Source organism: Halomonas halocynthiae DSM 14573 (assembly GCF_000425725.1).
In the GTDB taxonomy this organism is placed as follows: Bacteria; Pseudomonadota; Gammaproteobacteria; order Pseudomonadales; family Halomonadaceae; genus Halomonas; species Halomonas halocynthiae.
This window is the reverse complement of sequence record NZ_AUDZ01000014.1, coordinates 57,672-173,014: the sequence shown is the minus strand read 5'-3', so window position 1 is coordinate 173,014 and position 115,343 is coordinate 57,672. Positions and strand designations below refer to the sequence as shown.

Annotated in this window: 100 protein-coding genes and 3 tRNA genes (2 of these 103 cut by a window edge); 70 read left to right on the top strand and 33 right to left on the bottom strand. The window is 54.6% G+C overall.

From position 1 onward, the window contains the following. The 5 genes in view from slmA to coaBC are tightly spaced (at most 52 nt apart) and all read right to left on the bottom strand, a layout consistent with a single transcriptional unit that may run on beyond the window. Positions 1-537 carry the 5' portion of a nucleoid occlusion factor SlmA gene (gene slmA, locus H616_RS0102720; protein WP_027965982.1) on the bottom strand. The gene continues 60 nt to the left of window position 1, outside the view, so 537 of the gene's 597 nt are visible here — the first part of the coding sequence; its start codon is at positions 535-537; its stop codon lies beyond the left edge, outside the window. 7 nt (positions 538-544) lie between these two features. Beyond that, the gene (gene argB, locus H616_RS0102715) at positions 545-1,459 is read right to left on the bottom strand and encodes an acetylglutamate kinase (protein ID WP_027965981.1); all 915 of its coding nucleotides are present in this window, start codon (positions 1,457-1,459) and stop codon (positions 545-547) included. Positions 1,460-1,497: 38 nt separating this feature from the next. After that, a complete protein-coding gene (locus H616_RS0102710) occupies positions 1,498-2,895 on the bottom strand; it encodes a phosphomannomutase/phosphoglucomutase (protein ID WP_027965980.1) in 1,398 nt (465 codons plus the stop codon). Positions 2,896-2,947: 52 nt separating this feature from the next. Continuing rightward, positions 2,948-3,409 carry a dUTP diphosphatase gene (gene dut / locus H616_RS0102705; protein ID WP_027965979.1) on the bottom strand — a complete coding sequence of 154 codons (462 nt, stop codon included), beginning with the start codon at positions 3,407-3,409 and terminating at the stop codon, positions 2,948-2,950. 30 nt (positions 3,410-3,439) lie between these two features. After that, positions 3,440-4,681, bottom strand: a complete 1,242-nt coding sequence (coaBC, locus tag H616_RS0102700) for a bifunctional phosphopantothenoylcysteine decarboxylase/phosphopantothenate--cysteine ligase CoaBC (protein ID WP_027965978.1) — start codon at positions 4,679-4,681, stop codon at positions 3,440-3,442. 228 nt (positions 4,682-4,909) lie between these two features. Here coaBC and radC point away from each other — a divergent pair, with 228 nt between their 5' ends. From radC to H616_RS0102660, 8 genes are all read left to right on the top strand, one after another. Then, positions 4,910-5,584 carry a RadC family protein gene (radC, locus tag H616_RS0102695; protein ID WP_027965977.1) on the top strand — a complete coding sequence of 225 codons (675 nt, stop codon included), beginning with the start codon at positions 4,910-4,912 and terminating at the stop codon, positions 5,582-5,584. A gap of 154 nt (positions 5,585-5,738) precedes the next feature. Continuing rightward, complete coding sequence (gene rpmB / locus H616_RS0102690) at positions 5,739-5,975, top strand: 50S ribosomal protein L28 (protein ID WP_027965976.1); 237 nt, start codon at positions 5,739-5,741, stop codon at positions 5,973-5,975. A gap of 23 nt (positions 5,976-5,998) precedes the next feature. Further along, the gene (rpmG, locus tag H616_RS0102685; RefSeq protein WP_027965975.1) at positions 5,999-6,154 is read left to right on the top strand and encodes a 50S ribosomal protein L33; all 156 of its coding nucleotides are present in this window, start codon (positions 5,999-6,001) and stop codon (positions 6,152-6,154) included. 116 nt (positions 6,155-6,270) lie between these two features. After that, positions 6,271-7,089, top strand: coding sequence for a bifunctional DNA-formamidopyrimidine glycosylase/DNA-(apurinic or apyrimidinic site) lyase (gene mutM / locus H616_RS0102680; RefSeq protein WP_027965974.1), 819 nt, complete (start codon positions 6,271-6,273; stop codon positions 7,087-7,089). A 78-nt stretch (positions 7,090-7,167) separates the two neighbouring features. Continuing rightward, positions 7,168-8,361 (top strand): class I SAM-dependent rRNA methyltransferase, encoded by a 1,194-nt coding sequence (locus H616_RS0102675; RefSeq protein WP_027965973.1) that lies wholly within the window; start codon positions 7,168-7,170, stop codon positions 8,359-8,361. Positions 8,362-8,428: 67 nt separating this feature from the next. After that, entirely contained in the window at positions 8,429-8,863 is a 435-nt protein-coding gene (locus H616_RS0102670) for an acyl-CoA thioesterase (protein ID WP_027965972.1), read from the top strand. An 84-nt stretch (positions 8,864-8,947) separates the two neighbouring features. After that, on the top strand, positions 8,948-9,979 hold the full coding sequence (locus H616_RS0102665) for a tryptophan--tRNA ligase (protein WP_027965971.1): 1,032 nt from the start codon (positions 8,948-8,950) through the stop codon (positions 9,977-9,979). A gap of 118 nt (positions 9,980-10,097) precedes the next feature. Further along, positions 10,098-11,783, top strand: a complete 1,686-nt coding sequence (locus H616_RS0102660) for an NAD-dependent malic enzyme (RefSeq protein WP_027965970.1) — start codon at positions 10,098-10,100, stop codon at positions 11,781-11,783. An 84-nt stretch (positions 11,784-11,867) separates the two neighbouring features. On the opposite strand, the gene acnA is transcribed toward H616_RS0102660, so the two are convergent. Next, entirely contained in the window at positions 11,868-14,651 is a 2,784-nt protein-coding gene (acnA, locus tag H616_RS0102655) for an aconitate hydratase AcnA (RefSeq protein ID WP_027965969.1), read from the bottom strand. A 418-nt stretch (positions 14,652-15,069) separates the two neighbouring features. Between acnA and H616_RS0102650 the strand changes: the two genes are divergently transcribed. Continuing rightward, positions 15,070-15,672, top strand: coding sequence for a peroxiredoxin (locus H616_RS0102650; protein WP_027965968.1), 603 nt, complete (start codon positions 15,070-15,072; stop codon positions 15,670-15,672). A 171-nt stretch (positions 15,673-15,843) separates the two neighbouring features. Next, positions 15,844-16,794, top strand: a complete 951-nt coding sequence (gene trxB, locus H616_RS0102645) for a thioredoxin-disulfide reductase (protein ID WP_027965967.1) — start codon at positions 15,844-15,846, stop codon at positions 16,792-16,794. Positions 16,795-16,902: 108 nt separating this feature from the next. On the opposite strand, the gene H616_RS0102640 is transcribed toward trxB, so the two are convergent. Next, positions 16,903-19,431: a penicillin-binding protein 1A gene (locus H616_RS0102640; protein ID WP_027965966.1), complete on the bottom strand. Its 2,529-nt coding sequence runs from the start codon at positions 19,429-19,431 to the stop codon at positions 16,903-16,905. A gap of 265 nt (positions 19,432-19,696) precedes the next feature. Here H616_RS0102640 and pilM point away from each other — a divergent pair, with 265 nt between their 5' ends. The 12 genes from pilM (at position 19,697) to eno (ending at position 35,882) form a co-directional block, all read left to right on the top strand. Then, on the top strand, positions 19,697-20,800 hold the full coding sequence (gene pilM / locus H616_RS0102635; protein ID WP_027965965.1) for a type IV pilus biogenesis protein PilM: 1,104 nt from the start codon (positions 19,697-19,699) through the stop codon (positions 20,798-20,800). After that, positions 20,797-21,348 (top strand): PilN domain-containing protein, encoded by a 552-nt coding sequence (locus H616_RS0102630; protein WP_027965964.1) that lies wholly within the window; start codon positions 20,797-20,799, stop codon positions 21,346-21,348. Before pilM ends, H616_RS0102630 begins: the two co-directional genes overlap by 4 nt. Then, on the top strand, positions 21,345-21,998 hold the full coding sequence (locus H616_RS0102625; RefSeq protein ID WP_027965963.1) for a type IV pilus inner membrane component PilO: 654 nt from the start codon (positions 21,345-21,347) through the stop codon (positions 21,996-21,998). The genes H616_RS0102630 and H616_RS0102625 overlap by 4 nt, the downstream gene beginning before the upstream one ends. Continuing rightward, on the top strand, positions 21,982-22,551 hold the full coding sequence (locus H616_RS15185) for a pilus assembly protein PilP (protein ID WP_051233916.1): 570 nt from the start codon (positions 21,982-21,984) through the stop codon (positions 22,549-22,551). Before H616_RS0102625 ends, H616_RS15185 begins: the two co-directional genes overlap by 17 nt. Positions 22,552-22,628: 77 nt before the next feature. Then, a complete protein-coding gene (locus H616_RS14060) occupies positions 22,629-23,990 on the top strand; it encodes a type IV pilus secretin PilQ (RefSeq protein WP_084155670.1) in 1,362 nt (453 codons plus the stop codon). Then, on the top strand, positions 23,987-24,529 hold the full coding sequence (gene aroK / locus H616_RS0102610) for a shikimate kinase AroK (RefSeq protein WP_027965962.1): 543 nt from the start codon (positions 23,987-23,989) through the stop codon (positions 24,527-24,529). The genes H616_RS14060 and aroK overlap by 4 nt, the downstream gene beginning before the upstream one ends. Before the next feature lie 4 nt (positions 24,530-24,533). Next, on the top strand, positions 24,534-25,643 hold the full coding sequence (gene aroB, locus H616_RS0102605; protein ID WP_027965961.1) for a 3-dehydroquinate synthase: 1,110 nt from the start codon (positions 24,534-24,536) through the stop codon (positions 25,641-25,643). Between the two features lie 242 nt (positions 25,644-25,885). Further along, positions 25,886-30,331 carry a glutamate synthase large subunit gene (gltB, locus tag H616_RS0102600; protein ID WP_027965960.1) on the top strand — a complete coding sequence of 1,482 codons (4,446 nt, stop codon included), beginning with the start codon at positions 25,886-25,888 and terminating at the stop codon, positions 30,329-30,331. An 82-nt stretch (positions 30,332-30,413) separates the two neighbouring features. Then, positions 30,414-31,832, top strand: a complete 1,419-nt coding sequence (locus tag H616_RS0102595; protein WP_027965959.1) for an FAD-dependent oxidoreductase — start codon at positions 30,414-30,416, stop codon at positions 31,830-31,832. 203 nt (positions 31,833-32,035) lie between these two features. Then, a complete protein-coding gene (locus H616_RS0102590; protein ID WP_027965958.1) occupies positions 32,036-33,691 on the top strand; it encodes a CTP synthase in 1,656 nt (551 codons plus the stop codon). Positions 33,692-33,696: 5 nt separating this feature from the next. Continuing rightward, a complete protein-coding gene (gene kdsA, locus H616_RS0102585; RefSeq protein WP_027965957.1) occupies positions 33,697-34,545 on the top strand; it encodes a 3-deoxy-8-phosphooctulonate synthase in 849 nt (282 codons plus the stop codon). Between the two features lie 44 nt (positions 34,546-34,589). After that, the gene (eno, locus tag H616_RS0102580; protein ID WP_027965956.1) at positions 34,590-35,882 is read left to right on the top strand and encodes a phosphopyruvate hydratase; all 1,293 of its coding nucleotides are present in this window, start codon (positions 34,590-34,592) and stop codon (positions 35,880-35,882) included. Between the two features lie 333 nt (positions 35,883-36,215). Here eno and fdxA read toward each other — a convergent pair whose 3' ends face one another. Together fdxA and mutS are read right to left on the bottom strand one after the other, a co-directional pair. Beyond that, a complete protein-coding gene (gene fdxA / locus H616_RS0102575) occupies positions 36,216-36,539 on the bottom strand; it encodes a ferredoxin FdxA (RefSeq protein ID WP_027965955.1) in 324 nt (107 codons plus the stop codon). 201 nt (positions 36,540-36,740) lie between these two features. Next, on the bottom strand, positions 36,741-39,347 hold the full coding sequence (gene mutS / locus H616_RS0102570; RefSeq protein ID WP_027965954.1) for a DNA mismatch repair protein MutS: 2,607 nt from the start codon (positions 39,345-39,347) through the stop codon (positions 36,741-36,743). Between the two features lie 403 nt (positions 39,348-39,750). Here mutS and H616_RS0102565 point away from each other — a divergent pair, with 403 nt between their 5' ends. From H616_RS0102565 to H616_RS0102525, 9 genes are all read left to right on the top strand, one after another. Beyond that, a complete protein-coding gene (locus H616_RS0102565) occupies positions 39,751-40,275 on the top strand; it encodes a CinA family protein (protein ID WP_156906407.1) in 525 nt (174 codons plus the stop codon). A gap of 178 nt (positions 40,276-40,453) precedes the next feature. Next, positions 40,454-41,524: a recombinase RecA gene (gene recA, locus H616_RS0102560; protein ID WP_027965952.1), complete on the top strand. Its 1,071-nt coding sequence runs from the start codon at positions 40,454-40,456 to the stop codon at positions 41,522-41,524. A gap of 63 nt (positions 41,525-41,587) precedes the next feature. Continuing rightward, positions 41,588-42,076: a regulatory protein RecX gene (locus tag H616_RS14055; protein ID WP_035572423.1), complete on the top strand. Its 489-nt coding sequence runs from the start codon at positions 41,588-41,590 to the stop codon at positions 42,074-42,076. A gap of 274 nt (positions 42,077-42,350) precedes the next feature. After that, positions 42,351-44,957 carry an alanine--tRNA ligase gene (gene alaS, locus H616_RS0102550; protein ID WP_027965951.1) on the top strand — a complete coding sequence of 869 codons (2,607 nt, stop codon included), beginning with the start codon at positions 42,351-42,353 and terminating at the stop codon, positions 44,955-44,957. Positions 44,958-45,086: 129 nt separating this feature from the next. Further along, a complete protein-coding gene (locus tag H616_RS0102545; protein ID WP_027965950.1) occupies positions 45,087-46,343 on the top strand; it encodes an aspartate kinase in 1,257 nt (418 codons plus the stop codon). Positions 46,344-46,548: 205 nt separating this feature from the next. Further along, positions 46,549-46,737: a carbon storage regulator CsrA gene (gene csrA / locus H616_RS0102540; protein WP_027965949.1), complete on the top strand. Its 189-nt coding sequence runs from the start codon at positions 46,549-46,551 to the stop codon at positions 46,735-46,737. A 107-nt stretch (positions 46,738-46,844) separates the two neighbouring features. Next, positions 46,845-46,937, top strand: a tRNA-Ser gene (locus tag H616_RS0102535). A gap of 15 nt (positions 46,938-46,952) precedes the next feature. Continuing rightward, a tRNA-Arg gene (locus H616_RS0102530) sits at positions 46,953-47,029 on the top strand. Positions 47,030-47,158: 129 nt separating this feature from the next. Then, positions 47,159-47,235 (top strand) — tRNA-Arg (locus H616_RS0102525). Between the two features lie 76 nt (positions 47,236-47,311). Here the strand turns inward: H616_RS0102525 and H616_RS0102520 are convergent. Next, positions 47,312-48,244, bottom strand: a complete 933-nt coding sequence (locus H616_RS0102520; protein WP_035572418.1) for a tRNA dihydrouridine synthase — start codon at positions 48,242-48,244, stop codon at positions 47,312-47,314. A 177-nt stretch (positions 48,245-48,421) separates the two neighbouring features. Between H616_RS0102520 and H616_RS0102515 the strand changes: the two genes are divergently transcribed. The 3 genes from H616_RS0102515 to H616_RS0102505 are packed head-to-tail and all read left to right on the top strand — an operon-like array spanning position 48,422 to position 51,879. Beyond that, positions 48,422-48,670: an OadG family protein gene (locus H616_RS0102515; RefSeq protein WP_027965947.1), complete on the top strand. Its 249-nt coding sequence runs from the start codon at positions 48,422-48,424 to the stop codon at positions 48,668-48,670. Positions 48,671-48,714: 44 nt separating this feature from the next. Beyond that, positions 48,715-50,541 (top strand): sodium-extruding oxaloacetate decarboxylase subunit alpha, encoded by a 1,827-nt coding sequence (oadA, locus tag H616_RS0102510; RefSeq protein WP_027965946.1) that lies wholly within the window; start codon positions 48,715-48,717, stop codon positions 50,539-50,541. A 12-nt stretch (positions 50,542-50,553) separates the two neighbouring features. Continuing rightward, entirely contained in the window at positions 50,554-51,879 is a 1,326-nt protein-coding gene (locus tag H616_RS0102505; protein ID WP_027965945.1) for a sodium ion-translocating decarboxylase subunit beta, read from the top strand. A 42-nt stretch (positions 51,880-51,921) separates the two neighbouring features. Here the strand turns inward: H616_RS0102505 and H616_RS0102500 are convergent, their stop codons facing one another. After that, entirely contained in the window at positions 51,922-52,545 is a 624-nt protein-coding gene (locus tag H616_RS0102500; RefSeq protein ID WP_027965944.1) for an IMPACT family protein, read from the bottom strand. After that, on the bottom strand, positions 52,545-53,024 hold the full coding sequence (locus H616_RS0102495) for a LexA family protein (RefSeq protein ID WP_027965943.1): 480 nt from the start codon (positions 53,022-53,024) through the stop codon (positions 52,545-52,547). Before H616_RS0102495 ends, H616_RS0102500 begins: the two co-directional genes overlap by 1 nt. A gap of 219 nt (positions 53,025-53,243) precedes the next feature. Between H616_RS0102495 and ccmA the strand changes: the two genes are divergently transcribed. From ccmA to H616_RS0102425, 13 genes are all read left to right on the top strand, one after another. Further along, positions 53,244-53,882: a cytochrome c biogenesis heme-transporting ATPase CcmA gene (gene ccmA, locus H616_RS0102485; RefSeq protein WP_027965942.1), complete on the top strand. Its 639-nt coding sequence runs from the start codon at positions 53,244-53,246 to the stop codon at positions 53,880-53,882. A gap of 1 nt (position 53,883) precedes the next feature. After that, positions 53,884-54,621 (top strand): heme exporter protein CcmB, encoded by a 738-nt coding sequence (gene ccmB / locus H616_RS0102480; protein ID WP_027965941.1) that lies wholly within the window; start codon positions 53,884-53,886, stop codon positions 54,619-54,621. 14 nt (positions 54,622-54,635) lie between these two features. Continuing rightward, positions 54,636-55,376 carry a heme ABC transporter permease gene (locus tag H616_RS0102475; RefSeq protein WP_027965940.1) on the top strand — a complete coding sequence of 247 codons (741 nt, stop codon included), beginning with the start codon at positions 54,636-54,638 and terminating at the stop codon, positions 55,374-55,376. Beyond that, positions 55,376-55,618 carry a heme exporter protein CcmD gene (ccmD, locus tag H616_RS0102470; protein ID WP_027965939.1) on the top strand — a complete coding sequence of 81 codons (243 nt, stop codon included), beginning with the start codon at positions 55,376-55,378 and terminating at the stop codon, positions 55,616-55,618. The genes H616_RS0102475 and ccmD overlap by 1 nt, the downstream gene beginning before the upstream one ends. After that, positions 55,602-56,105, top strand: coding sequence for a cytochrome c maturation protein CcmE (gene ccmE, locus H616_RS0102465; RefSeq protein ID WP_027965938.1), 504 nt, complete (start codon positions 55,602-55,604; stop codon positions 56,103-56,105). The genes ccmD and ccmE overlap by 17 nt, the downstream gene beginning before the upstream one ends. 12 nt (positions 56,106-56,117) lie before the next feature. Further along, a complete protein-coding gene (locus H616_RS0102460) occupies positions 56,118-58,145 on the top strand; it encodes a heme lyase CcmF/NrfE family subunit (protein WP_027965937.1) in 2,028 nt (675 codons plus the stop codon). Continuing rightward, the gene (locus H616_RS0102455; protein ID WP_027965936.1) at positions 58,142-58,672 is read left to right on the top strand and encodes a DsbE family thiol:disulfide interchange protein; all 531 of its coding nucleotides are present in this window, start codon (positions 58,142-58,144) and stop codon (positions 58,670-58,672) included. The genes H616_RS0102460 and H616_RS0102455 overlap by 4 nt, the downstream gene beginning before the upstream one ends. Beyond that, the gene (locus tag H616_RS0102450) at positions 58,660-59,145 is read left to right on the top strand and encodes a cytochrome c-type biogenesis protein (RefSeq protein ID WP_027965935.1); all 486 of its coding nucleotides are present in this window, start codon (positions 58,660-58,662) and stop codon (positions 59,143-59,145) included. The genes H616_RS0102455 and H616_RS0102450 overlap by 13 nt, the downstream gene beginning before the upstream one ends. Beyond that, positions 59,142-60,380 (top strand): c-type cytochrome biogenesis protein CcmI, encoded by a 1,239-nt coding sequence (ccmI, locus tag H616_RS0102445; RefSeq protein WP_027965934.1) that lies wholly within the window; start codon positions 59,142-59,144, stop codon positions 60,378-60,380. Before H616_RS0102450 ends, ccmI begins: the two co-directional genes overlap by 4 nt. 17 nt (positions 60,381-60,397) lie before the next feature. Further along, positions 60,398-63,907, top strand: coding sequence for a chromosome segregation protein SMC (smc, locus tag H616_RS0102440; protein ID WP_027965933.1), 3,510 nt, complete (start codon positions 60,398-60,400; stop codon positions 63,905-63,907). A gap of 242 nt (positions 63,908-64,149) precedes the next feature. Next, positions 64,150-65,856: a cell division protein ZipA gene (gene zipA, locus H616_RS0102435; RefSeq protein ID WP_027965932.1), complete on the top strand. Its 1,707-nt coding sequence runs from the start codon at positions 64,150-64,152 to the stop codon at positions 65,854-65,856. Between the two features lie 142 nt (positions 65,857-65,998). Then, positions 65,999-68,095 (top strand): NAD-dependent DNA ligase LigA, encoded by a 2,097-nt coding sequence (ligA, locus tag H616_RS0102430; protein ID WP_027965931.1) that lies wholly within the window; start codon positions 65,999-66,001, stop codon positions 68,093-68,095. Further along, a complete protein-coding gene (locus tag H616_RS0102425; protein ID WP_027965930.1) occupies positions 68,088-68,360 on the top strand; it encodes a YheU family protein in 273 nt (90 codons plus the stop codon). Before ligA ends, H616_RS0102425 begins: the two co-directional genes overlap by 8 nt. A 20-nt stretch (positions 68,361-68,380) precedes the next feature. On the opposite strand, the gene mnmC is transcribed toward H616_RS0102425, so the two are convergent. After that, the gene (mnmC, locus tag H616_RS0102420) at positions 68,381-70,426 is read right to left on the bottom strand and encodes a bifunctional tRNA (5-methylaminomethyl-2-thiouridine)(34)-methyltransferase MnmC2/FAD-dependent 5-carboxymethylaminomethyl-2-thiouridine(34) oxidoreductase MnmC1 (protein ID WP_027965929.1); all 2,046 of its coding nucleotides are present in this window, start codon (positions 70,424-70,426) and stop codon (positions 68,381-68,383) included. 132 nt (positions 70,427-70,558) lie between these two features. After that, the gene (locus H616_RS0102415; protein WP_027965928.1) at positions 70,559-70,858 is read right to left on the bottom strand and encodes a YciI family protein; all 300 of its coding nucleotides are present in this window, start codon (positions 70,856-70,858) and stop codon (positions 70,559-70,561) included. 68 nt (positions 70,859-70,926) lie between these two features. Here H616_RS0102415 and H616_RS0102410 point away from each other — a divergent pair, with 68 nt between their 5' ends. Continuing rightward, on the top strand, positions 70,927-71,826 hold the full coding sequence (locus H616_RS0102410; RefSeq protein WP_035572417.1) for a PHP domain-containing protein: 900 nt from the start codon (positions 70,927-70,929) through the stop codon (positions 71,824-71,826). A gap of 106 nt (positions 71,827-71,932) precedes the next feature. After that, positions 71,933-72,607, top strand: coding sequence for an isoprenoid biosynthesis glyoxalase ElbB (elbB, locus tag H616_RS0102405; RefSeq protein ID WP_027965926.1), 675 nt, complete (start codon positions 71,933-71,935; stop codon positions 72,605-72,607). Between the two features lie 122 nt (positions 72,608-72,729). Here the strand turns inward: elbB and tatC are convergent, their stop codons facing one another. From tatC to H616_RS0102340, 13 genes are all read right to left on the bottom strand, one after another. Beyond that, complete coding sequence (gene tatC, locus H616_RS0102400; RefSeq protein ID WP_027965925.1) at positions 72,730-73,503, bottom strand: twin-arginine translocase subunit TatC; 774 nt, start codon at positions 73,501-73,503, stop codon at positions 72,730-72,732. Next, positions 73,500-73,964: a Sec-independent protein translocase protein TatB gene (gene tatB / locus H616_RS0102395; protein ID WP_027965924.1), complete on the bottom strand. Its 465-nt coding sequence runs from the start codon at positions 73,962-73,964 to the stop codon at positions 73,500-73,502. The genes tatC and tatB overlap by 4 nt, the downstream gene beginning before the upstream one ends. 6 nt (positions 73,965-73,970) lie before the next feature. Continuing rightward, positions 73,971-74,228 (bottom strand): Sec-independent protein translocase subunit TatA, encoded by a 258-nt coding sequence (gene tatA / locus H616_RS0102390; RefSeq protein ID WP_027965923.1) that lies wholly within the window; start codon positions 74,226-74,228, stop codon positions 73,971-73,973. Between the two features lie 41 nt (positions 74,229-74,269). After that, positions 74,270-74,602: a phosphoribosyl-ATP diphosphatase gene (locus tag H616_RS0102385; RefSeq protein WP_027965922.1), complete on the bottom strand. Its 333-nt coding sequence runs from the start codon at positions 74,600-74,602 to the stop codon at positions 74,270-74,272. A gap of 61 nt (positions 74,603-74,663) precedes the next feature. Continuing rightward, positions 74,664-76,289, bottom strand: a complete 1,626-nt coding sequence (ubiB, locus tag H616_RS0102380) for a ubiquinone biosynthesis regulatory protein kinase UbiB (RefSeq protein WP_027965921.1) — start codon at positions 76,287-76,289, stop codon at positions 74,664-74,666. Then, entirely contained in the window at positions 76,286-76,969 is a 684-nt protein-coding gene (locus H616_RS0102375) for a ubiquinone biosynthesis accessory factor UbiJ (RefSeq protein ID WP_027965920.1), read from the bottom strand. Before H616_RS0102375 ends, ubiB begins: the two co-directional genes overlap by 4 nt. 7 nt (positions 76,970-76,976) lie before the next feature. Beyond that, positions 76,977-77,732 carry a bifunctional demethylmenaquinone methyltransferase/2-methoxy-6-polyprenyl-1,4-benzoquinol methylase UbiE gene (gene ubiE, locus H616_RS0102370; protein ID WP_027965919.1) on the bottom strand — a complete coding sequence of 252 codons (756 nt, stop codon included), beginning with the start codon at positions 77,730-77,732 and terminating at the stop codon, positions 76,977-76,979. A gap of 139 nt (positions 77,733-77,871) precedes the next feature. After that, positions 77,872-78,255 carry a gamma-butyrobetaine hydroxylase family protein gene (locus H616_RS0102365; protein WP_027965918.1) on the bottom strand — a complete coding sequence of 128 codons (384 nt, stop codon included), beginning with the start codon at positions 78,253-78,255 and terminating at the stop codon, positions 77,872-77,874. A gap of 24 nt (positions 78,256-78,279) precedes the next feature. Next, positions 78,280-79,599: an ATP-dependent protease ATPase subunit HslU gene (gene hslU, locus H616_RS0102360; RefSeq protein ID WP_027965917.1), complete on the bottom strand. Its 1,320-nt coding sequence runs from the start codon at positions 79,597-79,599 to the stop codon at positions 78,280-78,282. Positions 79,600-79,601: 2 nt separating this feature from the next. Continuing rightward, positions 79,602-80,120 (bottom strand): ATP-dependent protease subunit HslV, encoded by a 519-nt coding sequence (gene hslV / locus H616_RS0102355; protein WP_027965916.1) that lies wholly within the window; start codon positions 80,118-80,120, stop codon positions 79,602-79,604. 206 nt (positions 80,121-80,326) lie between these two features. Further along, positions 80,327-81,175, bottom strand: coding sequence for an SPOR domain-containing protein (locus tag H616_RS0102350; RefSeq protein ID WP_027965915.1), 849 nt, complete (start codon positions 81,173-81,175; stop codon positions 80,327-80,329). 3 nt (positions 81,176-81,178) lie between these two features. Next, positions 81,179-82,864, bottom strand: a complete 1,686-nt coding sequence (gene argS, locus H616_RS0102345; RefSeq protein ID WP_027965914.1) for an arginine--tRNA ligase — start codon at positions 82,862-82,864, stop codon at positions 81,179-81,181. 145 nt (positions 82,865-83,009) lie between these two features. Beyond that, on the bottom strand, positions 83,010-85,253 hold the full coding sequence (locus H616_RS0102340; RefSeq protein ID WP_027965913.1) for a primosomal protein N': 2,244 nt from the start codon (positions 85,251-85,253) through the stop codon (positions 83,010-83,012). Between the two features lie 159 nt (positions 85,254-85,412). Between H616_RS0102340 and rpmE the strand changes: the two genes are divergently transcribed. The 3 genes from rpmE to H616_RS15745 all read left to right on the top strand — a co-directional run bounded on the left by rpmE (position 85,413) and on the right by H616_RS15745 (position 87,824). Further along, positions 85,413-85,625, top strand: a complete 213-nt coding sequence (gene rpmE / locus H616_RS0102335) for a 50S ribosomal protein L31 (RefSeq protein ID WP_027965912.1) — start codon at positions 85,413-85,415, stop codon at positions 85,623-85,625. Positions 85,626-85,854: 229 nt separating this feature from the next. Beyond that, positions 85,855-87,126, top strand: a complete 1,272-nt coding sequence (locus tag H616_RS0102325) for a malic enzyme-like NAD(P)-binding protein (RefSeq protein WP_027965911.1) — start codon at positions 85,855-85,857, stop codon at positions 87,124-87,126. A gap of 251 nt (positions 87,127-87,377) precedes the next feature. Then, on the top strand, positions 87,378-87,824 hold the full coding sequence (locus tag H616_RS15745) for a cold-shock protein (protein WP_027965910.1): 447 nt from the start codon (positions 87,378-87,380) through the stop codon (positions 87,822-87,824). A gap of 108 nt (positions 87,825-87,932) precedes the next feature. Here the strand turns inward: H616_RS15745 and H616_RS0102315 are convergent, their stop codons facing one another. Genes H616_RS0102315 through map form a run of 6 tightly spaced genes read right to left on the bottom strand, consistent with a single transcriptional unit; the run spans position 87,933 to position 94,453 of the window. Next, positions 87,933-88,322 carry a hypothetical protein gene (locus H616_RS0102315; RefSeq protein ID WP_027965909.1) on the bottom strand — a complete coding sequence of 130 codons (390 nt, stop codon included), beginning with the start codon at positions 88,320-88,322 and terminating at the stop codon, positions 87,933-87,935. Between the two features lie 7 nt (positions 88,323-88,329). Further along, complete coding sequence (dapE, locus tag H616_RS0102310) at positions 88,330-89,502, bottom strand: succinyl-diaminopimelate desuccinylase (protein WP_027965908.1); 1,173 nt, start codon at positions 89,500-89,502, stop codon at positions 88,330-88,332. A 31-nt stretch (positions 89,503-89,533) separates the two neighbouring features. Beyond that, the gene (gene dapD / locus H616_RS0102305; RefSeq protein WP_027965907.1) at positions 89,534-90,559 is read right to left on the bottom strand and encodes a 2,3,4,5-tetrahydropyridine-2,6-dicarboxylate N-succinyltransferase; all 1,026 of its coding nucleotides are present in this window, start codon (positions 90,557-90,559) and stop codon (positions 89,534-89,536) included. A 44-nt stretch (positions 90,560-90,603) separates the two neighbouring features. Beyond that, a complete protein-coding gene (locus H616_RS0102300) occupies positions 90,604-90,942 on the bottom strand; it encodes a Spx/MgsR family RNA polymerase-binding regulatory protein (protein WP_027965906.1) in 339 nt (112 codons plus the stop codon). A gap of 27 nt (positions 90,943-90,969) precedes the next feature. Continuing rightward, on the bottom strand, positions 90,970-93,651 hold the full coding sequence (locus H616_RS0102295; protein ID WP_027965905.1) for a [protein-PII] uridylyltransferase: 2,682 nt from the start codon (positions 93,649-93,651) through the stop codon (positions 90,970-90,972). Positions 93,652-93,661: 10 nt separating this feature from the next. Next, entirely contained in the window at positions 93,662-94,453 is a 792-nt protein-coding gene (gene map / locus H616_RS0102290) for a type I methionyl aminopeptidase (RefSeq protein WP_027965904.1), read from the bottom strand. A 311-nt stretch (positions 94,454-94,764) separates the two neighbouring features. Between map and rpsB the strand changes: the two genes are divergently transcribed. The 18 genes from rpsB to tilS all read left to right on the top strand — a co-directional run. Then, positions 94,765-95,529, top strand: coding sequence for a 30S ribosomal protein S2 (rpsB, locus tag H616_RS0102285; RefSeq protein WP_027965903.1), 765 nt, complete (start codon positions 94,765-94,767; stop codon positions 95,527-95,529). Between the two features lie 171 nt (positions 95,530-95,700). Continuing rightward, positions 95,701-96,573, top strand: coding sequence for a translation elongation factor Ts (tsf, locus tag H616_RS0102280; RefSeq protein ID WP_027965902.1), 873 nt, complete (start codon positions 95,701-95,703; stop codon positions 96,571-96,573). Between the two features lie 121 nt (positions 96,574-96,694). Continuing rightward, positions 96,695-97,459, top strand: coding sequence for a UMP kinase (pyrH, locus tag H616_RS0102275; protein WP_027965901.1), 765 nt, complete (start codon positions 96,695-96,697; stop codon positions 97,457-97,459). Positions 97,460-97,463: 4 nt separating this feature from the next. After that, on the top strand, positions 97,464-98,021 hold the full coding sequence (gene frr, locus H616_RS0102270) for a ribosome recycling factor (RefSeq protein ID WP_027965900.1): 558 nt from the start codon (positions 97,464-97,466) through the stop codon (positions 98,019-98,021). 74 nt (positions 98,022-98,095) lie between these two features. After that, on the top strand, positions 98,096-98,854 hold the full coding sequence (gene uppS, locus H616_RS0102265) for a polyprenyl diphosphate synthase (protein ID WP_027965899.1): 759 nt from the start codon (positions 98,096-98,098) through the stop codon (positions 98,852-98,854). Beyond that, on the top strand, positions 98,847-99,647 hold the full coding sequence (locus H616_RS0102260; protein WP_027965898.1) for a phosphatidate cytidylyltransferase: 801 nt from the start codon (positions 98,847-98,849) through the stop codon (positions 99,645-99,647). The genes uppS and H616_RS0102260 overlap by 8 nt, the downstream gene beginning before the upstream one ends. Next, on the top strand, positions 99,644-100,882 hold the full coding sequence (ispC, locus tag H616_RS0102255; protein WP_027965897.1) for a 1-deoxy-D-xylulose-5-phosphate reductoisomerase: 1,239 nt from the start codon (positions 99,644-99,646) through the stop codon (positions 100,880-100,882). The genes H616_RS0102260 and ispC overlap by 4 nt, the downstream gene beginning before the upstream one ends. Positions 100,883-100,921: 39 nt before the next feature. Further along, positions 100,922-102,277, top strand: a complete 1,356-nt coding sequence (rseP, locus tag H616_RS0102250) for an RIP metalloprotease RseP (protein ID WP_027965896.1) — start codon at positions 100,922-100,924, stop codon at positions 102,275-102,277. A 92-nt stretch (positions 102,278-102,369) separates the two neighbouring features. Then, positions 102,370-104,715 (top strand): outer membrane protein assembly factor BamA, encoded by a 2,346-nt coding sequence (gene bamA, locus H616_RS0102245; RefSeq protein ID WP_240470517.1) that lies wholly within the window; start codon positions 102,370-102,372, stop codon positions 104,713-104,715. A gap of 22 nt (positions 104,716-104,737) precedes the next feature. Continuing rightward, the gene (locus H616_RS0102240) at positions 104,738-105,226 is read left to right on the top strand and encodes an OmpH/Skp family outer membrane protein (protein WP_027965894.1); all 489 of its coding nucleotides are present in this window, start codon (positions 104,738-104,740) and stop codon (positions 105,224-105,226) included. A gap of 30 nt (positions 105,227-105,256) precedes the next feature. After that, positions 105,257-106,294: a UDP-3-O-(3-hydroxymyristoyl)glucosamine N-acyltransferase gene (gene lpxD, locus H616_RS0102235; protein WP_027965893.1), complete on the top strand. Its 1,038-nt coding sequence runs from the start codon at positions 105,257-105,259 to the stop codon at positions 106,292-106,294. A 168-nt stretch (positions 106,295-106,462) separates the two neighbouring features. Further along, on the top strand, positions 106,463-106,906 hold the full coding sequence (fabZ, locus tag H616_RS0102230; RefSeq protein ID WP_027965892.1) for a 3-hydroxyacyl-ACP dehydratase FabZ: 444 nt from the start codon (positions 106,463-106,465) through the stop codon (positions 106,904-106,906). Further along, complete coding sequence (gene lpxA, locus H616_RS0102225) at positions 106,903-107,670, top strand: acyl-ACP--UDP-N-acetylglucosamine O-acyltransferase (RefSeq protein ID WP_027965891.1); 768 nt, start codon at positions 106,903-106,905, stop codon at positions 107,668-107,670. Before fabZ ends, lpxA begins: the two co-directional genes overlap by 4 nt. An 8-nt stretch (positions 107,671-107,678) precedes the next feature. Next, positions 107,679-108,887 (top strand): lipid-A-disaccharide synthase, encoded by a 1,209-nt coding sequence (gene lpxB, locus H616_RS0102220; RefSeq protein WP_027965890.1) that lies wholly within the window; start codon positions 107,679-107,681, stop codon positions 108,885-108,887. Further along, positions 108,884-109,495, top strand: coding sequence for a ribonuclease HII (gene rnhB, locus H616_RS0102215; protein WP_027965889.1), 612 nt, complete (start codon positions 108,884-108,886; stop codon positions 109,493-109,495). Before lpxB ends, rnhB begins: the two co-directional genes overlap by 4 nt. 58 nt (positions 109,496-109,553) lie before the next feature. After that, positions 109,554-113,054 carry a DNA polymerase III subunit alpha gene (gene dnaE / locus H616_RS0102210; RefSeq protein ID WP_027965888.1) on the top strand — a complete coding sequence of 1,167 codons (3,501 nt, stop codon included), beginning with the start codon at positions 109,554-109,556 and terminating at the stop codon, positions 113,052-113,054. Between the two features lie 109 nt (positions 113,055-113,163). After that, positions 113,164-114,117, top strand: coding sequence for an acetyl-CoA carboxylase carboxyl transferase subunit alpha (gene accA, locus H616_RS0102205; protein ID WP_027965887.1), 954 nt, complete (start codon positions 113,164-113,166; stop codon positions 114,115-114,117). Further along, positions 114,101-115,343, top strand: partial view of a tRNA lysidine(34) synthetase TilS gene (gene tilS, locus H616_RS0102200; protein ID WP_027965886.1) — the 5' portion only. It continues 68 nt past the right edge of the window; only the first 1,243 of its 1,311 coding nucleotides appear in the window; the start codon lies at positions 114,101-114,103; its stop codon lies beyond the right edge, outside the window. The genes accA and tilS overlap by 17 nt, the downstream gene beginning before the upstream one ends.

Below are 115,343 nucleotides of genomic sequence, written 5' to 3'. Positions count from 1 at the left end.
CGGGCGGCGGCGAAAGTCGCTACGCACATACTGTGAGATGCGTCCTTCCAGTACGGCTACCATTAAGTTGGCCGTGGCCGACACCGTTGCTTGGGTGCGTTGCCCCTGGTGCAACTCTGCTTCGCGAAGTACCTGCTTGAGCTGGGTTTCTAGTCGCTCAAATAGCTGGTTAATTCGCTGTCTGAGGCGTTCGGTTTCACCGGTAAGCACATCGCCGCCGAGTAAGCGCGATAGGCCAGGGTTCTTCTCGGTAAAGCCTAATACCAGCATCATGATGTGTTGACAGCGATCTAGCGCGTCGTGGTGCTCATCAAGAATGCGAGTAATACGTTCAAATAGCGCGTGTTCGATGAACTCAATTAACCCTTCGAACATCCGTGCTTTACTAGGAAAGTGGCGGTAAAGCGCTGCCTCAGAAACACCGACTTGGCGTGCTAGTGCGGCAGTGGTGATGCGTTTGCCGCTGTCTTCTTCCAGCATTTGCGCCAACCCTTGTAGGATCAGCTGTTGGCGATTGGTCGGTGTTGGCTGGGTCATGGTGTGCTCAAGCGTTGGTTGTTGGGCTGGCGTTGGTAATTAGCGTGCCGACCCCAGCATTCGTGAAGATTTCCAGCAGGGTAGAATGGGGCACTCTGCCGTCAATAATGTGGGCGCTGGCTACGCCACCTTTTACCGCATCCAGTGCGCAGCTGATCTTGGGCAACATGCCGCCGTAAATGGTGCCGTCAGCAATCAGGCTATCCACCTGGCTGGTGGATAGCCCTGTCAGTACTTCGCCGCTGGCATCCATCAGGCCGGCAACGTTAGTCAGCAGCATTAGCTTTTCAGCATTCAGTGCTTCGGCAAGCTTGCCGGCGACCAAGTCGGCATTGATGTTATAGCTGTTGCCAGCGCCATCGACGCCAATTGGTGCTATGACCGGAATGAAGTGCTGGGCAGCAAGCATTTCTATTAGGTCGGTCGAAATACTTTCGACGTCACCGACATGGCCTATATCGATAATTTCAGGCGCCGTCATTTCGGGGCTCTGGTGTTTGACCTGTAGCTTGCGGGCGCGAATCTGGGCGCCATCTTTACCTGTCAGGCCAATGGCTTTACCACCGCACTGGTTGATCAAGTTGACGATGCCTTTGTTGACCAGGCCGCCAAGCACCATTTCTACCACGTCCATGGTGCGCGAGTCGGTAACACGCATGCCGTCAACAAAGCGCGACTCGATATTGAGCTTTTCCAGTAAGCTGCCAATCTGTGGCCCACCGCCATGCACTACTACCGGGTTGATACCAACCTCTTTCATTAGCACGATGTCACGGGCAAAGGAGTCGATCAGGGTATCTTCGGTCATGGCGTTGCCACCATACTTGACCACCACAGTTTTTCCTGAGAAGCGCTGAATGTAGGGTAGTGCCTCGGAAAGCACTTCCACTACCAGGCGGGGATCACGGGTTGAATCGGTCATCTTGGGTTCCTGTTGTGCGAACAATGCGGCAAAAGCGCTTAGTGTGGCAGCTCAAGCTCGGGAGCGATTTTTCCTAAAGCATCGGCAAAGCGCTGGCGAATGCGTTCTAGCGCAGCCTGATTGCGACCTTCGAAACGCAAGACAAGTACCGGTGTAGTGTTTGATGCCCGGCATAGACCCCAGCCGTCAGGGTAGTCTACTCGGATGCCATCGAGGGTCGTTTTGACGCCATCGTCGCCGAAGTCGCCTTCTTGGGCTAGCTTGGTGACGAGGTCAAACTTATTGTCGTCAGTGACCTCGATGTTGATTTCCGGTGTGCCGATATCCTGGGGGTAGTTGGCGAAAAATGCATCAGCATCAAGGGGTTGGTGTGAAAGAATCTCTAGCAAGCGGGCCGCTGCATAGAGGCCGTCATCAAAGCCCAGCCAGCGTTCTTTGAAGAAAATATGCCCACTCATTTCGCCAGCCAGTAGGGCGCCGGTTTCTTTCATGCGCGCTTTGATCAATGAGTGGCCGGTGCGCCACATTTCTGGCGTGCCACCGGCTTTAGCGATCACTTTGGCTAAGTTGCCGGTGCATTTCACATCAAAAATAACCTGAGCACCTGGGTTGCGCTTTAGCATGTCTTCGGCGAAGGCCATTATCAGGTGATCAGGGTAAATCATCTTGCCTTGTGGCGTAATGACGCCAAGGCGGTCACCATCGCCGTCGAAGGCTAAGCCGATGTCGGCGCCGTTGCGTTTCACTTCGCGGATCAGGTCTTGTAGGTTTTCGGGTTTGCCTGGGTCTGGGTGATGATTAGGAAAGGTGCCATCAATATCGGCGAACAGGGGGATGGTATCTGTCCCTAAGCGGCTGACCAATGCGGGGCCTAGCTCGCCAGCAACACCGTTGCCGCAGTCCACGACTGCCTTGAGTGGGCGGGCTAGGCTGACATCGCTGAGAATGCGTTCGAGGTAGGCTTCGCGTACGTCAGTATGGCTGACGTTGCCCGTGCCTTTGCTCAGGTCGTGCTGCTCTAGGCGGCGATATAAGTTGGTGATGGCTTCGCCCGATAGCGTCTCACCGGCTAATACAATCTTGAAGCCGTTGTAGTTCGGCGGGTTGTGGCTGCCGGTGACCATGACCCCAGAGCTGGTGCCTTCAAGAATATGCGTGGCAAAGTACAGCACAGGGGTAGGGACCATACCAATGTCCACTACGTCGCAGCCGGCGGCATTGAGCCCACGTGTCAGGGCTTCCAGCATGCGTGGGCCAGACAAGCGGCCATCGCGCGCAACAACAATGCGTGTTTCACCCCGTGCGAGGGTTTCGCTGCCGATGGCGCGACCGATGCCTTCAACACCGGCATCGGTGAGGGTGTCATCAACGATGCCGCGAATGTCATAAGCGCGGAAGATCGAGGCAGGAGCGGGGCTTGCTGAAACGGCTGTCATGGTGTTGTCCTGAGGTTGTGCGGGTGCCATCGGGTTGAGAGGGTGAGGCGGGTTAATGGCGGCCAGAGCTGCCAAATCCACCATTGCCGCGCTCGCTGGATTCAAACTCATCAACGACCTCAAGAGTGGCCTGAACCACAGGCACTAGCACGTATTGGGCCAAGCGCTCGAATGGTTCTAGCGTGAACGTGGTAATGCCACGGTTCCATACTGAGATCATAAGCTCGCCTTGGTAGTCAGAGTCGATCAGGCCAACTAAGTTGCCTAGGACGATACCGTGCTTGTGGCCCAGGCCGGAGCGAGGCAGAACCAGCCCTGCCAGCCCTGGGTCAGCGATGTGGATCGCAAGGCCGGTGCGCACCAGCTGGCAGTCGCCAGGCTCTAGTGTTAGAGGGGCGTCTAACAGGGCGTGAAGGTCCATGCCTGCTGAGCCGTCGGTCGCATAGCGTGGCAGAAACTCACGGGCGCGATCATCGAGCAGTTTGACGGCGAGGCGGGGGCGTTCAGTAGGCATTGACATGACAATTTTTCCTGAAATTCGAGACTAGTTTTTGCTGATTGTTTGCTGAATGAGGGCTTGATGAAGAATCGTTCTGGCCAGCTCGATCTTAGGTTGTGGTGGAAGCTCTTGGCGACTCTCTTTGCCTGTGCTGTCACGCCAGAGCAGTAGGGCGGCATTGTTATCGACGCCAAAGCCCAGCCCTGTCAACGACACATCATTAGCCACCACCATATCGAGATTTTTTCGCGTCAGTTTATCTCTAGCATAGTCTTCAAGGTCGCGTGTTTCAGCGGCAAAGCCAACCATGTAAGGGCGGTTTTGGCCGCGAGGGCGCTGTGCAATAGCCGCGATGATGTCAGGGTTTTTAATCAGGCGTAGCGTGAGGCCGTCTTCGCCAGCACGCTTTTTGAGCTTATGCTCAGCAGGTGCTTCGGCGCGATAGTCGGCTACTGCGGCGCAGCCAATAAACACATCGGCCTCACTGGCAAACTGTTCGGCGGCGTTGGCCATTTCAACAGCCGTTTCTACCTCTACGCGGTGCGCGCCGGTTGGCGTGGGGAGGCTGACCGGGCCGCTAATCAGGGTTACCTTGGCACCTAGCTCGAGAGCTGCGGTCGCCAAGGCGTAGCCCATTTTTCCTGAGCTATGATTGGAAAGGTAGCGCACAGGGTCTAGGGGTTCACGCGTTGGCCCAGCAGTAATCACGATGTGCTGTTTGTGGGCGGAGGTTTCGGCTAGTACGACGCGTTGGTGTAATACCGAAAAGATCGCCTCTGGTTCCAGCATACGCCCTGGGCCAATGTCGCCGCAGGCTTGTTCGCCGCTATCTGGTCCGAGCAGTTGCCAGCCATCTTGGCGCAGCTGTTGGGCATTGCGGGCAGTGGCTGGTTGTGCCCACATAGCTTGATTCATCGCGGGCGCCATGATTTTTTGCGCTGGACTAGCCAAACACAGGGTGGTGAGCAGGTCATCGGCGTGACCGTGAGCCAGGCGCGCCATTAGATCAGCCGTGGCTGGCGCAATGAGGATGGTGTCGGCCCAGCGTGCCAGCTCGATATGCCCCATGCCAGCCTCTGCCTCAGGGTCCAGCAGAGAGGTGCGTACAGCCTCGCCTGTCAGCGCCTGCAGCGTTAAGGGCGTAATGAACGCCTGAGCCCCTTGGGTCATCACCACGCGCACCTGATGGCCGTTTTGCTTGAGCAGGCGAGCCAATTGAGCGGATTTGTAGGCGGCAATGCCGCCGCTAATGCCGAGCAGGATGCGACGGCTAGAGGCTGATGACATGGCAATATCCGGAAGCAATTCAAAGCGCCTACCTTACCATTTGGTGTGGGTCTTGCGTAGCGGCTCCCGTTGGAAGCGGGGCACGATGCCCAATCTTGCTGGTACCTTGTTGTTTAGCCATTGCCACGCGTTGTTACGAGAGCTGTCTACACTGTAGGTGGGATATGGTGTTGCGCTATTGCTGGGACGGCAAAGCGGCAAAGCGGCAAGGAGGCAAGGAGGCTGAGAATGTCGATACGAGACTGGCCGGAGGGCGAGCGCCCACGGGAGAAGCTGTTGTCGTTAGGGGCTGAGGCGTTATCAGATGCTGAGTTGCTGGCGATCTTTCTGCGTGTGGGGGTGAAAGGGCGTTCAGCCGTGGATCTGGCTCGGGATTTATTGCTTGATTTTGAGAGTCTCAGAGGGTTGCTGGAGGCCAGTCGTAAGCGCTTTTGTGCGGCTCATGGAATTGGAGAGGCGACCTATGTGCAGCTGCAGGCCGTGTTAGAGATGTCGCGCCGTCATCTGGCCTGTCAGCTGGCGCGGGGTGACGCGCTAACGTCGCCAGCGTTGGTGCGTGCTTATTTGGCATCTCGGCTTCGGCATTTGGGGCATGAGGAATTTGCGGCCCTGTTTCTGGATACTCAGCATCATGTGTTGCGTTTTGAGTCGCTGTTTCGCGGTACGCTAGATAGCGCATCGGTATATCCCCGTGAGGTGGTGCGTCGGGCGCTGGACCTTGGAGCGGGTGCGATAATTTTTGCACACAATCACCCTTCTGGTGTGGCTGAACCAAGTGATGCGGATCGACGAATTACCGACCGATTGAAAGACGCGTTGGGGCTATTTGATATCCGAGTGTTGGATCACTTTGTCATTGGTGATGGTGAAGTGGTGTCTTTTGCAGAGCGAGGCCTGCTATAATACCGCACGATTGCTTGTCAGGCCCGGCCGTCTCTGGTATAAAGTGCAGCCTTTGAATTCCCTTGGGTCAAATTACGCGGGATTGCCCCGGTTTGCCCGACAGGTTTTGAACACTAGCAGGTAGCGATACCTGGCCAAGCGGTTGGAGGCTCTCATGTCCAAAGTATGTCAGGTTACCGGCAAGCGCCCGGTAACTGGTAATAACGTTTCACACTCCCAGCGCAAGACGCGTCGTCGTTTCTTGCCGAACCTTCACCAGCATCGTTTCTGGGTGGAGTCAGAGAATCGCTTCGTCAAGCTGCGCGTTTCTTCTAAGGGAATGCGGGTCATTGATAAGAAGGGCATTGATGCAGTGCTCAGCGACCTTCGCAAGCGTGGCGAAAAAGTCTAAGCATTCGTTCAGGGAGAAGACTCATGCGTGACAAGATTAAGTTGGTGTCTAGTGCCGGTACAGGCCACTTTTATACCACCGACAAGAACAAGCAAAACACTCCGGATAAGTTGGAATTTAAGAAGTATGATCCGGTAGTGCGTAAGCATGTGATGTACAAGGAAGCCAAAATCAAGTAAACCGCTCTTTGCGGTAGCTTGGATCGCTTCTGCCGCAGGTTCTGCCTGCTCAAGAACCCGGCCATTGGTCGGGTTCTTGCGTCTGGAGCCGTACCTCCTTTGTTTGGCGTGCCTCAATGCCTGAATTACCTGAAGTCGAAACCACCCGCCGTGGTATCGCGCCCTATGTAGAAGGGCGCGAAGTGCGTGAGGTGTTGGTGCGTCAGTCGCGCTTGCGCGTACCGGTGCCTGAAGATTTGAGTGACCGATTAGTTGGCGCTCGTCTGGGTGACATCACTCGGCGCGCCAAATATCTACTCATACCGGTGGCGCGCCAAGGTGCTTTATTATGGCATCTTGGTATGTCGGGCAGTTTGCGAATCGCACAACTTGGTGAGCTGCCGAAAAAACACGACCATGTCGATTTGGTGCTGGATAATGGCATGATATTGCGTTATCACGACCCGCGACGTTTTGGTTTTGTTGATTGGCTTGAGGGTGATATTAGTACGGACCGTCGGCTGGCACGTCTTGGTCCTGAACCGCTGTCTGATGTTTTCGATGGCGAGCGGCTTTATGCGCTGTCGCGAGGTCGGAAGCGAGCGGTCAAGCCGTTCGTTATGGATAATGCGGTAGTGGTCGGCGTGGGCAATATTTATGCCGCAGAAGCCTTGTTTCTGGCTGGCATTGACCCGCGTCGTGCGGCTGGGCGCGTGTCCCGAGAGCGTTATATGGCGTTGGCTGAGGCGATTCGTGATGTACTGGCTGCAGCGATTACGCAAGGTGGTACTACTCTGCGTGATTTTGTTAGCGGTACTGGCGAGCCAGGCTATTTTTCCCAGCAGCTTAATGTTTATGGTCGAGATGGCCAGCCCTGCCGGCAGTGCGGCGCCGAGCTACGACTTGTGACGCTGGGTCAGCGGGCCAGTGTTTACTGTGGCGAATGCCAGACTTGAACAGCAGCGATTGCGGTACTGACGTCAGTAATGATGAAACCCCGCGCTAACTGCTCCAATGAATTTGCGAGACCTATCATGACCCAACGCACCCTACGCTTGAAAAAAGACGCCGACCGTCGCCTGAAACACGGTCATCTGTGGCTTTATTCTAATGAAATTGATATTGCCGTGACGCCGCTCAAGAACTTTGTGCCGGGCGAGCAAGTGGTTGTGGAGGCGGCCAACGGCCGGCCCATGGGTGTTGCCTATGTTAACGGTCAATCGCTGATTTGTGCGCGTCTTGTTTCCCGTGATCCGGCCATGATGCTTGACCGCTCCTTACTGGTACACCGCTTGAAGCAAGCCTTGTCGTTGCGTCAGCGTTTTTTCGACAAGCCATTTTATCGACTGGTGAATGGCGAAGGTGATTTGCTGCCAGGTTTGATCATTGATCGTTACGATGATGTGCTGGTTTTGCAGCTAAATACTGCGGGTATGCACGCTCTGTTAGAGCCGCTGCTGGATGCGCTGGACAAAGTTGTCTCACCCAGCTGTGTAGTGCTGCGTAATGACACCGGGGGCCGCCGCCAAGAAGGTCTGGAGCTGGGTGTCGAGGTGGTGAAGGGTGAATTGCCCGAGCAGGTGTTGCTGGAAGAGAATGGTGTGCGTTTCTGTGCGCCGTTGCTGAGTGGTCAGAAGACAGGCTGGTTCTATGATCACCGTGCCAACCGAGCTTGGCTCAATGGCTTAGTGGCCGGCAAGCGCGTGTTAGACGTATTCAGCTACATTGGTGGTTGGGGTGTGCAGGCTGCTGCCAATGGTGCTCGTGAAGTTCTTTGTGTGGACTCCAGTGCCAAGGCGTTGGACCAGGTGGCTGCTAATGCCGCGCTTAACGGGGTGGAAGCACAGGTGTCGGTTAGCCAGGGGGATGCCTTCGAGGTTCTGGCTGCGCTTAAGGCAGAAGGCGAAGAGTTTGATGTGGTAGTTGTTGACCCGCCGGCCTTTATCAAGAAACGTAAAGACATCCCAGCGGGCGAGCGTGCCTATAGTAAGCTGAACCGTGAAGCGATGCGTTTGCTGGGTCGTGATGGTCTGTTATTGTCAGCGTCCTGCTCCATGCACCTGTCTCAGGAAAAGCTGGTTGATGTGGTGCGTGGTGCTGCTCGCCATCAGGATCGTCATGCTCAGCTGCTGTTTCAGGGCTACCAAGGGCCGGATCATCCGGTTCACCCAGCGATTCCAGAAACAGCTTATCTTAAAGCGTTGGGCGTGAGAGTTTTCCGCGACTGATATTCATCAGATATTAAGGCGTGAAATAGGCCAGTTCTGAGCTTGGAGAAAAAGGAGAGTTGCTTTCATGTATTGGGATCTGCCTTCTCCCTTTGTGATTGACCTAGTGGTTGAGGCGTCGGCTATTGACCACTTTGGCCATGTCAACAATGCTGAGTATCTCCGCTGGGTTGAGCAGGTGAGCTGGGAGCACTCCTCAGAACTGGGACTGAATTTGACCCACTACCGCAAGTTGGACCGTGCGATGGTGGTGCATCGCCATGAGCTGGACTATTTGGCTCCAGCCTTTGAGGGCGACCGGTTGCAGCTGGCCACTTGGATTGTCGCCTGTGATGCTCGGTTCACGTTGACTCGGCGGTTTCAGCTATTACGGCCAGCTGATGGGCGTGTTCTGCTGCGGGCACGTACCCGTTTTGCTTGCATTGCGCTTTCCAGTGGGCGGCCTCGGCGTTTGCCTGCTGAGTTTACGCAATGCTATGGATCCGCTCTGGTGAACGAATAACTTTGTCTTGAGACCGTGTTCGCCTTGGCTTGGGTGGCGGGGTACCATATTGGTTATTCTAACGTCCGTCAGGGTTTCGCTGTTATGACTGCATCATCTGTTACGTCCCGTGTGCTCACGGGTATTACGACAACTGGCACACCTCATTTGGGCAACTATGTCGGTGCGATTCGCCCTGCGATCCAGGCTAGCCAAGACCCTAGTGTGCAGTCCTATTATTTTCTTGCTGATTTTCATGCGTTGATCAAGTGCCAGGACCCTCAGCGGGTCAGAGAGTCACGTCTAGAGATTGCGGCAACTTGGTTGGCGCTGGGCCTAGATACTGACAACGCGATATTTTATCGGCAGTCAGATATCCCTGAAATTCCTGAGCTGACTTGGATGTTGTCTTGTGTTTGTGCCAAAGGGCTGATGAATCGCGCCCACGCGTACAAGGCATCGGTCGCTGAAAATGAAAGGGCCGGCAATCAGGACCCTGACAAAGGGGTCACCATGGGGTTGTTTGGCTATCCTGTACTGATGGCGGCAGATATTTTGATGTTCAACGCCAATAAAGTGCCGGTAGGGCGTGACCAGGTTCAGCACATTGAAATGGCGCGCGATATCGCTGGGCGCTTCAATCATTTATTCAAGAGCCAGTACTTCACACTTCCCGAAGCTGTAGTGGATGAGCAAACCCAAGTGCTTAGTGGCCTAGATGGGCGCAAGATGTCCAAAAGTTACGACAATACTATCCCGTTGTTTGTTAGTGAGAAAAAGCTGCTCAAGCTGGTGCGCAAGATTAAAACTAATTCGCTAGAGCCCGGCGAGCCTAAAGATGCGGATAGCTGCACGTTGTTTCAAATATACTCAGCGTTTGTTGATGCAGAGCAGCGAGCGGATATGCGCCGTGAATATGAAAACGGCATTGGCTGGGGAGCCGCTAAGGATCGTTTGTTTGAGGTGCTCAACACGCACTTGCGCGAGCCGCGCGAACGTTATAACGCGCTGATGGAAGACCCAGGCTATATCGAGCAAGTTCTTCAGTCAGGTGCGCAACGTGCTCGTGATGAAGCCGGCCCGACTATGGAGAAATTACGTCAAGCTGTGGGCCTAGGGCGTTTCAGTGATCTATGAGGCAGGTAAGCGCTAGCCTGGCTGTCACTATACGTTGTGTGCTGGCGTGTTAGAGTATGGTTTTCGTATACAATAGTTGCCTTGGTCCGCAACACTTAGACACAGGAATAAAAAAACAATGGCTATCGATCCTAAGCGTCCTCTCTACGTTCCCTATGCTGGGCCAGCACTACTTGAAATGCCGTTGCTCAATAAAGGCAGTGCTTTTACTGTTGAAGAGCGTCTAGAGTTCAATCTGGTTGGGTTGCTGCCGCAGACAGTTGAAACCATTGAAGAGCAACTGGAGCGCGTTTACCGCCAGTATCAGCAATGCCAGACGGCGCTTGACCGTCATATTTACTTGCGTGCCATTCAGGACGACAACGAGACGCTTTATTATCGGCTGGTTTCCCAGCATCTTGAAGAGATGCTGCCGGTTATCTATACACCGACGGTTGGCCAGGCCTGTGAGGAATTCTCGAATATTTACCGCAATCACCGTGGGCTGTTTATTTCCTATGCAGACCGAGAACGCATGGACGATATTCTGCACAGTGCCACCAAAGATAATGTAAAAGTGATTGTCGTAACTGATGGTGAGCGTATTTTGGGTCTAGGAGATCAGGGTATCGGGGGAATGGGAATCCCCATAGGCAAGCTGGCACTGTATACCGCCTGCGGTGGTATCAGCCCAGCGTATACATTGCCAATTACCTTGGATGTTGGAACCAATAATCAGACGCTGCTTGATGACCCGATGTATATGGGTTGGCGCCATCCGCGAGTGCCTCAGGAAGACTATGATGCGTTTGTGGATGAGTTCATTGCTGCCATTAAGCGACGCTGGCCGCGAGTACTGCTGCAGTTCGAGGACTTCGCTCAGGCCAATGCGATGCCGCTGCTTGAGCGCTACCGTGATGAGCTGTGCTGTTTTAATGATGATATTCAGGGTACTGCTGCAGTGTGTGTCGGCACATTGATGGCTGCGTGTCAGGCGCGTGGTGAAACGATGGCGAATCAGCGCGTGGTGTTTGTTGGCGCGGGTTCTGCGGGCTGTGGTATTGCTGAGCAGGTAGTGGTGGCGATGCAGGCGGAAGGCTTGACTGAGGCGCAAGCGCGAGAGCGTGTTTACATGGTCGACCGTGAAGGCCTGGTGACCAGTGAGCAGAGCTGGCTATATGATTTTCAGCGCAAGCTGGCCCATGCGCCTGAGCTGGTGAGTGACTGGGACGGCCAGACGCTTCTAGACGTTGTTAAGCAGGTCAAGCCCAGTGTCTTGCTTGGCGTATGTGGCCAGCACGGTATCTTTACTGAAGATGTCATTCGCACAATGCATGATGGCTGTGCATCCCCGCTGGTAATGCCGTTGTCTAATCCGACATCGCGTGCTGAAGCTATACCAGAGGATGTGATTCGTTGGACAGACGGTCAAGCAATGATCGCTACTGGTAGCCCCTTTGAGCCAGTGGAATATGACGGTAAATGTTACCCCATTGCTCAGTGCAATAACGCCTATATTTTCCCTGGTATTGGCCTTGGGGTGATTGCCTCCGGCGCGAGCCGAGTCACCGATGCTATGCTAATGTCGGCGTCTCGTGCATTGGCTCGAGAGGCACCGATTCTTAAGCCTGACGTGGCGGGTGGTGCACTGCTTCCACCGCTACAAGATATTCGAGCGCTGTCAGCATCGATTGCCTTTGAGGTTGCCGCTCAGGCTGAGCAGGAAGGAGTGGCACTCAAAACTAGTGGACATGAGTTGCGTGATGCTATTGAGCGCAACAGCTGGAAGCCAAGTTACCGGACTTATCGCCGCCGAGCATTCTAAGTAAGTGTTGTTGACGCGGCTGTAAAAAAACGCCCTGCCGATGGAGTCGACAGGGCGTTTTGTTGGTTAGGAGCAGGCTCAGACTCAGACAGCGCCAATCATCTTGCGCAGCACATAGTGCAGGATGCCGCCGTGACGGTAGTACTCCAGTTCGTTGGCGGTATCGATACGGCATAGCGCTTCGATACGCTGCTCTCCTTTATCACTCTTGATGAGCACTTTGACTTTGCCACCAGGCGTCAGTTTGGACAGCCCCTCGATGGAGACCTGTTCGTCGCCAGTCAGTCCTAGGCTCTTGCGGTTGTCACCATTCGTAAACTGTAGTGGCACGACACCCATGCCGATTAGGTTAGAACGGTGGATACGCTCGTAGGATTCGGCAATGATGGCACGCACGCCGAGTAATAGCGTACCTTTGGCGGCCCAGTCACGGCTTGAGCCGCTACCGTACTCCTTGCCGGCAATTACCACCAAGGGAGTATTTTCCTCTTTGTAACGCATGGCAGCGTCGTAAATCGCCATTTGTTCCCCAGAAGGGATGTGACGTGTTTCGCCACCTTCCACGTCATCAAGAATTTCATTTCTGATACGCACGTTGGCGAAAGTGCCGCGCATCATGACTTCATGGTTACCACGACGTGAACCGTAGCTATTGAAGTCAATTGGCTTGACGCCATGTTCTTGCAGGTAGCGCCCAGCGGGGCTGTCAGGTTTGATGGAGCCAGCCGGTGAGATATGGTCGGTGGTTACTGAGTCGCCCAACAGGGCAAGCACTCGAGCGTCTTTGACATCCTCTACGCTATCCGGCGTTTTCCCCATGCCAGTGAAAAATGGGGGGTGCTGGATATAGGTGGACTCGTCTGACCATTCGTAGACTTTACTATCGGGGACGTTAATGGCCTGCCAGGTCTCATCGCCGTCAAACACCTCGGCATATTCTTTGCGGAACATCTTGGTGTTGACCAGCTCGACGGCCTTAGCAACCTCAGCCTGGCTGGGCCAGATATCTTTTAGGTAAACCGGCTGGCCATCGTTGCCTATGCCAATAGGCTCATGGGTTAAATCCCGGCGCATATTGCCCGCCAACGCGTAAGCCACTACCAGCGGCGGTGACGCTAGCCAGTTCGTTTGGCTCAGTGGATGAATGCGGCCTTCGAAGTTGCGGTTGCCGGAAAGTACCGAGGCGACGGTTAAATCACCATCCACAATGGCCTTTTCGATGGGTTTAGCTAATGGGCCGGAGTTGCCGATGCAGGTGGTGCAACCATAACCCACTAGGTCAAAGCCCAGTTGGTTGAGGTCGTCTTGTAGGCCTGCGGCTGCTAGATAGTCGGTAACGACTTTGGAGCCTGGTGCCAGAGAGGTCTTGACCCATGGCTTGGTGGTTAGCCCTTTGTTGAGCGCGTTGCGTGCCAACAAGCCTGCAGCCATCATGACGCTGGGGTTGGATGTGTTGGTACATGAAGTAATCGCGGCGATCACCACGGCGCCGGGGTTTAGCTTGAATGTAGCGCCATTATCCAGGGTGACATCCTGGCTGGTAGGGCGCTCATAACTTTTCTCAACGCCGACGGCGGTTTGCCCTCCTTCAGAAAAAAGGCGACCTTTCTCTTCTGACGCCTCGTGTCTTACATCTGAGTCGGTTGTTTTGCTGTGGCTTTCGGCACCGTCGTTATTGAGAAGTTTTTCGAAGGTGGTTTGCATCTCTGACAGTGCGACACGGTCCTGGGGCCGTTTAGGGCCGGCAAGGCTGGCCTCAACATCGTTCATGTTTAAGTGCAGCACGTCGCTGAAAATTGGCTCAGCGCCGGGTTCACGCCATAGTCCTTGGGCCTTGGTATACGCCTCTACCAGTGCGACCTGCTCGTCATCTCGGCCAGTCAGTCGCAAGTAGGAAAGTGTTTCATCATCAACCGGGAAGAAACCACAGGTTGCCCCATACTCCGGCGACATGTTGGCGATGGTGGCACGGTCTGCCAATGGTAGGTCGTCGAGGCCGTCGCCATAGAACTCTACGAACTTACCTACCACGCCGTGGTTGCGCAGCATTTGAGTGACCGTCAGAACGAGGTCCGTGGCGGTAATGCCTTCGCGTAGTTTGCCCGTCAGTTTAAAACCAACCACCTCAGGAATCAGCATAGATACCGGTTGGCCGAGCATGGCGGCTTCGGCTTCAATGCCGCCCACGCCCCAGCCGAGCACGCCGAGGCCGTTGATCATGGTGGTATGGGAGTCGGTGCCAACCAGGGTGTCGGGGTAAGCGAATGTCTGGCCGTTTTCTTCCTTGGTCCATACCGTTTTTCCTAGGTATTCAAGGTTGACCTGGTGACAGATGCCCGTGCCTGGCGGTACGACACGAAAGTTGTCAAATGCCTGCTGGCCCCAGCGCAGGAACTCATAACGTTCACCATTACGCTGCATTTCAATGGCGACGTTCTCGCGAAAGGCGTTTTTACTGCCGAAGTGGTCGACCATGACGGAGTGGTCGATAACCAGGTCGACGGGTGACAGCGGATTGATGCATGAGGGGTCCTCACCGAGTGCTTCGACCGCTGCGCGCATAGAGGCTAGGTCGACGACGCCAGGTACGCCAGTGAAGTCTTGCATGAGTACTCTGGCGGGGCGATAGCCGATTTCTTGCGTGGAAGAGGCGTTTTCTTGCCAGTCGACCAGGGCCTGAAGGTCGGCGCGCTCAATGCTTTCTTCATCGATGTAGCGCAGTTGGTTTTCTAGCAGAATCTTCAGCGTCATGGGGAGCCGGTCGATATTGCCTAGCTGCTTGGCAGCCTTCGACAGGCTATGGTAGTGGTAATTTTTGCCTGATACCTCAAGTGTGTCGCGAGTATCTAGGTTGGATTCGGTGCTCATCGCCTTCCTCCTGTGCACGGGCATAACCAGCCTTTTCTAGGCTTGTATTTATTAGGTGGGTATATAAACGCTTTTTTCAAGCGGCGATTGCTGAGCGCTTCGGGTTTCTAAGAGGTTAGTAAAAACGTTTTTTCTTATTATATTGCTATGGAGCGGAGCGTTGAAATCTGTCTTGACGCGCCGTCTTGAAAAGCGAACCATCGCCCCCATCTCATACTGCAGGGCATGATATTGGTCGAGTAGCCGCGTTTACTTGCTGATGACCTTTACTATGCTGGAAAATATATCAATAGTTTTTATCTATGCATGCCATAGCTTTGAATGAGTGGTATGCAAGCGTTCACTGCTCTAGCCTAGTCAGCAGTAACGTGTTTTAGGGTTTACCCGTAGTGTCATGAATGACCACAAGGAGATTTGCATGAGCGTATTAGTTGGACGTCAAGCCCCTGACTTTGAAGCGGCTGCAGTTCTGGGCAATGGTGAAATTGTTGAGAACTACAAGCTGTCTGACAGCAACGGCAAGCCTCGTGTGCTGTTCTTCTGGCCGTTGGATTTCACCTTTGTTTGCCCGTCCGAAATTATTGCCCATGACAACCGTCTGGCGCAGTTCAAGGAGCTTGGCGTTGAGGTGATCGGCGTGTCTATCGACTCACAGTTTACTCACCATGCCTGGCGCAAAACTGCACCAGAAGATGGGGGGATCGGTGAAGTTGGCTTTGCCATGGTAGCTGACGTTAAGCATGAAATTACCCAGGCTTATGGCATCGAGCACCCAGAAGCAGGTGTTGCGCTGCGCGGTTCTTTCCTGATCGATGAGGATGGTGTTGTTCAGCATCAGGTCGTTAACAACCTGCCGCTGGGTCGTAACGTTGATGAAATGGTGCGTATGGTCAAAGCACTGCAGTTCCACCAGAAGCACGGTGAAGTGTGCCCTGCGGGTTGGGAAGAAGGTCAAGAAGGCATGAAGGATACTGCGGAAGGTGTGGCTCAGTACTTGGGTTCTCACTCCAAAGGTCTGTAAGAAAGCGCGTTAGGTAAGGTCTTAGAACGAAGCGTATGGGAAGCATTTTATTCGCCAAGCCCCCAAATGCAGTACGTTTCAAGCGAGATCACGAAGACGGCCTGTGGGCCGTCTTTTTTGTCGGTATGCTATTGGTAATATTTTCTCTATACCTAATATTGTGAGGTCATCATGAGTGATGTGCGCCACGAACGCTTGATTATTCTTGGCTCTGGGCCTGCTGGTTATAGTGCGGCAGTCTATGCGGCTCGGGCCAACCTCAAGCCATTGCTGATTACAGGCATGCAAATGGGCGGGCAGCTGACCACCACGACGGATGTGGACAACTGGCCGGGTGACGATGCCGGAGTACAAGGGCCTGAGTTGATGGAGCGCATGAAGCGGCATGCTGAGCGCTTCGATACCGAGGTGTTGTTCGACCATATCAATGAGGTTGAGCTAGGAGGCCCTCCCTTCGTCCTTAAGGGGGATAATGGCACTTATCGTTGTGATGCCCTGATTATCTCGACGGGCGCCAGTGCGCGTTACTTGGGGCTTGAGTCTGAGCAGCGCTTCATGGGGCAGGGCGTGTCGGCTTGCGCCACTTGCGATGGGTTTTTCTATCGCAATAAGGATGTGGTGGTGGTTGGTGGCGGTAATACCGCCGTGGAAGAGGCGCTTTATCTCTCGAATATCGCTTCCAAAGTCACGCTGGTGCATCGCCGCGACAGTCTGCGAGCTGAGAAAATCCTTCAGGACAAGCTGTTTGAGAAAGCTGAGAACGGTAATGTTGAACTGGTGTGGAACCACACGCTGGACGAAGTGCTGGGCGATGACAGCGGTGTAACAGGAGTACGACTTGCTTCAACCCAAGGGGAGGGGACTCGCGAGATTGTGGCACCTGGCGTATTTATCGCGATTGGGCATCACCCGAATACTGACCTCTTCGACGGTCAGCTTGAAATGACCAATGGCTATATCAAGGTCCGTTCAGGACTCGATGGAAATGCCACTGCCACCAGCGTGGCAGGCGTATTTGCTGCAGGTGATGTGATGGATCATGTTTATCGTCAGGCGGTTACGTCGGCAGGCACTGGGTGTATGGCAGCGCTTGATGCCGAACGTTACCTGGATGAATTGTAAATACTGTGACGCTACTGCCTGCTAACGCAGATGAAAAGTTAAAGCGCCCCTTGTGTTTTGGACAAGGGGCGCTTTGTGTATGACAGCAGAGAGTTTGATTGTCTCTGTTTAGAAAATTGCCTCGTAGGTGCCTGTGCCCTGAGAGCTACTTTCTTCTTCTATGGTTTTATTGACGCGGACGGGCTGCGTAGAAGGCAGAAAGTCTGCTCGGAATAGCTCTTGAATGCCCCCTCCTTGACCTTCTCGAAGCAGACGCCCAGTCGCTGCGTCAACACGGCGAGTGATGATACTGCTGGGGCGCTCTGGCATAGACTCAGGCTTACCTTCCAGTGCCTGGCCCATAAAGTCGACCCAGATGGGTAGCGCCGCTTGAGCGCCATACTCGGCAGTAGAAGAGTTGTCATCCTTACCGACCCAGACGGTAACAGCCAAGTCATTGTTGAAACCAGCAAACCAGGTGTCGCGCTGACCATTAGTCGTTCCTGTTTTGCCAACAATATCTTCGCGGTTTAACGGCAAAGCGCCGCGTGCGGTGCCACGCTCAACTACTTCACGCAACATGTCGCGTAACAGGTAGACAGCGCCTTCATCGGCAACGCGTGGTGCAATGCGATAGGATTTGCCATCAATGTCAACGGTTTCTTGGCCTTCAGGACAACTGCGGCATGCCACTTCAGGATTGGCTTCTTCCACTAAGTTGTGGTCTTCGCCCTGGGTGACGCGCTCAATAAACCAAGGTGTTACGCGGAAGCCTCCGTTGGCAAGAATTGCATAGCCTTGAGTCATTTCCAACGGTGTCAGGCTAGCACTGCCCAGTGCCAGAGATAGGCCATTTGGCAGCCGTGATTTGTCAAAACCGAAGTCGCCCAGAAAGTCGATAGTCTCGCTTAAGCCAAGGCTCTGCAGTAACCGGATAGTTACCAGGTTACGCGAACGAGCAAGCGCTACCCGCAGGCGTGTTGGTCCTAAGAAATCACGGCTGGAGTTGCTGGGCTTCCACAAATTACGGCTGCCATCGCGCAATACAATAGGCGCATCGTTGATTACGCTGGCCGGGGTCATCTCGCCACTGTTGAGGCCTGCTAAATAAATAAAGGGCTTGAAGATAGAGCCTGATTGGCGCAAGGCCTGGGTTGCTCGGTTGAATTTACTGGCGTTGAAATCAAATCCGGCTTGTAGCGCCAGAATGGCCCCTGTCTGCGGCTCGAGTACGACCAGAGAGCCTTGGGCGTCGGGTAACTGCGAAAGCCGCCAGCTTTCATCGTCGCGCTGCATGACGCGCACTAGGTCACCCGGCTTGGCAATGTCAGCTGCGTTGTTGGGTGAAGCACCGCGGCTACGAGCTGAGCGGTAGGGTCTAGCCCAGCTTAGCGCCTGCCAGTCCAGTGTTAGTAGTTGACCATCATGGATCATGACACGCATTTCACGGCCATTGTTTTCGACCACAATGGCTGGATAGAGTGGCCCAAGTTGCGGCGTGCGCTCTAAAACTTGTAGCCAATTGCTGACGTCACCGTCTACGCCGTCGATTTCAGTTTCGCTACGCTCAGCGGCACGCCGAGCCGTCTCGATAACCTCTGGAGATTCGTCGAGTTCTTCTTCAAGCCCGCGGCGCTCGGTGCGGTCCTGGGCTTCTGCTAGGCTGCGCGGAATGTCTTCTTCTTCAACGCCACGCCAGCCGTGACGGGTATCATAGGCAATCAACCCATTGGCTAGTGCGCGCTGAGCCATTGGCTGCAGGCGGCTATCTAGCGTGGTGTGAATATTGTAGCCGCCAGTGTATGCCCGCTCTTTGCCAAAACGGGTGACGGCAAACTGGCGTGCCATTTCTGCAACATAGTCGGCGTCCACTTCCAGTTGGACTTGATGGCGTTTTGCAGTGACTGGCTCCTGCACCGCTTCCTCATACTCAGCTTGGTCGATATGGCCCAGCTCTCGCATGCGAAAGAGAATCCAGTTACGGCGGATGAGTGCACGCTCAGCATTTGTCAGCGGGTTAAAGGCGGAAGGTGCCTTAGGCAGGCCGGCAATCATCGCCATTTCAGCCAAGCTGAGCTCACTTAGCTCACGGTCGTAATACACTTTGGCTGCAGCAGCAATACCATACGAACGGTGGCCCAGAAAAATCTTATTGACATAGAGTTCAAAGATTTTTTCTTTGCTCAATATCCGCTCCATCTGCAAAGACAGTAGGATTTCACGAATTTTACGCACATAAGTGCGATCCAGTGTCAGTAGATAGTTTCTGGCGACCTGCATGGTGATAGTGGAGCCACCTGACTGAATTGAGCCGGTGGCGCCAAGTTCTACGGCAGCTCTGGCTAACCCTTTGGGGTCTACGCCCTGGTGGTCAAAGTAGCTGGCATCTTCGGCAGCTAATAGCGCCTGAATCAGCTGGGGAGGTATCTCATCAAAGTCGACAGGCATGCGTCGTTCATCGCCGAACTCACCGATCAGCTTATCGTCACTGGTGTAGATGCGCAGTGGCGTCTGCAACTCATAGCTCTGCAGCTGGCGCACATCAGGCAGCCCGGGAATGAAATAGATGGCCGCCCCAGCGATTGCCAGACAGACGGCAAATAGACCAGCGAGTAGCAGCCAGAAAACAGAGCTAAATAGCGTTTTTATGAACTTCATGAATAAAGGTTACCCAGGCCGTAAGCAGAGGAGCCGATCAAACCATCATTACCGGTATCCGTGATTATAGGGAACTGTTGATACCTCGACCAGCGTCGATACTTTGCGACAGGTTAATGGTGTCAGATAGTGAGTTGTCATCTAGTCTCATATCAAGAGCTCAAAAGGATGCTGCGATGTATCGCTGTATCGTGCTGCTTGATAGTGCTGTTTGAGCCTAACGGATGTCTGGCATGCCACCAGAATTGCATAGGGACATGACGCAATGCGATTACATGGATCAGGTAATGGTTTGCTTGGGGTGGATATTACCTCATCTGCGGTTAGGTTGGTTGAGCTGAAACGCATGACCGATGGACACCAGCTCGCAAGCTGTGCTGTCTGTCCTCTGGCTGAAGGTGCTGTGGTCGAACGGCGCATCTCCCGTTCAGAAGAGGTCGCGCAGGTATTGAGCCAGGCTGTCAGGCAGGCGCAACCTGCGGCAAACCGTGTCGTTATTGCTTTGCCCTCTAGTGCCATCATTAGCAAGACAATTGAGTTGCCGCTGGCGCTTGATGATGAAGAAATAGAGGCGTTGGTTTTGCTTCAGGCTGAGCAACATTTTCCTTTTCCGCCCCATGATGTTGCCTTCGATTTTCAGCGTCTGGGAGCCGCTGCTCAGACTACGGAGCACCAAAAAGTGTTGTTGGTGGCATGTCGTCACCAAGATGTCAGTCAGTTGTCGGAGATTGTCACTCAAGCGGGGTTGGTCACAGCCGCAGTTGATGCTGAACCCTTTGTTATCGAGCGTGCGCTGGCCTTGCAATGTCAGCAATTGACGCCGACGTTGGTGACAAAAAAAGACGGCGTGGCTTTTGTCGATGTCGGCAGTCGCGGAAGTTCTTTCCATGTGTTTCATGACGGGCGAATGGCTTATAGCCGGCATATGACGCTGAGCAAGGCCGCTCCAGCCCCCCAGTTATTACAGAGCAAGATTACAGACAACGCTGTGCAAGGTAATCGTGCTTTTTATCATCATGACGCAGTGCCTTCAGGGTTAGAAGGGCATGGGAGCCATGTGCCCGCTGGCACTAGCGACAACATGGCAGAGGCAGTCTGTGACGATTTGGCAGAACAGATCGAGCGCGCGCAGCAGTTGTATTACACCACGCACAGTCAGGCAGAAATCAGCGGTATATTCCTGGCCGGTGACCCCAAGCTGTTAGCTAGGTTGGAAGTACGTCTTTCTGAGCTATGTTCTGCGAGCGTCATAATTGTTAACCCTTTTTCGGGGATGAGCATCAGTGAAAATATCGCTAAACCGTACTTACAGGCGCATTCGCCTGAGCTTCTGATTGCTTGTGGGTTAGCCGCTAAGGAGGGTGTATGACGATTGAAATCAACCTGTTACCTTGGCGTGAGAGGCACCGGCAGTATTGTAATCGACGTTTCAGGGTGGGTGTGTTGCTCGCTGTGAGCGTCGGCTTTTGTTTGGGTTTTTCCGTGTTTTTGTTTTATGGCCAAAAGCTTAGCGTTCAACAGCAGCGCCTGGACTACATTGCACAACAAGCTGCTGTGCTGGATAGAACGCTTGCCGATGTTGAGCAGTATGATGCGCATATTGCTCTTCGCCTACAGCAGTTGGCTGTGTTGCAGTCGTTAAAGCGCCAGCGTTTAGTCACGGTAGCGGTGCTAAATGCATTGGCGGCCAGCTTGCAGGACGATGTGCACTATTCTTCGTTGGAGCGCCAAGGGGAGCGGCTAACACTTTCTGCCGTTGCTCTTGGTGATAGTGGTGTATCAGGCCAGTTGCGCGCCTTAGGGGCAGAGCCGGTTTTCGCTGAACCGGAGTTCTCAGCGCTACAGGTGACTGCAGAAGGGCGGCACTTTACTTTAACGGTAGACCAGCAAATGCCTATGCCGGAGAGAGAACCATGAGCCTTTCCGGAGACGTTGGCCGTTTAAAACGAACGGCATGGCTGACGCTCGATCTTCGAGAGGCAGGTAGCTGGCCGTTACTCTTACAGGCTGCGTGTGGGTTGCTGTCAGCTTTGCTGGTATTTGTTGTTATTTATTGGAGTGTTGCTGCACCTAGAGCTGCGCGTTACGCAGAGGCTCAGCATCAGGAGCAGGTGGTATTGAATGACTACCATCGTAAGGCCGATAAGGCAGCACGGGTTGTTCGCTTACAAGCGCAAATGGGTGCACTGAAGCAGCAGCTTGATGCACTGGTAACAATGCTGCCGAGTGATGTGGATATTCCGCTATTACTTAATCGTATTAGCCAGGCTGGGCTGGCTAATCGCCTGCAGATTGACGCTGTTCGTAGGCGTCCAGATGTCGTGCATGCGTTCTACATTGAGCGGCCTTTCGATATCCAAGTGCGTGGTGACTATCATCGCATTGCTGCTTTTGTCGCCGCGCTGGCCAGTTTGCCTCAGATCGTGACACAGCATGATTTTACCCTTGAGCCACTACCTGAAAGCGGCTTGCTGAGCTTGTCTATGTCGGCGAAAACCTACAGCTATATATCTGACAATGAGAGGCTTGCATCAATCCGTGGTGACACCCGTGAAACAAGCCAATAAAGAGCGCGCTGGCCTGGTACCTGCGAGGCTTATGGCGTCGGTGAGCTTGATGTCGGTATTACTGTTTGGTGGCTGCTACGATGCTGACTTAAGCGAACTTCAGCGTAGTTTAGACGCACATGAAGTGGTTGTCGGTGACGCTGCTGTCCCCGTCGCTGCTACTGAGCCGGTGCTAGAAGCGACCGCTGTTTATCTCTTTGAGGGGGAGCGTAGCCCGTTTGAAATGCCCAGAGTCTCGTCTGGTGCTCGAAGAGCAGAGTATTCTGGGATAGCGCCCGACCATGGACGGCGTGCTGAGCCGCTGGAAGCGTTTGCTCTTACCGAGCTGATGTTGGTGGGCACGCTGATGTTTGATGGAAAATCATCAGCTTTAGTGCGAGATCCTGTTAACAGGGTGCATCGGTTATCAATTGGCTCGCATCTGGGCGCAGATTTTGGGCGTATCACAGAAATTACTCCCAGTGCCGTGCGGTTGGTTGAAACGGTTCCATCTGCTGGAGGCTGGGTTGAACGTGTTCGTATATTGACGCTGGGGGACTCAAGTAATCGATAAAGCAATAGTGTGCTGAACAGGAAGGTTCGGCGTTTACCGTCAGGATAACGCAGCATGCTGCGTGGGACAGGGAAGTCATGAAGACTAAGCGATATGTACCTTTGATCCTAGCGGCACTTCTTGTGAGTGGCGGGTTACCGGCTCAGTCAGTGCCGTTAGTGACGGCAGAGGGCGCTGACGAACCGGCTTATTCGGGAAAGCACATTTCTCTTAATTTTCAAGATATTGAAGTGCGTTCTGTGCTGGCTATTATTGCCGAGTTTACCGGATTGAATCTGGTGGCCAGCGATAGCGTGACGGGGCGTGTTACGCTGAATCTTGACGATGTTCCTTGGGATCAAGCTCTTGATTTGGTGTTGAAAAGCCATGGGCTGGCTAGCCGACAGAGAGGTAATGTGATTGTTGTGGCGCCTGCTTTGGAGCTTTCCCAGAGAGAAAGCCAGGCGTTGGTGACTCGGTCTCAGCAGCAGGCTTTAGTGCCTCTGCAAACACAGTACATTCCGATAAGGTATGCCAGAGCTGAGCAGCTAGCTAAGTTGGTACGTAGTGAGGGTGGCTTTGGTCTGCTTTCAGAGCGCGGACGTGTTGCGGTGGATGCAAGAACCAACACGCTGCTGGTTCAGGATACCTCTGAGCGTATTGGGTCGATTCTTCAGACGCTAACCCACCTTGATGTGCCGGTGCGGCAGGTGCAGATAGAAGCAAGAATTGTGATCGCTAGAGACTCGGCAGCTCGTGAGCTAGGTATTGATTGGGGCATGTCTAGTACCGGCGGCTTTGTTGATAGCGGAGACGGTCAGTACGCTAGGCGTGACCTCAACCCCAATGGTTTGAATCGCGCCATGGGAGGAATGTTTGTGGATCTTGGAGGCTCGGTAAGCCCGGGGACTGCACTGAGCTTTGGTTACTTGGCGGGGGATATCTTGCTGGATCTTGAGCTGCGTGCTCTGGAGAGTGAGGGGAAAAGTGAGACTATTTCACAGCCACGTGTGATAACGGCCAATCGGCGTAAGGCTGTTATTAAGCAGGGGACGGAAATACCGTATCAGGAATCTACGTCTAGCGGGGCAACCAGCACGGTTTTTAAAGAGGCGGTGTTATCACTGGAAGTGACGCCGCAGATTACCCCGGATGATCGCATCATTATGGACCTGGTGATTAATAACGATACCGTGGGCAAGCAAGCCTTCGATGGTACGCCAGCCATTGATACCAACCAGATCGAAACCCAAGTGCTAGTCGATAATGGTACGACCGTAGTGTTGGGGGGAATTTTGACTACCCAGCAGGTAGAGCGTTTGCTCAAAACCCCTGTGCTTGGTGATATTCCGATACTGAAGAATCTTTTTCGCTATACCGAGAACAGCAGCGATAAGGTAGAGTTGTTGGTATTCATTACGCCCAAAATACTGAATGACAATCTAACGGTTCGCAGATGACAGCAGCTTCCAACCTAATACTTGTAGGCCCCATGGGAGCCGGAAAGACAACGATCGGTCGCCTTCTGGCGGCCGAGTTGTCCTATGATTTTTTTGACACCGACCATGAAATACAAAGGCGTTGCGGGGCAGATATACCGTGGATTTTTGATGTTGAAGGCGAAGAAGGTTTTCGCCAGCGTGAGACCCAGATGATTTGTGAGCTATCAGCTCGCAGTGGTGCAGTAATTGCAACCGGTGGCGGTGCTGTGCTGCGCGAAGAAAATCGTCAATTATTGCGCGATGGCGGTATCGTTATTTATTTATGCATTACAGTTGAGCAGCAACTCAAACGTACTGCCCGAGACCGTAATCGTCCGCTGCTGCAGCGTCCTGACAAAGAGCAGGTGCTGCGGGAGATGTATCACCAGCGTGATCCGTTGTATCGGGCGACTGCCGACATTATTGTACGCAGCGAGCGTCGCGGACCGCGAAGTGTCGCCAGAAACATTGCGCGTCAGGTGAGGAATCTGACCGCCCCATTGAAGAGTAAGGCCTGAAACCATGAGCCAGTCCTCACAGATTGCTACAACCCTGCAAGTCTCACTTGAAGAGCGCAGTTATCCGATTCATATCGGTCCGGATTTGATTCGTCGTCCAGATAGTTTGGTGCCATATCTGGCGGGGCGCCAGGTGATGATTGTTAGTGATGACAATGTTGCACCGTTGTATTTGGCGTCGCTCATCTCTGCTCTGCCCGATGGGTTAGATGTGCGTGAGCTGGTTCTTCCTGCCGGTGAGCAGCATAAGACTCTGGCCTGTGTTGAGCGCATTTGGACCGCACTGCTAGAGGCGGGCTTTAATCGTCGTTGCACCTTGGTGGCGTTGGGCGGCGGCGTAGTCGGTGACATGGTGGGGTTTGCCGCAGCCTGTTACCAACGAGGAGTGGCGTTTATTCAAGTACCGACAACGCTGCTTGCCCAGGTAGACTCGTCGGTTGGCGGTAAGACGGGTGTTAATCACCCGCTGGGTAAGAACATGGTGGGCGCTTTCTGGCAGCCTCGGGCTGTGCTGATTGATACTAATAGTCTCTCTACGCTACCCGTGCGGGAACTGTCAGCTGGTTTAGCCGAAGTGATTAAATATGGGTTGATTCGGGATGAGCCTTTTCTCGCTTGGCTGGAAGAGCATATGGCAGCATTGCGAGCCCTTGATTCACATGCGTTGGTGTATGCCATTGAGCGCAGCTGTCGGCTGAAAGCGGAAATTGTAGCGGAAGACGAAACAGAGCAAGGCGTGCGAGCGCTACTCAACCTTGGGCACACTTTTGGTCATGCGATTGAGACCCACCAAGGGTATGGCAGTTGGTTACATGGTGAAGCGGTAGGTACGGGCATGATGATGGCGGCAGCGCTTTCTCATCACTTGGGCTGGATTGATGGCCACGATGTGACCAGGGTTGAGGCTGTTATTGCTTCCGCAGGGTTGCCGTTAGCTGCGCCAGCCGATATGGGGGTTGATGATTTTCTTGCGGTGATGCGTCTGGATAAGAAAAATCTCGATGACCGTTTGCGCCTGATTTTGCTAAAGCAACTGGGTGATGCCTGTGTGCACGATCAAACACCTGGCGACATACTGCATCAGCTGTTAAAAGACTTCCCTCGTAATGCATAGCAGCCTGAGCCATAAGAAGATGCGGTCGGTAACGCGATCTGAAAAGAACCTCCGCCGTTTGAGCTAATGTTATCGCGCTTAAGTTTTGAGATGCCTGCCGCGCTGTCGGTGGGCATTTTCGTTTGTGGGACGCAAAAAAATATCGCGCAAATATCACTATCGGTATAGTGTATGCGTAATTGGCATGCACCAAGGAGGTTGAGTGCATCGCTCATAACGAATTTATTTTTTGAGGCGTGTCCATGAATAAAGGTCTCCACCAGCCAGGCGAGTTTCGCGATAACTGCGGCTTTGGCCTGATCGCCCATATGCAGGGCGATGCCAGCCATGATCTGCTGCAGACCGCTATTGAGTCACTTACCTGCATGACCCACCGCGGTGGGATCGCCGCAGATGGCAAGACTGGTGACGGTTGCGGTCTGCTATTTAAAATGCCCGAGGCTTTCATTCGTGAGGTAGCTAAAGAGGCGTTAGGCGGCGAACTTGGTGAGCAATTTGCGGTAGGCGTGGTATTTCTGCCCGACAATGATGCTCGGGAAGCCCGTGCTATTGATGAGCTTGAGTCTCAGTTAGTTGCCCAAGGGCTGACTGTCCGAGGCTGGCGAGAAGTGCCGGTAGACCCTTCTGTCTGTGGTCCTATTGCGTTGGCATGTCTGCCAAGAATTCGTCAGGTTTTCGTCGAGCCAAACGGTAATGAGAAAAATTTTGATGTCGCCCTGTTTATGGCGCGCCGTCTGGCTGAGCAGGCGCTTAACGATGAACCTGAGTTCTATGTCTGCTCGTTATCTGCTGAGGTCATGTCCTATAAAGGCTTAGTGATGCCGGTGGATTTGCCTGCGTTCTATCGTGATTTGGGTGATCCGCGTCTGGCGACGGCTATTTGTGTTTTTCATCAGCGATTTTCCACCAATACCGCCCCACGCTGGCCGCTGGCTCAGCCATTCCGTCTGCTGGCGCACAATGGTGAGATTAATACCATTGAAGCTAACCGCAGTTGGGCTAATTCACGTAAGAAAAACTTTGTTAGTGAGCGTTTGCCTGATATGGCAAAGCTCGACGAGTTGGTTAACACCACGGGTTCTGATTCATCGAGCATGGATAACATGCTCGAGTTTCTGTTGATCGGTGGGATGGACCTGCACCGTGCCGTGCGTAGCATGATTCCTCCTGCCTGGCAGAATGTGGAGATCATGGACCCAGATCTGCGGGCTTTCTATGAGTTTAGCTCCATGCATATGGAGCCATGGGACGGCCCGGCAGGAGTGGTGCTGACCGACGGTCGTCAGGCGGTGTGTATGCTAGACCGCAACGGCCTGCGCCCGGCACGTTGGGTGATTACACGCAATGGCTACATTACGCTCGCCTCAGAAGTGGGGACTTACGATTATAAGCCTGAGGATGTTGTTGCCAAAGGGCGAGTAGGCCCTGGGCAGGTGCTGGCGGTGGATACACATACCGGTGAGCTATTGCACACGGCAGAGGTAGATCAGCGTGTGAAATCCGCTTACCCCTATAAGCGCTGGCTTAAGCAAGAAGCGAATTATCTGGAGTCTGCGCTGACCGAGCTTGCCCGCTTTGAAAGTATGCCTCAGAACGTATTCAACGAGCAGCAGAAGATGTTTATGGTCAGCTTTGAAGAGCGCGACCAAGTGCTGCGTCCGCTGGGTGAGAGTGGTCAGGAAGCGGTAGGTTCGATGGGTGACGATACCCCCATGGCTGTGCTGTCGCTTAAGTACCGAACGCTGACCGATTACTTCCGGCAAAAGTTTGCTCAGGTCACTAACCCCGCGATTGATCCGTTGCGTGAATCCATTGTGATGTCGTTGGAAACTTGCTGCGGCCCCGAGCTGAATGTCTTCCAGCCGACGCCTCAGCATGCCCATCGTTTGATTTTGACTACGCCGGTGCTATCCCCGCGTAAGTTTACAGCCTTGGTCTCTCAGCAGGATCCGGCGTTTGCTTGCCATACTTTATCATTGGGCCATGACCCAGAGCGCCAAGGCTTGAAAGACGCGATTCTCTCTTTGTGTCAGGACGCCGAGCAAGCCGCGCGTGCAGGTAAGGTAATTCTGGTGCTTTCAGATGCTGCGCTGCCTAAAGGGCAGATCCCTGTGCATGCAGCGCTGGCAGTCGGTGCCATCCATCACCATTTGGCGAAGTTGGCGTTGCGACCGCAGGTCAACTTGGTGGTAGAAACCGGTTATGCCCGAGATGCACATCAGATGGCAGTGCTGTTTGGGGTGGGGGCGACCGCCGTTTATCCGTGGCTGGCTTATCAGGTCATGGCGGACATGCACCGCACCGGCGAGCTTACGGGAAACCCGGCGGATGCGCGGGAGAACTATCGCAAAGGGTTGCAGAAAGGGCTGTATAAAATTCTGTCGAAAATGGGCATCTCGACCCTGGCATCGTATCGCGGTTCGCAGTTGTTTGAGGCTGTAGGCCTAGCTTCTGAGGTTGTCGACCTGTGCTTTACCGGTATGGCATCGCGCATTGAGGGTACGGGGTTTGCTCAGCTGCAGTGGCAGCAGGAGGCCGTTGCCAAGCATGCCTGGACGGCGCGTAAGGGTATTACTCAGGGCGGCCTGATGAAGTACGTTCACGGTCAGGAGTACCACGCGTTTAACCCGCAAGTGGTCAAGTCGCTTCAGGAAGCGGTACAAGAGCGCAGCTATGCCAAGTGGAAAGTGTTCGCAGGGCTAGTAAACGAACGGGCTCCAGCAACTCTGCGTGACTTGATGCGTTTGAAGCCTGCTGACGAGGCGTTATCGCTAGACGAAATTGAGCCAATTGAGTCGCTTCTCCTACGCTTCGACAGTGCGGGCATGTCACTGGGAGCGCTGTCACCAGAAGCCCATGAAGCACTGGCGCAGGCGATGAACGAAGCCGGTGGGCGGTCGAACTCTGGTGAAGGCGGTGAGGATCCCGTTCGTTACGGTTCCGTGCGTAACTCCAAGATTAAGCAGATTGCTTCAGGACGCTTTGGCGTTACACCGTCCTATCTTGTCAGCGCCGAAGTGCTGCAAATCAAAGTCGCCCAAGGTGCTAAGCCTGGTGAGGGTGGGCAGCTGCCGGGCGGCAAGGTCAATGCGCTGATTGCGCGGTTACGTCACGCAGTGCCGGGGGTTACGCTGATCTCCCCGCCGCCACATCACGATATCTACTCCATCGAGGATCTGGCCCAGTTGATCTTCGATCTCAAGCAGATCAACCCGGAGGCCCAGGTATCGGTCAAGCTGGTGTCTGAGCCAGGTATTGGCACTATCGCCACTGGGGTGGCCAAGGCCTATGCGGATTTGATTACGGTATCTGGCTATGACGGTGGTACGGCGGCTAGCCCTCTGACCTCGATCAAGCATGCAGGAAGCCCGTGGGAGCTGGGGTTGCCCGAGGTGCATCAGGCGCTACGTATCAACGGCCTGAGAGAGAAGATTCGCCTCCAGACGGACGGGGGCCTGAAAACCGGTCTCGATGTGGTTAAAGCGGCGATTCTAGGTGCCGAGAGCTTCGGCTTTGGTACTGCGCCGATGGTCGCGTTGGGCTGTAAATACCTGCGTATCTGCCATCTCAACAACTGCCCAACCGGCGTGGCCACTCAGAGCCAGCATCTGCGTGATGAGCACTTTCTTGGCACCGTAGACATGGTTAAGCATTACTTCCGGTTTATTGCCGAAGAGGTTCGTGAACTGATGGCGATGCTGGGAGTGCGTCAGCTGACCGAGTTGATTGGGCGTACTGACTTATTGGAAATTATCGAAGGAGCCACTGCCTCTCAGCGGCGTCTGGACCTGACTCCGTTACTGGCGAATGATCATGTGCCTGCTGATGCGCCACAGTTCTGTCAGATCAGCCGTAACACGCCGCATGATCCCGGCGCTAAGAACCTGGAAGTGCTTGAGGCGCTTGAGGCGGCGATTGAAACGCAGTCCGGCGGTGATTTTTGCTTTGCCATCACCAATTGTGATCGCAGTGTGGGCGCACGGGTTTCTGGTGTCATCGCTAAGCGTTATGGAGAGCAAGGGCTAGAGGATGCACCAATCAACTTGCGCTTTAAGGGGGTCGCTGGCCAGAGCTTTGGGGTGTGGAATGCCCGAGGTCTGAACATGTACCTTGAAGGCGATGCCAACGATTATGTCGGTAAAGGCATGAATGGCGGCAAGCTGGTGATTATGCCGCCAGCGGGCAGCAGCTTTGACACTCACCGTACCGCCATCATTGGCAATACGTGTCTGTATGGCGCGACGGGTGGCCAGCTGTTTGCTGCTGGCACAACCGGTGAGCGCTTTGCCGTGCGCAATTCAGGTGCCCATGCGGTAGTTGAAGGCGCGGGTGACCATTGCTGTGAGTACATGACAGGTGGCTTAGTCGCGGTACTTGGTGAAACGGGCAATAATTTCGCGGCTGGCATGACTGGAGGCTTTGCTTATGTGCTTGATGAGGATCGTACTTTTGTCGATAAAGTGAATCATGAGCTAGTCGGCATTCATCGCATTAATATTGAGTCCATGGAAGCTCATCGACGTCACCTGCGGGAGATCATTGAAGAATACGTGGTTGAAACCGGCTCATTACGTGGCCAGGCGATTCTCGAAGACTTCAGTGATTATGTGCGCCATTTTTGGCTGGTCAAACCCAAGGCCGCGAGCCTAGGTAGCCTGCTGGACCAGTCGCGGCATCAACCGGAATGAAGCGGCAAACCGCTGAGACAGTGAGTACGGCGAGGGAGGAATTGTCGATGTTCCGTTCAGTTATCAGTCAAGGAGCCAGCGCATGGCCAGTCGTCTGAGTAATGATTTTCAATTTATTGATGTAGGGCGCCAGGATCCGGTCAAGAAGCCGGCGCGTAGCCGCGCTCGCCAGTTTGCTGAAATTTATGAGCCTTACGAGCCCGAGTCGGCAGCGGCTCAGGCTCATCGTTGTCTTCATTGTGGCAACCCTTATTGCGAGTGGAAATGCCCCGTTCATAACTACATTCCCAACTGGTTACAGTTAGTTAGTGAGGGCAATATTCTTGAAGCTGCTGAGCTTTCGCACCAGACGAATTCTTTGCCCGAAGTGTGTGGGCGGGTGTGTCCCCAAGACCGGTTGTGCGAAGGCGACTGTACGCTCAATGATGGTTTTGGTGCGGTGACGATTGGCTCAATCGAAAAATATATCACCGATACGGCTTTTGCCATGGGGTGGCGGCCGGACATGAGCCAAGTGGTAAAGACAGGCAAGCGAGTTGCCATCGTTGGTGCCGGTCCCGCAGGGCTTGGTTGTGCTGACATTCTAGTGCGTAATGGTGTGACACCGGTGTTGTTTGACAAGCGCCCTCAGATTGGTGGCTTACTGACCTTTGGTATTCCCGAGTTCAAATTGGAAAAAACGGTGATGGAGCGCCGTTGCGCGGTGTTCAAAGAAATGGGTATGGAGTTTCATCTCGGCGTGGAGGTTGGGCGTGATATTGCTTTCGAGACGCTGCTTGAAGACTTTGATGCGGTATTCCTTGGGATGGGGACCTATACCGCCATGCAAGGTGGTTTCCCTGGGGAGGATTTGCCGGGAGTTCATAAAGCACTCGAATATTTAATTGCTAACGCGAATCACAGTCTGGGTATTGAGGCATCGCCAGAGGAGTATGTGTCGCTCAAAGGCCAGAAAGTGGTCGTGCTGGGTGGTGGAGATACCGCCATGGACTGCAACCGAACGGCGATTCGTCAAGGCGCTTCGGATGTGACCTGTGCTTATCGCCGTGACGAAGCCAACATGCCGGGCTCGCGGCGTGAAGTAAATAATGCCCGGGAGGAAGGTGTGGAGTTTCTGTTTAATCGTCAGCCAGTGGCGGTGGTGGGCGAGGGGCAGGTCGAAGGCGTTAAAGTGGTGCGTACGCGCCTTGGTGCGCCTGATAAAAACGGTCGTCAGCGTCCTGAAGTGGTGCCTGGTTCTGATGAGATCATTCCTGCCGATGCGGTAGTGATAGCCTTTGGCTTTCAGCCAAGCCCGGCACCCTGGTTTGAAACCTTCGACATTACTCTGGATGAGCGCGGGCTGGTTAACGCGCCGGAGCAGGGTAACTTCGCTTTTCAAACCACCAACGAGAAGGTGTTTGCTGGTGGCGACATGGTGCGCGGCTCTGATTTGGTCGTCACTGCGATTCATGAAGGTCGTCAGGCGGCGGAAGGAATTCTCGACTACTTAGGTGTGTGATTGTCGATATTTTGATTTTTTGAGATTCGCTCGCGCGCGCTCAGGGCTTGGGCGCAGGTGATTATGCCTGCGCCGTTGGCCGGAAAATTGAGCCGTTACCATGGCGATCAAAATTGAGCCTAAGGTCGTAGCCTGCTATCCTGTCTTCCCATCCTGGCGCGGCTTTCTGCTGAGCCTACCGATCATGTTTCGACAGGTTCCCAATGACACGATATATCTTCGTGACCGGCGGCGTTGTGTCCTCTCTTGGCAAGGGCATTGCATCGGCATCGCTGGCGGCGATTCTCGAGGCTCGCGGCCTCAAGGTCACCATGCTCAAACTCGACCCATACATTAATGTGGACCCGGGTACCATGAGTCCCTTTCAGCACGGTGAAGTATTTGTCACCGAAGATGGTGCTGAAACGGATCTTGATCTTGGCCACTACGAGCGCTTTATCCGCACTCGTATGACTCAGCGTAATAATTTCACCACTGGCCGTGTTTATGAGCATGTGCTGCGACGCGAGCGCCGTGGTGACTACCTGGGCGGTACTGTGCAGGTGATTCCACATATTACCGATGAAATAAAACGTCGGGTGTATGAGGGTGGCGAAGGGTTTGATGTCGCACTGGTGGAAATTGGCGGCACGGTGGGTGATATCGAATCGCTGCCGTTTTTGGAGTCAATCCGTCAAATCAGAACGGAGTTAGGTGCTAGTCGTGCGCTCTTCATGCACCTGACATTGGTGCCCTATATCAAGACCGCTGGTGAAACCAAGACCAAACCGACTCAGCATAGCGTCAAGGAATTACGTACTATCGGGATTCAGCCCGATATCTTGATCTGTCGCAGTGAAGTGGAGCTGGAGGCAACGGAGCGGCGCAAAATCGCGCTGTTTACCAACGTTGAAGAACGCGCAGTGGTGCCGTTGTGTGATGCTGACACCATCTACCGCATTCCGCTAATGCTTCATGAGCAGGGCTTGGATGAAATCGTCTGTGAGAAACTGCGCTTAGAGGCAGAACCCGCCGACCTGAACGAATGGGTACATGTGCTGGATGCCAAGCTTAACCCGCTTAAATCGATCAATATCGCCATGGTCGGTAAATACATGGAGTTGCTCGACGCCTATAAGTCGCTGAACGAGGCGTTGACCCACGCTGGTATTCAGACACGGGTAAAAGTGAATATTGAGTATGTCGATTCTGAAGATATCGAGCATCACGGTCCAAGCCGTCTGGCCGATAAGGACGCGATTTTAGTACCTGGCGGGTTTGGCGAGCGCGGCGTGGAAGGCAAAATTGCCGCTGCGCGCTTCGCGCGTGAGAACAGGATTCCGTATCTGGGGATTTGTCTTGGTATGCAGGTGGCGGTGATCGAATTCGCCAGAAATATTATGGGCTGGGAAGATGCCAGTTCTACCGAATTTACGCATGGCACTCTGCACCCTGTTGTTGGCCTGATTACCGAGTGGATCAGCCCAGAAGGGAAAATCGAGCTGCGCGATGAGGCGTCAGACCTAGGTGGTACTATGCGCCTGGGTGGCCAAGTATGCCGCCTGACGTCGGGCTCAAAAGCCCGTGAAGCCTATGGTAGCGATGAAATTATTGAGCGTCATCGCCACCGCTACGAAGTTAACAACCAGTTTGTTGATGAGCTGCAAAAGGCTGGCTTGGTGGTGTCCGGGCGTAGTGCTGACAACTCGCTAGTGGAAATGGTCGAGCTGCCCGATCACCCATGGTATTTAGCTTGCCAGTTCCACCCTGAGTTTACATCGACACCAAGAGATGGCCACCCACTGTTTACTGGCTTTATCAATGCGGCGCTTGAGCGTAAAGCCGTACGTAGCCGCGCTCATGCGAGCCCGCAGGAGTAACGTTAATGACAGCTGGTCGTACTATTGAGTTTTCCGGTATTCGGGTGGGTAATTCGCTGCCGCTGGTGCTGTTTGGTGGTATGAATGTGCTTGAGTCACATGCGTTGGCGCTTGAAGTCGCTCAACAGTATGTTGAGGTGACAACGAAGCTTGGCATGCCTTATGTATTTAAAGCCAGCTTTGACAAAGCCAATCGCAGCTCGATGCATTCTTATCGTGGCCCTGGGCTAGACCAAGGGCTCGAAATACTTGCCGACATTAAGTCGCGTTTTGGCGTGCCGATTATTACTGATGTGCATGAGCCTGCTCAGGCGGCGGCGGCAGCTGAAGTGGCGGATGTGATCCAGCTGCCGGCTTTTCTGGCTCGTCAGACTGACTTGGTCGTAGCGATGGCTCAGACCGGTGCGGTCATTAATATCAAGAAACCGCAGTTCCTGGCGCCTCATGAGATGCGCCATATATTGCGTAAGTTTGAGGAGGCGGGGAATTCTCGTTTATTGCTGTGCGAGCGAGGCTCAAGCTTTGGTTATAACAATTTGATTGTTGATATGCTCGGGTTTGGCGACATGAAGCAAACAGGCTATCCACTATTATTTGATGTCACGCACGCTTTGCAGCGCCCAGGTGGTCGTGCCGACAGTGCAGATGGGCGTCGTGAGCAAGTTGCAGAGCTTGCTCGTGCTGGAGTGGCGGTGGGGCTGGCCGGGCTGTTTCTGGAAGCTCACCCAGACCCTGATAGTGCTAAATGCGATGGGCCCTGCGCTCTGCCGCTGGATAAGCTTGAGCCGTTTCTGGCTCAGCTCAAAAGTATTGATGTGCTGGTAAAAAGTTTTTCGCCTCTCGAAATTTCGTGATGGTGGCTCAGATTTTTGCTTAGTAACTGTTAAGGACGCTGAAAATGACGAAAATCGTTGATATTCGTGCTCTCGAAGTGCTGGATTCTCGCGGTAACCCGACCATCCAGGCAGAGGTGAGGCTGGAGAGTGGGGCGCGCGGTGCGGCCTGCGCTCCAAGCGGTGCGTCTACGGGCTCTCGTGAGGCGCTAGAACTGCGCGATGGCGATAAGTCACGCTACTTGGGCAAAGGCGTACTTAAGGCGGTAGACGCAGTTAATACCAAGATCCGTGAATGTTTGCTGGGTATGGATGCGCGGAATCAGCGCGGGCTAGATGAGGCAATGTGCGCGCTGGATGGTACGGATAACAAGGAAGTGTTGGGTGCGAACGCTATTCTTGCTGTCTCGCTGGCTGCTGCACACGCGGCGGCTCAGGCAAAAGGCATGCCGCTTTATGCACATATTGCAGAGCTTTATGGCAAGCCGGGTGAATACCTGATGCCGGTGCCGATGATGAATATCATCAACGGCGGTGAGCATGCTGACAACAACGTAGATATTCAGGAATTCATGGTGCAGCCGGTGGGCGCAGAGAACTTCAGTGAAGGTCTGCGTATGGGGGCTGAGATTTTTCATGCCTTGAAAAAGGTGTTGTCAGATCGCGGGCTCTCTACTTCGGTAGGTGATGAAGGCGGGTTTGCGCCGAACTTATCCTCTAATGCCGAAGCGTTGGCGGTAATCAAGCAGGCGGTGTCTGATGCTGGCTATGTGCTGGATCGTGACGTGACTCTCGCTTTGGACTGTGCCTCGAGTGAGTTCTACAAAGATGGCCGCTACTCGCTATCCGGTGAAAGCAAAGATTTCGATTCTGCTGGCTTTACTGAATACCTTGCTGGACTGTGCGAAGAATACCCGATTGTTTCTATTGAAGATGGTATGGATGAGTCTGATTGGGACGGCTGGAAAGCGCTGACCAATAAGCTGGGTGATCGTGTGCAGCTGGTGGGTGATGACTTGTTCGTGACCAACACGCGCATCCTTAAGCGTGGTGTTGATGAGGGTATTGGTAACTCTATTTTGATCAAGTTTAATCAGATCGGCTCGTTGTCTGAGACGCTGGATGCGATTCAGATGGCTCAAGATGCTGGCTTTACGGCGGTCATTTCGCATCGCTCCGGGGAGACTGAAGACACCACGATCGCAGACCTGGCGGTAGGGACATCTGCCGGCCAGATCAAGACTGGCTCGTTGTGTCGCAGTGATCGCGTAGCTAAGTATAACCGCTTGCTGGCAATTGAAAGCGAACTAGGTGAGCGTGGAGGCTATCCTGGTCGTTGCGCGATCAAGGGGCAGTAATACGACTCATATCCCTTGACTCCTGAGGCATGTGTACATTGTTCATTGTTGCTGCCTGTCATATCGCGTCGACAGCTGCAACAATGATAAGTGGCAGATAAGTCGTTATGGCCATCTGCAACCATAGTACGGTGTGCAAGATAGTACGGTGCGCTCAGTGTGACAGGATGTTGGTTCTGAGCAGGAAGTCACCAAGGAGTTGGGCGAAGGACTCGCTCAGGGGAGAGCAGGAAGCTGGCGGCCTACGGGCCGCTTTTTTAATTTCAGATAACCTGATACCAAAAAACCGATAGTAAATGCTATCGGTTTTTGTGGAAGTGGCTGAGTGTTCGGTTAGCGTTCTAAGTATTTCAGCTTGTCCGGCTTGCCGTCCCACTCTTCAGCATCTGGTAGAGGGTCTTGCTTTTCGGCAATGTTAGGCCACACTTCCGCGAGCTCGGCGTTGAGCTCGATAAATTTTTCCTGGCCATCAGGAAGCTCATCTTCCGAGAAGATGGCCTCTGCAGGGCACTCGGGCTCGCAGAGCGCACAGTCAATGCACTCGTCGGGGTGTATCACCAGAAAGTTCGGGCCTTCGTAGAAGCAGTCCACGGGGCAGACTTCGACACAGTCGGTATATTTACACTTGATACAGTTGTCGACGACGACGAATGTCATGTGGCTCTTCCTTGTGGGGGTCCGGTAGTCGATATGGTCGCCTGCGAGAAAGCAGGCTTCGCTTATTCTTTTGTTGAATAAAAATATTGCTCTTTATGTCAATTTTTTCATGCTGAATTTATTTTAGACGTCCGCGTGGTGGCGGGCAAGTACCTTCAGGCATCGGAATGTCGCCGCCTGATGTTTTCCTCTCGTTGCTCTTTATAGTTGCGCTTGCCAATCCTGTAGCCACTCCAGCGCCTGGCGCGGTGTCATGTCATCGATAGAGAGTCCTGTCAACTCTTCAATCAGGGGGTGTGGGGTGCTAGCGAACATGTCGCTTTGCTGAGGAGTGTTCGGTGCCATGCCACGCTCTGTGCCGCGTTGGCTCTGGTCAACTTCCTGCTGTTCTAGCTGGTGTAACTTTTCGCGTGCGCGGGTAATCACATGTTTTGGGACGCCCGCTAACATAGCAACTTGAAGTCCGTAGCTCTGGTTAGCAGGCCCATCTTGCACACGGTGCATGAAGACGATGCCGTCATTGTGCTCGGCAGCGGTTAAGTGCACGTTGACTACGCTGTCTAGCTGTTCGGGCAGTGCCGTCATCTCAAAATAGTGTGTAGCGAACAGGGTAAAGGCACGGCTTCGGGTCAGGTGCTCGGCGCTGGCCCAGGCTAGCGAAAGGCCATCGAACGTGCTGGTGCCACGGCCTATTTCGTCCATCAATACCAAACTCTGGTCGGTGGCGTTGTGTAGGATATTGGCGGTTTCTGTCATTTCGACCATGAACGTTGAGCGCCCGCCCGCTAAGTCATCTGATGAGCCGATCCGAGTAAAAATACGGTCTACGGGGCCGATAGTGGCCGACTCGGCAGGTACAAAGCTTCCGGTATGCGCGAGTAAGGTAATCAAGGCTGCCTGGCGCATGTAGGTTGACTTACCGCCCATGTTGGGGCCGGTGATGATCAGCATGCGACGTTGGTCGTTCATAAATAGGTCGTTAGGGACAAAGGGGGTGTCGCTGACCTGCTCAACAACGGGGTGGCGCCCTCCGTGAATTTCAATGCCTGGTGACTCCGCTAAAACGGGGGCCACAAGGTCGAGTGCTCTGGCGCGTTCGGCAAGCGTCGTCAGCACATCGAGGCTGGCAAGTGCTCGGCCGCAGGCCTGTAGGCCTTGGAGTACAGCATTTAGGGTGTCGAGCAGGCCGTCATAGAGGAGTTTTTCTCGAGCCAGTGCACGAGACTTGGCTGACAGTGCCTTGTCTTCAAATTCTTTTAGCTCGGGAATAATGAAGCGCTCGGCATTTTTGAGTGTCTGGCGGCGAATATAGTCTGCCGGCACATCACCAGAATAGGCTCTGGAAATTTCAATGTAGTAACCATGAACGCGGTTGTAACCGACCTTGAGCGAGCTAAGCCCTGTTCGTTCGCGTTCGCGCTGCTCCAGCTCAACCAGATAACTGCCAGCGTTTTCGACTAAGCCTCGGTACTCATCCAGTTCGGCATCAAAGCCATTGGCAATGACGCCGCCGTCACGCAGTACTACCGGCGGGTTTTCAATAAGAGCTCGCTCTAGCGTGTTGCTGATGTCAGGCCAAGGCTGAACTCGGGGCCTGAGATCGTCGAGTAGGGTGTTGTCGTTTTGGCTCGTCGTGTGGCAATAAGGTGCCAGTGTGTCATGAAGGGCCGGTAAAATGGCCAGTGCGTCGCGAAGGCGTGCAAGATCTCGTGGGCGGGCGCTATGTAGTGCGACCCGTGACAGGATGCGCTCAACATCGCCGATACCCTTGAGTAATTCGCGTAGGTCGGCAAAGCCGTCGTGGTCAAGCAAAACGGCAATAGCCGCTTGGCGACTTCTGACGTGAACTGCATCGCGCAGAGGGCGATTCAGCCAGCGTTTGAGGAGCCGTGAGCCCATGGCCGTGCTGGATGTATCCAGTACGCTGGCCAGGGTATTGTCTGTGCCGCCAGCAAGGTTGCTGTCGATTTCCAGATTGCGGCGGCTTGTTGTATCAATCACCACGGCTTCATCGCGATTTTCAACGCTGATTTCGGTGACGTGGGGCAGCTGTGAGCGCTGAGTGTCGCGGGCATAATCAATCAGTACGCCAGCCGCTGTCAGAGCCGCGCTCAGGTGGGCGCAGCCGAAGCCTCTTAAGTCTTGTACGCCAAACTGGTCGCACAGCAGGCGGGTTGCACTATCTTGTTCAAATAGCCAGTCGCTTTGGCGTTTCAATCCGCGGCGCTCGCTCAGCGCCGCAGATAAAACAAGGCTGTCGGCAATCAGCAATTCGGCAGGGTCTAGTCGGGCCAGCTCAGAGAGCATTTCATTTTCATCGCCGACTTCTAGCACGCTAAAGCGACCGCTAGACAGTTCTAACCAGGCTAAACCATGGCAGTCCGCTGCGGCGTGTATGGCTACCAGTAAATTGTCACGGCGGGCATCGAGGAGGGCTTCGTCATGCAGCGTGCCAGGGGTGACAATGCGGACAACTTTACGCTCTACGGGGCCCTTAGAGGTTGCTGGATCGCCAATCTGCTCGCAGATAGCGACGGACTCACCCGCTTGAACCAAGCGGGCCAGGTAACCTTCGGCGCTGTGATAGGGCACGCCAGCCATCGGGATAGGCTGGCCAGCAGACTGGCCGCGCTGGGTCAGAGTGATGTCGAGTAATGTTGCGGCCCGCTTGGCATCGTCGAAAAACAGCTCATAAAAATCGCCCATGCGATAAAACAGCAGCACTTCGGGGTGGTCGCGTTTGATCTTGAGGTACTGCGCCATCATCGGCGTGTGTGTCGGCTTGGCGTGAGAGGCCAGGTCGTTCATGAGATATCGCTCGTTATTCCGGGACTTGAGATAGGGCTTGGGGCTGCGAGGTGTCTGACTGATTCAGCCTGACTCGGTGGTAGGCCGCAAGCCATGAAAAAATTGTAACTTGCAGCATAACATGCACGCGAGGCGAGTCCGGAATATCTCACTGGAACTGTTGCAGTTGCCTCCTGTCCCACGCCCTAACGATGCACGTTTGAATAATATTAGGAAAATTTTTATGGATGTCGTACGTTGATTCTTTACCATTCTGCTTCCCCCTGTCGGTGTTTTTTACCGATTGGGTCGGGGCTGCAGTTTTGAGTCAGCATGTTGCTAATGCTGTTGAGCGATATTCCTAGGATTATTCACACAGTCTGGATTATTGCTAGACGTCGACAGTTACTCTGGGAGAAATAGTGTGTTGCATCGCATTGAGTCGTTATCGCAGCTAAATACCCAGGTGCTGGCGCAACGCTTGGGTGAAGCCTGTCTTTCTCGCCGCCGCATGGTAACCAGCGCCGAGTCTTGTACTGGCGGAGGCGTGGCCAGCGCAATAACAGATATTGCTGGCAGCTCGGGTTGGTTTGAAACGGGGTATGTGACGTATTCCAATGCGGCCAAGACGCGCTTGTTGGATGTTCCTTCAGTGCTACTGGAAACTCATGGAGCCGTTAGTCGAGACGTTGTATTGGCGATGGCGGAGGGGGCCTGTCGCGATAGTGGCGCTCATGCTGGTGTTGCGGTAAGTGGTGTGGCTGGGCCAGGTGGGGGAAGTGAGGCCAAGCCAGTCGGTACCGTATGGTTTGCTTGGGGCAGTATCGGGCACGTGCAAGCGGAGTGCTTTTATCTGTCGGGCGACCGCTTGGCTGTGCGTCAGCAAGCAGTGAGGCTGGCACTGGCGATGTTGTTGGTCTGTATTGATGGTCCAGCCCTTGAAGATTGAGTTCTTGAAGGCTGAGCCGGCACGTGAAAAAACGCGCTAACGACAAAACTGGCGCAGGGCAGTTTTTTTCGCCATACTACTGTGTAATCATACAGGGTAGGTGGTTGGGCTGGCGCCACGAGCAAGTCTGACATTTTTACGTTTTTGCCGTCTGCTGCGGCTATTCCAGGAGGTTATCATGGCTCAGGATGACAATCGCACCAAAGCGTTGAATGCCGCGCTTTCGCAGATTGATCGACAGTTTGGTAAGGGTACCGTGATGCGTCTGGGAGACGCGCCGCGCGTGGTCATGCCGTCGGTATCTACCGGCTCGCTAGGGCTGGATATTGCTCTTGGCATTGGTGGTTTGCCGATGGGGCGAGTGGTAGAAATTTTTGGCCCAGAGTCTTCAGGTAAGACAACGCTGACGCTGTCGGTCATTGCGCAGGCGCAAAAACAAGGCAAAGTATGTGCCTTTATCGATGCGGAGCATGCGCTGGATCCGAGCTACGCTGAGAAGTTGGGCGTTAACCTGGATGACTTGCTGGTTTCTCAACCTGATACCGGTGAGCAAGCGCTGGAAGTCTGCGACATGCTTGTGCGCTCCGGTGGTGTTGATGTGATCATTATCGACTCAGTCGCGGCATTGACGCCACGGGCCGAAATTGAGGGTGAGATGGGGGATGCCCACGTTGGTTTGCAGGCACGTTTGATGTCGCAAGCACTGCGCAAGATCACCGGTAATATCAAAAATGCCAACTGCTTGGTGGTGTTCATCAACCAGATTCGCATGAAAATTGGTGTCATGTTTGGCAGCCCCGAAACCACAACGGGCGGTAATGCACTGAAGTTCTATTCGAGTGTACGGCTAGATATCCGTCGGACGGGCTCGGTCAAGCAGGGTGATGAAGTGACCGGTAATGAAACGCGGGTCAAGGTCGTCAAAAATAAAGTCGCGCCGCCATTCCGCCAAGCTGAATTCCAGATCCTTTATGGCAAAGGGATTTACCATGCCGGTGAGGTAGTCGACTTGGGTGTGCAGTGCGACCTGGTTGGCAAGTCCGGTGCTTGGTATAGCTACAAAGGCAATAAGATCGGTCAGGGTAAGGCGAATGCTGCTCAGTTCCTTGAGGACAATCCTGCGATGCTGGAAGAAATTGAATCCGGTATTCGTGCTCAGTTGCTGGCAAGCCCCGATGCTAAGCAGGAGGAGGCTGAGGTGGAGCCCAGCATTGTGGAAGATGGCAGAGAGACTGACAGCTTGTCGTGAGGCGGTCAGTAAAGCGCCTAAACGGTCTGGTGTATGCAAGGTGTCATGCGGGGTGAAATGGTCATGTCTGCCAGTAGGCTTAGCGCGACTCGTAACGTCAGTCAGGGGACCCCTCGTGATGATGCGGTTCGCTTGCTGGCACGACGTGAATACTCTCAGGAAGAGCTCTGGCAGCGGCTGATCGCCAGAGGGCATGCGGTTGATGATGTGCAAACCTGCTTGGAAGCATTAATTGAGCAGGGTTTGCAAAGCGACCGCCGCTTTGCTGAAAGCTTTGTGCGTTCGCGGATTTTTCGTGGTCAGGGACCAAAGCGTATCCGTGCCGACTTAGGGCAGCGGGGCATTGACCGGCCAATGATCAGCGAGGCGCTGGAGGCAGCACAAGAATACGTGGACTGGTTTGAGTTGGCATCTGATGTGCTGGCGCGCCGTTTTTCAAGCCCCGGCGATACGCTTAAAGACCGCGCTCGGCGTGAGCGTTTTCTGGTCGGGCGTGGTTTTGACTTTGATCACCTGCGTCATGCCATGCGTTATGCTTGGGGTGATGGCTGATCCGCTTGCCTCCATTTCAATCACCCCTGTAGTCCGGCGTCGACTGCGTTATAATAATGCCCTTTGCGAAGCAAGCACTGGGTCACGCCCCTGAGTGGGTTCGTCCTTTTCGGTTTGTTCGGCAGCCTACAGTGGCGTCAACACTGTGATGAAGGTTGGCCGGCCCTTCAGTCGCGAGCACATCAGCGTTCGCCTGTCTTATCGAGTGCTTTTTCCTGTTATCGGGTGGCCCGGTCTGACATCCAGCCCCCATGCCTTTCGCCACGGACATTTCATGAAAAGCGCAGCTATCAGACAAGCCTTTTTGGGTTTTTTCGAAAAGCAGGGGCATACCATTGTGCCTTCCAGTTCACTCGTCCCAAGCAATGATCCTACCCTGCTATTTACTAATGCTGGGATGGTGCCGTTCAAGGATGTTTTCCTGGGACGCGATCCGCGGAGCTATGTGCGAGCCACCTCGTCGCAGCGTTGTGTACGTGCGGGTGGCAAGCATAATGATCTGGATAATGTTGGCTATACCGCACGCCACCATACGTTTTTTGAAATGCTGGGTAATTTCAGTTTTGGCGACTACTTCAAGCGCGAAGCTATCCAGTTTGCGTGGAAATTCCTGACAGAAGAGCTCGGGCTGCCGAAAGAAAAGCTTTGGGTCACCGTACATATCAGTGACGATGAGGCTGAGCGTATCTGGAAGGATGAGATGGGTGTTGACCCTGAGCGCTTCTCACGCCTTGATGAAGATAATTTCTGGCAGATGGGTGATACCGGCCCCTGCGGGCCAAGTTCGGAAATTTTCTATGACCATGGCGAAGAGGTTTGGGGAGGCCCTCCTGGTAGCCCAGAAGAAGATGGTGATCGGTATATCGAGATCTGGAATCTTGTGTTCATGCAGTTTGATCGTGATGCCCAGGGCAACCTGAATGCGTTGCCAAAGCCATCAATTGATACTGGTATGGGGCTTGAGCGTATCGCTGCGGTTATGCAGGGGGTTCATTCTAATTATGATATCGACCTGTTCCAGAATTTGTTGGCGGCAGCGGCTGAGGCAACAGGGCATGCCGATACCAGCACACCATCGTTGCGGGTCATTGCTGACCATATTCGTTCCTGCTCTTTTTTAATTGTTGATGGTGTTTTGCCATCCAATGAAGGGCGGGGCTATGTGTTGCGTCGCATCATTCGCCGCGCGGTGCGTCATGGCCACAAGCTGGGTGCAACAGGCATGTTTTTCCATCAACTGGTCGCGGCGCTTGATGCTGAGATGGGCGAGGCGTATCCAGAGTTGCGTAGCGCTCGAGGCCAGATTGAACGTGTGTTGCTCAAAGAAGAAGAGCAGTTTGCCCGTACGCTCGATAATGGCATGAAGCTGCTTGAGGAGGCGCTGGCGACTCTCAAGGGCGACACCTTGCCGGGAGAGACCATTTTTAAACTTTATGATACCTACGGTTTCCCGTTTGACCTAACAGCAGACGTTTGCCGGGAGCGTGAGGTGTCATTGGATGAAACCGGCTTTGAACGTGAGCTTGAAGCGCAAAGGAAAAGAGCGCGTGCCGCCAGCCAGTTTGGCGCAGATTACGGTGTGGCCCTGACGCTTGAGGGTGAAACGTTGTTCAGTGGTTATGAACGTCTAGAGGACAGCGCCGAGGTGGTGGCAATAGCTGACAGCGAGGGCAATCCGCTGACAAGGCTGGCGTCAGGAGAGGCTGGTGTAGTGGTGCTGGACCGTACGCCGTTTTATGGCGAATCTGGCGGTCAAGTTGGTGACACCGGCTATCTAGAGATAGACGGTGGGCACTTTGTTGTCGAAGACACCCAGAAACAAGGCAGCCACCACTTACATCAGGGTCGTATGCTTGAGGGTGAGCTTGAGGTGGGTGCAGTGGTCACACCCAAGGTTGACTCAGGCTTGCGGGCAGCGATTGTGCGCAATCATTCTGCGACGCACCTGCTTCACAAAGCGCTGACCATGGTGTTGGGCGATCATGTTCAGCAGAAAGGTTCACTGGTGACGTCTGAACGCTTGCGTTTCGATTTCAGTCACTTTGAGCCTGTAACCGGCGAGCAGCTTGAAGTCATAGAGCGTTTGGTTAATGAGCAGATATTGGCTAATGCAGAAACGCATGTCGAGTCAATGACGCTGGATGAGGCCAAAGCGCGTGGTGCCGCAGCACTGTTCGAGGCGAAGTATGCTGATCGCGTTCGTGTGCTGACTATTGGTGCGGATGACTTTTCGATAGAGCTGTGTGGCGGCACGCATGTAACGCGTAGTGGCGATATTGGTTGCTTCCATATTGTTGCCGAAAGCGGTATCGCCAGTGGTGTGCGTCGTATTGAAGCCATTACTGGGCAAGCGGCGTTAGACTATTTCGGGTTGCAGGAAGCACGAGTGGCGCGGATGGGTGCGCGCCTCAGGGTTAAGCCGGACCAGTTGGAGGAACGCGTTGAGTCGTTAGTAGAGCGCAATCGTCGCCTCGAAAAAGAGCTCGAACAACTTAAGGCTAAGCTAGTGAGTGCAGAAGGCAGTGACTTGCTTGCTGAGGTTCAAGAGGTGCAAGGCATTAACGTGTTAGCCAAGCAGCTTGAGGGTGTCTCAGGTAAAGAGCTGCGCGGCATGTTGGATCAGCTCAAAAGTCAGCTGGGCTCCGGTGTCATGGTGCTTGGTGTGGCTGACGAATCTGCGGGTAAGGTCAGCCTGATTGCAGGGGTAACTGATGACCTGACTGCGACGCTCAAGGCCGGTGCGCTGGTTAATCACGTGGCGTCTCAGGTTGGCGGTAAAGGTGGAGGTCGTGCTGATATGGCTCAGGCAGGTGGCAGCGATGTGGCTGCTCTGGCTGGTGCGCTGGCTAGCGTGGCTGGCTGGGTGGAAAGCCAGCTGTAGTGTAGTACTGATTACTGGAGCGCGTGACGCTTGGGTCGATTTTTCGGGCTCGCGTAAATGCAGGTGACGTGCATTCCATTTTCACTCATGGGCGCCGAAGGTGCCCGCTTTACGAGGGAAAAACAGTTTATGGCACTATTTGTACAGAAATATGGCGGCTCCTCGGTAGGCTCGGTTGAGCGTATTAAGGCTGTTGCAGAGCGAGTTAAGGGGTTTCGTGATGCTGGCCACCAGGTTGTGGTGGTGTTATCAGCCATGAGCGGTGAGACCAATCGATTGATTGGTTTGGCTAACGAAATTAATGACACCCCCACGCCGCGCGAGATGGACATGCTGGTGTCGACGGGTGAGCAGGTCACCATCTCGCTGCTAGCGATGGCTCTGCATAAGCTGGGTGTGCCGGCAACATCCTATACGGGGTCTCAAGTTGGTATTCTGACAGACAGTTCGCATACCAAAGCGCGTATTCAGCGTATTGAAACGGATGAAATGCGTGAGGACCTTGAGGACGGTAAGGTCGTGGTGGTGGCAGGCTTTCAGGGGGTTGATACTGAGGGCAATATCACTACGCTGGGGCGCGGCGGATCAGACACCACTGGTGTGGCTCTGGCGGCGGCTCTGAAGGCTGATGAATGTCAGATTTATACTGATGTCGATGGCGTGTACACCACTGACCCGAGGGTCTGTGCCAAAGCTCAGCGTTTGGCGACCGTCACGGTGGAGGAAATGCTGGAGCTGGCAAGCCTTGGTTCTAAAGTATTGCAAATTCGTGCCGTCGAGTTCGCCGGCAAATACAATGTTGCGTTGCGTGTGCTGTCCAGCTTTGAGGATGGCCCGGGCACTCTGATCGTCGCAGACTCCGACAAACACGAGGATTCCATGGAAGAGCCGCTGATCTCAGGTATTGCTTTTACTGCTAATGAAGCCAAATTAACATTGCTGAATACTCCCGATGTACCGGGGGTGGCTTCGCGGATTCTGGGTCCGATTGCCGATGGTAATATCGAAATCGACATGATTGTGCAGAATGTGGCGCCAGCTGGTAACTACACTGACTTCACGTTCACCGTGGCAAAAGGTGACTATCGCCAAACCATGAAGATTCTGGAAGAGCAGGTGCTACCAGACTTGGGTGAAGGCGAAGTTAAAGGTGATGAGAACATTGCTAAGGTCTCGCTGGTTGGTGTGGGTATGCGCTCTCACGCTGGTGTGGCATCCAAAATGTTCCGTGTTTTGTCTGATGAAAATATTAATATCCGTATGGTCTCCACATCAGAGATCAAAATTTCGGTAGTTATTGATGAAAAGCAGATGGAGCTTGCGGTGCGTGCGCTCCATACGGCGTTTGGGCTTGATAAAGCTGAGGTTGAGCAGGAAGCCAACTAAGACTGCTCTTTTGTCTGAAGGGGGCGGTCATATGTTAAGCACTCGATGAAATACGGTAGATTTACGCCGTAAGGCTTCCAATTGGCGTATTTTTCGGGTGTTATGGTCGCCCTGTCATTTGTAAAGAATGATGAATCTGACATTTCATGTCGCTGAAATGTCGTCAGCGAGTTTTCGCGCTAGCCGTCTGAGAAGGAGATCAGTCATGCTCATCTTAACCCGCCGTGTCGGTGAAACTTTGATGATAGGAGATGACGTTGCCGTCACTGTGCTTGGGATAAAGGGCAATCAGGTGCGTATCGGTGTTAACGCCCCGAAACAGGTAGCCGTCCACCGTGAAGAGATTTATGACCGGATCAAGAGTGAAAGGTCTGAGGATGAAGGCGAGGACTAGCGTAAACGCCTGGGGTTTATCATCAAAAGCCAATAATAAAAAAGATAAAATTGTTGATCAGGCTGGACATGACCCTTACGTATCGGTAGGATACGCACCGTGTCGAAGGAGAGGTGGCCGAGTGGCTGAAGGCGCTCCCCTGCTAAGGGAGTATAGGGTTTATAGCCCTATCGAGGGTTCGAATCCCTCTCTCTCCGCCAAAGACACAAAGATTCGCGCCCGTAGCTCAGCTGGATAGAGTACCTGACTACGAATCAGGGGGTCGGAGGTTCGAATCCTCCCGGGCGCGCCATCTTTTCAGTAAATTGGCGATAGTTGATGTGCTGTATGTCAAACGCCATTGTAGAAAAAGAGCAATGCTTGCGAGTTGTTCTTCGGCCCGTTAGGCCATATAAGTCATAAAATATGATTATCGCATGTTGCGCCCGTAGCTCAGCTGGATAGAGTACCTGACTACGAATCAGGGGGTCGGAGGTTCGAATCCTCCCGGGCGCGCCAACGACTAAAACCCCGATTTCTTAAGAAATCGGGGTTTTTCGTTTTTTGCTCGGCAGCTGCAAGGTATCTGAACAGCTCAGAGTGGTTCCGTTAGCACATTGAGTAGTCTGTCGAGGTCGGTGATTCGTTTTAGTGTGTCGAAGCGACGATTGGCCTCGCTGTCTTGACTGCGCATATGGTTAATCCATTGCTTGAGTAACGACACCACTACCTTATTGGTATGTACGCGACGCTGCATGGTGGCAAATTCACGCAGTAATTTCGCGCGATCATGCCAGTGTGTAGTGGCAAGCCGCTCTCCAGTGGCATGCCAGTGATGAATGCGTGCTGCCAGCCAAGGGTCAGCGAGTGCGCCGCGTCCTAGCATGACATCTTGGCAGCCAGAGAGTGTGCGAGCTTTCCAGTAGTCCTCCAGTGTCCAAATATCACCGTTAGCCACAACGGGAATGGACAGGTGGCGTTGAATGCGGCCTATCCATTCCCAGTGAGCGGGTGGGCGATAGCCGTCCTGCCGCGTTCTTCCGTGCACAACAAGTTGTTGTGCACCGCCATCTTCAGCCGCCCGAGCGCAATCCAGTGCCAGAAGACGGCTGGCGAAGCCCAGGCGTATTTTGGCGGTGACTGGCAGGGTGTCACCCACTGCGCGATGGGTAGCGGAAACTGCGGTATAGAGGCGCTGCGGGTCGCGCAACAGGGATGCGCCGCCATCATGACGGTTGACCAGTTTGGTTGGGCAGCCAAAGTTGAGATCTAGGCTAGAAGCGCCAAGCTTGAGTGCCTGTTGGGCGTTTTCTGCCAGGGCCTGCGGATCAGAACCTAGAAGCTGGAGGTGAACGGGTACGCCGCTGGGCGTATGCGGTGCGGGGTCGGCCAGCTCAGGACAATGGCGCAAAAAAGTGCGCGGTGGAAGACGAGTGCCTACCACGCGTACGAATTCGGTGACGGTCCAGTCGAAGCCTGGGTGTCGTGTCAGTAGGTCCCGAGTAATGGCGTCAATGACGCCTTCCATGGGTGCAAGGCCGACGCGGCCTTGTTGTAGTTTTTTAACAACACTGATTTCCACCATGGCACCGTTGCAACAGAGCTAAAGAATGGGCAGGTTATAGCATCAGAATTCATCTGCAAGCTATCAGTATGTCTTGGTCAACGGGCTGACGGTGGCAAAAACAAAATAGAGAGGCTTCCCATGCAGGATTCCCAGTTACTGGTTGAGGGCGTGGCTCTGATGGGCCTTGGTATGGGGGTTGTGTTTGTTTTTCTGACGGTGCTGGTGATGGTCACCACGCTAATGTCGAAAATCATTGGGCGCTTTTTCCCCGAGTCAGTCGCTCCGCCGGCACAGCAGTCAGCGCAGGAAGTGACTGCTGTGGCCGATGATGATGACCTGATGGTGGTTATCAGTACTGCCGTACATCGTTATCGCCAGCGCCGCTGAGACGGCACTTCACCTATTACAGACCCTGAGTAAAAGGACATCCCATGACTGCACCCGCCCGCCCGCTTGGTATCACTGATGTGGTGCTCCGTGATGCACACCAGTCGCTGTTTGCCACCCGTCTGCGTCTTGATGACATGCTGCCGATTGCTGAGAAGCTCGACAATATTGGCTTTTGGTCGCTAGAAACCTGGGGTGGAGCTACCTTCGACAGCTGCATTCGTTACCTAGGCGAAGATCCTTGGGAGCGTATTCGTGCATTGAAAGAAGCCATGCCCAATACGCCACAGCAAATGTTACTGCGTGGTCAAAACTTGCTGGGTTATCGGCATTACGCTGACGATGTGGTTGAGCGTTTTGTCGAGCGAGCACGGACTAATGGTGTCGATGTGTTCCGTGTCTTTGATGCCATGAATGATCCACGAAACCTGGAGTGTGCCATTAAAGCGGTGCGCAATAATGAAGGGCATGCTCAGGGCACTATTTCTTATACCATCAGCCCAGTGCACACCATGGATAGCTGGGTAGAGCTGGCATGCACGGTCGCTGACATGGGGGCTGATTCGCTAGCGATTAAGGACATGGCGGGTTTGCTGACGCCTTATGATGCCTTTGAGCTGGTGACGCGGCTGAAAAAAGTGCTGGATATTCCGATTCATATGCAGTGTCACGCGACGACGGGCATGTCGACTGCCACCGCTCTCAAGGCCGTGGAGGCTGGCATTGATAATGTCGATACTGCTATCTCGTCGATGTCTATGACGTATGGCCACAGCCCCACCGAGTCACTGGTGGCGATACTCAAGGGAACCGAGCGCGATACCGGCCTCGACCTGGAAAAACTTGAAGACATTGCGGCCTATTTTCGTGACGTGCGTAAAAAATATGCCGCCTTTGAAGGCTCACTCAAGGGTATTGATTCGCGCATTCTGGTCGCTCAAGTGCCGGGCGGCATGCTGACCAATATGGAAAGCCAGCTTAAAGAGCAAGGTGCGGGAGATAAGCTCGATGATGTTCTGCTGGAAATTCCACGAGTACGCGAGGACTTGGGGTTTATTCCATTAGTAACGCCCACTTCGCAAATTGTTGGCACCCAAGCGGTAATGAACGTGATGATGGGTGAGCGCTATCAGTCCATTAGTCAGGAAGTTCAAGCCTTGCTTAAAGGTGAGTACGGTGCCGCGCCTGCTGAGTTTAATAGGGAGTTACAGGCGCGGGTGTTAGATGGAGGAGAGCCAATCGTCTGCCGTCCTGCAGACAAGCTATCGCCCGAGATGGAACGTTTGTCTGCAGAGCTGGCCGAGAAAGCCAAGGCTGATGATATACGCTTGGCTGAAGGGGAAGGCCGAGTCGATGATGTGCTGACTTATGCGCTCTTTCCGCAAATTGGTTTGAAATTCCTCAGTAACCGCGACAACCCTGATGCCTTTGAGCCAGCGCCACAAGCGCCGAGCACTCAGCCCGCGCCAGCTTCGGCAGCTCCCACGACTGCCCCCTCTGCAGCGGCTTCTGGTCCTGAGACCTACACCGTTACAGTGAATGGCAAAGCCTATGTGGTGGAGGTAGCTGAGGGGGGGGAGCTTGGTCAGGTTCAAGAGCAGGGTAACTCCCAGGCTCAGCTTGAGCCACGCGTGACAAGTGCTGCTGGCCCAGAAACGTCGGGCGAAGCGTTGGTTGCGCCGATGGCCGGCAATATTTTTAAGGTGAATGTCAGTGTGGGTGATAGCGTGACCGAAGGCGATGTAGTGATCATTCTTGAAGCCATGAAAATGGAAGTACCCGTGCGAGCCACAACCTCTGGCAAGGTGTCGGCAGTGCAGGTAAGCGAAGGCAGCAGTGTGGCTGTCGGTGATCCCCTGCTGACGCTTTGAGGAAATAACGCAATGAGCGAAGAACTGTTAACGCTTTGGCATGGGTCTGGGCTATATCACCTGAGTCTGGGTCAGGCCGTGATGATTATTGTTGGCCTGTTACTGCTGTGGCTGGCTATCCATAAGAAATTTGAACCGCTGCTGCTGGTGCCGATTGGCTTTGGTGGGATTTTGGCTAACATCCCTGAGGCGGGGCTTGCATTGTCTGCCGCTGAACAGGCCGCTCATCTGGCTAAGCCGGAGGTGCTGCAATCGTTAGCACAGGTGCTGGGTGTTCCGCTTGATCCAGGGGCGAGTGTTGATGTTTGGCGCCAGTTGATCAATGACCAGTTGATGAGCGGCACGTCAGCGGCATCAGAGCGCATGGCCGATGATATTGCCATGGATGCAGGCTTTTCTGCTGGGGTGCTGTATCAGTTTTATAGCGTTGCTATTGCCTCGGGTATTGCGCCGCTGGTCATTTTTATGGGCGTGGGTGCGATGACTGATTTTGGTCCTCTGCTGGCTAACCCACGCACGCTGTTTCTTGGCGCGGCGGCTCAGTTCGGTATTTTTGCTACCTTGCTGGGTGCGGTGGCGATGACCTCATACGGATGGATGGACTTCACGCTTAAGCAAGCAGCGGCTATTGGTATTATTGGTGGCGCTGATGGCCCTACCTCAATTTATGTGTCGAGCTTGTTAGCGCCTGAGCTGTTGGGGGCCATTGCGGTGGCATCGTACTCGTACATGGCGCTGGTGCCATTGATACAGCCGCCGATCATGCGTGCCTTAACGACGCAGCGCGAGCGTAATATCGTGATGACACAGCTGCGCCGAGTGTCACGGTTGGAAAAAATCGTTTTTCCGTTGGCATTGTTGATACTGGTTGCACTCTTTCTGCCAGATGCTGCGCCGCTGTTAGGTATGTTTTGTTTTGGCAACCTGATGCGTGAGTGTGGCGTGGTAGAGCGGTTGTCAGATACGGCGCAGAATGCCTTGATTAATATCGTGACTATCTTCTTGGGGCTTTCGGTGGGCTCCAAGTTGATGGCAGACCGGTTTCTGGCAGTGGAGACACTTGGAATACTTGGGCTGGGGATGGTGGCGTTTGCTATCGGTACAGCGTGCGGGATTCTGATGGCTAAGCTGATGAACACAGTCAGCCGTATGCCGATCAATCCATTGATTGGTTCGGCGGGAGTGTCGGCTGTGCCGATGGCGGCCAGGGTATCTAACAAGGTTGGCCTGGAGTCCAATCCGCATAATTTCTTGTTGATGCATGCCATGGGGCCGAACGTCGCTGGTGTTATTGGCTCGGCAGTTGCTGCGGGGATGATGATCAAATATTTGGGCTGATTTGATGTTGTAGGCGGTCAGGCAGCTGTAGGTGCCCGGCCGCTATTCAGTTGGGTCTAACAGGCGAACGCGACCTTTGAGGCGCGCCGTAAGGGCGCTGATGTCACGCGGTGTTTCGCGCGGCCAGCCAAGAGTTAACACGACGCCTTGAGCATCATATTCCACGGTGTTGATGGGAATGTCGTGCTCGCTACACCAGTGACGCGTTTCGGCTTCTCCGGCAAAATCGACTTGCAGACGCAGTGCATTGCGCTCAACAATCTCGCTGCGAGGTAGGTTGACTAATGCGTCGCTGACCGCCTGCGCATAGGCGCGCGCAAGGCCTCCAGTGCCTAGTTTGATACCACCAAAGTAGCGAATGACAACGCAGCCAACCTGGCCTAGCCCCGAGCCTTCTAGTACTTGGTACATTGGTCGGCCTGCGGTGCCGCCGGGTTCGCCATCGTCAGAGAAACCGATAGCATTTTGTTCGCCAGGCGGGCCCGCGATGAATGCGCTGCAGTGGTGAGAGGCCGAGGGGTGCTGCTGTCGAGCCTTATTGAGTAGTGCGTCAAACTCCGCTGTACTAGGCGCGTGACATAGCCAGGTTAAGAAACGGCTGCGCTCTATTTCCAAGCTCGTAGCGTAATGCTCTTCAGGAGAAAGATCGGGTATCGGGTAGCGCATCAGTGAGTGATTTCCGGTTGGCGAACCACCCCCATTACCATACCAAGGACCTGGATGTCGCAGTTGCGCAGGTGGATGGGGGCCATGTGCTGATTGGCCGGCTGTAGACGGACGCCGGACTTCTCAATATACAACTTCTTTAGAGTGACTTCTTGGTCGTTGATCATGACCACGGCTGTTTCGCCGTTTTCGGCACTTTCGCGTTGTTCAATCACAATAACGTCGCCGTCAAATATGTTGCAGTCCACCATGGAATTTCCACAGACCCGTAGAGCATAGGTGTTGCGTCTGACCATGCTGGCGGGCACCTCAATACTGCCATTTTCCAAGCACGCATCAATCGGCATGCCAGCAGAAATGCGGCCTAGAAACGGAATTTCTATCAGTTCGTCAGCCTCGGTAGCTGCCCAGGCGCTGGCGATGGGGAGGTTGGGTTGGCGTATCAGATACTGTAAACAATGAGCTGCAGGTGAGGGCATGAGAGAATACCTCTGTCTTTGTCTGTTTGTTTATACAGTGAATGATCAGCATAACAGGAGTTCAGAATGTGGCAAGCGGCTTTTATGGTCTGTTGTCCTGTGGGTCGCAGGAAAGGCGCTATCATCTGCCTGCGACTGGCTGTCGCGCTTGGCTTGGCTGGCTGTTAAGGGTCTTTCCGTGTACAGTTTCGGCCGCAAATGACTTGATGGGAGAGTGTTTTGAGCCTGCGACTTCAAGCCCGAAAACTTGCCTGTGAACGGGATGATCGCTGGCTGTTTCGTGACCTCGACCTTACCCTGAACGCCGGTGAAATACTGCGTATCGAAGGCCCCAATGGCAGTGGAAAAACCACGCTGCTGAAAATTCTGTCTGGGCAGCTGGGTGACTATGATGGTGAGCTGTCCTGGTGCGGTCAGCCGATGCGTCAGGTGAGGCGTGATTTTTTGGCTAACCTCATCTATTTAGGGCATGCGCCAGGTGTTAAAGCGGCGTTAACCCCGCTTGAGAATTTAGCTTGGTATCAAGCGTTGGCGGGGGAGGCGAGAGCCGGAAAATCCGGGCATGCGTTGCGTATGGCGGCGCTTGACTCTATCGGGCTGGGCGGCTTTGAAGATATTCCCGCTGGGCAGTTGTCTGCCGGTCAGCAGCGTCGTGTGGCGCTGGCTAGGCTGGAGCTTATCCCGCGAGCCCTATGGGTGCTGGATGAGCCTTTTACGGCAATTGATCAAAATGGTGTTGCGGCTCTTGAGGCGCGTTTGATCACGCATGTGCGTCGTGGTGGCTCAGTGCTGGTAACCACACATCATGTAATGAAAGCCAGTGCCAGGCTGCGCAGTGTCCGGCTGGGAGATGATTGACGTGAGTGTTAACACAAAACCGACAGGCACCGTTGAGAGTCTGTTGGTATCAGAGCCTGAGGGCGGTCTGATAGGTGCCATCAAAGCGACGCTAGTGCGTGACATGACGTTACTGTTGCGCCGCCGTGGAGAGATGCTAAATCCGCTGGTATTTTTCGCGTTAGTCATTACGTTGTTTCCGATTGGAATTTCTCCTGAGGCCGAGACGCTGGCTGCTATTGCGCCGGGTCTGTTGTGGGTTGCTGCGTTGCTGGCGGCGTTGCTATCGCTGGATAGCTTGTTTCGCGGTGATCATGATGATGGTGCCCTTGAGCAGTTACTGCTTTCACCGCATCCGCTGCCACTGCTGGCGCTGACTAAAGTAGCAGTACATTGGTTGATGACTGGGCTGCCGCTGGCGTTGATGGCTCCGCTACTTGGTGTCATGTTGGCGCTTCCTTCTGGTAGTTATGTGGTGTTGGCTGTGTCGCTGGCACTGGGCAGTGCGATATTAAGCTTGGTTGGTGCTATCGGTGCGGCGCTGACGGTAGGGTTGGCACGTGGGGGAGTGTTAGTATCATTGTTGGTATTGCCGCTTTATATACCCGTGTTGATTTTTGGTGCAGGCGCCGTCCAGGCCGCAGTCAGTGGCGCTAATGTGGCGGCACATTTGGCAATTCTCGGCGCTTTGTTAGCGGTGGCATTAGGGCTTGCCCCTTTTGCTATTGCTGCGTCATTGCGTATCAGTCTTAACGGTTGAGGTAAACACACCGCATGTGGGCCTTTATACATAAGCTCGGTTCTCCCAAGTGGTTTTATGCCATTAGTGCGCGCTTGTTACCCTGGTTGTGGGTGGCAGCGGTGGCGCTGATTGTTACTGGTAGCATCTGGGGGCTGCTATACGCCCCTGCGGACTATCAGCAGGGCAACAGCTTCCGCATCATTTATGTGCATGTGCCAGCGGCATTCTTGGCCCAATCAGTTTTTGTCAGCATGGCAGCCGCTGGGCTGGTGTTCATGGTGTGGAAGATCAAAGTTGCTGATATGGCCGCTGCGATGATGGCCCCACTGGGTGCCTGTATGACGTTTGTGGCGCTATTTTCAGGTGCGGTATGGGGAGTGCCGACCTGGGGGACTTGGTGGCAGTGGGATGCTCGGTTAACGTCGATGTTGATTCTGTTTTTTCTGTATATCGGTGTGATTGCTTTACGCGGCGCCTTTACTAGCCGTGATGCAGGAGCACGGGCCGCATCGGTGTTGGCACTTGTTGGTGTTATTAATATTCCCATCATCAAATATTCGGTGGACTGGTGGTATACCCTGCATCAGACGGCCAGTTTTACCTTTACATCGCGCCCCGCTATGCCAGCACAAATGTATGTACCGTTGTTGCTGATGGTGTTGGGTTTTTACTGTTTCTTTATTGCGTTAACGCTGACACGTACGCGCACTGAAATTTTGCGTCGTGAAGGCAGTAAACGCTGGGTTCGTCAACTGGTGGAGGGTCGGCTGTAATGGCGTTTGACTCGCTAACTGAATTTTTTGCCATGGGCGGCCATGGCGCTTATGTGTGGGCGGCTTGGGGGGCGACGGGCCTGTTGTTAATTGTTTTGGTTATCCATGCTCGGCTAGAGCAGCGTAAAGCGCTGCAAATGCTGCGCCGAAGGTTTCGTCGTGAGCAGCAACACGCTGCCAGCGTCACCGTTTCATCTGACACGTTATCTGAGAGAGGGCATACCCATGAACGCCAAGCGTAAGCAGAAGCTTTATATCATTCTGGCGCTAGTCGGCTTGGCCGCAGTCGCGGTAGGGCTTGCTCTGTTCGCTTTGCGTAGCAATATCAACCTGTTTTTCAGTCCCATACAAATTGCCGAAGGCAAAGCACCGATAGAGCGCCAGATTCGTGCTGGCGGTATGGTGCGCGAAGGCAGTGTTGAACGCGACCTGGACAGCCTGGATGTGTCCTTTACGGTGACTGACTACATCGAAGATGTTGAGGTGCGTTATAGCGGTATCCTGCCTGACCTGTTTCGTGAAGGGCAGGGTGTCGTCGTGGTTGGTAGCCTGCAGCCCGAGGGTTGGATACGCGCAGACCAAGTCTTGGCGCGTCATGATGAGAACTATATGCCCCCCGAGGTGGCTGAGGCGCTGGAAGCTTCTGGTTATTCTCCGGCGGATTACAAGGAAAAGGCTGAAGAAGTCTCGAAGCGTGTTGAAGATAACGCTGCATCTACCCAGAATTGACCCGGAGTCGAGATGTTTACCAAGATGATTCCTGAGCTTGGCCACTTTGCGCTGATTATTGCGCTGTTGATGTCGGCTATTCAGGCGGTAGTACCGCTAGCAGGTGCAGCGACGCGCCGCCCGCTATGGATGGCTTATGCTCGGCCTATGGCGGTTGGGCAGTTTGCTTTTCTGGTGGTTGCCTACGGCTGCCTGACGTTCAGCTACATGGTTGATGACTTCAGCGTGGCGAACGTCGCCAATAACTCTAATTCGATGTTGCCGTGGTATTACAAGTTCAGTGCAGTATGGGGAAACCATGAAGGTTCAGTGTTGCTGTGGAGCCTCATGTTGGCAGCCTGGACGTTCGCTGTCAGCGTGTTTTCACGCAACTTACCCCGCGATGTGCTGGCCCGAGTGCTGGGCGTTATGGGGCTGGTAAGTCTGGGTTTTCTGGCCTTTGTATTAATAACGTCAAATCCCTTTGAGCGCTTGTTGCCCAATGCGCCAACGGATGGGGCCGATCTCAATCCGCTGTTGCAGGATTTCGGCCTGATTATTCATCCGCCGATGTTGTACATGGGATATGTGGGTTTCTCGGTGGTGTTTGCTTTCGCGATAGCTGCATTGTTGGGCGGGCGTTTGGATGCTGCCTGGGCCCGCTGGGCGCGCCCTTGGACCAACATTGCTTGGTCGTTCCTGACAGTCGGCATTGCATTGGGTAGCTGGTGGGCTTATTACGAGTTGGGCTGGGGCGGCTGGTGGTTCTGGGACCCGGTGGAAAATGCCTCGCTGTTGCCATGGCTTGCGGGTACGGCTTTGATTCATTCGTTAGCGGTGACCGAGAAGCGTGGCTCGTTCAAGAGCTGGACGGTGTTGCTGGCCATCTCGACCTTTTCGTTGTCGCTGCTGGGCACCTTTCTGGTGCGCTCTGGGGTGCTGACATCCGTACACGCTTTTGCTAACGACCCGTCACGCGGACTGTTCATTCTTGCTCTGCTGGGGCTGACTGTTGGCGCCTCACTATTACTCTTTGCGTTGCGTGCCCCAAGGGTCAGTCACCAAATCGGGTTCAGCTGGTTGTCGCGTGACGCGCTGTTGCTGATCAACAATATTGTGCTGGTGATCATTACCGTTACCGTGCTGCTGGGAACGGTCTATCCGCTGCTTTTGGATGCCCTCAATCTGGGCAAGATTAGTGTGGGGCCTCCCTACTTTAATGCGCTCTTTGTTCCGTTGACTGTGATTTTGTGCCTGTTCATGGGGATTGGCCCGTTGGCGCGCTGGAAGCGCAGTGATCTGGGATGGCTAATCAGACGCACTTGGCTGTCGGGCGTGGTGGCATTGGTGTTGGCTGCAGTCATTCCTTTTATATACGACGGCGAATGGAATCTGCAGGTCAGCTTAGGGCTTGCTATCGCGTTATGGATTGTCCTGCCGATGCTGAGAGACCTGTTCGACAAGAGCCGTCATCGTCATGGACGTATGGCCGGGTTGCGTCGCCTATCACCAGCCTATTGGGGTATGGTCCTCGGTCACCTGGGTGTGGCGGTCAGTATTATCGGTGTAGCCGTGGTATCTAACTATGCCATTGAGCGTAATGTGCGTATGGCCGTTGGCGATAGCGTACAAGTCGCTGGTTACACCTTTACTATGACTGAGCTTGGGAGTCGCCGAGGCCCTAACTTTGTCGCTGATACAGCCCGAATCAAGGTTCAAAAAGGAGAGAGTCAGAGTCACTTTGTCATGTCTCCAGAGAAGCGCTTGTATATCGCCCGTGGTATGCCGATGACGGATGTGGCACTGCGCCCAGGGCTGTTCCGTGATCTTTATCTGGCCATGGGGGAAGACTTAGGTGATGGCAGCTGGGCTATGCGGGTTCAGTACAAACCTTTCATACGCTGGCTGTGGTTGGGTGCGTTATTGATGGCGTTGGGTGGTGTGCTGGCAGTGGCAGATCGACGTTATCGCCGCACGGCAACCGCCACGAAAGTGACTGGCCATAGCGCTGGTCAGGGTGAGCAAGGTGCTGGTGCTAACTTTCAGGAGGCAAGAACATGAAGCGTCGTTTATTGCTTGCCATACCATTGATCGTTTTTGTGGTGTTTGGTGTGTTCCTATATCAGGGGCTGGGCATGAATCCCTTTGACCGGGAGTCGGCACTGAAGACCAAGAAGTTCCCCGAGTTCACTTTACCGGCGCTGGAAGACCCTGAGCGCCAACTGAGCAACGCAGATCTTGAGGGCGAAGTCACGCTGGTTAATGTGTGGGGAGAGTGGTGCCCTACCTGTAAACAGGAAATGCCCCAACTGCTGGCCCTGGCGAACCAGGGGGTGCGGTTAGTGGGTGTTGACTATAAAGATACTCGAACCAAAGGATTGCAGTTTCTTGATGAGTTCGGCAATCCGTTTGAATTCAATGTTTTTGATGCTGATGGCAGCTTAGGGTTTGATCTTGGTGTTTATGGCGCGCCAGAAACATTCCTTATTGACGCCCAGGGAGTCATTCGCTACCACCATACAGGTTATATCAAGCCTGAAGATGTGCGGGATACCATCTTGCCGGAGGTTGAAAAATGGCGTCAGTGAATCGCGCTCTAGGACTTGTGTTGTTATCACTGGCCGCGTTGCTCTCGGTGATGGCGGCTCAGGCGGAAAGTATCGAAATCCGTCAATTTGATAACCCAGTGACTGAGCAGCGCTACCAGTCCTTAACGGCGAGTCTGCGTTGCCCGAAGTGCCAGAACCAGGCTATCGACGACTCTGACTCACCGATTGCTGGTGATATGCGTGATCGAGTGTACCTACTGTTGCAGGATGGTCGCTCTGACCGTGAAGTACTGGATTTTATGGTGGAGCGGTTTGGTGACTACGTGCTGTATAACCCCCGCCTTGAAGGTCGCACCATGTTGTTGTGGGGGTTGCCAGCGGGATTGTTGCTGGTCGGTGGCTTATTCATGATTCTGCTTGTGCGTTCACGTCGCAAGGCGTCTGTTAAAGCCTTGAGTGATGAAGAGCGTGCACGCCTTGATGCCCTGACCAAGCGGGAGAAAATATCATGATTTTGCTATGGCTAGCGTTTGCCATATTGCTGATACCGGCGCTGTGGTTGGTCATTCTGCCGTTGCGCCGTGCTGGCGTCTTTCGTCAAGCCCAAGTCGATTACGAAACACGAGATGGCACGGTTGAGCTTAACCTTGCTGTGCACCAGCGTCGGTTGGCTTCGCTTGAAGCGGCCTTTGAGCGCGGTGAGATTGATCGCGAACGCTATGACAATGATCGTACTGAGCTTGAGCGCAGCCTGCTGGATGATACCGCATCGCAACAGCGCCGACCGCTCAAGGCGGCTGGCTCTGGAAAACCGCTTGTGCCCGTTTTATTGATCGGTATGGCGGTTGCAGGGATTGGCTGGTACCAGGTGCAGGGCGCGGCGGGTGACTTGTCGCTGTATCAGGCGCAGCATGAGGTTCTGACGTCGCCGGATGGCAATGTTGATAGCTTGATTGCTCGTCTTGAGCAAGAGGCGCAGCACCAGCCCGGCAACCCTAACGTATGGCGCTCACTGTATCCGCTGTATCGCGATAGTGGACGCACCTCAGAGGCGCGTTCTACGTTGGAGCAGCTAATCGTATTGGAAGGCCGAAAAACCTGGCTTGTGGCTGAGTTATCTGAGCTGCGTTATTTTACGGAAGGCCGCAATCTTAATGGCGAGGTTGGGGAGCTGGTTGATGAAGTATTGGCCAAAGAGTCTGCTCAGCCCAAGGTGTTGGGCATTCTAGGTATTGATGCCTATGAAAGCGGTGAGTATGAGCAAGCGATTGCTCATTGGCGCAATGCCATTGCTGGCATGAGTGACCCGAATGCCGCTGAGTCGTTACGCCAAGGCATTAAGTCAGCACAGCAGCGTTTGGGTGTCGAGCCCGAGACCCGCGAAGAGAGCATTGCGACTGGCTCTGATATTACGCTTGAGATTAGCTTGGCGCCGTCGTTGAGCGGCCGTCTGCCAGACGCTACCGCTGTGTTTGTCGTGGCCCGTGATACGGCAGGTGAGCTGCCACCGCTGGCAATTCAGCGCGCGACTCTGGCCCAGCTACCGTTGACGTTGACGCTGAATGACACGCACGCCATGGCACCCGGGGCTAGCCTGTCGCAAGTGGATAACGCCAATATCGTGGTCAGGGTATCTGCCAGTGGTCAGGCGACACCGCAGCCGGGTGATTTGATGGGGCAGTTAGAAGGCGTTGCTGTGGGTAGCGGTGATGCGCAGTCGTTAGTGATTGACCAGGTCATCGAATAATTTATGTGGTCTGATTTATGCAGTTGACCTCGATCCGTCTGGCAGGCTTTAAGTCGTTTGTCGACCCAGTAACAGTGCCGTTTCAGGGCAATATGACCGCGGTTGTTGGCCCTAATGGCTGCGGTAAGTCCAATATTATTGATGCGGTGCGCTGGGTGATGGGAGAGTCGTCAGCCAAAACGCTGCGCGGTGACTCGATGACTGATGTCATCTTTAACGGTTCCACAGGCCGTAAGCCGGTAGGGCAAGCCTCCATAGAGCTGCGTTTTGACAATCGAGAAGGCAAATTGGGTGGAGCCTATGCCCAGTATGCTGAGATTTCAGTAAAACGTGTCGTCACCCGAGACGCTCAGTCCAGTTATTTCTTTAATGGTCAGAAATGCCGTCGGCGTGATATCGCCGACCTGTTTCTTGGTACCGGCCTGGGGCCGCGCTCTTACGCGATTATCGGGCAAGGTATGATTTCACGCCTGATTGAATCTCGCCCAGAGGAGCTGCGCTCCACTCTGGAAGAAGCGGCAGGTATCTCCAAGTACAAAGAGCGACGCCGAGAGACGGAAAACCGCATGCGGCGTACCCAGGAAAATCTGGACCGCTTGGAAGATATCCGTGATGAGCTTGATAAGCAGCTTGAACGACTTCGCCGCCAAGCCGAAGCGGCACGACGTTATCAAACCCTGAAACAGGAAGAGCATCGCCTCAAAGGTGAGCTTGCGTTGCTGCGTGGGCGAGACTTGCGGGTTCGTCAAAGTGAAGAAGAAGGGCGTGTTCGTGAACTGGAAACCGGCGTTGAACGAGAAGTGCTTGGGCTTCGTCAGTGCGAGTCGCGCCTTGAAGAAGCGCGCGTGGGTCATGATCAGCTGGCGGGCGAGCTGGAGCAGCGCCAAAGCCGCTTTTATGAAACGACTACCGCGATAGCGCGATTAGAACAAGACCTAGAGCATGCACGAGCAAGCGATCAGCAGCTGGCGCGTGACTTGGGTAACGCGCGCCGTGAACTTAGCGAAATGGATCAGCTCGGTGAAAGCGATAAGCAGCGCTTGCAACGCCTAGAGGAGCGTTTGGAAACGCTGGGTCCTGAGCAGGAAGAGGTCGCTGAGCAACTCGCTGAGCTTGAAGCCGCGCTTGAAGAGGGCGAGCCGCAAGCTGAAGAGGCTGACACTCAATGGGAAGCCTTTGGGGAGCAATGGCAGGCAGATAGCCGAGCCGCTGAGCGTGCGCAAGACCGGTTGCGTGAACAGGAATTACGCTTGACGCGTATCGAGGCCGACCTGCGCAAACGGCGTGAGCAACGGCAAGAACTGGCTGATATTGCTGCTCTTGAAGCACAAAGAAGCGAAACGGCTGAACAGTTGGCTGAATTGACGCAGCGTCTCGAAGACAGCGAATTGCGCCGTGAAGAAAGTCAGGTGGGTCGTGATGCTGCGCGTGAAGCGGTGCGTACGGCTGAAACCCTGCGAGAAGAGCACCGCAGCCGACGCAGCATGCTGCAGGGGGAGTTAGCCTCACTTGAGGCGCTGATCCAGGCGGCGCTGGCCGACCATGATGATAGCTTAGATGCGTACCTCGCCTCTCATGGGTTGGCCGATGCGCCGCGCCTCGGCGAGCAGCTGGAGGTGCGCGAAGGGTGGGAAGAAAGTGTGGCTTGGGTGCTATCGCCTTGGTTGCGCGCACGGGTTGTGCCAGCCAATGCTGCCCGAGCATTGTTAGATGAGCCGTCCACTGCTGAGCTTGGCTTGCTGGATGACGACACGAGTCGCAGCATGCTAGGCCCCGCGGTTCCGGGTAGTCTGGCAGAACATGTTGTGGGAGCCGGCGGCGTTGCGAGCTGGCTGACGCGTATTCGTTGTGTCGACTCTCGAACGGCAGCGTGGCAAGGCCAAGCTGAACTAGATGAGGGCGAAAGCCTAATTACCGCTGATGGATTGTGGGTAGGGCGTGGCTGGGTGCGGCAGCGTGGCAGTGCTGACGGAGTCGACACCTTGCTGGTTAGTCGCCGCCGTGAGGCAGACGTGCGTGAGGCCCTAGAGCATACCGAGCAGCAGTTGGAGGAATGTGACGCCCGTCTTGATGAGGCGGTTAACCAGGTTACCAGTGCTGAAGAAGCATTAGAGCAGTTAAGGCTAGAGCAGCGGGAGTTGGAGCAGCAGCGTCAGCAACTGGCCGTGACAGACAGCAGTTTAAGCAGCCGCTTGGAACATATGCAGCGTCGCGCTGAAGAGCTGGATCAAGAAAGCGAAAGCCTGGCTGAGTCGGGTGAAGAAGCTCGGATAGCCATTGAAGAAATTCGCGAGCAGTGGCAGTTGGCGCTTGGTCGCTTGGACGAGGCCGCTGAAACGCGCGAACGACTTGAACGTCAGCGCCAGCAGGCGAGAGAGCAATTGACAGCATTGCGCACGCGCCAGCGGCCGCTGGCTGAGCGAGCTCAGCAGCTGGCACTGGAAATGCAGCGCCTGATGACAGAGCGGACTGGGCTTGCTGAGCAGCAAAACCGAGCAGGAGAGGCGCGCGAGCGGTTGACACTTCGTTGCGCTGAGCTTGAAGCGGCGCGTGAGAACCTTCAAGAACCAGGGGAAGAATGTCGAGAGCAGCTTGATGAATTGCTTCACCGGCGTGAGCGTGAAGAACACGCCCTTAATGATGCGCGTAGCCGAGGGGCGACACTGGCGGAAAGCCTGCGTACCGACGAGCAAGCGCGCCAGGCCCATGAACGTAAGCTGGAAGCGATGCGCGAGCAGTTACAGGAAGCACGCATGCAGATGCAGGCGCTGGCATTGAAGGCTGAGTCGCATGATGAGCAGTTGCGAGAGCTTGGGCATGATAGTGAAGCGCTATTGGCGTCGCTAGCTGACGACGCTACGGAATCTGCTTGGCAAACGCGCCTTGAGGAAACCGGTGAACGTATTCGGCGGCTGGGCGCCATTAATCTGGCAGCCATTGAAGAGTACGATCAGCAAGCCGAGCGGCGTAACTATCTTGAAGCTCAGCAAGACGAACTGAATGAAGCGTTGCAGACGCTAGATCGAGCTATTCGGCGTATTGACCAGGAAACCCGAGCCCGTTTTCGTGACATATTTGAGCGGGTGAATAACGGATTACAAAGCCTTTTTCCCAAGGTCTTTGGCGGCGGAACCGCATGGTTAACCCTAACGGGCGAGGATTTGCTTGAGACAGGCGTGGCGATCATGGCGCGCCCGCCGGGAAAGAAAAATAGCACCATACATTTGTTGTCTGGGGGAGAAAAAGCGCTGACAGCATTGTCATTGGTATTTGCTATCTTCCAACTTAATCCGGCACCTTTTTGTATGCTTGATGAAGTTGATGCCCCATTAGATGACGCCAATGTGGGACGCTATGCCAAGCTGGTCAAAGATATGTCGGAAACAGTTCAGTTCATCTATATTACCCATAATAAGATTGCGATGGAGGCAGCTGAGCGGTTAATGGGTGTGACTATGCAAGAGCCAGGTGTTTCTCGACTTGTGTCGGTGGGAATCGACGAGGCCGCTACGTTGGCGCAGTCATGACTCAGTCAGTCTTGGATGTAATTCATAAAATATGTATCAGTTTTATGTATAATGTTTAAATGATTTGGCATGGTCTGCAAGGAAGCAGAAGAACCAATGTTAATGCGTGCCATAAACGAAGCCTGTTTGTTCTGCTTGACAAATAAAACTAGTGGTTCTTTTATGTCTAGTCGCGCTATGCTATTGGCAAATGAATTTCAGGTATGCCGCCTTAGGGGCCGCAAAGAAAGGCATGAATGCTCATGGAACTTAGAGAATGGCTGATCATTCTGGGGTTGGTACTGGTTAGCGCCATCGTCCTTGATGGTGTTCGCCGCTATCAGCGCCAACGGGGAGTGCCACGTTTAGACCAGATGAGTTCTGGTTTTTCGGAGAGCACACCAAATAATGCGTCTGGTCGTACGTCAGACACATCAGCTGACTTGCGTGCTGCAGAGGAGCATGTAAGCAGTCACCATGCTGAGAAGGCTGAAAATGTTTCTGATACCGCCGTCGATTGGGAACTTCCCAATGGTGGCGCGCGTGTTGTGAGTCCGGCCAAGTATGATGAAGTTGCCGCTAAACCTAAGCTGGAACGCCAGGAGCACCCCGGGCCATCACGCGTGCTGTCTGAATTCCGCCAGCGTCAACGAAGCTCGGTTGATGACGCGCCTCAGGGGGCGATAACTCAGGGGGCGATAAAGAGCGTTAAGCAAGGTGCTGCTCAAGAGGGGGCTACGATGCCGCCTCCTCAAGCTCAGTCTCAAGCCCAGTCTCAAGCTCAGTCTTCGGTAGAACAGTCTTCGGCAGAACAGCTTGCTAACCGTGCTTCCACTGTTGGTACATCAGCGCAGGACAGCACAGTATCATCGGCTAGCGATGATGCAAAGACTTCTCCAAGTAAGCTTTCTGCTCTTGACGATTCCGATGAGCGGCGTGAGCCGAAAGTCACACCATTTGCGGATGACAACGGGGCAACGGCAGAGCAACAGACAGATGATGATGTAAGTGAGTCTCGTGAGTCCTTACATGCGGAGCCGCAAGATCACGTCGCTGAATATGATGAAGATGATTATCGGTTGGTAGACCTTGAAGGCATGGGTGACTCTTTCAAGGAAGGGTCTAAACGGATGGGCACATCGGTGCATCGTTTTGGCACATCGCTGCATCGTTCAATGAGCGAGCGCCGTCAACAAAAACGTATTGAGCGTAAACAGCGACAGGCTGAGAAAGAAGAAAAAGCGCGTCTTCGGGAAAAGAAACAGGCCGACGAGCAGATAGCGAAAGAGGCTGCTCGCCGTGAGCATGAGGCCGCTATTCGCCAAAGGCGTGACGCGAGTAACGCCGAGCATGAAGCGGCATTGAACGCGTCGTTGCAGGCTGAGTACGAGGCCATGCATGACGATGCTACTGATGCATATCAGCCAACAGGCCGCGTCGATGATGATGTCATCAGCCATCCGGTACTGCAAAAAGCGCTGGATTCCGCCGTTGATGCAACACACGCTAAGAGTGCGCTTAGTGATGCTGCTGAAGTGATTATTATTAGTGTGATGTCGCGTGATGATGCTGGCTTTTCGGGCTCCACCCTGCTTAACCTGATGCTGGCCTGTGGTCTGCGTTATTCAACAGATATGGGTATCTTCCACCGCTTTGAAACTGAAGCAGCTAATAGTAGCCTTCAGTTTTCAATGGTTAATGCGGTCAAGCCGGGTACTTTTCCTGTCCCACAGATGGAAGATTTTTCAACGCCGGGTATTACGCTACTGATGCCATTGCCCAGCGCTGATGATACGTCGGCGGCGTTTGAGGCTATGGTCGAAACAGCAATGGTGATCGTGCGTCATCTTGGTGGTGAGCTGAAAGATGAAAACCAGAGCGTTATGACCGCTCAGACAGTCGAGTTTTCTCGACAGCGCGTGCAAGAGTTTGAGCGTCGTTATCGGTTGCGCCGCTATCAGGTCAATTGACCCGCGTCATCGACCTATGTGGCTGATCCAGAAAAACCCTCGGAGCGAGTTCCGGGGGTTTTTGTTGCTGCCCTGTGCCACCTAAACGTGAGCATGGCGAAACACAGACAGATACAACAGCCGGAAACAGAGATCCAACCTTATGAGTCAGCCATATCAGCGCCCTGAGGATGAAGTGGTGCGTTTGCGCGCCGAACTTGACGACGCTAATTATCGTTATTATGTCCTTGATGAGCCGCAGATGGCGGATGTGGACTACGACCGTCGACTGCGCCGGCTGCAAACACTTGAGGCCGAGTACCCTGAATTACAGAGTGCTGCTTCGCCGACGCAACGCGTCGGGGCGCCACCTTCATCAGGTTTTACAGAGCGGGCTCATGCAGTACCGATGCTATCGCTGGACAACGCTCTCGATGAGCAAGAGCTTGCGGTCTTTGTTGAGCGAGTCGCTGAACGTTTGGAGTGTTCAGCTGAATCGTTGGAGTTCTGCTGTGAGCCTAAGCTGGATGGGGCGGCAGTTTCTCTGGTGTACGAGGGCGGCACGCTGAGTGCCGGTGTGACTCGAGGAGACGGCCGCAGCGGCGAGGATATTACTTCTAACCTGCGTACGCTTAGGTCAATCCCGCTGAGCCTTGTTGGGGATGAGTCAGGGCGAAGCCATCCTGACGTGCTCGAAGTTCGTGGTGAGGTCACCATGAGCCACAGCGGTTTTGAGCAACTCAATGAACGAGCTCGAGAGCAGGGCGGAAAAGTCTTCGCTAATCCGCGTAATGCCGCTGCAGGCAGTCTGCGGCAATTAGACCCAAGAATTACCTCGACGCGCCCATTGGAGTTTACGGCATATCAGGTGGCACGCATTGAGCCAGTGGTTGGTGATGCGACTCACCATGAACTGATGCTTCGTCTCCGGGATTTAGGGTTTCGAGTGAGCTCTCAGCTGGAGCTGGTCCAGGGAGTGAGCGGTGTTATTGACTACTGTCGTCGTATGGGGGAGCGTCGTAATACGCTCGGCTATGATATTGACGGTGCGGTAATCAAAGTGAATGAGCTGCGATTGCAGCGGGAGCTAGGCTTTGTTGCGCGTGCCCCGCGTTGGGCTGTGGCGTTTAAATTTCCTGCCCAGGAACAAATGACTCGGCTTAACGACGTTGAGTTTCAGGTGGGTCGCACCGGCGCTATTACGCCGGTGGCACGTTTAGAGCCCGTATCGGTTGCTGGGGTCACGGTGTCTAATGCAACGCTACACAACGCCGATGAAATTGCACGCTTAGACGTGATGATTGGCGATACTGTGGCGGTTCGCCGAGCCGGCGATGTGATTCCCCAAGTGGTCAGGGTACAAAGAGAGCAACGGCCAGCTGATGCTCAGGCTATCGTGTTCCCTGAGTGCTGCCCGGTCTGCGATTCAGACATTGAGCGACTTGAGGGCGAGGTTGTCGCGCGCTGCTCCGGTGGGCTTTATTGCCCCGCGCAGCGCAAGGAAGCACTGAAGCATTTTGCTTCGCGGCGGGCGTTGGATATCGATGGCCTGGGTGAGAAATTGATCGAACAATTGGTCGATAACGACTGGGTCAAAACCCCTGCTGATCTCTTCGATCTGTCGGCTGAACACTTAGCGACGCTGCCGCGAATGGGTGAAAAGTCATCAGAAAACTTAGTGGCCGCATTAGCACAGGCGCGCCACACGAGTTTGCCGCGTTTTATTTATGCCTTGGGAATCCGAGAGGTGGGCGAAGCCACCGCCGCTAATTTGTCTGCTCACTTTGGTACCCTGGCTGCGCTGATGAGCGCGGATACGCAGGCACTGGAGGCTGTTGATGATGTGGGGCCTGTTGTTGCTGCGCATGTGTCTACCTTCTTTCGTCAGCCGCATAACCGGGACACGATTCAAGCGTTGATTGATGTTGGCCTGAGCTGGGAAGAAAGCGAAGTGCGTCGCGGTCCCACACCGCTAGATGGTCAAACATGGGTGTTGACGGGTGCCATGCAGAGTATGACCCGTGATGAAGGCAAAGCGCGCCTACAGGCGTTGGGTGCCAAAGTGGCTGGCAGTGTTTCGAAGAAAACCCACTGTTTGGTCGCAGGAGACGCTGCTGGCAGCAAATTGACAAAAGCTGAGCAGCTGGGTGTGGCGGTAATCGATGAGCAGGGGTTTCTTGAGCAGTTAGTTGAGTGGGAAGGAGAGTTAGTGCGGCCAGAGCAGCAAAACGAAGCCAGTGGAGGCCGTAAAGATGGGTGATCGTTTTATTGAGGTTCCGTATCGCATGTTGCCCCTGGATATCCTTGATGCGTTGCTGGAAGCATTTGTAACGCGCCAAGGCTATGACACCACGGACACCGGTGCAGGTATGAGTGGCTGGGTGAGAGAGCTTAAGCGGCAGTTAGAGAGCAGCGAGCTGGTTATTACTCATGACCTGCAAACCGAGACCACGGAAGTAATGACTCTTGCGCAATGGCGTTCTTTCGGCCGCGACCTAGCCGGTGACGAAGAAGAAGGGGGATAGTTTTTGTTTTACCCCTCACCTTAGCGGCGTTTTATAAGATCGCGAATGATACGTCGCCCTGGGTGCAGATGGTCAACTAGCGGAGCTTCTAGTGGCAAGGGCTCATCACATAGCCGCGAGGCGATCAACTCTGCACATAACGGTGCGCTAGACAGTCCTCGTGAGCCGTGAGCTGTGCTGACCCATAGGCCGCTGTGCATGGCGGGTGGAGAATGCCGAGCGCTGTCGGGGACCTGACTGGCGTCTTTGCCCAGTGATGCATAATCGCGCTGCCAAGCTTGAGCGTCTGGCACTGGGCCGGCGAAGGGGGATTTATCGGGGCTTGCCGCACGCAGAGAGGCGCGGCCAGTCAGCTTGCTGGCATCTACAGTGTTGCCGTTGTCGCGCAGTGTCTTCACATAGCTGGGAAGAAGACGCTCAAGCTCTTCTAGGTTAGCTGTGTGATCCTGCTGACGCAGTTCGGTACTACTGTCATTGGGCGAGAATGTTGCGCCAAAGGTGAGCTGGCCATTTAGTGCTGGCACCACATACCCGTTAGCGCACAGTACGCGCTGCAGCGTTGGCTCGGTGTGTTGTGCTTCATAACATGAAATCTGCCCACGCACTGTCTGAATAGGCAGGTGCGCGGTTTGCGTGAAACGGTTTATTTGGGTTGCGGTGGCAATGACAACTTGGTCGGCGTATGCGAGCCGTTCGCTGCCCTGGGGCTCGGTGTCACGCAAGTGTAGTGTCCAGCTGTCAGCCTTTTGCTCAAGCGCTAATACGGTTGCGCGAACTAGGTTGATCCCCGGCAGTGATGCAAGGTGCTGGCACAGAGCCGCGGGGCGCACCCAGCCTGCTAAGGGATAGTCGAGCCCACCCGTGTCAACGGAGACTCCGGCTTTTTGCTCGGCCTGTTGACTGGTGCATTCAGCCACCAGGCTTTCAGGTAGTGGGTGATGGGCGATAAAGCGTTGCTGGCGCTGGGCTTCGCGCGGGCTATTGGCTAGCTGTAACACGCCGCAAGGCGACCAGAGCTGATGCTGACGGTCGATTTCGTGCAACCACCGCTGGCTATGTAATAGGCCCGTCAAGTAGCAGCGGCTGTGATAGTTGGTGTCGGCAGCCAGTTTGGCGTAGAGCGCACCTTGAGGGTTGCCGGAGGCGCCCGCGCCGGGGCCTTGCTGATCGTACAGGTCAACTTCCACGCCGCGCCGAGCCAGAGACCAAGCTACGCTGGTGCCGGCAATGCCAGCACCGATGACAGCGACTCGCTGGGTGTGTCTGGCCGGTGCCGGGACGAACCAGGGAGTGGCGTGGCGGCAAGTATCCTCGGGCGGAGTGCTGATCTCGCCGGCCAACATCTCGCGTTTTCGCCCAAAACCCGGCTGCTTGCGCCAGTTAAAACCGGCGGCTTTTAAACCGCGTTTGACAATACCAGCGCAAGTAAAGGTGGCAAAGGTGGCATTGGAACGAGAGCGTCTGGCCATCACGTTATAGAGGGCATCGCGCCACATTTCTGGGTTTTTGGCGGGTGCAAAACCGTCCAGAAACCACGCGTCTACTTTGCCATCAAGCAGTTCAAGGCGCTCGACTGTGTCGCCAAAGTGAAGGTCTAGTGTAACGCGCTGATCGAGCCATAAACGGTGGACTCCGCTGATAAGCTCAGGCCACTGGCGAATCAGCACTGCGGCCTGTTCGGCTAATTCTGGCCAGGCCGCCAGTGAGCGAGTCAGGTCATCACGGTGCATCGGGTATTTTTCGGTGGAAACCAGATGCAGCCGAGCCTTAGCTGGCGCGTTGGCGTCAAAGCAGGCCCAGGCGCATAGCATATTGAGCCCGCTGCCGAAGCCGGTTTCAGCGATAACGAAGGGGCGTGCAAGCTGCCATTCAGTCAGCCGTTCGACCAGCCGGTTGCCACCGATGAACACATGCTCGGTTTCGGCGCGGCCATCATGGCGTGAGAAGTACACATCATCAAAAGTGCTGGAACGGGGTGTGATCTCGCCGCTGTCATCATGCCGCCAGTCTAGGCGCGCAGGCGTCAGCCCTGTTAGGGGTGGCAGTCCATCGGGTGAAGCGGTCACGGTCAGCTCCGGTCAATTTTTGATCAATATCGCCATGGCACCACCTGAAGTGGCTTAGCGCAAAGCATTCGCGGCGTTTCAACAAGGTTATCCACAGAAGATGTGGGCAATCTGGCTGTGTATTACTCTGGGTTAAGGCAGGACGTTGAGAAACGGTTTGACGACCACGTTGGCGTATACGCCAGCCGCAATATAAGGGTCTGCGTCGGCCCAAGCTTGCGCGGATGATAAGTCATCGAATTCAGCAACGACCAGGCTGCCGCTGAAACCGGCCTCGCCTGGAGATGCGCTGTCTATTGCTGGGTGAGGGCCTGCCAGTACGAGTCGCCCCTCATCGCGCAGAGCTTCAAGGCGTGCCAAGTGATCAGGACGTGCCGCCAAGCGTAGCGTCAAGCTGCTAGGAATGTCTTCACTGATAATGGCGTACAGCATTGGATCAACTCCTTGAAGGGGAATAGGGTAGGATGGTGACTATTCTGACAAAGTCACTTGGCCACGTCATGCTAATAAACTTCTTGAGCAATGTTTTCGAAGGCGAGTCCTTGAACGTTGATCTGCATATGCATTCGACCGCATCGGATGGACGGCTTTCCCCTGCGCAACTGGTAGAGCTCTGCCAGCAGCGGCAGTTGCGTTCGATAGCGCTGACTGATCACGACACGATGGATGGTGTAGAAGAAGCGCAGCGCCGTGGTGGAGAGTTGGGCGTTCAAGTTCTACCTGCAACAGAGCTTTCCAGCCAGTGGCGTGGTATCAATATTCATGTCGTTGGTTTGCTGCCGAGTGGCAACCAATCGCCGTTGAGTGACGGCCTTGAGCGTCAGGCGAAAGCGCGAGAGCAGCGCTCTGCTGTTATTGCTGAGCGGCTGGAAAAGCGTGGCCTGAGCGATGCTCTATTACGTGCCAGAAAAGCCGCAGGGGGCGACCGTCCTCTTGGGCGACCAGATTTTGCACGGGCGTTGGTTGACGCCGGTATGGTGGCTGACATGAAAACGGCATTTGCCAGATACCTAGGCAATGGTAAGCCTGGTGACGTAAAAGCCATGTGGCCCTATCTTTCTGAGGTGGTGGACTGGATTGTTTGTGCTGGCGGTGTCGCAGTGTTGGCGCACCCCCTGCACTATGGTTTAACGCGTCGTAAGCGCGGGCAGCTGTTGGATGATTTTTGTGAAGCAGGAGGGCAAGCGGCTGAATTGGTCAGTGGCTTTCAGAATCCGGATATGACGCGTGACTTAGCCAGACAGCTACACGATCGTGAGCTGTATGGCTCGGTTGGCAGTGATTTTCATTTTCCTGGGGGGCATCTGGCGCCAGGCAGTATGAGCCCTGTGCCGTGTACGGCAGTGCCACCTGTGTGGACGCATCCGCGTTTACAGGCATTTTTTGGTCAAGCGGCTTGATCATCGGTGTGCTGTTGTCGCTCAGGCGTTGACGCTCTAAAGTAACGGGCTGACTATTTTTTGACGCCGCAGCGAAATGCGTTGCGGACCAGCAAGGAGAAAAACAGTGAACAAACAGGTTGCGGTGATTCTTGCCGGATGTGGTGTCCAGGATGGTTCTGAAATTTATGAAACGACGTTGACGCTATTGCGCCTTGATCAATTGGGTATTAGCTACGATTGTTTTGCGCCAGATATTGAACAGCATCATGTTGTTAATCATCGCAGCGGTGAGGTGGCTCAAGGTGAAACGCGCAATGTGCTGGTCGAGGCCGCACGTTTAGCGCGTGGTGAGATATCAGCCCTCGATGAGTTGTCAGTTGATGATTACGATGCAGTAATTGTGCCTGGTGGCTTTGGTGTGGCCAAAAACCTGAGCAACTTCGCTGAAGCTGGCGCAGATATGGTGATTCAGGATGGCGTGCGCGAAAAGCTCAGCGGGTTTCACGCCGTGGGTAAGCCGATTGGCTTGATGTGTATTGCGCCGGTTATGGTGCCACGTGTGTTAGGTCAGGGTATTGCGGTGACGATTGGCAGTGATCCGAGTGTGTCAGGTGCGATTAGCGCGATGGGCGGCCTGCATCGTGGCTGTGCGGTAGACGATATCGTTGTGGACTTCTCGAACCTGGTTGTGACCACGCCCGCCTATATGGAGGCTCAGCGTATCAGTGATGCCGCCAAAGGTATTTTCAAATTGGTTGATCGGGTTAATGAGTTGATGGAGCTGAAGTCATCAGACTGAACGCGTTACGCTGTATCCGTTAGCGAAACAGTGTAAGCAGCGGCTTTTCTTCATTATTTTCGCAATAAAAAACCACCGTCTACGAGGTGGTTTTTTATTGCGTTGTGTTCATGAGAAGGGTTTTAGTCGTGGCGATCCTGACGGGTATTGTCTGTGTCTTGTTGTTTGCGACGTACTAGGCGCCCGAACAGCAAGCCCACCTCGTAAAGCAGATACATAGGGCCGGCTAGCAAGCTCTGTGAGATTACGTCTGGTGGCGTCAGCAGCATACCGATAACAAAGCAGCCCAGCAGAACATAAGGGCGTTTGCGTGACAGACTATCGACGCTGGTAGCGCCGCTGTAAATCAGCAGGAAAGTGGCTATCGGTATCTGAAAGGCGATGCCAAAGGCCAAAAATATCTTTAGCACAAAATTCAGGTACTGGCTGATATCCGTCATTATCGCGATTTCGGCAGGACCGGTGCTGGTAAAGAAGGAAAACAGCAGCGGAAACACGGCGTAATATGCGAAGGCTGCACCGGCATAAAATAGCGCAATGCTGGAAGCCAGCAGCGGCAAAGCCAAGGCTTTTTCATTGTCGTATAGGCCCGGGGCGATGAAGGCCCACGCTTGATAGAGCACGTACGGCACAGCGACAAATACGGCGACCACTAATGTTAGCTTAAAAGGGGCCAGGAACGGTGAGGCGACCTCGGTGGCAATCATCTGAGAGCCGGCAGGCAGCAAGGCCATCAGCGGGTCAGCAACAAATCGATAGATTTCGTTGGAAAAACTGTAAAGCCCCAGAAAAACCACCAATATCACCACGACGGTACGCAACAGCCGTGTGCGAAGCTCAATCAAGTGATCGATCAGAGGCGCGTGCCCTCCCCCTGTCTGCTCAGACTGGCTCATTGTGAGTCGGTATCCTTGTCAGCGGGGGCGTTGGCGACATACACCCGGTTTTTTACTGGGTCGTCGGTTTTGGAGGGCGCGTCGGCACTGCTGGCGGGCTGGCGCGCCTTGTTCAGGGCGTCATCAAGGCGCTGTTCAGGCGTCTTGGCCTCACTTGCCGGCGTATCAGGCCCGTTGTCGGCAGGCGTAGAGGGGCGATCGTTGTCAGCAACGCCTTCAACCTCACGATTCACACGTTCGACGTTCTCGTCGAACGACTTTTTGTGCTCGTTGATCTTCTGACGCACTTCTTCAGTCCGCAGCTGTTCATTGATTTCGCGCTGTATGCCCGAAACGCTGCGCTTGATACGGCCGACCCACATGCCGACGGTGCGCGCTGCCATAGGAAGCCGTTCCGGGCCCAGCACCAACAAACCCACCACGCCGATGAGCAAGAGTTCAAGAAAGCCGATATCAAACATGGCTGCTTATTTTCGCTCTTCCTGTTTTTCGGACTGTTGCTCAGCGTTCACATCATAAGTGTTGCCGCTTTCTTCTTGTGAAACGCGAGCGTGTGGTTTATCAGCCGTATCATCCTTTTTTTCTTCGTCGTTGACGGCTTTCTTGAAGCCTTTGACGGCATCGCCCAAGTCGCCACCAACATTGCGTAATTTCTTGGTGCCGAAAATCAGGATGATGATGCCGAGTACGATGAGCAGTTGCCAGATACTGATACCACCTAACATGAAGTCGTCCTCAATTTGGGGTCCGTGGTGGACCTTTTCGTTTACTGCCTTGCGGCTTTTTCGTCGTGCCCTGAGATGCCGAAGCGCCGGGCCAGTTCTTCGAGTACTTGCTCATGGCTCAGGCCTAGGTGCGAGAGCATTACTAGACTATGGAACCACAGGTCAGCGGTTTCTGCGATCAAAGCATGTCGACTCGCGTCATCGCCGTGTTCAGCATCCTTGGCAGCAAGCAGTGTTTCCGTGGTTTCTTCACCGACTTTCTCAAGGATTTTGTTGAGTCCTTTGTGGTGCAGGCTGGCCACGTAAGAGTCTGTCGCCGCTGCTTGTCGGCGTTGCTGAAGTACCTCGTCAAGTTTGCCGAGTATATCGCTCATGAATGACCGTTTCCTTTCAATGGCATTGTTTGGCAGCGTGTATTTAGTTTGGCGTCTGCCGTCAGTTCCAGACCAGTAACAGAGCGCCAGCCGCCAGAGCGCTGAGTATCGTCCAGGGTTGGTCCGCTGCCCACTCACTGAACGGCTGCCAAGCTAAGGCCAGGGCGACGATGAGTATCCCCAGGCGTTGGCGCCGGTTGCTTTGCTGGCCACGCTGAGTCAGTTGGCGGTCGATGCGCTGAATCGACTCTGCTTGGCGGCGTTGTTGAAGCTGATTCTGCTCGGTCCGCATTAGGGCCTGGTGTGCCATGACAGGCAGCTCTGGCAGCTGGTGAGAAAGCTCAGGTGCATGACGTTTGAGTGACTCCCATAGGCTATGTACGCCAGCGCGCTCTTTCATCCAGCGCTCAAGATAGGGCCGTGCGGTGCTCCAGAGGTCTAAGTCAGGGTATAACTGTCGCCCCAAACCTTCGATATTGAGCAACGTTTTTTGCAGCAGCACCAGCTGTGGCTGTACTTCCATATTAAAGCGTCGTGCTGTCTGAAACAGCCCCAGCAGTACCTGACCAAACGAAATATCTTTAAGCGGCTTCTCGAGAATGGGTTCACAAACTGCGCGCACAGCGGCGGCAAACTCGTTGGCGCGAGTGTCTTCTCCCACCCAGCCGGATTCGATATGCAGCACAGCGACTTCATAATAATCTTGGCGAAAGAATGCTAGTAGGTTACGCGCCAGGTAATCCTGATCTTCTCGGGTCAGGCTGCCAACGATGCCACAGTCGATGGCGATATATTGCGGGTTGTCAGTATTGTCGCGGGAAACGAAAATGTTGCCAGGGTGCATATCGGCATGGAAGAAATTATCGCGAAACACTTGGGTAAAGAATATTTCCACACCGCGCTCGGCCAGCTTCTTCAGGTCGGTCCCTTGTGCCTCTAAGGCGGGAATGTCGGCCACAGGTACGCCATAGATACGCTCCTGAACCATGACACCGTGCCGAGTCAGTGGCCAGTGAATGCTGGGTACGTGTAACAACGGAGAGTTCGTGAAGTTGCGCTTGAGTTGAGAGGTGTTGGCGGCCTCTTTCGTCAAATCCAGCTCGTCAAACAGCGTTGATTCGTAATCACGCACCACAGCTACTGGGTGCAGCCGTCTGACATCGGGAATGCGTTCAAGCAGGCGTGCCAGTTGATAAAGCAGGGCCATGTCCTGGCGCATGATCTTATTGATGCCGGGTCGAATGATTTTGACCACCACATCTTCGCCGCTATGTAGGCGTGCCCCATGCACTTGAGCCACGGATGCCGACGCCAACGCCTCAGTATCGAACTGGGCGAATGCTTCATCAATACTCATTTGCAGTTCGCGCTCAACCAGTACTCTGGCGTCGCGGCCCGGAAAGGGGGGGACTTGGTCTTGTAGCCGCTTCAGCTCATCAGCAATGTCTTCGGGCAACAGGTCGCGCCGAGTTGACAACATTTGGCCGAATTTAACGTGGATAGGGCCGAGGGTTTCTAGTGCCAGGCGCAGGCGCTCGCTGCGAGGCCGGGGGCCAATGGGCATCAGCCGCCAGGGTGCGAGGGATAATAGTCCGCGTAACCACCAAGGCAGGCGGTGTAGCGGGATCAAGGTGTCCAGGCGGTAACGGCTGACTACCCAGAGAATGCGCAGTAGCCTGACTATCATGCTGATGTCTCCGTCGTGACCGCAGAACGTGGCACGGCTGTATTGTCTGAAGGTATCGCTTCGAGCCGCTGCTGAAGGCGCATCAGTCGGGCGGCAATACGGTCAGTAGTGACTTCTATTTCAGTCAGGTGGTCGCGCAGAACCTCAAGCTGATAACGGCTAGGCAAAAGGCGGGCTTCTTCAAATACGTATTCGGCAACATCGGCTCGCAGTTCGCGCTGGGTGCGCACGCCCCAGTTTCCAAGGCTGCGCAGCCCTTCAGCCAGTGTGTGAGCAGGTTGTTCGCCAAACCAGCGCGCCAGCTCACTTTCCCAGTCTAGGTCTAAATCCAGCAGCAGGTTACGGGCTGACTCCAGCAGCTGGGTGTGGCCGCGTACCGATAGCTTTCCCTGAAACATCAGTTGTTCGACGCTGGCACCGCCGATCAGTGCTGATAGCGTATCAGAATCCAGTTCGACGACGGCGTCATGGGCGCCTTCGGTGGTGTCTGGTTCACGCAGCAAATCCAGCCCTTGGGCATGAAAGTGGACAGCCAGCACAAGATTAGGCGACGTCATGCGTAGCAGAAGGCTTTTGCCTGACAGCTGTCGAAGACGCTGCGGTGCCGCGGGGTCGCGCGCGAGCAACGCGTTGATGGTTTTTTCAATGCCAGCCAGCAGCAGAGTCGGTGTTAATGCCATCATGACCTCACAGCTTGATGCCGCGATGCAGGGCAACAATGCCCCCAGTGAGGTTGGTGTATTCCACACGCTCAAGGCCGGCGTTTTCCATCATCTCTTTGAGCGTTTTCTGATCCGGGTGCATGCGGATCGACTCAGCCAGATAGCGGTAGCTATCGGCATCGCCGGCCACCATTTGGCCCATACGTGGAAGTAGATGGAAGGAGTAATCGTCGTAGGCCTTGGACAACAAGGGATTGCTCGGCTTGGAGAACTCCAGCACCAACACGCGTCCGCCAGGCTTAAGCACGCGTGTCATGGAGCGAAGTGCAGCGTCTTTGTCGGTGACGTTACGCAGCCCGAAGGCGATGGTAATGCAGTCGAAGGTGTTGTCGGGAAAGGGCAGTGTTTCGGCATTGGCCTGCACGTACTCCACGTTACCGCTAACGCCTTGGTCGATCAGCTTGTCGCGCCCCACGTTGAGCATCGAGTCGTTGATATCGGCCAATACGACTCGGCCACGGGGGCCGACTAGCCGTGAAAATTTTAGTGTTAGATCACCAGTGCCTCCGGCGATGTCTAATACGCTATGGCCAGGGCGAACGCCAGCTCGCTCAATAGTTAGACGCTTCCACAGGCGGTGGATACCAAACGACATGAGGTCATTCATTACGTCATAGCGTGAGGCCACGGAATCGAAAACGTGGGCTACGCGAGAAGCTTTCTCATCGACGTCAACCTGCTGATAGCCAAAGTGAGTGGTGCGCTGATCCTTCTGGCTCATGCGATAGGCTCCGGGGTCGCTACTGTGAAAAAGGCACGCTAGCCTCAGTTGGGCGCTATTGTAGCGCCCAACTGAGGCCCTTGTCTTGACGATAGACTGGATGCTTTCGGGGATGGTGTGAAAACTTGCGTAATGTGGCTTAGAGTTGCTTGAGCTCAATGCCGAGCGTGTCTCGTCGAGCTCCCGCGTTTTCCAAACGCCGGAGATAGTCAGCCCAGTACGCTTCGCGGTGTTGTATCAGGTCGTACAGATACTCCCAGCTATATAGACCGCTATCGTGACCATCGTCGAAATGCAGCTTGAGGGCGTAGTTGCCGGTTTGGGTGATGTTGGCCAGACCCACATCTTTTTTGCCAACCTGCAGTACAGCCTGGTCTTTGCCATGTCCGCGTACTTCGGCAGAAGGCGAGTAGACCCTGAGATACTCGATCGATAGCCGGTGGCTTTCGCCACCGGCATAACCGATCTCCAGCTCACGTGCTTTTCTGTGGTAGTGCACCTGGGTAGGAATCGGGGCAGGCATGGAGTACCTCGCTTGGCGCTAGTGTCAGAGAATATAGCGAGAAAGGTCTTCGTCCATGGCCAACTCGCCGAGCTGTGAGTCTACATAATTGGCGTCAATAATGAGCGGTGAGCCAATGTCGCTGCCTTGATAAGACGCTTGTTCAAGCAGGCGCTCCATTACCGTGTGCAGACGACGTGCGCCGATATTTTCGGTGCCTTCGTTAACCTGCCAGGCAATCTGGGCAATACGCTCAATGCCATCCTCAGTGAAGTTGACGTCCAGCCCATCGGTAGCCAGCAACGCTTCGTATTGGCGTGTTAGCGCAGCAGATGGTTCGGTAAGGATACGCTTGAAGTCGTCTGGCGACAGGGCGTTGAGTTCAACTCGGATAGGCAAGCGGCCCTGTAGCTCAGGGATCAGGTCTGACGGACGCGCCAAGTGGAAAGCGCCTGATGCGATAAATAGGATATGGTCGGTTTTGACCATGCCGTATTTGGTCGACACCGTGGAGCCCTCAATCAGTGGCAACAGATCACGTTGAACGCCTTCGCGGGACACTTCACCACCCGATTGTCCGTTGCCTTTGGCGACTTTGTCGATTTCGTCAAGAAAGACGATGCCGCTTTGTTCAACGGAGTTGATAGCGCGTTGCTTGATGTCATCTTCGCAAACCAGTTTGCCGGCTTCTTCGTCGACCAGCAGAGTCAGCGCTTCTTTGACGGTGACTCGGCGGGTTTCGGTCTTGCCTTTCCCCATATTGGAAAACAGGTTTTGCAGCTGGTTGGTCATATCCTCCATGCCCGGTGGGGTCATGAAGTCTACGCCCTGAGATTGGGGCGTTACCTGAACGTCAATTTCTTTGTCATCAAGCTGGCCTTCACGCAGCTTTTTACGAAATGACTGGCGGGTAGCGTTTTCGGTACGCGGCTGATCTTCTTGGCCGCGGGGTGGTGGCAGCAGGGCATCGAGTACGCGATCTTCCGCTGCATCTTCGGCGCGGTGGCGGACTTCATCTTTGGAATGTTCGCGAACCAGTTTGATGGCGACTTCGATCAGGTCGCGAATAATTGACTCTACATCACGGCCAACATAGCCCACTTCGGTGAACTTAGTGGCCTCTATTTTGATAAAGGGCGCTCGGGCTAGTTTAGCCAGGCGGCGGGCAATTTCGGTTTTACCTACCCCGGTTGGCCCGATCATCAAAATGTTCTTGGGCGTGACTTCTTGGCGTAGTTCACCGTCAAGCTGCATGCGCCGCCAGCGGTTACGCAGCGCGATGGCAACAGCGCGCTTGGCGTCTTGCTGGCCGATGATGTGTTGGTCCAGCGCATGGACAATTTCGCGAGGGGTCATCTGGGTCATGGTTATAGCTCTTCCAGCGTGACGTTATGATTGGTGAATACGCAAATATCACCGGCGATTTCCAGTGACTTCTCGGTGATTTCTCGGGCTGATAGATCGGTGTTTTCAAGTAATGCCCGAGCGGCAGAGAGAGCAAAGTTGCCACCGGAGCCGATAGCAATGATACCGCGTTCTGGTTCGACTACATCGCCGTTGCCGGTGATGATGAGTGACGCATTTTTATCGGCTACCGCGAGTAACGCCTCAAGACGGCGCAGCGCGCGGTCAGTGCGCCACTCTTTGGCCAGCTCTACGGCGGCCTTGGTCAGGTTGCCCTGGTATTTTTCCAACTGTGCTTCAAAGCGTTCAAACAGGGTAAAGGCATCGGCGGTGCCACCGGCAAAGCCAGCGAGTACCTGGTTGCGATACAGGCGCCGGACTTTGCTGGCGTTACCTTTCATGACGGTATTGCCAAGCGACACCTGGCCGTCGCCGGCGAGTGCCACCTGATCGCCGCGACGCACGGAGACAATCGTGGTCATGGGGGGTGCTCCTTATGGAAGATTTAGCTTCCGGTGACTTTTGGCATCGTAACGATCTGATACCACACTAGGTATTGCTGAGTAAGTGTGGGCGACGCTTGGGAAATTCAACCGAAATAAAGAAGGATGAACGAGGTGCAAGCTAAGTCGCTAGCAGCAGTGAAAAAAGCCGAGGCAGTGCCTCGGCGTTGCTTGTTACCTGTGGATTAATTCTGTATCTGGATGAGGAGAGGAGTAATGCCCCGGGTTGCCATCAGATCTTTAGCACGATCAATCTCGCGGCGATCGTTATAGGGGCCTGATTGCACGCGGAACCAGGTGCTACCGTCGTCAGTGCGGACTTCGCTAATCTTGGTTTGCAGGCCGAAGTTGCCAAGGCTCTGTGACAAGTTGCTGGCATCGCCGCGACTACTGAATGAGGCAGCTTGCAGCATGTAGCGTTTGCTAGTGTTGGTAGCTGCCGGTTGTTGAGGTGGCTTTTGTTCAGCAACCTCTTTGGCGGGCTCTGGCGTCGGTGTCGGCTCAGGCCTGGGCTCAGGTTTAGGTTCAGGCTCAGGTTTAGGTTCAGGCTTCGGTGCCGGAGTGGAGGCTGACGCGGGTTTGGTTGTGCTGTTGGCCGCGATAATCTGGGCGATGGGGTCGTTACCAGAAACGCCGTCGCTAGCTGACGCATCGTCTTGGCTGGTTTCGGGGCGAGGAGGCGGTGTTGCCGTTGATGTCAGCACGTCGCCATCAGGCACAATAACCTCTGTTTCTGGTAGCAGAGTGTAAAACTCAAACGTTGGTGTTTGTTTCTCTTCTGCCTGCTGCGTTTGCTCACTGTCGCTGGTCTCAGGAGCGGCGACAGGAGGAATGACGGTAGCCATCGGTTTGTCGTCTTGCCAGGGAGCACTGCCATGTTGGTGCTGCGACGCAAGGAAGCCGCCGATCAGACCGACCAGCAACCATAGCCAGCCGGGGATGCGAGGGCTGGATTTTGCTTTGCGAGCTTTGCTGGCACTGGTGGCTCCCCGTTTACGGGGAGCCGGTTTTTGTTGTGTGGGCTTCTTAGCCATCGGCTACATCTCCTCCGGCGCACTGACGCCCATCAGGTCAAGGCCGTTGCGTAATACTTGTCGCGTGGCCAGTCCGAGGGCCAGGCGGGCATTGCGCTGAGCGTCGTCTTCGACCATCACTTTTACGGCGTTGTAGCAAGTATGGAACTCGCCAGCGAGGTCTTGTAGATATTGGGCAACTTGCTGGGGCTCGCGAGACGTGGCTGCGTGCTCTATTACTTCGGGGAAGCGGGCAAGCCGGTTGATGACGGCTTTTTCTTGCTCGGCCTCCAGTAATGCCAAGTTATCCATGGCTTGGTCGAGGTCGAAAGGCATGCCTTCTGCATCGGCTTTGCGCAGCATGCTGCAGACCCTGGCGTGGGCATACTGAATGTAATACACGGGGTTATCGTTGGACTGGGAGCGCGCTAGGTCGATATCAAATGTTAGCTGTGAGTCAGCCCGGCGGGCCGCCAGAAAGAAGCGGGTTGCGTCGCGGCCAACTTCATCGATCAGGTCACGCAGAGTGACGTAGCTACCCGCGCGCTTGGAGAGTTTTACTTCAACACCTGAGCGGGTAACCAGCACCATCTGGTGCAGCACGTAGTCGGGCCAGCCTTGGGGAATCCCGGTTTCAAGTGCCTGTAAGCCAGCACGCACGCGAGTCACCGTTGAGTGGTGGTCTGCGCCTTGCTCATTGATAACGGTGGTGAATCCGCGCTGCCACTTGTCCTGATGGTAAGCGACATCGGGCAAGAAGTAGGTGTAGCCGCCATCGGTTTTACGCATCACGCGATCTTTGTCGTCACCGAAATCGGTGGTACGCAGCCAAGTGGCACCGTCGTGCTGGTAGGTGTGGCCGTTTTCAGTTAACCGTGCTGCGGTGGCTTCAACCTTGCCATCCGCATATAGCGAAGATTCGAGAAAATAGACATCGAATTCTACACCGAAGGCACGTAAGTCAAGATCTTGCTCACGACGTAAGTACGCTACGGCGAAGTCGCGGATCGCATCGAGGTCGTCGGGGTTGCCATCCGCCGTGACCTGACGGTCGTCGGCATGAACGCTTTCTTTGTTTAGGTAGGATTTGGCAACATCGCTGATATAGCCGCCGCGATAGCCGTCAGCAGGCCAGCCGTCTTGGTCGGGTTCAACGCCTTTAGCACGGGCTTGTACTGAGCGTGCTAGGTTGCTGATTTGGGCACCGGCATCGTTGTAATAAAATTCGCGTGTGACGGTATATCCGGTAGCCTCCAGCAGGCGACACAGGCTGTCACCAATGGCAGCCCCTCGGCCATGACCAACGTGTAGCGGGCCGGTGGGGTTGGCAGAAACGAACTCGACCTGCACTTTTTCACCTTGGCCAACAAGGCTGCGGCCAAAAGCATCGCCGGCTTCCAGGGCGTGACGTATCACTTGGGCTGCCGCATCGGTGGCCGCGAAAAAGTTGATAAAACCAGGCCCGGCAATTTCGACTTGGCGTAATGCCGTGCTGGCAGGTAAGGCGGCAATGATGGCCTCGGCAAGCTCGCGAGGCTTTTTTCCAGCAGGCTTGGCCAGCATCAGCGCGAGGTTTGTGGCGTAGTCGCCATGCGTTTTATCGCGGGTAGGATCAACCTTGATGGATGGCTGGATGTCGTCGGGCAGCTGGCCCTGGCGTTTAAGCTGGTTCAACGCGCCTTCAAGCAGCGTAATGATCGTCTCTTTCATGGAATCTCAGAAGTCCTGTGACGCAGGCAAAATGTAATTCGCCCGACGGCGGGCATAGGGCACGGTGATGTATTATCGACAATCACGGCGCGGCTTTAAAGCCTAGTGCTGGCGGAGTTTGGAATATTGGGCCGCTGGTGAGTGTTTAACTGAGTGTTTGTGGGTCGATATCCAGTGACCAGCGGGCTCGTCGTGCACGAGGTTCGGCCTCAAGCCAAGTGACAAGCCAGGCGCTGGCTTCATGCAGTTGGCTGCGTTTGGCGGCGCTTAATAGCAACTGTAGATGATAGCGACCTTGTCGGCGTTCCATCGGAGCCGGTACTGGGCCGAGACAGTCGACAGGGAGTTCTCGATGTTGCAATTGTTGACGAAGTGCACCAGCCGCGGCTTCTGCCAGTTCACTCGCCTGATCCTCGCGAGGACTTTCTACTCGTAGCAATGCCAAAAAGCGAAAAGGGGGAAGCGCCGCACTGCGGCGCTCCTCTAATAGTTGCTCGGCTAGGGCATTGTAGCCTTCATTGGCAAGTAAACGTAGGTTTGGGTCGTCGGCGTGCAGAGTTTGTACCAGAACTCGCCCAGGTAACTCTGCACGCCCGGCGCGGCCCGCCACTTGCTCCAGTAGTTGGGCGCTGTGCTCAAGCGCCCTGAAGTCGCTGGCGTACAAGCCTGCGTCAGCATTGAGGACGACAACTAGTGTGACATGAGGCAGGTGGTGGCCTTTGGCTAGCATCTGGGTGCCGACCAGCAGGCAAGGTTCACCACGACGGACTTCGTTGAGTATTTGCTCTAGCGAGTCGCGGCGGCGTGTGCTGTCTCGGTCGATACGGTGAACTGGTGTGTCAGGGAACAGTTCGGCAAGCGTTTCTTCGCTGCGCTCAGTGCCAGTGCCCTGCGGACGTACATCACCGCTACCGCAATTTGGGCAAGTAGCAGGTTGAGGGCGGCGATGATCGCAATGGTGACAGACTAACAGGGGCGGCTGGCGATGCAGCGTCATTCTGGCATCACAGTGTTCGCAGTCGGCTATCCAGCCGCAAGTATGGCAGGACAACGTGGGAGAAAACCCGCGCCGATTGATAAACACCAGTACTTGGTGTCCAGCGGCGATAGTGGCGGCGATTTGTTTTTGCACGGGTGGGGTGAGTCCGCCGTGGCGTACTCGGCCGCGTATATCAACTAGCTCGAGTTTTGCGGGGGCGTGGCGTGTGGCACGCTGGGTCAGTCTGAGGTGGCGGTAGTGTCCGCTCAGGGCGCGTTGCAGACTTTCCAGCGATGGTGTGGCGCTACCCATAACCAGTGGAATCTCTGCGTGTTGAGCGCGTACGACGGCAAGATCGCGGGCGTGATAACGCAGTCCGTCCTGCTGCTTGAATGAGCTGTCGTGCTCTTCATCGACAATGATGACCCCTGGGCGTTTTAGTGGTGTAAAAATAGCTGAGCGCGTGCCGATGACGATGCGTGCGCGTCCACTGGCTGCGGATTCCCAGGCATCCAGTCGTTCGTTGTCGCTGAGCCCTGAATGTAGTGCCACAACAGGTAGGCGGAAGCGTCGGCGAAAGCGCGACAGGGTCTGTGGTGTCAGGCTGATCTCGGGGATCAGTACTAGCGCCTGACGGCCGCGACTGACTATGGCCTCGATCAGCTGTAAGTAAATTTCGGTTTTACCGCTACCTGTAACGCCGTGAAGCAAGCACGGATTAAAGGCATCAAGTTGTTCGTGTACCGTGGCTAGCGCAGAGGATTGTTCGCGGTTTAGTGGGAGTGTTGGTTCGGCAAGAAAACCGTTATCAGCCTGTTCTGGCGAGCCTGTCAGCGGATGTTGTGAGGCCGCAATAAGCCCTTTGCTTGCCAAGGCATTAAGCTGTGGCTGGGTGAAGGACTGAGCCATGATAGCCTGCTTGACCAGCCCGGATGGGTGTTGGCGCAGCATCTCCAGCAGAGCGGCCTGGCGTGGTGCGCGAGCCGGCTCGCCAGATGGAGTCTGGTGCCCTTGGGAGGTGAGGCGCCAGTATTCTCGAGTTTGGGTTTCAAGCGCTTGGCCTTGCCGTAGCCTGGCGGGTAACGCGTGGTGCAGGGTATCGCCCAGGGCATGTTGATAGTAGCGAGCGGTAAACTGGCATAGCCATAACCAATCTGCTGGCAGTGGGTGAGTGTCCAGGCACGCATCAATTGTTTTGAGCTTGTTGTCTGGCACGTCGCTTTGGTTGCGACATTCGATAACAATGCCAACCACCTGACGGTTACCAAAAGAAACGCGAACGCGCACGCCAGGCTGCCAGCCTTGTTCGGGGCAGTCAGAGCCAGGCCGGTAGTCGAATAGGCGGCGCAATGGAGAAGGGATTGCGATGCCAAGAATGCGAGGGCGTGACGGTAATGTAGTGTCGGGCAATTGGCCTCCGCGATTGGTTCTGTTAGGATGCTGGGTCGCTTTTACCACCATGGGTCATCATGGCTGGGTGGATGAAGGTGCCGGTTAGCATATTCCATAACCCGTATGCGGTGCTTGGCAATGGATCAGGTGGCGGCATACTGCTCGATGAGGCTCAAGATGAAACAAGGTATTCACCCCGATTACAAGGCGGTTAGCGCAACTTGCTCCTGTGGCGCTACCTTCGAAGTAGGTTCAACATCCAACCACGACTTTAATTTGGATGTGTGCTCTCAGTGCCACCCGTTCTACACCGGCAAGCAGAAACAAGCTTCCAGTGGTGGTCGTGTTGAGCGCTTTAACAAGCGTTTTGGCGCGGCGGTTAAGCGCTAAGTACCTAAGTACTAAGTGCTGCGGCGTCTTTATGGTGCTGAACAAAACCCGCCGTTTGGCGGGTTTTTTTGTTGATGCTCCGGCGCAGCCGTTCACGCGGGTTTTGCATAATTGCTCTTTGTGATGTTTCTCGTTCTTCAACAGCGTGAGCTGAGTTGAGAAATTGAAGGGTATTTTATACGCTGAGCCACGTCCTTCCCCTTCCATAATTATTGCGGATATAACAAGCATGACCGACGCGAACAAGCAGGCAGCGCTGGATTACCACTCATCCCCTATCCCCGGCAAGCTGTCCGTAGAGCTAACTAAGCCAACTGCTACAGCTAGAGACCTCTCTTTGGCTTATAGTCCGGGAGTGGCTGAGCCCGTTCGTGAAATTGCCCGCGACCCAGAAAATGTTTATCAGTATACCGGTAAAGGTAATATGGTCGCGGTGATTACTGACGGCACAGCGATCCTTGGTCTGGGTAATCTAGGACCAATGGCTAGCAAACCGGTGATGGAAGGTAAGGGTGTGCTGTTCAAGCGTTTTGCTGGAATTAACTCAACTGATGTTGAGGTAAATGCAGAAAGCCCTCAGGCGTTTATCGACACTGTCGCCCGCATTGCGGATACGTGGGGTGGCATTAATCTTGAGGATATCAAGGCGCCAGAATGTTTTGAAATTGAGCGGGCGCTGATTGATCAGTGCAACATCCCAGTGTTCCACGATGATCAGCATGGCACAGCCATTGTGACGGCAGCGGGAATGCTGAATGCGTTAGATATTGCCGGTAAGTCGTTATCGCACGCACGAATCGTATGTTTGGGTGCCGGAGCAGCGGCTATCGCCTGCATGAAACTCTTGGTGGCTTGTGGTGCGCGTGCTGAAAACTTGGTTATGTTGGATCGCAAGGGCGTGATTCACACTGGACGACAGGACCTTAATCAATACAAGGCGATGTTTGCCATTGAAACGGATAAACGCACTCTGGATGATGCTATTGACGGTGCTGATGTATTTGTCGGGCTGTCCGGCCCTGGATTAATGACGGCTGACCATATTCGTAAGATGGCACCTGATCCCGTGGTTTTTGCCTGTACTAATCCAGACCCTGAGATTGATCCGAAACTGGCTCGCGAGACACGCGCTGATGTCATTATGGCCACGGGCCGTTCTGACTACCCGAACCAAGTGAATAATGTGCTAGGTTTTCCTTTCATTTTCCGTGGTGCGCTGGACGTTCGTGCGACGCGTATTAATGAAGAAATGAAAATTGCTGCTGTTCATGCCCTCAAAGACCTGGCTCGCGAGCCAGTGCCGCAGAGTGTGCTTGAAGCCTATGGTAGGGAGAGTATGGCTTTTGGTTGCGACTACATCATTCCTACACCGGTAGATGGGCGTTTGCTGGGGCGGCTGTCGTCGGCTGTGGCTCAAGCAGCGGTAGACTCGGGTGTGGCCCGTAAACCTTACCCGTCTCACTACCCGTTGAGTACGGTAGAAGATGTTTATGGTGGTTGATGTTTTTACTATGAAAAGACGCAATAACGCCGGCCTTAGTGTCGGCGTTATTGTTTCTTCGCTCTGTGTCTAGTTGTGTTGTTGACGGTAATAGGGCTTGATTTTTCTAATTATGGTAGAATCATTAAGCCTGACACTGCTGTTTATCGCAGTGTCTGCATGTTATCGGGGCCTTAGGCGCATTTTGTGTGGTGCTATGGGTTTCCCTTGTCTGTCCTTGTTTGAATCCAATAAGAGAGTATTTACGGGTTATGAACTTAAACGTTGTGTTACGCAGTTGTTTTTTCAGCCTGCTGCTGGCTTTGCCGGCGCCTTGGTTGATCGGCCTGTTTGCGGATTGGTTTGGTGGCCAGCCAGCCCAGTTGGCGTTACAGGGCTACGTTGCTGTTGTCGTAGCGGTTTTTTTGCTGATGTTGGTGGCTACTTTGATTGTGGGGGCGCGTGGTGCTCGGAGTGCGCCGTCGACTGGGCAAATAGAGATTGAAGATGATGGCCGAGAAATTGGTGAGGTCAAATGGTTCAACGTCAATAAAGGGTATGGGTTTATCACTCGTGACACAGGAGAAGATGTCTTTGTGCATTTTCGTGCAATTCGTGGGCATGGTCATCGCACCCTGGCTGAGGGGCAAAAGGTGAAGTATCACACCTCCCATAATGATCGCGGATTGCAGGCTGATGATGTTACCGTGATTACTTGATACTGAATGCTAGTGTTGAGCTAGTGTTGAATGACGAAGCGCCCTGTCTTGACATGATGTCATGAGCAGGGCGTTTTGCTGTGTGGGGTTGGTTGATATTGCTTAGGCTTAGTGGCCGGAATCAACCCATTCAATAACGTGCTCACTGCCGTCGGCTGTTATCTGCAGGAAGTGGTCGGGAGCGTCGCCTGGGTGCCATCCGCCTAATGAGCAGCGCACCTCGCACTCTAGTGCGGCGGCGGCTGCGTGTGCTAGTTCAGCATCTGTAGCCCACGGTGTGGCTGGGCTGTCTAGCCATAGGCTGGTGAAGCCATCAGCCGCTTTTTCTACCAGCAGTACTGGGATAGCGTCGCCTTGATAGTTGCCTTGGCTACGCCAGCGCAGCTTGCCTGCTGGCTCCAGTGCTGGAGCGCCAATGGTCTCGCTGAGCCAGGCTTCAATAGCCTCGCGCTTTGCCTGCCTGGCCAGATAAATTTCGATATCGGGGTAGCGTTCCATGGTGGTCTCAGTCGGTGGCGGCAGGGGCAAACAGATGAGCAAGGATGTTTTCGTAAATGCTTGAAAGCTCGTCAAGGTCTGCGGCGCGCACTCGCTCGTTAATTTTGTGAATAGTGTCGTTGAGCGGCCCGAGCTCGACGATTTGGGTGCCAAGGGTGGCAATAAAGCGGCCATCAGAGGTGCCGCCGGATGTCGAAAGTACGGGGCGACGCCCGGTGACTTGATTAACGCCTGCTATCGCCGCCTCAATGAGATTGCCTTCGGCGGTCAGGAACGGTTCGCCGTTCAGTGTCCAGTCCAGCTGATAATCTAGTGAGTGGGCATCCAGAATGGCTTCGGTGCGTTCTTTTAGTTGATGGTGGTTGAGTTCGGTGGAATAGCGAAAGTTGAAGATTACCTCTAGTTCGCCAGGGATCACATTAGTCGCACCAGTGCCGCTGCGAATGTTGGAAATTTGAAAGCTGGTTGCAGGGAAGAATGCGTTGCCTGAATCCCAGTGCTCTTTGGCCAGAGCGTCCAGTGCTGGCAATACCTGGTGGATAGGATTGCGTGCTAGGTGGGGGTAGGCAACATGGCCTTGAATGCCATGGACGTGTAGTACACCACCTAATGAGCCGCGTCGTCCGTTCTTGATGACATCGCCGACCTGTTCGCTGGAGGAGGGCTCGCCGACGATGCAGTAATCTAGCCGCTCATGACGCGCATGAAACAGTTCGACTACGGCGCGAGTGCCGTCTACCGCAGGGCCTTCCTCGTCAGACGTGATCAGAAAGGCGATGCGGCCAGGGTAGTCAGGGTGTGCTGCAATGAAGCGCTCCGCTGCCGTTACCATGGCGGCTAGGCTACCTTTCATGTCGGCGGCGCCACGGCCACACAGCATGCCGTGTTCATCAATGTTAGGCTCGAAAGGAGGGTGCTCCCACTGAACATGCGGGCCCGCCGGTACGACGTCGGTATGTCCGGCAAAAGCAAGTACCGGCCCATGCTTGCCATGCACCGCCCAGAAGTTGTCAACGTTGCCATAAGGGAGCAGCTCAATGTGAAAGCCTAGGCGCTCTAGGCGTTCGATCATTAATGCTTGGCAGCCTTGGTCGTCAGGCGTTACGGAAGGGCGGCTCATTAGCTCCATGGCCAGTTCTAGGGTGGGGCTCAGGGTAACGTCAGTATCAATCGGGAGCATTCGGTTGTCCGCGGCTCAATAGATGGGCGTATTAGTTATGTGCGTGCAGTGCTTCGTTTAACGCGATGGCGCTTTTGTTGGTCAAGCATTCGATGCGGCCGTTGCGTGAGTTGCGGCGTAGCAACAGGTCGTTTTGGCCTGCTAGGTCGCGTGCTGTAATGGTTTCGACATCTTGGCCTTTGTCATCAAGTAGCACCACTTTGGCACCCGCCGTGATATACAGGCCTGCCTCTACTGTGCAACGGTCGCCTAACGGTATGCCGATCCCCGCATTGGCTCCAATCAGGCAGCCTTCACCAACGCGGATGATGATGTTGCCACCGCCTGACAGGGTGCCCATGGTGGAACAGCCGCCGCCAAGGTCAGAGCCTTTACCCACCATGACGCCAGCCGATACTCGACCCTCAATCATGTTGGGTCCTTCAGTGCCGGCATTGAAGTTGACGAAGCCTTCGTGCATGACGGTGGTGCCTTCGCCCAGATAAGCACCAAGGCGAACGCGCGAGGCGTCGCCGATGCGTACGCCGCCGGGCACTACGTAGTCAGTCATTTTGGGAAACTTGTCGACACAGTCTACTGACAGGTGGCGGCCTTCAAGGCGAGCTTTGAGGCGACGGGCTGGCAGTTCGTCAATGTCGATAGGGCCGTCGCTAGTCCAAGCCACGTTGCGCAGTAGGCCGAACATGCCGGTTAGGTCGACGCCATGGGGTTTGACCAGGCGGTGCGACAGCAGGTGCAGCTTGAGATAGACCTCGGGGGCACTGGAGGGCGGGGTGTCATTTTCCAGAAACACTGCCACCAGTGGGCGTTGGCTGGTAGCGAGTGCTTCGGCGAGTTGGGCTTGGTCTTCATGGCCGGCATGACGCAGGGCGTCGGCGAGTGGTGCGCAGTGTTCCGGCAAAAAGCTGACGACGGCATTGCCGGCTGGCGCATCAAGCGCCTGACGAGCGGCCTGGGCTAAGCTGGCTGCGGGCTCAAGCTGTGGCTCTGGATAGTAGACCTCTAGCCATTCTCCGCGGCTGTTTTGGGTACCTGTTCCGAGTGCTAGGCTAAACATGTTGTGTCCTCTGTAAAGTAGATCGGTGGCGTGAGATATCCGTTTTAAAGGTCGTCGTAATCGCCGTCGCGATAGCCAACGCGGATTTCTTCGCCGGTATCTAACACCGGCCGCTTGATCAGGGTGGGGTGGGTCAGTAGTAGCGTGCGGATCTCTCCGTCGCCGTTGCTGGCTTTCTGGCTGTCGCTCAGGTTGCGCCATGTGGTGCTGCGCTTGTTGAGCAGGGTCAGCAGTGCGGCCCGTTCAAGTAATTCTTCCAGCAGCCCAGCGGACAAGCCATCTTCACGGAGGTCATGGAGGCGGTAGGCAAGGCCCCTGTCGTCGAGCGCTTTGCGCGCTTTACGGCAGGTGTCACAGCTTTTGATGACGTAAAGTGTCAGCATCTGTCTTGTCCTTTGGGTCAGTAGGCTTCAGTCGGCAACGCTTAGCGCATCAATCAATCGTTGGCGTAATTGCTGTTGGCGCTCTGGGTCGGTGAGTGCTGCACCGTTGCGATCGGTAATGAAAAACACGTCTTCAACGCGCTCGCCGAAGGTGGCTATTTTGGCGGCTGAGAGTGCGATTTCCTGTTCCATGAAAATACGCCCAACTCGTGCCAGCAGGCCGGGACGATCGGGAGCCACCAGTTCTAGCAAGGTGCGCTCGTTGGCCGGGTCTTGCTCGATGACGACTTCAGTGGGAACCCGGAAGTGTCTGAGCTGACGCGGCGTGTAGCGGGTGACAATCTGCGGGTAGTCGTCGGGGTCGTCAAGTTCTTCGACTAGGTGCTGGTGAATCGCATCCATGCGTTGGGGGTCACGAATTGCTTGGCCGTGATCGTCCAGAACAATGAAGGTGTTGAGTGTCCAGTCATTGCTGGATGTCGCGATGCGGGCATCCTGAATCGATAAGCCTAACTGGTCCATGGCGGCTGCTGTGGCGGCAAACAGGTTGTCCACGGAGCGAGCATGAATGAAGACTTTGGTGCCACCCTCATGACTGTCATCCGGTGGGGCGCTGAGCATGATTAGTGGCAGCTGGCTGCTTTTGTGAGAAAGAATGCCTTGGGTTTGCCAGGCAATTTCGCTGGGCGCGTACTGAAGAAAATAGTCTTCGCCTAGTGAGCGCCATAGGCGATCTGTTTTGGCAATGTCGGCACCTAATGCGGCCAGCAGAGAGCGGGCTTCTGCACGGGTTTCGCGTACGCTGTCATCACGCTCTAGCGGGTGCTCTAAGCCTCGGCGCAAAGCGCGGCGGGTCTGCATGTACAGCTGTCGTAGCAGTGACGCGCGCCAGCCGTTCCATAGCGTTGGATTGGTGGCATTGATGTCAGCAACTGTCAGTACGTATAAATAATCTAGGCGGGTTTCGTCGGCGACAATGTGTGCGAACTCAGCGATGACCTCGGGATCGGTGATGTCGCGCTTCTGAGCTACCAGTGACATGAGTAGGTGATGCCTGACTAGCCAGACCACCAACCGAGTGTCTCGTGGTGCCAGCTGGTGTTGCAAGGCGAAGGTTTCCACCTCTTCAGCACCAATCTCAGAATGATCTCCGCCGCGCCCTTTGCCGATGTCATGAAACAGTCCCGCGATCCACAGCAGTTCAAGCTTGGGTAGCTGGTGCACCAAGGGCGCTGCGACAGAAAAGCACTCCTTGGCGCTGGGCTTGTGAAGGTCATGGATGCACTTGAGCAGACGCAGTGTGTGAGCATCTACGGTATAGATATGAAACAGGTCATGCTGCATGAGTCCCACGGCTTGGCCGAAAGCAGGCAAGTATTTGCCAAGCACACCGTAGCGGTTCATTCGTTGTAACTGGCGAGCAACGTTGCCTGGGGCTCGCAGTAGGCGCAGGAAGAGAGCCTGGTGCTGTGGGTTGTTGCGAAAACGGTCATCGATGAGGTGGCGGTGGTCACGAATCAGGCGAATCGTGTCGGCTCGTACGCCGTCAATGTGTGAGTGTTCAGCCATCAACACAAATAGTTCAAGTAGTGCCGCAGGATTATCGCTGAAAACGCGACGGTGGCAGGCCTGAATATAGCCCGCCTTGATTTCGAAGCGGGCGTTGAGTGGTTCAATAATCGGGTCTTCGCCGCTGTGCAAAATGACTTCGTCGAAGTGCTGTAACAACATGTCGTTGAGCCCGGCCAGGGCAGTGACGTGGCGGTAGTAGCGCTTCATAAAGCTTTCTACTGCAAGGCGCTCTGGCGTATCACGGAAGCCAAACATTTCGGCGATAGCTGCCTGGTGGTCAAATAGCAGTCGGTCTTCGGCGCGGCCAGCTAATAGGTGTAATGCATAGCGCACCTGCCATAAAAAGGCTTGGCCTTGGCTGAGAATGTGCAGCTCGGCATCGTTCATGAAACCGTCAGCGACAAGCTGTGAGTAATGCTCGGTGCCAAAATGACGTTTGGCTACCCAGCCGATCATCTGGATATCTCGCAGTCCACCGGGAGAGCTTTTGATATTAGGTTCCAGGTGGTATTCGGAGTTGTTGAAGCGTCGATGGCGGGTAATCTGTTCTCGCCATTTTGCCTCGAAAAACAGCTCAGAGGGCCATAAACGGTCGGTGGAAAGCCGCTTTTGCATGGCTTCGCGCAAGCGTTCTGGTCCAGCCAGGGTGCGCGTTTCGATCAAGTTGGTGATGATGGTGATGTCGGCCTTGGCTTCGCGCTCGCAGTCGTTCAGAGAGCGCACGCTGTGACCAATTTCAAGGCCGATATCCCACAAAAATGTAATGAAAGCGCTTAGGGGTTCACGGTAGACGCTGTCATCGTCGTGCTCGAGGAGAATCTGGAGGTCTACATCAGAGTGCGGGTGTAGTTCGCCACGGCCATAACCGCCCACGGCCAGTAATGCGATGCTGTCGTCGTGCCAGTCATGCTGTTGCCAGGCGATTTCCAGCAGGCGATCAAGGCACCAGGCGCGACCTCGTATCAGGTCGCGAATGTCGCTACCGGCTTGAAAGTGCTCGTCGAGGCGGTGCTGAATTTCCCCCAGCGCCGCCTTGAAGGGGGCGATGGGGGAGCGGCTGCCGTTGAGTTCGCTGCGAAAGCCTTCGATATCGAACAGGCTAGTGTCAGGCTGAAACTGATAATGGTGCAGCAGCATGATGGCCGACTCAGTCTGCGAGGAAGGAAAGGTCTTCGTCGCTGCGGGCGGTAAGGACTTCTACGCCAGTGGCGGTGACCAATAGGGTGTGCTCCCACTGAGCGGTTAGGCTCTTATCGCGAGTTACAGCGGTCCAGCCATCGCGTAGCACTTTGGTCTGGTGGTTGCCAATGTTGATCATCGGTTCGACAGTGAAGCACATGCCTTCGGCTAAGACTAAGTCGGCTTCGGGAGCGTAACCGTCGTAGTGCAATACCTGGGGGTCTTCGTGGAAGCCCGCGCCGATGCCGTGGCCGCAAAAGTCACGCACTACCGAGTAGCCATTCGCTTCGGCATGTTCTTGGATTGCGCGAGCCAGCTCTGAGAGCCGTGCACCTGGGCGAATCAGGGCCATGCTGCGATATAGGCACTCTTGGGTGATGCGGCATAAGCGCTCACCTTGAATGCTTTCGCCGATAATGTACATAACGCTGGAATCGCCGTGGTAGCCATCGGCGGTTTTTACTGTGATATCAAGATTCATGATGTCGCCCTTTTTGAGCGACTTTTTGTCATCGGGAATGCCGTGACACACCACATGGTTGATAGAGGTGCAGACTGACTTGGGAAAGCCGTGATAGTTAAGTGGTGCTGGAACGGACCCCAGCGTATTGACGATATAGTCGTGGCATAAACGATCGATCTCGCCTGTGGTGATGCCAGCCTCGACGTGGGGGGTGATCATTTCGATAACGCTGGCAGCTTGGCGGCCAGCCTCGCGCATCTTGGTAATTTCGTCGGGCGTCTTAATGGGTACGTTCATGGAGTCTCACGGTCAGAGGAGTGTTGCCGAGCAGCACGAGTCATCACGGATGATTGGGTGCTGCTTCATCTTGCAGTTGTTCTATGGTATAAAGCTGCGCGCTTTCCTGCAAACTCACGGGTCAATTCCATAATGTCAGCCAGCTGACTGAGGTGAGTCCGTCGGGGCGGCAGGTTAAGCGCAATATCAATTTGTAATGCAATGCCTTGAAAACACACATGCACCGACACATGGTCCCGGGTGCTTTCGGTTCGCCGTTAGTCGGATCCATGGGGTGCGTGGAGGCCTAACCCGATTTTCAGGAGTTATCCATGTCACACGTTAATATGCGCGATCTGTTGAAGGCTGGCGCTCACTTCGGCCACCAGACCCGTTACTGGAACCCGAAGATGGGCAAGTACATCTTTGGCGCGCGTAACAAGATTCATATCATCAACCTCGAGTACACGCTGCCAGCCCTGAATGAGGCTATCGGTGTGGTCGAGAAAATGGCTACCTCGAACAACAAAATCATGTTTGTCGGCACTAAGCGTAGCGCTAGCAAAGTGATCAAGGAAGAGGCTACCCGTGCTGGTCAGCCGTTCGTCAATCACCGCTGGCTCGGCGGTATGCTGACTAACTTCAAGACCATTCGCCAGTCGATCAAGCGTCTGCGCGAGCTTGAAGGTATGCGCGAAGATGGCACGTTCGAGAAACTGACCAAAAAAGAAGTCTTGATGGCAACTCGCGAGCAGGACAAGCTCGAGCGTTCCATCGGCGGTATTAAAGACATGGGCGGTTTGCCTGATGCACTGTTTGTGATCGACGTTGATCATGAGCGTATTGCTATCAATGAAGCCAACAAACTGGGCATTCCGGTTATTGGCGTGGTCGACACTAACTCCAATCCGGATGGTGTGGATTACATTATTCCGGGTAATGATGACTCGATCCGTGCTATCCAGATCTACGTCAAGGCTATTGCTGATGCGTGTGGCCGTGCCAAAGAAGGTCGTCCTGACGAGTTTGTTGAAGTCAGCGAAACAGCGGCTGAAGCCGCTGCGAGCGAAAACGAAAGCAGCGCCGCCGCTGAGTAATCAACAGCCTGCTCTAGGCCTTGTGTCTTACATCGGTGTTAAAAAAGGGGCTGCGGCCCCTTTTTGAAACATGCTGAGGGTAGGGTAAGGTAGGGTCGCCGGTGTTAGTGTCGGCGGCAGACTTTCAGGTCGACCTGTTTTTAATGTCGAACTATCAGAGGAAAATTAGTCATGGCAGCTATCAGCGCCTCTCAGGTCAAGGAACTGCGTGATCGTACTGGTCTTGGCATGATGGAGTGCAAAAGCGCACTCACTGAAGCCGACGGCGATATTGATGTCGCAATTGAGAACCTGCGTAAGAACTCTGGCCTCAAGGCCGCCAAAAAATCTGGCCGCACTGCCGCTGAAGGCATTGTTGTCACTCGTGTTGCTGAAGATGGCAGCTACGGTGTAATGGTCGAAATTAATTCCGAGACCGACTTTGTCGCTCGTGATGATAACTTCAAGGCGTTTGCTGACCGTATCGCTGACGCCTTCTTCGCCGCTAAGAGTGAAGATGTGGCCGCCGTCATGGCAGGCGAGCTGGAAGAAGTGCGTGAGCAGCTGGTGCAGAAAATTGGCGAGAACATTAGCGTGCGTCGCAGTGTTGTCGTTGAAGCAGCTCCTCAGGGCACCTTAGTCGGTGAATACGTTCACGGCGGCCGTATTGGTGTACTGACGGTACTGAACGGCGGTAGCGCCGAGGCCGGTAAGGATGTGTCCATGCATGTGGCGGCCATCAATCCAGCCGTTGCGCTTCCCGGTGATATGCCGCAGGAGCACCTGGATGCGGAAAAAGCGATCATCATGGCTCAGCCTGATATGGCGGGTAAGCCAGAGCAAATCGCTGAGAAGATGGTGCAAGGCCGTCTGAAGAAGTATCTGGCAGAAAACAGTCTGACAGAACAGCCGTTTGTTAAAGACCCGAACCAGAGTGTTGCTGAGTTCGTGAAAGCGGCTGGCGGTGAGGTTGTTTCTTTCACGCGCTTTGAGGTGGGTGAAGGCATCGAGAAAGAAGAAGTCGACTTCGCTCAGGAAGTCATGGAGCAGGCAGGCCGTCAGTAAGGGCTGCCCGTTTCGTTATACGATGGCGTGCGCGTAAGCGCACGCTTTCGCGTGTTCGGTCGGCGCATCCGGCCACCTCATATCCCACGCTGTCAACTCTGCTCGATTCGGAGATAACGTCATGAGCCAAGCTGAATCTACCGCGCCTAGGCCTGATAAGCCACGCCCCCAGGTATCTAAGTTCAAGCGCATTCTGCTCAAGCTGTCAGGTGAGGCACTCACGGGGAATGCCGACTTTGGTATTGACCCTCAGGTGTTAGACCGCATGGCACTGGAAATTGGCCAGCTTGTCGGCATTGGTGTTCAAGTAGGTATTGTGGTGGGAGGTGGCAACCTGTTTCGTGGCGCGGCACTTCATGAGGCAGGCATGGATCGAGTTACCGGTGACCATATGGGCATGCTGGCAACAGTAATGAATGCCTTGGCAATGCGCGATGCACTGGAGCGTTCGAGTATCCGCTCGCGGGCTATGTCAGCCATCCCGATGAGCGGGGTGGTAGAGCACTATGACCGCCGCACAGCGATTCGCTACCTGACCTCTGGTGACGTGGTATTGTTCGCTGCTGGAACGGGTAACCCGTTTTTCACCACGGACTCTGCTGCCTGCTTGCGCGGTGTCGAGATTGATGCTGATGTTGTCATCAAGGCCACCAAGGTTGATGGGGTGTATGACAAGGATCCCGTGAAGTATTCCGATGCGGTCAAGTATGAGCGTCTTTCTTATGATGACGCCCTTGATCAGAAGCTCGGAGTCATGGATTTGACCGCCATTTGCCTTGTGCGTGACCATGATATGCCAGTACGGGTGTTCAATATGAACAGGCCGGGTGCGCTGCTGAATCTGGTGGTAGGTGGCCGAGAAGGCACGCTGATTGATAGAGGGTAACGTCGTGATTGATGATATCAGGAAAGATGCGCAAAGCCGCATGAAGAAAAGCGTTGAAGCACTGCATAGCAACTTCAACAAGATTCGCACTGGCCGAGCACACCCCAGTATTCTGGATGCCGTTCAGGTCGATTACTACGGCGGTATGGTGCCCATCAGCCAGGTGGCTTCGGTGAATGTCGAAGATGCACGTACGCTTAGCATTGTGCCGTGGGAGCAAGCCATGGTGCCTAAGGTGGAAAAGGCTATCATGACGTCTGAACTTGGCCTTAACCCGTCGAGTGCAGGTAATGTGATTCGTGTCCCCATGCCGATGTTGACCGAGGAAACGCGCAAGGGGTACATCAAGCAGGCACGCCATGAAGCAGAAGCTGCCAGGGTCTCGGTGCGTAATGTGCGCCGTGATGCCAATGGCGATATCAAGGCGTTGCTCAAGGATAAAGACATCTCTGAAGATGAAGCTCGTCAGGGTGAAGAGGCCATTCAAAAGATCACCGATACCACGGTGGCAGAGATTGATAAGGCTCTGGAGTCTAAAGAGCAGGATCTGATGCAGGTCTGAAGATGGCTGTTCGGCGGCAGTGCGCATTGTGCTGCTGCTGTTTTATCTGATACTGATCCGCCATGTGAGGCACCATGACGTCATCGACACCAGACCTTCTGTCTGAGGGATCAAAACCGCGTCACGTCGCCATCATCATGGATGGCAATAATCGCTGGGCTAAGTCACGTGGACAGTCTGGGATTCGTGGGCATCACGCGGGAGTTGAGGCAGTGCGCGCGGTGATTCGTCGTGCGGTTGAGCAAGAAATTGAAACGCTCACGCTGTTTGCTTTTTCCAGTGAAAACTGGCGTCGTCCGCCCGCCGAGGTTGAGGCGTTAATGCAGTTGTTTCAGTTGGCGCTACAGCGTGAAGTGAAAAAGCTGCATCGCTATGGCATTCGTTTGTCAGTTATTGGCGATCGCGATGGGCTTCCCAGTGTTGTGCGTAAGCATATCGACAAAGCAGAAGAGCTAACGGCTGACAACACCCGTTTGCATCTGGTGATTGCTGCTAACTATGGGGGGCAGTGGGATATTGCCTGCGCTGCGCGTCGTTTGGCTGAGCGTGTCGCTGATGGTGAGATAAGCCCGCAAGATATTGATGAAGCCTGCTTAGGGAAGTCAATGTGTCTGGCGTCTGATGCGCCGGTTGATCTGTGCATCCGTACTAGCGGAGAGCAGCGGATTTCTAATTTCATGCTTTGGCAGATGGCCTATGCCGAGCTCTATTTTACGTCAGTTCTATGGCCAGACTTCGGGGCTGATGCTTTCGATGCGGCATTGCTGGACTTTGCCGGACGTAAGCGCCGCTTTGGCAGAACGGATGACCAGGTAGAGGGCGCCAATGCTTAAACAACGTATCGTGACGGCTTTGTGGTTATTCGTGGTGGCGGGGGTTGGCCTCTTTGTACTGTCCGGTAATGCTTTTACGGCGTTTACCGCGGCTGTTGTGCTGCTGGGAAGTTGGGAGTGGGCCAACCTGGCAGGGCTGTCATCCGCTGGAAAGCGCGCTCTAGTCGCTGCCGCCATGGCGTTGGTGTTGTTTTTTATGTATTCCAGCGGCGCCGTGCTGGCTGCTTGGCCCCTTTGGGTTGCTGCTGTTGGGTGGCTGGTAAACCTGTACTGGGTGATTAGTTACCCTCGGCGAGTGGGGCAGTGGAGCAGTATGGCCGTGCGCCTGCTGATGGGGTTATGGGTGCTGGTTTCTGCCTGGGTTGGGCTTAACGTATTGCGCGAGCAGGGCGCGATTTGGCTGCTTTACGTGCTGCTAGTTGTGTGGAGTGCGGATATTGGCGCGTATTTTGTTGGTCGTGCTTTCGGGCAACGGAAGCTGGCGCCGAGCGTGAGTCCCGGCAAGTCCTGGGAGGGCGTGTTTGGCGGGGCGGCGTTAACGGCCTTGCTGGCGATCGGGTTTGCCGTGGGCATGAATCTAGGATTGATTGGCGGTTTGCTGTTGTTGGTAGCGACGGTTGTGGTGTCATTTGCTTCAGTATTGGGTGATCTGTTGGAAAGCATGCTCAAACGCTATCGTGGCATTAAAGATTCCAGCAACCTACTGCCCGGGCATGGTGGGGTGTTAGATCGTATCGACAGCCTTACCGCAGCCGCGCCTTTGTTTGCGCTGTTTAAGGTGTTGGGTTCATGAGCCAGCGCCTTGCCGTTACCGTGCTCGGTGCCACCGGCTCTATTGGTGCCAGCACGCTTGATGTTCTTGCTCGCCACCCTGAACGTTACAGCGTATATGCGTTGACGGCGCATCGTTCAAGAGATGCCCTGTTGAGTGCTTGCTTGCGCCATCAACCACAAATTGCTGTGATTGAGACGCAGGCTGATGCGACTTGGCTGCGCAATGCATTACGTGCGGCGGGGGTGTTCACAGACGTACAGTATGGGGCTGAGGCCTTAGTTGATGTGAGTGCAGCAGCTGAGGTCGATGTCGTTATGGCGGCCATTGTTGGTGCTGCTGGGCTTTTGCCGACGTTGGCGGCAGCGCGTGCGGGTAAGCGTGTACTGTTAGCTAACAAAGAAGCTTTGGTGATGTCTGGTGCGCTGCTTATGGATGAAGTGGCGCAACATGGGGCAACGCTTTTGCCCATTGATTCTGAACATAATGCTATTTATCAGTGTCTACCTGCTGGGCTGTGTGGTGGACGCGAAGCTGCACGCAGCCAAGAGCAGCGCCTGGCGAAAAATGGTATAGCGCAGAGCGGTGTAACGCAGTTGCTGTTAACGGCATCGGGCGGCCCTTTTCGTGGTTGGAGTGCTGACGCACTGGCTGCTGTGACGCCAGATCAGGCGTGTGCTCACCCTAACTGGAGCATGGGGCGCAAAATATCCGTGGATAGCGCCACGTTAATGAATAAAGGGTTGGAGCTAATTGAGGCCTGCTGGCTGTTTGATGCGCGCCCTGAGCAGGTTCAGGTGGTTGTTCATCCTCAGAGTGTGGTGCACTCCATGGTGGCTTACAGCGATGGCTCGGTATTGGCACAGCTGGGTAATCCGGATATGCGCACTCCGATTGCTTATGGCTTAGCTTGGCCTGAGCGGATTGATGCGGGCGTCAGGCCACTGGATCTGTTCGAAGTGGCCAGGCTGGACTTTGAGGCGCCAGATGACGAGGCGTTTCCATGTTTGCGCCTAGCGAGAGACGCAATGCAGGCGGGTGGAACAGCACCGGCAGTGTTGAATGCTGCTAATGAAGTGGGCGTGGCGTCGTTTCTTGACGGCAGGCTTGGGTTTGGTGGCATTGCCGAGCTGGTTGCTCGAGTGCTTGATGCGTGTCCGGTAGTCGCAGCGACAGAGCTTGACGCCGTGTTGGACGCTGATGCCCGGGCGCGTCATGAAGCGCAAGTTTGGTTGCGCCAATGCCCGTCTTATTAATTCAGCTTTACTTATAATGCAACCTGACAGGAGAGCGGCGTGAGTCTGATCCAGAACGTGCTGGCTGTAATCGTAGTGCTTGGCCTGTTGGTAACATTTCATGAGTTTGGGCACTTCTGGGTGGCGAGGCGCTGTGGCGTCAAAGTACTGCGTTTTTCAGTCGGTTTTGGTCGGCCTTTATGGTCTCGCTATGATCGCCATGGTACCGAATTTGCTGTAGCTGCCATCCCGCTTGGTGGTTATGTCAAAATGCTGGACGAGCGTGAGGGAGAGGTCGATCCTGCCGAGCTGGATCAGGCATTCAACCGCAAAAATGTTTGGCAGCGAATTGCTATTGTTGCTGCAGGTCCCGTAGCGAATTTTTTGTTGGCCATCGTGGCGTATTGGCTAGTGTTTGTGGTGGGAACCACTGCTGTGGTGCCCGCTATCGGCCACGTGACTCCTGGTTCGCCCGCTGAACAAGCCGGCCTGCAGGCAGAGCAGGAGATTACGGCAGTTCAGGGCGAGGTGGTGCGTAGTTGGGAAGATGTGGGTCTCAAGCTGATCGCCAGCATTGGCGCGGTTGGCACGTTGGATGTTGAGGCGAGAAGCGAAAATAGCCAAGTAACGCGCTCTTATTTGGTGCCGGTGGACAACTGGCTGGTTGGTCAAGATCCGCCTCGGCCGCTGCAGAGCCTTGGGGTGGAGCCATGGCGTCCGGATGTGCCAGCGGTTATCGGGCAGCTGTTGGATAACGAGCCAGCACAGCAAGCAGGGTTGGCCGTAGGTGATAGAGTGCTTCGGGTTGATGGCGAGCCAGTGGCTGACTGGAGCGATCTTGTTCAGCGCATTCAGGCGAGCCCAGGCCGTGAGTTGGCGTTTGAGGTCGAGCGTGATGGCGACGTGCGCTTTCTTAATGTGGTACCAGGCCAAAAAGCCAATGGTGAACAAAGGGTCGGCTATATCGGTGCTGGTGTTGAGGCGGTAAACTGGCCGTCTTCAGCGTTGCGGGATATTCGCTATGGGCCGATTGAAGCGGTGGGGCAAGCTGCTCAGCGGACCGGTGAAATGACGCTGTTGACCTTGGGTGCCATTCGCAAGATGCTGGTGGGGTTGATTTCTCCCAGCAACCTGTCAGGCCCCATTACGATTGCGCGTATCGCGGGTGACTCTGCGCGTTCTGGTTTCGAGGGATTTGTTAGCTTTTTGGCGTACTTATCTATCAGCTTGGGTGTGTTGAACCTGTTGCCGATCCCGATGCTGGATGGGGGGCACCTAATGTTTTACCTGGCTGAAGCGGTGCGTGGAAAACCGGTTTCTGAGCGGATTCAAGACGTAGGCCTGAGAATTGGTATTGCCCTCGTTGGGGCGCTGATGCTTATGGCGTTGTATTTCGATGTGATGCGATTGTGGTAGGCTGTTGCGAAGTCTTGTCAGCAGACCACACAAATGTATAAGGTGCCTGTCAGAAAAATGGGTAGGCAGATCAACTTGAGCGAATCGACTGCATGAAGATCAAGAACATCGGACTGGCAGCTGTGCTGCTGGCCAGTGCCAGTGCGGCACAGGCGGACCCCTTTGCGATCAGGGATATTCGTGTGGAAGGCCTGCAGCGGGTTTCTGCTGCCTCAGTGTTCAACGCCTTTCCTGTCAACGCCAGTCAGACAGTTGATGAGCGACAGCTAGCTGCTGCTGCACGTCAGTTGTTTGCTACAGGGTTGTTTGATGACGTACGTCTAGCCCGTGAGGGAGATGTACTGATTATCGAGGTTGAAGAGCGCCCGACGATTTCTCGTCTGAATATCGAAGGCAATAAGCAGATCTCTAACACCGATTTGCGTAATGGCTTGCGTGAGGCTGGGCTCGATGAAGGACAGGTGCTGCAGCTTTCAACGCTAGAAGAGCTTGAGCGTGAGCTGGCTGGGGTATACCAGGCTCAGGGGCGCTACAGCGCTCAGATAAAAACCAGTGTTGAGCCTGCAGGCGCTGGCCGGGTCCAGGTTAATATCAAAATCGATGAGGGTGCCGTCGCACGTATTCGCCAACTTAATATTGTGGGGAATAAAGCGTTTGATGATGACACCCTGCGAGATGTATTTGAGTTGGAAGATACACCCGGTTGGTTCTTTGGCTGGTTCTCTGATGATAAATATTCGCGTCAGGCGCTGTCAGGTGACTTAGAGCGTCTGCGCTCCTTTTATCTCGACCGTGGCTACGTCAACTTTAATGTTGATTCGACGCAAGTGTCGATTAGCCCAGACAAGTCGCAGATTTTTGTTACTGTCAATGTTACCGAAGGTAAGCAATATCGGCTGGGAAATATCAGCTTTGCCGGTAACATGCGTATTTCCGAGCGAGAGGCCAGAGAGCTGCTTCAAGTTCAGAGCGGCGAAATCTTTTCCCTCAGTGATGTGACAGCATCTTCTGAGGCGCTTCGTTCGCGGTTGGGGGCGGAAGGTTTTGCGTTTGCTGAGATCAATGGTATTCCCGAGGTCAGTGCGAGTGGAGATACTGTTGACCTGACCTTTGCGGTAGATGCTGGGCGACGTGCTTATGTACGGCGCATTGAGTTTGTGGGTAATACCACAACTCAGGATGAGGTGTTGCGTCGTGAGATGATCCAGATGGAGGGTGCACCTGCCTCCACCGAAGCGATTGCTCAGTCTCGTCAGCGCCTTGAGCGGCTAGGCTTCTTCAAGCAGGTTGAGGTAACAACTGAGTCGGTATCCGGTGCCGGGGATCAGCTGGATGTGACCTATACCGTCGAGGAGCAGCCATCTGGCTCAGTATCAGCCAGTATTGGTTATTCTCAAAGTGCTGGTGTGATCTACGGTGCCTCCCTGGCTCAGGATAACTTCCTTGGTACCGGTAACCGAGTAAATATTGGCGCGCAGCGCAGCGATAACTACACCAGTGTTAATTTTGGTTTTACCGACCCGTACTGGACGTTAGATGGCATCTCGCGGGGTTATCATCTGTTCTACCGTGAGACCAATTACGAAGATTCTGATATTTCTACCTACTCTACGGATGCCATTGGTGGCGGGATTAACTTCGGTTATCCAATCAATGAAATTACACGCCTGAATTTTGGTGCTGATGTTGAGAGTCTTAAGGTAAAAACGTATCAAGATACGCCGTCTGAGATTGAGCGCTACGTTCAGGATCAGGGGGGCAGAGCTGACTCGTTTAGGGTGTCGGCCAGCTGGACGCGCAACGACCTTAACCGCGGCATTATGCCAACAGCGGGTAACTATCAGCGTCTTTCTATGGAAACCACGGTGCCCGGCTCCGACGCCCAGTTCTATAAAATGCGAGCTCAGGCGCGCCATTTCTTCCCCTTCAACGAAGAGCAGTCCTGGACCCTGAAGCTCAGTGCTGAAGCAGGTTATGGGGATAGCATTGGCAGTGACCCCTACCCCTTCTATGAGAACTTTTTCTCAGGTGGTTTAGGCTCTGTGCGCGGTTATACCTCAAGCACACTGGGGCCGCGTACTACGCCTCGAGGTAATGGTGGTGTGACCACCATGGGCGGTAACGTGATGCTCCAGGGCAGCGCAGAGCTGATTTTCCCAATGCCCTTTGTCGATGACCAGCGTTCAGTTCAACCGTCGCTATTTGTCGATGGTGGTAACACGTTCCTGACCTCATGTTACAAGGTGATGCCAGAGGATCGTGGACGCCAGAGTTGCGAGTCAGGGGTTGACCTTGGTGAACTTCGCTATAGTGCGGGTGTCGGACTTTCCTGGTTGACGCCAGTTGGGCCACTGACATTCAGCTTTGCCAAGCCCCTTAATAAGAAAAGCGGCGATGATACCCAAGTGTTCCAGTTCTCACTGGGCCAGACATTCTGAACTTTGTCATGGAGTTTGATGCATGCGTAAACTAATTGTAGTGATGTGCCTAGGTCTGCTGGGCGTGACGGCTCAGTCGGTAATGGCCGCCGAAGTGGCAACTCTCGATTGGCGCAAGGCGTTGATGGACACCAGCGCTGCAAAGCAGTCGACGAATCAGTTTCGTAACCAGACGAGTAGCAGCCAACAGGAAGCGGAAGCGTTAGGCTCAGAACTGGAAAGCATGCAGCAACGTTTTCAGAATGCCCAGCCTAGTGAAGCCGATATTCAGGCATTTCAGCGTAAAGCCCAGCGTTTTGATGAGCTACGTATTGAAATTCTTGAGGCTAGGCAACAAGCAGAAGAGCGTTTCCTGCAAAGTGCTGAAAGTAAGATGAATCAGGCCGTTCAGCAAGTGATCGACCGCCACGGCATCGATGTTTTGGTAGATACAGAAGGGGTGCTTAACAGCAACCAGCAGCTGCCTGATATGACCACTGAAGTGACACAGATCATCGAGTCGCTCAATTAAGCGATAGCTGAGGCGAGGCAGCGGTACCCCATGAAACATGATTCTCCGTGCTTGACGCTGGCAGATGTGGCTGAGCATTTGGGGGCGACCCTGACAGGAAACGGCGAGCGCCGTGTCCGTGGTGTGGCGACGTTGAAAGACGCCGGGCCTGACCAGGTCGCCTTTATGTCTAATCGTGCCTATCTCAGGGATTTAGCCGGCACGCGAGCGGCGGCTGTGTTGCTGCATCCGCAGTATGTTGCGGAGTGCCCCGTTGACTCGCTGGCGCTGGATAACCCCTATCTGGGGTATGCCGACCTTTCCTTGCTGCTGGCACCACAGCTGGCCAATAACGCTCTAGGTATCCATTCTAGCGCTGTAGTGGCGGAAGATGTGCTGTTAGGTGAAGACGTCTGCATTGGAGCTAATGCCGTTGTTGAACGTGGTGCTGAGCTGGGTGACGGTGTCGTTATCGGGCCAGGGTGTGTAGTTGGTGCTGATTGTAAGGTGGGTGCCGGTTCACGGCTTCATGCTAACGCCACGCTTTACCATGGCGTGATTGTGGGGGAGCGAGCCATTCTGCATAGTGGCTGTGTCATTGGGGGGGACGGCTTCGGCTTTGCTCATGACGGAGCAAGGTGGCATAAAATTGCCCAGTTAGGTGGCGTTGTCTTGGGTGATGATGTTGAAGTCGGTAGCTGTTCCAGCATTGATCGTGGTGCGCTGGATGACACCGTGATTGGCAATGACGTGAAAATCGATAGCCAGGTGCAAATTGCTCATAACGTGCAGATTGGTGACCATAGCGCACTGGCTGGATGCGTTGGGATTGCCGGCTCTACGAAGGTCGGTCGGCACTGTATGCTGGGTGGTGGCGTTGGCTTATCTGGTCACCTAACGATTGCGGATGGTGTTCAAGTAACGGGCATGAGCCTTGTGACTAACTCAATCCTTGAGCCGGGTGTGTACTCATCAGGCACTGGTGCGATGAACAATGCTCAGTGGCGGCGTAATGCTGTGCGCTTTAAGCAACTTGATGATATGGCTCGCCGCCTGAAGCGTTTAGAAAAAGAAGTTCACAATACCTGAATAGTATAAAAATCAGGTGTTACTGAAGCTCTGAAACCGGCTAGTAGTCAGTGTCGGTGAACATGTTCTGACAGTAGCGTATAGTGCGTCACGTTAGGCTTTATTATACTTGGCTGCTGGTTTTTGTTTCGAGTGCCAGGTGCTCAGTCATTTGTCGAGGTTGTAACGATGGTAATGGATATCAATGAAATTCGAGAGTACCTGCCGCATCGCTATCCGTTTCTGCTGGTCGATCGGGTAACGGAGCTGACGCTCGGCGAGTCCATCGTAGCCTACAAAAATGTCAGCATTAATGAGCCTTTTTTTAACGGGCATTTTCCACACCACCCCATTATGCCGGGCGTGCTTTTAGTTGAGGCCATGGCTCAGGCGTGTGGCATTCTAGGTTTTAAAACGGTTAACAAGCTGCCTGCTGATGGCTATGTTTATTACTTAGTGGGTAGCGATAACGTGCGTTTTAAGCGCCCAGTGATGCCTGGCGACCGACTTGAGCTGCGTGCAGATGTTATTCGTGAAAAGCGAGGAATCTGGAAGTTTGCCTGTCGTGCCAGTGTCGATGGCGAACTGGCCTGTGAGGCAGAAATTATCTGTGCCGAGAGGAAGGTCGCTTGATCCACCCTACGGCCATAGTAGACCCCAGCGCCCGGCTTGCCGATGATGTAGAAGTGGGTGCTTTTACGGTGATCGGTCCTGGCGTTGAGATAGGTGCTGGGTCGCGGATTCATTCGCATGTGGTGATAAAAGGCCCAACTGTGCTGGGGAAGCGTACGCGGATTTTCCAGTTTGCGTCGGTAGGAGAAGACTGCCAAGACAAAAAGTATGCAGGTGAGCCCACACGCTTAGTGTTGGGTGATGATAACGTCATCCGCGAAGGCGTTACGCTGCATCGAGGTACAGTTCAGGACCGTGGTGAGACGACGATTGGTTCCCGTAATTTGTTCATGGCCTATGTTCATGTTGGGCATGATTGTGTGATCGGTGACGATTGCATCCTGGCGAATCAGGTGACTCTTGCCGGTCACGTTAAACTGGGTAATTTTTCTATTGTTGGCGGATTGTCGGCAATTCATCAGTTTTGTCATTTTGGTGAGTACGCCATGGCTGGTGGCGGCTCAATCATCACCAAGGACACACCTGCGTTTGTGATGATCAATGGCAATCCGGCCCGTACTCATGGCCTGAACCTGGTTGGTCTGCGGCGTCGTGGCTTCAGCAATGAATCAATTCGCGCACTTAGCGAGGCTTATCGGCTGGTTTATCGGCAAGGGTTAACTACCGAGCAGGCCGTCAGCGAAATTCGAGCCCGCTACTCATTGGCTGAAACGGAAGCTTTTCTGGCTTCTATTGAGGCTTCAACGCGCGGCATCATTCGCTGAGGCCGATCATGCGTGTGTATCTGGTGGCAGGCGAGTTATCTGGCGATATCCTCGGCGCTGGTTTGATGCGTGCCATGCTGGCGCGTTACCCAGATGCTGAGTTCCGTGGCATAGGTGGCCCGCGCATGGCGGCTGAAGGCATGAATAGCCTGTACCCACTGGAAACCTTGTCGGTCATGGGGCTGGTTGAAGTCATCAAGCACCTACCGCGGTTAATTGGCGTACGTCGCCACCTGCGACGTGATGCGTTGGCTTGGCAACCCGATATTATGGTTGGCATTGATGCGCCGGATTTTAATCTGGGGCTGGAGCGCCAACTGCGTGACGCCGGCATTACCACCGCCCATTATGTTAGCCCATCGGTATGGGCCTGGCGGCAGGGGCGGGTCAAGGGTATTGCTCGCTCGGTAGATGCCATGCTCACTTTTCTTCCGTTTGAAGCTGCTTTTTATGCGCGTCATCAGGTGCCGGTTGCCTTCGTCGGGCACCCGCTGGCGGATGAGTTGCCGCTGCTTAACGACCGAACCGCGGCTAAGGTTGTGCTGGGGCTTGACGCAGAGACGCCGGTATTGGCACTGCTTCCCGGTTCGCGGGCCAGTGAGGTCCGTTTTTTGGGGCAGACATTTTTTGATGCTGCCGAGAAGCTTTGCCGGGAGCGCGAGACGCTGCAGGTTATTGTGCCAGCAGCCACGCCTGAGCGTCGTGCCCAGCTTAACGGTATGCTCGTTGATCGCCCGATGTTGGCCGAGCGTCTGTTGCTAGTAGATGGCCGCTCCTGGCAGGCTATGGAGGCTGCCGACGTGGTACTGCTGGCTTCGGGTACCGCAGCGCTGGAAGCCATGCTATGTCACCGTTCGATGGTAGTCGCTTATCGCATGGCACCTGCGACCTACTGGCTTGCCCGCCGTTTGGTCAAAACGGAGTGGATATCACTGCCGAACCTGATTGCTCGTGAGTCGTTGGTGCCGGAGCTAATTCAGGAAAAGGCCAGTGCTGACGCGATTGCTGCTGAGCTTGGCCGTCTGCTTGACGACAGCGAAGGGCGCGCAGCATTAGAAAGGCGTTTTGCCACCATGCACGCAGAGCTACGTCGAGATGCGAGTCGGCGTGCCTGTGATGCTATTGACGCCTTGATTGCCGGTAAGTCGCTGCCGCCAAGTGTTCGTGCCGATGCCTTGGTAGAGCAAGCCGAGCCTGGCCAGGAGTCGCGCTCATGAATGAATTAGATTTTCCACCATTGGTAATTGACTACTATGGCAGCTTGCTTGCTGGCGTCGACGAGGTGGGCCGAGGGCCGTTGGTTGGTTCGGTCGTGGCAGCCGCAGTTATTCTTGACCCGCAGCAACCCATCGAGGGGCTGACCGATTCTAAGAAACTCTCACCGAAACGCCGAGAAGCGCTAGCGGCTCAGATTCGTGAGCAGGCGCTGGCGTTTTCTGTTGCGCAGGCCAGCGCTCAGGAAATTGATCAGATCAATATCTATCAAGCGACTCACTTAGCCATGCGGCGTGCCATTGATGGGCTGTCACCGGGTGCTGAATACCTGTTGGTCGATGGCAATAGGCTACCTGGGCATGCTGTTGCGGGGCAGGCTGTGGTCAAGGGTGATCTGCGGCACCCAGCGATCAGCGCCGCTTCGATTCTGGCTAAGGTCGTTCGAGACGCGGACATGCTGGTGTTGGATGAAAAATATCCTGGCTATGGTTTTGCCCGCCATAAAGGTTATCCGACCCGCGAGCATCTGGCGGCACTTGAGCGACTTGGCCCATTGCCGGAACATCGACAGTCTTTCGGGCCAGTGAAGCGCCAACAGAACTTGTTGTAACCACGCGTTTGCTCTTTTGGCGCGGTATTACCCACTATCTGTCTGCATTGAGTGTTCTATGACAACCCCCTTCGTTCATCTGCGCGTTCACAGTGAGTTTTCCTTGGTTGATGGCTTGGTGCGTCTTAAGCCGTTGGTCAAAATGGCACTGACGCACGGGACTCCGGCGCTGGCATTGACTGATGAAACGAATCTTTTTGGGCTGGTTAAGTTCTATCGTGGCTCTCAGTCGGCAGGTCTCAAGCCGGTAATTGGTAGCGATTTGTGGCTGGCCAATGCGTATGACTCGGAGCGGCCGTATCGCATTACTTTGCTGGCGATGAATAACACCGGCTATCGAAACCTTACTGAGCTGATTTCTCGCGGCTGGACAGAAGGTCAGCAAGGGGGTCGTGCGTTGTTGCAGCGCGACTGGGTATTGGCCCAGAGTGAAGGGCTCATTGTGCTGTCTGGTGGGCGCGAAGGTGATGTGGGTCGCCATCTGCTTAGTGACCACAGGGTAGAAGCAGAGGAGCTGCTGGAAAGCTGGAAGGCGGCGTTCCCTGGTCGTTATTACCTAGAGTTGACTCGCACGGGACGGTCACTGGAAGAAGATTGTGTTCACCTGTCGGTGATGCTGGCAGAGCAAACTGCAACGCCAGTGGTGGCGACCAACGATGTGCGCTTCCTTGAGCGTGATGATTACTGGGCGCATGAAACCCGGGTTGCGATTGGTGAGGGCAAAGCGCTGGACGACCCACGCCGCGAACAGCTCTACAGTGAAGAGCAGTACTTCAAGTCGCCACAGGAAATGGCGGAGTTGTTTGCTGATATTCCCGAAGCGATAGAAAACAGCGTGATGATTGCCGCCCGTTGCAATGTCGAGGTGCGGCTGGGTGAGATTTTTTTACCTGACTTCGGGATTCCCGAAGGCATGACGCTGGATGACTACTTCCGCGAGGTGTCGTATCGCGGGCTGACTGAGCGGCTAGATGTCCTGTTTCCTGCTGCCGAGTACCCGAGAGACGGTCAGCAATATGCCGACATAGAAGCACGCTATCACGAACGCCTGGATTTTGAGCTTAATGTCATTATCCAAATGGGGTTTCCCGGTTACTTTCTGATCGTAATGGACTTTATTCAGTGGGCTAAGGACAACCGTGTTCCTGTCGGGCCTGGGCGTGGCTCGGGCGCAGGTTCACTGGTGGCTTATGCCCAAAAAATTACGGATCTTGACCCTATCGGCTATGACCTACTGTTTGAGCGCTTTCTCAACCCTGAACGGGTATCGATGCCTGACTTTGATGTCGATTTTTGCATGGAAAAGCGCGACAGGGTGATTGAGTACGTGGCCACGCGCTACGGACGGGATGCCGTCTCCCAGATTGTTACGTTTGGCACCATGGCTGCTAAAGCGGTCGTGCGCGACGTAGCTAGAGCGCAGGGAAAACCGTATTCACTGGGCGACAAGCTGTCCAAGCTGATTCCTTTCGAGGTTGGCATGACCCTTGCCAAAGCGATCGAGGCTGAGCCGGCACTTAAGGAGTTTGTCGACGACGACGAGGAAGCCGGAGAAATCTGGGAGATGGCGCTCAAGCTTGAGGGCACTACTCGAGGTACTGGAAAACACGCAGGTGGGGTGGTGATTGCCCCAACTCGACTGACTGACTTCGCGCCACTGTTGTGTGATGAAGATGGCTCAGGGCTGGTGGTGCAGTTTGATAAAGATGACATCGAGGAAGCAGGACTGGTCAAGTTTGACTTTCTCGGCCTGCGAACGCTGACAATCATCGACTGGGCGCTTGAAATGGTCGATAAGGTGCGCGCGACGCAGGGTCAGGCACCGCTGAATATTGATGCCATACCGCTGGATGATTCGGCAACGTTTGAGATGTTAAAGAAAGCTGACACGACGGCAGTTTTCCAGCTTGAGTCGCGGGGCATGAAGGAACTGATTAAGCGCCTGCAGCCGGACTCGCTGGACGACATGATTGCCTTGGTGGCGCTGTTTCGCCCTGGTCCGTTGCAGTCGGGGATGGTTGATGACTTTATCAACCGCAAGCATGGCCGCGCTGAAGTCGCTTATCCGCATCCTGAGTATCAGCATGAGTTACTCAAGCCAGTGCTTGAGCCAACTTACGGCATTATTCTGTATCAGGAGCAGGTGATGCAGATTGCCCAGGTGATGGCGGGTTATTCTCTGGGGCAGGCCGACATGCTGCGTCGCGCCATGGGTAAGAAAAAGCCTGAAGAAATGGCTAAGCAACGCGCCGGTTTCATGGAAGGGTGTGCGGCTAACGGCATCACCAGTGAATTGTCAGGCAACCTTTTTGACCTGGTAGAAAAGTTTGCTGGTTACGGCTTTAACAAGTCGCACTCGGCTGCGTATGCCCTAGTCTCGTATCAGACTGCCTGGCTCAAAGCTCACTACCCTGGCCCGTTTATGGCGGCGGTTATGTCCACTGAGATGGACAACCTTGACAAGGTGGTTCCTCTGATTGAGGACTGTCGCCGGCTCAATTTGACGGTAACGCCGCCAGATGTGAACTTGGGCAGCTATAAGTTTACCGTTGATGAGCAAGCGCGGGTGGTCTACGGCTTGGGAGCGATTCGTGGTGTCGGCGAGGGGCCCATTGGTGCCATTGTTGAAGCGCGTGAGGCGGGTGGCCCTTTCAGTGATTTGTTCGACTTTTGTCGTCGTCTCGACCCCAAGCGTATGAACAAACGCACGCTAGAAGCGCTGATTCGCTCTGGCGCTTTGGACAAGTTGGGGCCGAGCCGAGCTGTTCTTGCTGCCGCGACAATCGATGCGCTTAAGGCGGCATCTCAGGCGCAGACCAACCAAAATATCGGCATGGTAGATATGTTTGGTGATGCTTTCGTGGAGCAGGAAGCTGATGATTTGTACGCCCCTTACGCTGATGCGCGTGAGTGGAGTGACAAGCAGCGTTTGTCGGGTGAGAAAGATACGCTGGGGCTGTATCTGACGGGGCATCCCATTGATGAGTATGAGAATGAACTGGCGCGCTTTGTTTCGGCGCGAATCAGCGATCTTAAGCCCTCTCGAGAATCCCAGCGTGTTGCTGGGCTGGTTGTTGGCATGCGCACCATGAAGTCCAAGCGTGGTGATACCATGGCGTTTCTTACGCTTGATGATCGCACCGGACGCATTGAGGCATCATTATTCGGCGAAATGTTTGAAGCCATGCGTGGGCGCCTGGAGGGCGATCAGGTATTGATCGTTGAAGGAGAAGTGTCCAGTGATGACTATTCTGGGGGGTTGCGGCTGCGCGGCAAAGAAGTAACGCCAATGGTAGATGCCCGCGCGCGATTCGGCGAAGCGATAGAAGTCTCACTGAATGGCTGTCAGGCGAATGGCAAGCTGGTTGAGCAGCTGCGTGACAGCCTGATGCCGCACCTGAGCGAGGCGGGGTTGCCTGTGCGGTTACGTTACCGCAACGCTCAGGCGGGCGGCTGGATGCTGCTGGCCAACGACTGGAAAGTGATGCCCGCCGATGAGCTGCTACTGGCGCTGAAAGATGTGCAAGGGCAGGACGGTGTGCGGTTGACGTACCGGTGATAAGTGGCTTAGCAGAAAGCACCTGCCTTGCGCAGGATTTCAAGGGTGCGATAATGCCCGTATTCTATGCGTAGTCGGTCACTATTGGCCGCTTTGACAAGGTTAGCCCATGAACCCTAATTTTCTAGACTTCGAACAGCCCATTGCTGAGCTGCAAGCCAAGATCGAGGAGTTACGCCTTGTCGGGCATGACAGCCAGGTCAACCTGAGCGATGAAATTGTCCGGCTTGAAGGTAAAAGCCGAAAGCTTACTGAGTCTATTTTCAAGGACCTGACACCCTGGCAGGTGTCGCAGCTCTCGCGCCATCCTCAGCGGCCTTATACGCTGGACTATCTCGAGTATCTGTTTACTGATTTTGATGAGCTGCATGGCGACCGGCTTTATGCCGATGATGCTGCTATTGTTGGGGGCGTAGCGCGCCTTGATGATCGCCCGGTAATGGTCATCGGTCATCAGAAAGGTCGTGAAGTTAAAGAAAAAGTACGTCGCAATTTCGGTATGCCACGCCCAGAAGGATATCGTAAGGCTTGCCGTCTGATGGAGATGGCTGAGCGGTTCCGCATGCCAGTATTAACCTTCATCGACACACCTGGCGCGTATCCTGGCATTGGTGCTGAGGAGCGCGGTCAGTCGGAGGCTATTGCTCACAATCTAGCAGTGATGTCGCGTCTCAAGACGCCGATTATTTCTACTGTGATTGGTGAGGGTGGTTCTGGCGGGGCGCTGGCTATCGGTGTATGTGACGAACTGGTGATGTTGCAATACTCAACGTATGCCGTCATTTCGCCAGAGGGTTGCGCGTCTATTCTTTGGAAGAGTGCCGATAAAGCCCCTGAAGCTGCTCAAGCGATGGGCATTACGGCAGAGCGGCTCAAGGAGCTGGGCTTTGTTGATAGCTTGGTGCCAGAGCCGCTGGGTGGTGCTCACCGCAATCCAACGCAGATGGCCGAACACGTCAAGCAGGTGCTGCTGGCGAGCCTGGAGCGTCTTGATGCGCTGGATGAAGAAGGCCTGCTCGAACAGCGCTATAAGCGTCTGATGAGCTATGGCGCCCCCGTATAAAAACACGCCTGCTTTACAGGATCTGATTGACGATGCCCTGGCCCAAACGGCGCCTGGGCGTTGTGTGTGGGTAGCCTTATCGGGTGGGATGGACTCCTCATTGTTGCTGAGCTTGGCGGCTGATGCGTGTCGTCGTGTTCCTCGCCCTTTGTTTGCCCTACATGTTCACCATGGCCTGCAATCTGCTAATGATGACTTTGAACGTCACTGCCGTTGGCTATGCTCGCGGTTAGGTGTGCCTCTGATCGTGGAGCATGTGTGTGTCGACAATGGCCGCGGTGAGGGGGTGGAGGCTGCTGCTCGCCGTGCTCGCTACGACGCTTTTGCACAACATATCGGCTGTGGTGAGACGCTCTGGTTAGCGCAACATCAGAATGATCAGGCTGAGACGTTTTTGTTGGCAGCTTTGCGTGGTAGTGGCGTGGCAGGGTTAGCCTCGATGCCACGGCGCAGAACGTTTTTTGGTATCACGATTGAACGCCCGCTACTTGGTGTGGCCCTCACGCAGTTAGAAGAGGAGGCGCACAAACAGAGGCTTGTGTGGGTTAATGACCCAACCAATAGTGAGCTGCAGTTTGACCGCAACTACGTGCGCCACCGAGTATTAAATGCGTTGGAAGCGCGCTGGCCTCATGCTCAGGCAGCGTTAGCCCGCAGTGCCGGTCTGGTCGGCGAAGCCGCCGGGCTGTTGGATGAACTGGCAGACCATGATTTGATGCAGCTTGGAGGGCAGCCGCAGCAATTGACGGTGAGTGAGTTGCTGCAGCTTTCTGAGCCCCGCCGTCGTCTCCTGATTCGTCGTTGCTTGACGCATCTGGGGCTGGCGCTGCCCCCAGCGCGCCGGCTGGCAACGTTAGATGCTCAGTTGCAGGGACGGACTGATGGGCAAGCTCACGTGAGTTGGCCGGGTGGTGAAGCTCGACTGTGGCGTGGCAAGCTGTTTCTCATGGCACCGCCGCTGGCGCTGGCTGGCGACTGGCAGGTTGAATGGTGTGGGCAGAAAGTGCTGCCCACACCGTTAGGCAATTTGCGGCGTGGCTTGGTGGCCGATAGTGGGCAGGCGGTTAGTTTGCAGGTGTGTGCTCGGCGTGGTGGGGAAGTGCTGCACCTCGCAGAGCGCGGGCGTCGAGGCCTCAAGCGCCTGTTACAAGAACACGGGTTATCTCCTTGGCAGCGTAAGCAATTATTGGTGGTCTGGCATGATAATGCTGTTGTGGCAGTTGGCT

What these genes read in the sequence shown, in the direction of transcription:
- argB (WP_027965981.1), bottom strand. Translation starts at nt 1,459, where the DNA reads ATGACCGATTCAACCCGTGATCCCCGCCTGGTAGTGGAAGTGCTTTCC.
- H616_RS0102710 (WP_027965980.1), bottom strand. Translation starts at nt 2,895, where the DNA reads ATGACAGCCGTTTCAGCAAGCCCCGCTCCTGCCTCGATCTTCCGCGCT.
- dut (WP_027965979.1), bottom strand. Translation starts at nt 3,409, where the DNA reads ATGCCTACTGAACGCCCCCGCCTCGCCGTCAAACTGCTCGATGATCGC.
- coaBC (WP_027965978.1), bottom strand. Translation starts at nt 4,681, where the DNA reads ATGTCATCAGCCTCTAGCCGTCGCATCCTGCTCGGCATTAGCGGCGGC.
- radC (WP_027965977.1), top strand. Translation starts at nt 4,910, where the DNA reads ATGTCGATACGAGACTGGCCGGAGGGCGAGCGCCCACGGGAGAAGCTG.
- rpmB (WP_027965976.1), top strand. Translation starts at nt 5,739, where the DNA reads ATGTCCAAAGTATGTCAGGTTACCGGCAAGCGCCCGGTAACTGGTAAT.
- rpmG (WP_027965975.1), top strand. Translation starts at nt 5,999, where the DNA reads ATGCGTGACAAGATTAAGTTGGTGTCTAGTGCCGGTACAGGCCACTTT.
- mutM (WP_027965974.1), top strand. Translation starts at nt 6,271, where the DNA reads ATGCCTGAATTACCTGAAGTCGAAACCACCCGCCGTGGTATCGCGCCC.
- H616_RS0102675 (WP_027965973.1), top strand. Translation starts at nt 7,168, where the DNA reads ATGACCCAACGCACCCTACGCTTGAAAAAAGACGCCGACCGTCGCCTG.
- H616_RS0102670 (WP_027965972.1), top strand. Translation starts at nt 8,429, where the DNA reads ATGTATTGGGATCTGCCTTCTCCCTTTGTGATTGACCTAGTGGTTGAG.
- H616_RS0102665 (WP_027965971.1), top strand. Translation starts at nt 8,948, where the DNA reads ATGACTGCATCATCTGTTACGTCCCGTGTGCTCACGGGTATTACGACA.
- H616_RS0102660 (WP_027965970.1), top strand. Translation starts at nt 10,098, where the DNA reads ATGGCTATCGATCCTAAGCGTCCTCTCTACGTTCCCTATGCTGGGCCA.
- acnA (WP_027965969.1), bottom strand. Translation starts at nt 14,651, where the DNA reads ATGAGCACCGAATCCAACCTAGATACTCGCGACACACTTGAGGTATCA.
- H616_RS0102650 (WP_027965968.1), top strand. Translation starts at nt 15,070, where the DNA reads ATGAGCGTATTAGTTGGACGTCAAGCCCCTGACTTTGAAGCGGCTGCA.
- trxB (WP_027965967.1), top strand. Translation starts at nt 15,844, where the DNA reads ATGAGTGATGTGCGCCACGAACGCTTGATTATTCTTGGCTCTGGGCCT.
- H616_RS0102640 (WP_027965966.1), bottom strand. Translation starts at nt 19,431, where the DNA reads ATGAAGTTCATAAAAACGCTATTTAGCTCTGTTTTCTGGCTGCTACTC.
- pilM (WP_027965965.1), top strand. Translation starts at nt 19,697, where the DNA reads ATGCGATTACATGGATCAGGTAATGGTTTGCTTGGGGTGGATATTACC.
- H616_RS0102630 (WP_027965964.1), top strand. Translation starts at nt 20,797, where the DNA reads ATGACGATTGAAATCAACCTGTTACCTTGGCGTGAGAGGCACCGGCAG.
- H616_RS0102625 (WP_027965963.1), top strand. Translation starts at nt 21,345, where the DNA reads ATGAGCCTTTCCGGAGACGTTGGCCGTTTAAAACGAACGGCATGGCTG.
- H616_RS14060 (WP_084155670.1), top strand. Translation starts at nt 22,629, where the DNA reads ATGAAGACTAAGCGATATGTACCTTTGATCCTAGCGGCACTTCTTGTG.
- aroK (WP_027965962.1), top strand. Translation starts at nt 23,987, where the DNA reads ATGACAGCAGCTTCCAACCTAATACTTGTAGGCCCCATGGGAGCCGGA.
- aroB (WP_027965961.1), top strand. Translation starts at nt 24,534, where the DNA reads ATGAGCCAGTCCTCACAGATTGCTACAACCCTGCAAGTCTCACTTGAA.
- gltB (WP_027965960.1), top strand. Translation starts at nt 25,886, where the DNA reads ATGAATAAAGGTCTCCACCAGCCAGGCGAGTTTCGCGATAACTGCGGC.
- H616_RS0102595 (WP_027965959.1), top strand. Translation starts at nt 30,414, where the DNA reads ATGGCCAGTCGTCTGAGTAATGATTTTCAATTTATTGATGTAGGGCGC.
- H616_RS0102590 (WP_027965958.1), top strand. Translation starts at nt 32,036, where the DNA reads ATGACACGATATATCTTCGTGACCGGCGGCGTTGTGTCCTCTCTTGGC.
- kdsA (WP_027965957.1), top strand. Translation starts at nt 33,697, where the DNA reads ATGACAGCTGGTCGTACTATTGAGTTTTCCGGTATTCGGGTGGGTAAT.
- eno (WP_027965956.1), top strand. Translation starts at nt 34,590, where the DNA reads ATGACGAAAATCGTTGATATTCGTGCTCTCGAAGTGCTGGATTCTCGC.
- fdxA (WP_027965955.1), bottom strand. Translation starts at nt 36,539, where the DNA reads ATGACATTCGTCGTCGTCGACAACTGTATCAAGTGTAAATATACCGAC.
- mutS (WP_027965954.1), bottom strand. Translation starts at nt 39,347, where the DNA reads ATGAACGACCTGGCCTCTCACGCCAAGCCGACACACACGCCGATGATG.
- recA (WP_027965952.1), top strand. Translation starts at nt 40,454, where the DNA reads ATGGCTCAGGATGACAATCGCACCAAAGCGTTGAATGCCGCGCTTTCG.
- H616_RS14055 (WP_035572423.1), top strand. Translation starts at nt 41,588, where the DNA reads ATGTCTGCCAGTAGGCTTAGCGCGACTCGTAACGTCAGTCAGGGGACC.
- alaS (WP_027965951.1), top strand. Translation starts at nt 42,351, where the DNA reads ATGAAAAGCGCAGCTATCAGACAAGCCTTTTTGGGTTTTTTCGAAAAG.
- H616_RS0102545 (WP_027965950.1), top strand. Translation starts at nt 45,087, where the DNA reads ATGGCACTATTTGTACAGAAATATGGCGGCTCCTCGGTAGGCTCGGTT.
- csrA (WP_027965949.1), top strand. Translation starts at nt 46,549, where the DNA reads ATGCTCATCTTAACCCGCCGTGTCGGTGAAACTTTGATGATAGGAGAT.
- H616_RS0102520 (WP_035572418.1), bottom strand. Translation starts at nt 48,244, where the DNA reads ATGGAAGGCGTCATTGACGCCATTACTCGGGACCTACTGACACGACAC.
- H616_RS0102515 (WP_027965947.1), top strand. Translation starts at nt 48,422, where the DNA reads ATGCAGGATTCCCAGTTACTGGTTGAGGGCGTGGCTCTGATGGGCCTT.
- oadA (WP_027965946.1), top strand. Translation starts at nt 48,715, where the DNA reads ATGACTGCACCCGCCCGCCCGCTTGGTATCACTGATGTGGTGCTCCGT.
- H616_RS0102505 (WP_027965945.1), top strand. Translation starts at nt 50,554, where the DNA reads ATGAGCGAAGAACTGTTAACGCTTTGGCATGGGTCTGGGCTATATCAC.
- H616_RS0102500 (WP_027965944.1), bottom strand. Translation starts at nt 52,545, where the DNA reads ATGCGCTACCCGATACCCGATCTTTCTCCTGAAGAGCATTACGCTACG.
- H616_RS0102495 (WP_027965943.1), bottom strand. Translation starts at nt 53,024, where the DNA reads ATGCCCTCACCTGCAGCTCATTGTTTACAGTATCTGATACGCCAACCC.
- H616_RS0102475 (WP_027965940.1), top strand. Translation starts at nt 54,636, where the DNA reads ATGTGGGCCTTTATACATAAGCTCGGTTCTCCCAAGTGGTTTTATGCC.
- ccmD (WP_027965939.1), top strand. Translation starts at nt 55,376, where the DNA reads ATGGCGTTTGACTCGCTAACTGAATTTTTTGCCATGGGCGGCCATGGC.
- ccmE (WP_027965938.1), top strand. Translation starts at nt 55,602, where the DNA reads ATGAACGCCAAGCGTAAGCAGAAGCTTTATATCATTCTGGCGCTAGTC.
- H616_RS0102460 (WP_027965937.1), top strand. Translation starts at nt 56,118, where the DNA reads ATGTTTACCAAGATGATTCCTGAGCTTGGCCACTTTGCGCTGATTATT.
- H616_RS0102455 (WP_027965936.1), top strand. Translation starts at nt 58,142, where the DNA reads ATGAAGCGTCGTTTATTGCTTGCCATACCATTGATCGTTTTTGTGGTG.
- H616_RS0102450 (WP_027965935.1), top strand. Translation starts at nt 58,660, where the DNA reads ATGGCGTCAGTGAATCGCGCTCTAGGACTTGTGTTGTTATCACTGGCC.
- ccmI (WP_027965934.1), top strand. Translation starts at nt 59,142, where the DNA reads ATGATTTTGCTATGGCTAGCGTTTGCCATATTGCTGATACCGGCGCTG.
- smc (WP_027965933.1), top strand. Translation starts at nt 60,398, where the DNA reads ATGCAGTTGACCTCGATCCGTCTGGCAGGCTTTAAGTCGTTTGTCGAC.
- zipA (WP_027965932.1), top strand. Translation starts at nt 64,150, where the DNA reads ATGGAACTTAGAGAATGGCTGATCATTCTGGGGTTGGTACTGGTTAGC.
- ligA (WP_027965931.1), top strand. Translation starts at nt 65,999, where the DNA reads ATGAGTCAGCCATATCAGCGCCCTGAGGATGAAGTGGTGCGTTTGCGC.
- H616_RS0102425 (WP_027965930.1), top strand. Translation starts at nt 68,088, where the DNA reads ATGGGTGATCGTTTTATTGAGGTTCCGTATCGCATGTTGCCCCTGGAT.
- H616_RS0102415 (WP_027965928.1), bottom strand. Translation starts at nt 70,858, where the DNA reads ATGCTGTACGCCATTATCAGTGAAGACATTCCTAGCAGCTTGACGCTA.
- H616_RS0102410 (WP_035572417.1), top strand. Translation starts at nt 70,927, where the DNA reads ATGCTAATAAACTTCTTGAGCAATGTTTTCGAAGGCGAGTCCTTGAAC.
- tatC (WP_027965925.1), bottom strand. Translation starts at nt 73,503, where the DNA reads ATGAGCCAGTCTGAGCAGACAGGGGGAGGGCACGCGCCTCTGATCGAT.
- tatB (WP_027965924.1), bottom strand. Translation starts at nt 73,964, where the DNA reads ATGTTTGATATCGGCTTTCTTGAACTCTTGCTCATCGGCGTGGTGGGT.
- tatA (WP_027965923.1), bottom strand. Translation starts at nt 74,228, where the DNA reads ATGTTAGGTGGTATCAGTATCTGGCAACTGCTCATCGTACTCGGCATC.
- H616_RS0102385 (WP_027965922.1), bottom strand. Translation starts at nt 74,602, where the DNA reads ATGAGCGATATACTCGGCAAACTTGACGAGGTACTTCAGCAACGCCGA.
- ubiB (WP_027965921.1), bottom strand. Translation starts at nt 76,289, where the DNA reads ATGATAGTCAGGCTACTGCGCATTCTCTGGGTAGTCAGCCGTTACCGC.
- H616_RS0102375 (WP_027965920.1), bottom strand. Translation starts at nt 76,969, where the DNA reads ATGGCATTAACACCGACTCTGCTGCTGGCTGGCATTGAAAAAACCATC.
- ubiE (WP_027965919.1), bottom strand. Translation starts at nt 77,732, where the DNA reads ATGAGCCAGAAGGATCAGCGCACCACTCACTTTGGCTATCAGCAGGTT.
- H616_RS0102365 (WP_027965918.1), bottom strand. Translation starts at nt 78,255, where the DNA reads ATGCCTGCCCCGATTCCTACCCAGGTGCACTACCACAGAAAAGCACGT.
- hslU (WP_027965917.1), bottom strand. Translation starts at nt 79,599, where the DNA reads ATGACCCAGATGACCCCTCGCGAAATTGTCCATGCGCTGGACCAACAC.
- hslV (WP_027965916.1), bottom strand. Translation starts at nt 80,120, where the DNA reads ATGACCACGATTGTCTCCGTGCGTCGCGGCGATCAGGTGGCACTCGCC.
- H616_RS0102350 (WP_027965915.1), bottom strand. Translation starts at nt 81,175, where the DNA reads ATGGCTAAGAAGCCCACACAACAAAAACCGGCTCCCCGTAAACGGGGA.
- argS (WP_027965914.1), bottom strand. Translation starts at nt 82,864, where the DNA reads ATGAAAGAGACGATCATTACGCTGCTTGAAGGCGCGTTGAACCAGCTT.
- rpmE (WP_027965912.1), top strand. Translation starts at nt 85,413, where the DNA reads ATGAAACAAGGTATTCACCCCGATTACAAGGCGGTTAGCGCAACTTGC.
- H616_RS0102325 (WP_027965911.1), top strand. Translation starts at nt 85,855, where the DNA reads ATGACCGACGCGAACAAGCAGGCAGCGCTGGATTACCACTCATCCCCT.
- H616_RS15745 (WP_027965910.1), top strand. Translation starts at nt 87,378, where the DNA reads ATGAACTTAAACGTTGTGTTACGCAGTTGTTTTTTCAGCCTGCTGCTG.
- H616_RS0102315 (WP_027965909.1), bottom strand. Translation starts at nt 88,322, where the DNA reads ATGGAACGCTACCCCGATATCGAAATTTATCTGGCCAGGCAGGCAAAG.
- dapE (WP_027965908.1), bottom strand. Translation starts at nt 89,502, where the DNA reads ATGCTCCCGATTGATACTGACGTTACCCTGAGCCCCACCCTAGAACTG.
- dapD (WP_027965907.1), bottom strand. Translation starts at nt 90,559, where the DNA reads ATGTTTAGCCTAGCACTCGGAACAGGTACCCAAAACAGCCGCGGAGAA.
- H616_RS0102300 (WP_027965906.1), bottom strand. Translation starts at nt 90,942, where the DNA reads ATGCTGACACTTTACGTCATCAAAAGCTGTGACACCTGCCGTAAAGCG.
- H616_RS0102295 (WP_027965905.1), bottom strand. Translation starts at nt 93,651, where the DNA reads ATGCTGCTGCACCATTATCAGTTTCAGCCTGACACTAGCCTGTTCGAT.
- map (WP_027965904.1), bottom strand. Translation starts at nt 94,453, where the DNA reads ATGAACGTACCCATTAAGACGCCCGACGAAATTACCAAGATGCGCGAG.
- rpsB (WP_027965903.1), top strand. Translation starts at nt 94,765, where the DNA reads ATGTCACACGTTAATATGCGCGATCTGTTGAAGGCTGGCGCTCACTTC.
- tsf (WP_027965902.1), top strand. Translation starts at nt 95,701, where the DNA reads ATGGCAGCTATCAGCGCCTCTCAGGTCAAGGAACTGCGTGATCGTACT.
- pyrH (WP_027965901.1), top strand. Translation starts at nt 96,695, where the DNA reads ATGAGCCAAGCTGAATCTACCGCGCCTAGGCCTGATAAGCCACGCCCC.
- uppS (WP_027965899.1), top strand. Translation starts at nt 98,096, where the DNA reads ATGACGTCATCGACACCAGACCTTCTGTCTGAGGGATCAAAACCGCGT.
- H616_RS0102260 (WP_027965898.1), top strand. Translation starts at nt 98,847, where the DNA reads ATGCTTAAACAACGTATCGTGACGGCTTTGTGGTTATTCGTGGTGGCG.
- ispC (WP_027965897.1), top strand. Translation starts at nt 99,644, where the DNA reads ATGAGCCAGCGCCTTGCCGTTACCGTGCTCGGTGCCACCGGCTCTATT.
- bamA (WP_240470517.1), top strand. Translation starts at nt 102,370, where the DNA reads ATGAAGATCAAGAACATCGGACTGGCAGCTGTGCTGCTGGCCAGTGCC.
- H616_RS0102240 (WP_027965894.1), top strand. Translation starts at nt 104,738, where the DNA reads ATGCGTAAACTAATTGTAGTGATGTGCCTAGGTCTGCTGGGCGTGACG.
- lpxD (WP_027965893.1), top strand. Translation starts at nt 105,257, where the DNA reads ATGAAACATGATTCTCCGTGCTTGACGCTGGCAGATGTGGCTGAGCAT.
- fabZ (WP_027965892.1), top strand. Translation starts at nt 106,463, where the DNA reads ATGGTAATGGATATCAATGAAATTCGAGAGTACCTGCCGCATCGCTAT.
- lpxB (WP_027965890.1), top strand. Translation starts at nt 107,679, where the DNA reads ATGCGTGTGTATCTGGTGGCAGGCGAGTTATCTGGCGATATCCTCGGC.
- rnhB (WP_027965889.1), top strand. Translation starts at nt 108,884, where the DNA reads ATGAATGAATTAGATTTTCCACCATTGGTAATTGACTACTATGGCAGC.
- dnaE (WP_027965888.1), top strand. Translation starts at nt 109,554, where the DNA reads ATGACAACCCCCTTCGTTCATCTGCGCGTTCACAGTGAGTTTTCCTTG.
- accA (WP_027965887.1), top strand. Translation starts at nt 113,164, where the DNA reads ATGAACCCTAATTTTCTAGACTTCGAACAGCCCATTGCTGAGCTGCAA.